This is a genomic window from Aureimonas sp. Leaf324 (assembly GCF_001423245.1).
Taxonomy (GTDB): Bacteria; Pseudomonadota; Alphaproteobacteria; order Rhizobiales; family Rhizobiaceae; genus Aureimonas.
In genome coordinates this window covers 1-85,362 of record NZ_LMOH01000008.1, presented here as the reverse complement: position 1 = coordinate 85,362, position 85,362 = coordinate 1, and the positions used below count along the sequence as shown (strand labels likewise).

Here is an 85,362-nt window from a genome sequence, read left to right as displayed (position 1 = left end):
TCGGCCCCTGCGCCTCGTGCGCGCGAAGGTTCGTGTTCGGATGCAGCGTGTGCGCCATGTCGGCCGCAGCCAGCGAGTTCGAGAGTGTGTCCATGGGGGCCACCGGGTTTCGGGTCGGGAGGGAAGGGCTAAGCGCTGCCGAGGGCGCGTCAGCCGTGTTCGTCGATCACGCGCCGCAGCACGGCGGCGACGTCGCGTGCGTTCGGCGGATCGGAATGCATGCACACGGTCTCGAAGCGGACCGGCCGCCGCGATCCGTCCGACGTCTCAAGCTGCCCCTCCGCCAAGGCACGGCGCATGCGCGTCTCGACGAGCGCGAGGTCGATCTCGCTCTGCACCCGAGGGATGAGAAGCCCGCCATCCGGCCCGTAGGCGAGGTCCGGGAAGAACTCGCCCTCGAAGGGAACGCCGAGCTCGGCCGCGGCCGTCTCGTGATGGGTTCCGGCGAGGCCGAAGAGCGGCACGCCGAAGGGCTGGACGGCGCGCGCGATGGCGCGTGCCGTCTCGAGGTCGCGCGCCGCCATGCCGTAGACGATGCCGTGCGGCTTGACGTGCGTGAGCGTGCCGCCTTCGGCGCGAAGGATGCCGGCCAGCGCCCCGATCTGGTAGAGGAAGGCGGCGGTGAGTTCGTCCGGCTGCAGCTTCATCTCGCGCCGGCCGAACCCCTCGCGGTCGGGCAGGGAGGGATGGGCGCCGACGCGCTTGCCGAGCCGGAGCGCGAGGCGCACCGTCCGCAGCATGGTCATCGGGTCCGAGGCGTGGAAGCCGCAGGCGATGTTGGCGCAGTCGATCCGGGGCATGATCCCCTCGTCGTCGCCGAAGCGCCAGTTGCCGTAGCTTTCGCCCATGTCGCAGTTCAGGGTGACCATACGAGGCTCTCAGGCGAGGATGTTGTCGCGGAAGTCGCGGGCGATGTGATCGAGCGCCGGCGCGGGCTCGCGGTCGTGCAGAAGCCTGAGGACGCGCGGCGGCGTCAGCGGCAGGCGCTGCACGGGCTTGCCCGTCGCGCGCGCGACCGCGCAGGCGATCGCCGCGCCGACGCCGAGGATCGGCACCTCGCCCGCGCCCTTGGTGCCGAGCGGACCGATCGAGGGCGCGCCCTCGAAGAGATCGACCGCGACCGGCACCGCGTCGCCCGCGAGCGGGACGCGGTAGGTCTCGAAGCCATCCTGCGCGATCCGCCCGTCCGCAGTGATCGTCACCTCCTCGTGGAGTGCATAGCCGAGCCCCTGCACGACGCCGCCCTGGACCTGCCCGAGGATGGCGCGCGGGTTGAGCGCCCGGCCGACGTCCTGCACCACGCGATAGGCCAGCACCTCGACATGGCCGGTGTCCGGGTCCACCGCGACCTCGGCCTCGTGCACCACGAAGACCGGAATATCGAGGGCGTCGATGAAGTGGCCCATCGCGCAGCCGGACATGGCGGGCGTTCCCGTCGCGGTGAAGGCGCCCGAGCCGCTGATCGGGCCGGTGGTCCAGTGCGCGTGGGCGACGACCGCCGCGATCGTCGTGCCCGAGCCCGGCCGGCCGCGGATGGCGACGCGTCCCTGTTCGAGCACGAGGTCTTCGGGGCGCGACTGGAGCATCTCGGCGGCCGTCTTCAGAAGCTTCTCGCGCACCTCGGCACAGGCCGAGACGCTGGCCGCCCCGATCGAGACCGTGGTGCGCCCGCCGCCGACGCCCACATCCAGGCCGGCGGCGTCCGTATCGGCCTCGCGCACCACGACGGAGGCCGGATCGAGGCCGAGTTCTCCCGCCACGATCTGCGGCAGGGCCTGCACCATGGTGCCGGAGCCGATCTCAACACCGGAGGTGACGAGCACCGCGCCGCCATCCGTGTTGAGGTGGACCGTGGCGGCCGAGGGGCCGGTGAAGACGAACCAGGTGCCGACGACGCTCGCCATGCCGTAGAGACGGCCGTCGGCCCGCGCCTCCGCCGTGCCGGTCCTGGCCCGCAGCGCCTCCATCCGGTCGATCATCGGGGCCAGCACGTCGCCCTCGAAGCGCTGGCCGGTGGCGCCGAGATCGCCGTCGCCGACGACGTTCCGCCGACGGAACGCCAGCGGATCGAACCCGAGCGCCTCGCAGATCTCGTCGGTGTGCCGCTCCAGCGCGAACGTGTTGTAGACGCCGTTGCAGGCCCGGAAGGCGCCGTTCGGCGGCGTGTTGGTGTAGACGGCGCGGCTTGCGAGCCGCATCGCGCCGACGCGGTAGTTGCCGCCGAGCGTGTGGGCCGTCATCGTGGTCAGGAACACCTGCTCGCCGCCATAGGCCCCGCAGTCCATCAGCACCACGGCCTCGCGCCCGGCGATCTCGCCCTCTCGCGTCACCGCCGAGCGGATCACGATCTCGGCGTTCTCGCGGCAGAGGCAGGTCGCCATCTCCTCCTGTCGCGAGTTCTCCAGCACCACGCTGCGACCGCTCATGCGGGCGAGGAGCGCGGTGATCGGCTCGATCGTCGCGTCGAACTTCAGCCCGAAACCGCCGCCGACCGGGGGAACGGTGACGCGCACCTGGCCCGGCCCGAGGCCGAGCGCCCGGCCGGTGACGCCTCGCACCGTCCAGGGCACCTGCGTCGAGGTCTGGATATGGGCACGGCCGTCCTCCCAGGTGCCGATGGCGACGCGCGGCTCGAAGGGAACATGGCTCTGCCGTCCGACGGTGAAGCGGCTCTCGATCACGCTCACGTCGTCCCGCGCGAAGGCGGCCTCGACATCGCCGCGGATGGTGCGCGCCTCCCAGGCGACGTTGCCGCCGCGCGCGGCGCCCTCCGCAAGGACGTCGTAGTCGCGCCAGCCCTCGTGCACGAGGCGCGCGCCGGGCTCGAGCGCCTCGGCCATGGTGAGAACCGGGGGCAGCGGCTCGATCTCGAGGACGATCGCCGCGACGGCGGCACGCGCCTGCGCTGCCGTTTCGGCGGCGACGGCCGCGATCGGCTCGCCATGATAGCGGATCGCGTCGACGGCGAGGAGCGGGTGATCGGCGATGCCGATGCCGTAGAGGCCGGGCGCGTCGCGACCCGTGGCAATGGCGCGCACGCCGGGCATGGCGAGCGCCGCGGAGACATCGAGCCGCAGGATGCGCCCCGCCGGCACCTCGGCGCGCAGGAGCGCGGCATGGAGCGTGTCGGGGCGCACCCGGTCGATCGTGTATTTCGTGCGCCCGCGCAGCTTGTCGCCCGCATCCCGCCGCGGCAGGTCCATGACAGCGGCGGGGTCAGACATCGGAGCCTCCAACGCTCGGCTGGCTCGGCGCGAGGCCGGCCAGCACCGCGTCGACGATGCGCTCGTAGCCGGTGCAGCGGCAGATGTTTCCGGTCATCGCCGCCTTCACCTCGTCGCGGCTCGCGGGCGGCCGATCGCGAAAGGCGGCCGACAGGCTCATCACCATGCCGGGAAAGCACATGCCGCACTGGACGACGTCGGCGGTCTCGAAGGCGGCCTGAAGCGGGTGGGCGGCGCCCGGCGCGGCCAGCCCCTCGATCGTGGTGACGCGCCGGCCGGCCAGTCCGGCCATCGGCACGAGGCAGGACATGCGTGCCTCGCCGTCGACATGCACGGTGCAGGCGCCGCAGAAGCCCTCACGGCAGACGGCCTTGGTGCCGGTCAGGAAGCGCTCGCCGCGCAGGACGTCGACGAGCGGGGTGAGCGGATCGCCGGCAAAGCCGCAGGGCTCGCCGTTCAGCTCGAAACGCACGCTCATGGTCGGCCCTCCAACGCGTCCAGCGCCCGCTTCACCAGCGCCGGCAGGACGGTGACGCGATACCAGCCCTCGGCTTCGACGCCATCGCGGCCCTGGAACGCCATGTGCGCGGCGGCAAGATGCGCGCCCTCGTCGGGCGAGGTCGGCCGAGTGCCGATCGCCGCCTCCAGCGCGGTCCAGCGGCGCGCGACGGGCTCGACCGAGCCGACCGCGATGCGCAGCGTGCCGTCGGCGCGGCGCGCGACGGAGACGATCGCCACCGGATAGTCGCCGGCCTTTCTGAGGGGCAGGCGGGCGTGCGCGCTCCTGACGGCCTTGCGCGGCAGGTGGACGCGGGTGAGGATGGCGTCGGCAAGATGCGCCGGTCGATCGGTGAGAAACGCGTCGAGGGGCAGGCGCCGCGCGCCGCCGCTCGCGGCCAGTTCGACCTCGGCGCCCTGCGCCAGCAGCGCCGGGGCGAGGTCGGCGGCGGGAAAGTCGACGGTCGCGAGATTGCCGCCGAGCGTCGCGGCATGACGGATCGCCGGATTGGCGGAACCCGACGCTGCGGCGACGACGCCCTCGAGGCCGGGCAGCCCCTTCAGCGCGCCTGCGACCGCCGCGTGGCTGAGGCCGGCGCCGAGCGAGACGGCGCTGTCGGTCACCACCACTTCGGTGAGGGCGGGGATGCGGTCGAGGAGGACGACGGAGGCCGGCAGGGCCTCGCCCCGCCGCTCCGCGCGCATCATCCAGGTTCCGCCCCCCATGACGCTCGCGCCCCGGGCCAGCGCCTCGATCGCACCGTCGAGACTGTCGGCGAAGACGACATGCCGCTGCGGCGTGTCCAACATGGCAGGCCCCCTTTCGTCCGGTTCCGTCGTGGGCGTGGCCCTCGACTGTGCGCCGGGGGCCGCTCCCTTGTGAAATACGACTTCCTTGATTGGCTTATCGAAAAAACCGAACACGCTTAGCGTCCGGACAGGCGCGCCCGGTCCAGGACTACACCGAGGATCACGATGACCCCGAGCACGATCATCTGCACGTAGCCGTCGATGCGCGTCAGGTTCATGCCGTTCGACAGGATGGTGACGAAGAGCGCGCCGAGCACCGCCGTGCCGACGCCGCCGCGCCCGCCGGCAAGGCTCGTGCCGCCGACCACGGCCGCCGCGATCGCCTGGAGCGAGAGCGAGCCGCCGAGGTTCGGCTCGCCCGATCCGGTGCGCGCCGTCATCATCAGGGCGCCGAGCGCGGCAAGGCCTGAGCACAGGAGATAGGCGAGGGCGAGGATGCGCTTCACCGGCAGACCGGCGACGGCGGCCGCGCGCGGATTGGTGCCGACGAGATAGAGCGAGCGGCCGAACACGGTGCCGGTCAGCGCGAGATGGAGAAGAAGCGCGACGAGGATCGCGATCACGATCGCCGCCGGCACGCCCAAGACGCTGCCGCGGTAGAGGACGTCGGAGAAGAGGTCCGGCACGCCTTGCACCGGCCGCCCGCCGGAGATCGTGGTCGCGACGCCGATCGCGATGTTGTAGGAGCCGAGCGTCGCGACGAAGGGGCTGACGCCGAGGAACGCGACGACGATGCCGTTGAAGGCGCCGGCCGCAAGGCCGATGCCGAGGCCCGCTACGAGGCCGAGCACGAGCACCGCGACCGGCGACAGGCCGGCCGCCGCCGCGGCCGCCAGCGCCATGGCGGAGGCGACCGAGACCATCGAGACCGTGGGGCCGAGCGACAGGTCGAAGCCGCGCGTCAGGATCACCACGGTCTGCGCCATGGCGAAGAGCGCGAGGTAGCTCGTCTGCTGCGCGACGTTGAGGAGATTGGCGGGGCCGAGCACCCGCGCATCGACCGCCGAGAAGCCGAGAAGCAGGACGACGAGGGCGATCGGCAGGGCCGCCTGCCAGAGCCGCTGCCGCAGCGTCGAGGCGTCGGACGGGGCGGCCATCGCGAGGGCCGGCGAGTTGGGTGCGTCAGACACGCGGCTTTCTCCGTCGTCCGAGTTCCTCGACCGCTACCGCCGCCACCATGATCGCGCCCAGGAACACCGGCTGCAGGCGGGCGTCGACATGAAGGAGGTTGAGCGCGTTGCCGAGCGTCGTCAGGAACAGTGCCGACAGGGCAACGATCTCGACCCGGCCGACGCCGCCGCGCAGCGACACGCCGCCGATCACGGCCGCCGCGATCGACTGCAGCATCATCCGGTCGCCGCCGAAGCTCGCCTGGCCGGAGCCGACGAGCGCCGTATAGAGGATGCCGGCGCCCGCCGCGAAGACGCCCGACAGCGCATAAGTGCCGACGACATGGCGCCCGATCGAGACGCCCGACACGACGGCGGCGTCCGCATTGCCGCCGATCGCATGGACATAGCGCCCGAACAGCGTGCGCCGCTGGACGAAGACCATGACGAGGACAAGCGCGAGCGCGATGAAGACGGCATAGGGCAGGCCGAAGGCCTGGCCGCGGCCGAAGCCCTTCACGAAGCCGTCGGGCATGCCGTAGACGGGGATGCCGCTCGTGATCATCAGCCCGACGCCGGCCGTGGCCGACATGGTGCCGAGCGTGACGACGAAGCCGGACACCTTGAGGCGCGAGACGCACAGGCCGTTGACGAGGCCGACGACGAGCCCCGAGCCGAGGCCGGCCGCCACGCCGATCGCGACGATCGCCGCATCGTTTCCGGGAACGATGCCGGCCGCCCATCCCATGACCTTGGCGGTGACGACGCTCGCCAGCGCCACCACGGCGCCGACCGACAGGTCGAAGCCACCGGCGATGATGACGATCGCCTGGCCGAGCGCCACGATCGTCAGGAAGGACGCGTTGCGCAGGATGTTGAGGACGTTGGCAGGCCCGTAGAACTGCGGCGAGACCAGCGACATGGCGACGACGAGGAGAAGGAGCGCGATCGGCAGCATGCCGATGCGAAGGGTGAGGCCGCTCGGGCGGCGGGCGGCGATCGCGCTCATGCGGCCGCTCCGGCGCGCTGCTCGCGAAAGAAGCTTGCAAGGACGTTGGTCTCGGTCTTGTCGGGGCCCTCGAGCTCGGCCGCGATCCGGCCGTGGTGCATGACGTAGAGCCGGTTCGACAGGGCCAGCACCTCCGGCAGTTCGGACGACACGACCACCACCGCGGCCCCGGCTTCCACGAGACGCTTCATGAAGTCGTAGACCTCGAGCTTGGCGCCGACGTCGATGCCGACGCTCGGCTCGTCGAACAGGAAGACCGTCAGCTCGCGCGTCAGGGCGCGGCCGAGCATCACCTTCTGCCGGTTGCCGCCGGACAGGTTGCCGACCGCCCGCTCGATGCCCGCCGGTCGCAGCTTCAGCCGCTCCATGATCGGCCCGACCAGCGCCCGCTCGGCCCGGCGCTTCAGGACGCCGGCGCGCGCGAAGCGCGGCAGGTCGAGCGCCGTCATCGAGGCGTTCTCGCGGATCGGCCGCGACAGGGCGAGGCCCTCGGCCACGCGGTTGGCGGGAAAGTAGGCGGCGCCCCGGCGCAGGCTCGCGCGCGGGGAGGGGGTCTCGTAGGGCACGCCATGCAGGCGGATGCGACCGCCCGCGATCGGCTCGAGCCCATAGATCGCGCGCACCAGCTCCGACTTGCCGCAGCCGACGAGCCCGGCGATCCCGGTGATCTCGCCGGCCCGCGCGTGGAAGTTGACGCCGGCGACCGTGCCGTCTGCGGTGGAGAGGTTCTCGACATCGAGCGCCACCGCGCCGGGCGCATGGGTGATGGCGGGGAACAGGACATCGATGCGTCGCCCGGTCATCAGCTCGACGAGTTCGCCGTCGGTCACCGTGGCGGCGTCGAGCGTCCTGATGTGGCGGCCGTCGCGCAGCACCGTGACGCGGTCGGCGAGCGCGCGGATCTCGCGCATCCGGTGCGAGACGTAGATGATGCCGACGCCCTCGCGCTTCAGCCGCGCGATCAGCTCGAAGAGCCGCCCGGTCTCGCGCTCGGTGAGCGAGGCGGTGGGCTCGTCGAGGATGAGGAGCTTCACATTGCCGAGAAGGGCTTTCGCGATCTCGGCCATCTGCTGGTGGGCGCGCGACAGGTCGTCGACGCGAGCCCCCGGATCGAGGTCGAAGCCGAGCTCGTCGATCAGTTCGCGCGCGCGCCGGCGCATGGCGCCCGACTTCAGGACGCCGGCGCTCGACGCCTCGCGGCCGAGGAAGAGATTTTCCTCGACCGTGAGGCTCGGCACCAGCGAGAATTCCTGGAACACCGGGCTGATGCCGATCTGGCGCGCCCGGTGCGGAGAGAGGCGGCCGACCGCCTCGCCGTTGAAGCGGAAGGAGCCGGCGTCGGGCGGGAAGGTGCCCGAGATGACGTTGATCAGCGTCGACTTGCCGGCGCCGTTCTCGCCGAAGAGGACATGGAGCTCGCCCGCGCGCACGTCGAGATCGACGCCGTCGAGGGCGAGGACGCCCGTAAAGCGCTTGGTGATGCCGGACAGGCGAAGCAGGGGCTCCTCGTGTCCGGCGGGCGCGGGGGCTCGCTCCATGCCGCTCTCCATGTCGCGCGGGTCCTACTTCGCCTTGACCGAATAGACCGGGGTCCAGTCGGCGGGGGCGAGCACGAGGTCCATCTTGACGTTCGGCACCGTGGTCTTGTCGATGACGGCCGCTTCCGGCTGGACGAGCTTGACCACCGGCTTCTTCTCGATGAGGCGGATCGCCTGGTCGATGCCGATCGCGCCCTCGCCGACGGGATACTGGGTGGCGAAGGCCAGGATGTCGCCGCGGTTCAGCGCGTCGAGCATCGCCTGGTTCTCGTAGGAGGAGATGATCTTCATGTCGGTGCGGCCGGCCTCGGCGACGGCGCCGATCGCGGCCTCCGCCGTCGGCGCCGTGCCCCAGATGACGTTCATGTCGGGATAGGTCTGGAGCGCGTCCTGGATCAGCTGGAGCTGGACGGCGACGCCCGAGTCGCCGAACTTCTCGTCGAGGATCTTGACGTTGGCGTTGCCGGCGACCTCCTTCTTGAAGCCCTCGTTGAAGCTCTCCGCCCAGCCCGAGCCCGCGGGGCCGGGGAAGGTGACGACATTCGCCGTCTCGCCCGAGCCGAGGCTCGCCAGAAGGCCTTTGGCGGTCACCCCGCCCATCGCCGCGAAGTCGACGAAGTTGGCGGCCGGCAGCTTCTCGATCGGCACCGGATTGACGACGCCGACCACCGGCACGCCCTTGGCCTTGGCCTCGTCGAACTTCTGCGCGAGGCCCGCGCCGGAGATCGCGCCGACGATGATGGCGTCTGCGCCGCTCGCGAGGCAGTCGTCGAACTGCGAGAGCTGGCGCGGCAGGTTCTCGTAGCCGCCCGCCTCGTAGAGCGTCATGTTGACGTTGGCGGCCTCGGCCTGTTTCACGACGCCGTAGGCGACCGCGACCCAGAAGCTGTCCTTCATGTGCGGGAAGAGGACGCAGAGATTGTAGGGCTTCTCGGCCTTGCCCACCGGCGTGTACTCGGCCGGGGTCGGCGTGCCGGAGGAGGAATCGAAAATCTTCATCGGGAACCAGCTCTCCTGCGCCGAAGCGGGGGAGAGCGCGGCGAGCGACAGGCCGGTCGCAAGCCCGAGTGCGCGGGTCATGGCTTGAAAAGGCGTCATGGCATCGATCCTTCAGGCTTCGGGAGGGAGAAGGGACGGGGCCGCCCGGCCCCGCCCGTCCGGGCATGTCTCGTCAGGCGGCGGCCCACTTGGCGACCGAGCGACGCTCGAAGCTCTCGCGGAACTGCCGGGTGGATTCGGGCAGGAGCTCGCCCGTGCCCCAGTGGAGGATCACGGCGTGGCGGCGGATCACGTCCATCATGTCGATCTCGCCGGCCCGGAACCTGCCGGCGACCGCTTCGGGGTCCTCACGGGCCCACTCGACGCGGCTCTTGGCGATCTCGGCGCGAAGGGCTCGCGTGCCGGCCTCGTCGATCTCGTACTCGCAGAGCTCGGCGTCGATCGTGCGGATCACGACGCCGTAGTCGCTGGCGGCCCGCTTCACCGACACGTAGTCGTCGACGACGTCCTCGAGGACATGGGCGGGATCGCGCTTCAACGGATCGCCGAAGCCGCCGCCGCCGCCGGTGGGTCGCCAGAAGTGGTCGCCCTCCTTGAGCGACACGTCGGAGAAGATCGTGCCGAGGCGGACGGTCTCCTCGGTGCCGACCCGCTTCAGCGTCAGCCCGTGCGGGATCGAGGGGAGGCCCCCTTCGATGCCCCAGACGATCGCCCGCTCGCGGTCGCAGATGTAGGAGATCACCGTGTCCTCGGACTGCAGCATCTTGGAGCCCTTGAGGACGCCGACGCCGCCGCGCCACTCGCCGGGACCGGCGGAATCGGTCTGGATCTGGCACTCCGTCATCAGGATCGGCGTCGTGCGCTCCTGGCCCTCGATCGGCTGCGCCATCATGCCGGTGCCGAAGCACGAGGTGGTGACGTTGGCGCCGTCCTTGCCGTTGCGCCCGCCCCAGCCGCCCGGCAGCCAGTCGTAGAACATGAAGATCGGCTTGTCGGGCGAGCGGGCGTCGCGCCCGCCGGTCAGCAGGTATTCGAGGTTGAAGGTGCAGGCGAGTGCGCGCTCGGGCATCAGCTCCGACCACATCTCGTAGATCGAGTTCATGATCTTCTCGAAGGGCATCAGGAAGCCGGTGACCGCCACCGGCCACTTGGCGTCGACGATCGAGCCTTCCGGCACGGTCAGCTCGAAGGCGCGGTAGAAGCCGGAATTGAGCGGCAGGTCGGGGAAGAAAGTCTTCATGCCCGCCGCCACCGCCGAGAAGGTCGCGCCGAAGGCCGAGTTGTAGATCGAGGCGATGGTCGGGTGGCTGCCCGAGAAGTCGTAATAGGCCTTATCGCCCTTGATCGTCATCTTGATTCGGATCGGGATCATGCCCTCGCCGCCGGCCGGGTCGCGGTCGATGTAGTCGACCGTCTCCCAGGTGCCGTCGGGGAGCGCGGCGATGCGCTGGCGCACGGCCCGCTCGACATAGTCCTGCACTTCGGCAAGGCCCGTCTTCACGGTCTCTCGCCCGTATTTCTCGACGAGGCGCAGGATTTCGCGCGCGCAGACGGCGGTGCCCTGCGCCTGCGCCTGGATGTCGCCGATGATCGAGGCGGGGTCGCGCGTGTTGGAGGCGATCATGTTGGCGACGTCCCGCCGGAAGACGCCCTTGTCGTAGAGCCGGACCGGCGTGATGCGCAGGCCCTCGCGGAACATGTCCTTGGCGGTCACGTCGAAGGAGCCCGGCACCGAGCCGCCCATGTCCGACCAGTGGCCGTTGGACTGGGCATAGGCGATGATCTCGCCGCCGGAGAAGACGGGGCGGATGAGGCGCACGTCCGAGAAATGCGTGCCGCCGGCATAGGGGTCGTTGATGGCGAAGACGTCGCCGTCGTGCATGTCGCCCTCGAAGGCGCGCATCACGTCCTTGCAGGTGAAGTGCAGGGTGCCGACGTGGACGGCGATGTCCTGGTTGCCCTGCGCCGCGCATTCACCGTCGGCATCGTGCAGCGCCGAGGAGAAGTCGTGGTTGTAGATCACGAAGGAGTAGCAGGTCCGCAGCACCTGCTCGCCCATCTGGTCGACGCTGGTGATGAAGGAGTTCTTGAGGACCTCGAAGGTCACCGGGTCGAGCGTCTGTTCGCTGGCCATCTCGTTCAGCCCTTCACGCGGATGATGATGTTCAGGAATTTGTCGACCTCGGCGAGCGAGCCGGGCGGCACGACGACGGTCGAATCCACCTGCTCGACGATCGCGGGGCCCCGGAACGAGAAGCCGCAGGGCAGGTCGTCGCGCTGGAAGACCGGCGTGTCGTGCGGCGCCTTGTCGAACCAGACGGTGCGGCGCGACACGGGATCGGGGGTCCGCCCCGTCGGCTCGTGGACGGCGAGCTCGGCCTTCGGCACGACGCCGATCGCCTTGACGTTGACGCGGAAGAACGAGACCGGCGCGTCGTCGCGCCGGAAGTTGTATTCGCGCTGGTGTTCGCGGTGGAAGTCGGCGACCAGCGTCTCGATCGAGGTGATCGGGCTCGGCACCGAGACGGCGAGCGAGCGCCACTGGCCGCGATACATCATGTCGATCGAGCGCTGGAGCACGATGTCGGCCTCCGCCACGCCCTCGTGCGTCAGCCGGTCGAGGGCCTCGCGCTCGATGCGGGCGAAGCGCGCCTCGATGTCGGCGGGCTCGGCGTCCGCGCCCTCCATCATGCAGTTTTCCGAGAAATCGTGCTGCATGTCGACGAGCAGGCAGCCGAGCGCCGAGGTGACGCCGGGGTTCGGCGGCACGATCACGGCGGGGATGGCGAGTTCGCGCGCGACGTCCACCCCGTGCAGCGCACCGGCCCCGCCGAAGGCGACGAGGGCGAAGTCGCGCGGGTCGTAGCCGCGGCTGATCGAGATCAGGCGCACGGCGTCCGACATGTTGGCGTTGGCCACGCGCAGGATCGCGTCGGAGGCGTCCTCGGCCGACAGGCCGAAGGACTTCGCGACGCCCTCTTCTACAGCGGCCCTCGCGAGTGCGGGGTCTAGCTGCACCTTGCCGCCGGCGAGACTGGTGCCGAGGCGCCCGAGCGTGACGTTGGCGTCCGTGTTGGTCGGCTGGCGGTTGCCGTTGCCGTAGCAGGCGGGGCCGGGAAAGGCGCCGGCCGACTGCGGGCCGTTGCGCAAGCTGCCCGCCTCGTCGGTCCAGGCGAGCGAGCCGCCGCCCGCGCCGATCGTCAGCACCTCGATCGAGGAGAAGCGGATGGGGTAGCCGAACTCGATGTACCAATCCTTGGTGACGCGCGACTGGCCCTCGTAGGCGAGCGAGACGTCGGTGGACGTGCCGCCCATGTCGAGTCCGATCGAGTTCGGGAAGCCGCAGAGCGAGGCGATGTGGCGGGACGCGATGGCGCCCGCCGCGATCCCTGAGCCCGCGAGGCGCGCGGCGAAGTCCTTGACGCTCGCCGGCGTCATCACGCCGCCGCCGGTGTGCAGGAGCAGGAGGTCGCGGGTGTAGCCGCCCGACGCCAGCTTCTCGCCGAGGCGGCTGGTGTAGCTGACGACGACGGGCGATAGGGCGGCGTTGGCGACGGTGGTCGAGAAGCGCTCGTGCTCGAAGATTTCGGGCAGCACCTGCGAGGAGATCGAGACCGGCACGTCGGGCATCGCCTCGAGCAGAATCTCGCGCATGCGGCGCTCGGGCTCGCCGTTGAGATAGGCGTTCATGAAGCAGACGGCGATCGCCTCGACGCCGCGCTTCTTCAGAATGCGCGCCACCTCGCGCGCGGCGGCCTCGTCCAGCGGCTCGACGACCCGTCCAGTGGAATCCACGCGCTCGGGCACGGTCAGCCGGTCGCGGCGCGGGATGTAGGGCTTCACGACGTCCTTGTAGACGTCCCAGAGATCCTCCTTGTTGGCGCGTCGGATCTCGAGGACGTCGCGAAAGCCCGCGCTGCAGACCATGGCCGTGCGCGGCAGGCGGCGGGTGATCAGCGCGTTGGTGGCGACGGTGGTGCCGTGGCTGAACAGCGCGACCTTCGACAGGTCGATGCCGGCCTTGGCGACGCCGCCGAGGATGCCCTCGATCGGGTCCTTGGTGGAGGACGTCTTCTCGATGCGGATGAGGCCGGTGTCCTCGTCCATGATGCAGATGTCGGTGAAGGTGCCGCCGACATCGACGGCGACGCGAAGATTCTGCAAGGTGGCCCATCCCATGCTTCGGCCGTTCGTGTCGGCACAGGCGTGCCCGGCGGCGCGACGGATCGGTGCGATCCGCGCCCGTTCGACAAGGACGGTCGTTGGTTTTCGAAAGGTTGCCGGGAGATTAAAGGCGCTTTCGCCGCGGCGCTCTTGTCGCCGAGCGCGTCAATCCTTGCGGCGTGGTGCGATCGGCGCCCAAGGCTTGGGCGACATGGTGCGCTGCATCATGAATGATCAGCCGTGTGCCGCGGCGCGCGTCTCGCTCGGGCTGCGGCCGAAATGGGCGCGGTAGTTCCGGCTGAACTGCGCCTGGTCGCCGAAGCCCCACTCGTAGGCGATCTCGGAAATGGCGCGGCGCCGGTTCCGCGGGTCCTTCAGGAGCGCGTCGCACATCAGAAGGCGCTGGGTGCGAATGTGGGCGCAGACCGTCGTGCCCTCCGCCTCGAAGAGCTGGTGCAGGTAGCGCAGGGAGATGCCGCACCCGTCGGCGATCCTCTGCGGTGGCAGGTCGCTCTCGCGCAGGTGCGAGCGGATGAAATGCTCGGCGCGGTGGAGATGGGCGTTGCGCACCGAGGAGGAGGACCCCGACAGGACGCGCTGGTCGGATTCCACCGCCATGGCGAGGAGGTCGACGAGATGGTTGCCCATCAGGCTCCGGGCCGTCTCGTCCATCTCGTCGAGGCGCGGCGCGGTCATGCGCAGCATGTCGACGAAGAGGGCGCCGACCGAGCGGCTCGCGTCGAACTGCAGCGTTGCCAGCCGCTCGGGCCGGGCGATGCGCGAGCGCAGGAGCGCGCTCGGCACCTTCATCACCCAGAGCGCCGCCCGCTCGCGATGGCTGAACTCGTAAGGCAGGTGGCTGCGCTCGATCAGGAACTGGCCGGGCCGGCAGGTGACGTCCTGGTTGTCCTGCGCGAAGCGGATCTCGGCGATGTCGGGCACCGTAATCAGGTAGCTTTCCTCGCGCTCCGACACGAGATGGCGCTCCTGCCGGCGGTACAGCAGCCCGTCGCAGTGGTTGCGCGAGATCGAGACCTGGCCGAGCGACCAGAAGTCGAGGTCGCCGGAGAAGTCCTGCGCGTTGCGGAACTGGATATCGAGCGGGAAGTAGGTGCGCGACACCGCGTCCTGCCAGAACTGCTTGCGCTGGCCGCCCGAGGCCTGATCGGTGGAATAGGTCAATCGCATCGCACGCATCCCCATCCGGTTCCGCCGGCCTCGCGGTCCGGAAGCCGGTAGTTCAACATCAATCGCGCGGCGTTTGAAGTCCCCACGCGGCAAATGCCCGTTCAGGTCGGCAAAGCAGGAAGCGTGCCAAATCAAGGCGATGGCGGGCGGGACCCGCGCGGAGCGCTGCATTGCGGGCGATATATCATATGACGGTCCGGCATCGCCGGCCTCGCGCGTCCGCTTCGCCGAGCCGTCCGCCGCAAGGTACTGCCTATGATCGCATCAAGCGGGGTGATTCGAGGGCAGGGTCCGCAGGACGGGTATCCCTCCTGTCGCGGGACGAGCGGGGAGGCGTCGGCCCCTCGTACGGCGCTGGACGACGAGGTGGCCCCTGTCCCGATGGCGTCCCACTCGCGCGGCGAGCCGGTCGGCTCCGGCCCGGCGTCCCCGTCGTGGACAGCGCTCGCCCCTTTCAGGCCGCCGCCGCCAGGCGATCGCCGACGGACGTCGCGCCCGGCGTGTCGTGGACCCCGTCGAGGTCGGGAGCGTGGCCGTAGCTCATGCGGCGACCGTGGTCATGTCGTGGAAGCTCGCGATGTCGTGGTGATGGACGGCGAGCGTCGTGGCGTAGACGCAATGGCAGTGAAGAACGCAGTCGACGTCGGGCCGGGCGGCGAGGATGTCGCGGTGGACGCGCCACTCCGACGACGGGCGGCGGGGCCCCTCGTAGGTGCCGCCGAACGACATCTGCACGAGGTCTTCCGGCTGCATCCGGTCGTAGGGCAGGGAGGTCGGGGTGACGAGGAAGCCCCTCTCGTTGCGCACGGACATCCTGCAGATCCCGCATCGATCGACCTTGACCGTCGCGGCCTCGCGGGCGGCCGCGCTCCAGCGCTTCGTGGCGGCCAGGGACGCGCGCGGACGCGGCACCGCAGCTCGGCGGCTCGCTGCGGCTCGTCCCGGCACCGGCGGCGTCGCTCGGCTCGACATTCGGCCGCATGGGGATCGAGGCGCGCTGTATGGGGGAAAGGGCCGCGCTCGTGCCCCATCGGACGGCGCCGGGCTCGCCAGCGTCCCCGAGATCGCCATCCCCGGCGGCTCTCCGGACGTCTCGCCATTCCATGGCGTGATCCCGCCGGGCTTGGGCCCGTCGCCGCATCAATCGACGGGTGCGGGCGTAACCGAACGTTATGACGTTCAAGTCATCGTCAGACCCCATGGAGAGGTTCGCACGACACGACGACGAGGCGGGGGAGGAGCGGCGTCTGGCGGCGCTGCGCGCGATGCGCGCGCTGGACGCCGGTGCCTCGCCGCTGATGGAGCGGCTCTGCGAGGTCGCGCGCGAGGCGCTCGGCACGCCGATGGCCTACGTTTCCCTGATCGGGGACGACGCCCAGCACATCCGGGCGACCGCCGGGTTCGAACCGCGCGACACGCCTCGCAAGGGCTCGTTCTGCGACCACACGATCCGGGGCGACGACGTCCTCGTCGTGCCGGACGCCGCCGCCGATCCCCGCTTTGCCGACAGCCCGCTCGTGACCGGCGTGGCGGGCGTCCGGTTCTATGCGGGGGCGCCGCTGATCGCAGACGGGGGCGCGCGGCTCGGCGCGTTCTGCGTGGCCGGACCGCAGCCGAAGACCCTCTCCGCCAACGACCAGCGGCTGCTGCAGCGCCTGGCCGAGGCCGCCGTTCTCGAACTGCGTCGCCAGCGCGTCGAACTCGATGCCGTCGACGCCATCGCGGCTCTGGAGACCACGGCCACGGAGGCGGCGAACCAGCGCGAGGTCTGGGAGCAGCGCACGGCGGTGCTGGAACATGCGGCCAACCAGACCGGGTCGGGAAGTTGGGAACTCGACCTCGGCACGGGCCGCATCATCTGGTCGGACGGCCTCTATCGCCTGCTCGGCGTCGAACCTGGCTGCGGGCGCCCGCCGCGCGAGATCCTGTGGGACCGGGTCCACCCGGACGACCGGCCCATCCTGCAGGCGGCGCGCGACGCTGCCAAGGCGGGGCGCTCCTTCTCGCTGGAGATGCGGGTCGTCGCCGCCGACGGGACCATCGCCCACCTGTCGAGCCGCGGCGAGCCCGTCGGCACCGTGCCCGGCACGCCCGGACGCATGGTCGGCGTGATCCGCGACATCACGCGGGAGAAGGCCGCCGAGGTCGCCCTTCGCGAAAGCGAGGATCACTACCGCCACGCCGTCGAGCTCAGCCCGCAGATTCCCTGGACCGCGGATGCGGACGGCAGCATCCTCGAGGCCGGCCCGCTCTGGATGGCGACGACCGGCCGGAGCGCGGCCGAAACGCTCGGCAAGGGGTGGGCGGAGGCGCTCCACCCCGACGATGCGGGACCGGCGCTGGCGAGGTGGGGCCAGGCGCTGGCCTCCGGCGACCCGCTCGATGTTCGCTACCGCGTGAGGGCCGTCGACGGCACGTACCGCTGGTTCCGCGCCTACGCCGCGCCGCGCCGCGCTGCCGACGGCTCCATCCTGCGCTGGTACGGCACGCTCGAGGACATCCACGAGCGCAAGCTGGCCGAGGACGAGGCCGAGGCCTCGCGTCACCGGCTCGCCGCGGTTCTGGAAAGCACCGGCGACTGCGTCCTCGTCGTGGATCACGACTGGCGCATCGTCTACCTCAACGGAAACGCCCGCGCCTACCTCGCCCGAACCCGGCCCGCCGGCGTCGGCGACGACTTCTGGGACCTCTACGCCGAGTATGTCGGCGGCGTCTTCGACTTCAATTACCGGGAGGCCTTGCGGACCGGCCGGCCGGTGCGTTTCGAAGCCTATCTCGAACACGCGGACACCTGGCTCGACGTCAACGCCTGCCCCGGCGAGGACGGGCTCTCGATCTTCTTCCGCGACGTTACGCAGGCGCGGCGCACACGCGACGAACTCCTGACGATGGCGCACCACGACCCGCTGACCGGCCTTTTCAACCGCGCGCGCTTCTCCGCGGTTCTCGAGGAGATGCTGGACGGCGAGACGGATCCGCCGCCGGCGGTCCTCCTCCTCGATCTCGACCTGTTCAAGGAGGTCAACGACACGCTCGGCCACCCGGTCGGCGACGCGCTGCTGCGGGCGGTGGCCGAGCGGCTGCGGCGGGAGGTGGGGGCGGGTCCGCTTCTGGCGCGCCTCGGCGGCGACGAATTCGCCGTGATCGTCAGCGGGCCGGAGCATGACGTCGGCGCCCTGGCGGAGCGGCTGATGGCCTGCTTCGAGGAAACCTTCCCCGTCCAGGGCAACGCGATCCAGCTGGCCGCCAGCATCGGTTCGGCGGTGGCGGGGCCCGGCTGCGGTTCGGCGGACGAACTCTTCAAGGCCGCCGACATCGCGCTCTACCGCGCCAAGGAGGACGGGCGCGGCGCGATCCGGGCGTTCGATGCCCCGATGTTCGAGCGGGTCCGGGCGCGCCAGAGCATGAAGCAGGATCTCGGCGGCGCTCTGGAGCGGGGCGAGCTTCGCCTCGTCTACCAGCCCATCCTCGACCTCTCGTCGGACGGGGTCGTCGGGTTCGAGGCCCTCCTGCGCTGGCGGCATCCGGAGCGCGGCGACGTGTCCCCGGCCGAGTTCATTCCGCTGGCGGAGGAAACGGGCCTGATCGTGCCGATCGGCGACTGGGTGCTGGAAACCGCCTGCCGCGAGGCGGCGGCTTGGCCCGCCGGCACGACGGTGGCGGTCAATGTCTCGGCGGTCCAGTTCCGCGACGAGACCCTGCCGCTGCGGGTCTTGCAGGCGCTCTGCCGCTCGGGCGCCGCGGCAGCGCGGCTGGAACTCGAGATCACCGAATCGGTGCTGATGAGCGACAGCGAGCAGAACATGCGCACGCTCCACGCCCTTCGGCAGGCGGGCATCCGGATCGCGCTCGACGACTTCGGCACCGGCTTCTCGTCGCTGTCCTATCTTCGCCGCTTCCCCTTCGACAAGCTGAAGCTCGACCGATCCTTCGTCGGCGACATCGGGCGCTCGGCGGAGGCGGAGGCGATCATCCGCGCGGCCGGCGAGATGGGGCGCGCCCTGCGAATGACCACGACCGCGGAAGGGGTCGAGACACCCGAGCAGCTCGACTGGCTGCGGCAGAACGGCTGGGCGCAGGCGCAGGGCTACCTGATCGGACGCCCGCTCGAGCGAGCCGACGTGCCGGCCCGCCTGCCTGGCGTGGGGAACCCGCCCGCCGCCTCGCCGCGGCTCGCCGCCCCCTGACGCCCGGCGAATGTCGGCGACGGGTGGCTCGGGACGCACGGGCCGAACGGGCTCAACCCTTGGCGGCGATGGCGCCGAGTTCCTCCAGGTCGAGGTCGCGCTCGAGGTCGTGCAGGGTCTCGTCGTCGATCTGGTGCGTCCGGTGGAGCCGGACGAGCTCGGCGCGGCCGGCGGCGATGGCGGCGAGGATCACGTCGAAATGGGCGTTGATGCTTTCGTCGCGCTCCGCTGCGTCCCCTGAAAAATTCGCCGAAAGCGAGGCGCGGCGGCGGTAGCTGTCGAGAAGGCGCGGGTGAAGAAGCGTGCCGTCGGCCGAGAAGGCGTTCCGCTCGACCGCCGCAAGCTGCGCCTCCACCATCGCCGCCTCCGCCGCGAAGAGATCCAGCGGGGGATGGGCGCGCTCGTCCTCCGACAGGCCGGCCCAGCGGATCACGAGGCCGAGCGTCGTGCCCTGGACGAGCACGGTGACGAGGATCGCGGCGAAGGCGACCACCAGCATCAGGTCGCGCCCGGGCATCGTCTCGGGCAGCGAGAGCGCGACCGCCAGCGTCACCACGCCGCGCATGCCCGCCCAGCTCATCACCGTGGCAGCCCGGCCGCCGAGCGGCTCGGCGCCGCGAACGCCGCGGGCGTGCAGGCGGCGCAGCACCGCGTCGGCCCCGAACACCCAGGCGAAGCGCGCCAGCGTCATGGCGGCGATCACCGCCGCGACCGCGCCGGCCATGTCGGTCCAGACGACGCCGATGCCGCCGACGCGCTCCAGGACGCCGCGCAGCGACAGGCCGATGAGGACGAACACGGCCGCTTCGAGGAGAAAGATCAGCACCTGCCAGAACGCCACGCCGCGCAGGCGCACGCTCGCGGTGAAGACGGTGTGCTGGTACCAGCCGCAGACGAGGCCGGCCGTCACCGTGGCGATGACGCCCGACACGTGGAAGAGCTCGCCCGTGAGATAGCTCACCCAGCAAACGAGGACCGAGGCCGCGATCATCAGGTAGTCGTCGCCGAGGCGGCGCAGCACGAGCACCCAGAGCGCGCCGATCGCCCCGCCGACCAGGAGGCCGCCGCCGACGAGGAGCGTGAAGCTGCCCACCGCCTCACCGAGGCTGAACGTGCCCGTCAGCGTGGCGGCGACCGCGAAGCGGAAGAGGACGAGGCCGGTCGCATCGTTAAGAAGGCTCTCGCCCTCGAGCAGCGTCGCCAGCCGGCGCGGCAGCGTCACCCGCTGCAGGACGGCGCGGGCCGAAACGGCATCCGGCGGCGAGACGATGGCGCCGAGCGCGATGCAGGCCGCCCACGGCAGTTCCGGCACCACGGCCTTGGCCGCCAGCGCGACGGCGGCCGTGGTGAACAGCACCGCGCCGATCGCGAGCGAGGCGATGCCGGCGAGATGGCGGCGGAAGGGCGCCAGCGCCGTGAACCAGGCGCCGTCCATCAGGAGCGGCGGCAGGAAGACGACGAGCACCAGTTCGGGGTCGAGCTCGACCGGCGGCAGCCCGGGCACGAAGGCGAGCGTGCCGCCGCCGATCAAAAGCGCCACGGCCGGCGGCAGCGACAGGCGCTGGGCGATGTAGTGCAGCACCAGCACCGCCACGAACATCGCGACGATGACCTCGAAGAGTTCGACAGGATGCATGTCAGTCTCGCCGCGACGGGAAGGGTCGCGCGCATCCTTGCGACAAAGCGCGGGCGACCGCCAGCGGGCGTGTGCGAGCGCGATCCGGTTCCGTCGCCGGGACATCCGAAGGCCGTCGCGTCCAACCTTCGAGGAGGATGCCGTGGCGCCGAAAATGTCGGAAGGCGCGACGCGATCGATTGGCGCGACGCGTCTTCGCTAACCTTTGCCTGCCATGCTCGCGGCTTCCTGGCCATGACGTGGACGCCGCCATGAACGTTCTAACACCCGCTGCGCCGGCGGCGCCAGTCCTCGCCCTCGAGGCGCCGGGTTTCGAGCTGATGCTCCAGGCGCTTCCCCATCCGGTGCTGGCATTGGGCGCTGAGGGGACGGTGACCTATGCCAACGCAGCGGCCGAAGCCGCGTTCGGCGGATGGGTCGTCGGGCTGAACGTGCGCGACCTCGGCTCCGGCCTGGCGCTTCCCGCCCTCGACGCGAGCCGGGGCGCCTCCATGAGTCTCACGACGAAAGGGGACGTTCCCTACGACGCGACCCTCGCGCCCGTCGGGGAGGGCCGGTTCGTGGTCGATCTGCGCCCCTCGGCCACGCAGGACCGCCCCGCCATCGCCTCGGACCTCGACGACCTGACCGGGCTGGCGAAGCGCAACATGTTCCTGTCGCACCTGACCGGCGCGCTCGCCCGCAGCGAGGAGGCGCCGATCGCGGTCCACTGCCTCGACCTCGACCGCTTCAAGATGATCAACGACACGCTCGGACACGGGATCGGCGATCTCCTCCTGAAGAAGGTCGCCGACCGTCTCGTCAGCGCCTGCCGCAAGGGCGACGTCGTGGCGCGGCTCGGCGGCGACGAGTTCGTCGTCCTGCAAGCGGGCGTGCGCGAGGCGGCGGACGCCGAGAAGCTCGCGGCCCGGATCGTCGATCTCGTGGGACGGACCTATGTCCTCAGCGGCCACACGATCAACATCGGGGCCAGCGTCGGCGTCGCGCTGCAGGGCTCGGTCACCCAGGCGCGGGACATGCTGCGCAACGGCGACCTCGCCCTCTACGAGGCCAAGCGCGCCGGTCGCGGTCGATACCGGATGTTCGAGGCCGGCATGGACGAGCTCCTGCACAAGCGGCGCGAGATGGAGATCGACCTGCGCCGGGCGCTGGCGCTGAAGCAGTTCGAGCTGAACTTCCAGCCCTTCCTCGATCTCGCCACCGACACCTGCATCGGGTTCGAGGCGCTCCTGCGCTGGAAGCACCCGACGAAGGGCTCCATCCCTCCGCTCGACTTCATCTCGCTGGCCGAGGAGAACGGCCTGATCGTCAGGATCGGCGAATGGGTGCTGCGGACGGCCTGCCACGAGGCGATGTCCTGGCCGGGCGAGATGATCGTCGCGGTGAACGTCTCGCCCCTCCAGTTCAAGGCGGACACGCTGCTCGCCACCGTCGCCTCGGCGCTCGAGAAGTCGGGCCTGCCCGCCCACCGTCTGGAGATCGAGATCACCGAGGGGGTTCTCCTCGACGACACCGACAACGTCCTGAAGACGCTCGCGGCCCTCAGCGACCTCGGCGTCAAGATCTCGATGGACGACTTCGGCACCGGCTACTCGTCGCTCAGCTATCTCCAGAAGTTTCCGTTCAACAAGATCAAGATCGACCGCTCCTTCGTCGCCAACGCGAACGCCGACAGCGAGGCGATCCTTCGCGCCGTCGCGGGGCTCGGCACCAGTCTCGGCATGGCGATCACGGCCGAGGGCGTCGAGACCGCCGAACAGCTCGCACGCATCCGGGAGGAGCGCTGCACGCACGTCCAGGGCTATCTGACGGGCCGCCCGATGCCGGCCGGCGACGTCGAAGCCTTCCTGACCCAGCATATCAAGGACCGCGAGGGACACGCCCGATGACCGCTAGCCTGCACCGCCTCGTCTACTACAGCCGCAATCACATTTCCGGCGACGCCGCGGCGTTCGCGGCCCATGTCGACGACATCCTCGCCCGGAGCCGGACGAACAACGCCCGCGACGGGATTACCGGCGCGCTCCTCTTCAACGCCGGCTGCTTCGCGCAGGTCCTCGAAGGCCCGCTCGCCACCATCGAGGCCGCCTTCGAGCGGATCCAGCAGGATGAACGGCACGGCGAAGTCGCGCTCCTCGCCCTCGATCCGATCGCCGCGCGCAGCTTCCCGAACTGGGCGATGGGCTTCGTCGGCGCGTCGGACCGCGATGCGGACCGCTTCCAGACTGTGGGCGCATCGAGCGGCTTCGACCCGTCGCGCCTCAGCGGCGACGAGATCCACACGCTCCTGCGCGACCTGACGATCGAGGAGGAAGTGGCGGCCTGACGCGCGTTCCGCCCGGCTCCCGGCCCCGGCCCCGGCCGCGCGTCGCTCAGTGGGCGCCGGCCGGCGCTCCGCCGCCCGGCTTCACGTTGCGCAGGATCAGCGCCAGCGGCACCGCGCAGAGCGAGATCAGCATCAGGACGTGGAAGACGTCGATATAGGCGAGATAGCCGACCTGCTGTTGAAGCGTCTGCCCGATCAGCGCGATGGCGCTCTGCTCGGCGTCCGGCGCCGAAAGGCCGCGAGCGCGCAGCATCGCGACCGTCGCCTCCATCGTCTGGTGATAGGCGGGGCTCGACGGGGTGATGTGCTCGACCAGCCGGCTCTGGTGGAACTGCTCGCGGAAGGCCAGCGTGTTCTGCGCGATCGACACGCCGATCGAGCCGCCCACGTTGCGCGCGACGTTGATGAGGGCCGAGGCCTGGTCGGTCTTGTTCTTCGGGATGCCGTCGTAGGACGCGGTGGTGATCGGAATGAAGATCAGGGGCAGGCCGAGGCCGACGAAGATGCGCGACCAGACGAAGTAGCCGAAGTTGGCGTCGGGCGAGAGGCGCGTGAGATCCCACATGGCGGCCGCCACGATCGCCGCGCCGAGCGCGATCAGGTATTTCGGCTGCACGATCGCGGTCACCCGCCCGACCACGAACATCATCGTCATGGTGACGATGCCGCCCGGCGAGAGAGCCATGCCCGCCCAGGTCGCCGTGTAGCCGTAGAAGCTCTGCAGGAGTTCGGGCACGAACTGGGTGGTCGCGATCAGGATCGCGCCGGTCGCCATCATCACGAGGAAGCACGAGCCGAACTGCCGGCTGGCGACCATGCGCAGATCCACCACCGGGTTCTCGTGGCGAAGCTCCCACGGGATCATGAACAGGAAGGCGAGGACGCAGACGGTCGCCGAGACGATGATGAAGTTCGAGCCGAACCAGTCCTCGGTCTGGCCGCGGTCGAGCACGAGCTCCAGGGCGCCGAGGAAGGTCGCGACGGCGAGGAAGCCGACGATGTCGAAGCGGATGCCTTTCTTCTTGATCGCCTCGCGCTCCTGACGCGCCTCGTCGGATTCGGTGACGAGGAACCAGACCAGCGCGAAGGCGAGGACGCCGACCGGCCCGTTGATGAGGAAGCACCAGTGCCAGGACACGTTGTCCGACAGCCAGCCGCCGAGCGTCGGCCCGACGACGGGCGCGACGACGACCGCGACGCCGAACAGCGCGAAGGCCTGGCCGCGCTTCTCGGGCGGGAACGAGTCCGCGAGGATCGACTGCGAGATCGGCACCATGCCGCCGCCTGCGAACCCCTGCAGGATGCGGAAGAACAGGAGGGACTCGATGTTCCAGGCGAGACCGCACAGGACCGAGGAGATCGTGAAGACCGCAAGGCAGGCGAGATAGAAGCGCTTGCGCCCGTAGCGCTTGGCGATGAACGAGGAGGCCGTCAGCGTGATGGCGTTGGAGACGAGATAGGTCGTGACCACCCACGAGGCCTCGTCCGAGGAGACGCCGAGGCCGCCCGAGATGTAGCGCAGCGCGACGTTGGCGATCGTGGTGTCCAGCACCTCCATGAAGGTCGCGATCGACACGACGACGGCGATCACCCATGGATTGCCGGCGCCCGCCGGCTTGGCGGGGGCGGCGGTCGCGGCGGACACCGGGGTCAGTCCTTGGCGCGAACGGTGACGGTCGGCACGACCGACATGCCCGGGCCGATCGAGACGTCCTGCGGCCAGCCGTCGGCCACGATCTTCACCGGCACGCGCTGCACGACCTTCACGTAGTTGCCGGTGGCGTTCTCGGCCGGCAGCAGCGAGAAGGCGGTGCCCGAGCCGGGCTGCACGGAATCGACATGGCCGCGGATCTCATGGTCCGGGTAGGCGTCGATGCGGATGTCGACGGGCTGGCCCGGCCGCATGTCGGTGATCTGCGTTTCCTTGAAGTTGGCGGTCACCCAGATGTCGTCCGGCACGAACATGGCGACGCTCTGCCCGGTCTGCACATACTGGCCGACCGCGCCCGTGAGCTTGACGACGCGGCCCGGCTGGGCGGCGGTCACGGTGACGTAGGACAGGTTGAGCTTGGCCTGGGCGGCCTGGGCGTTGGCCTCGCGCAGGTCCGCGACCGAGGTGGCGCGCTGCGCCTGGAGCGAGCCGACCTGCTTTTCCGCCGCGGTCACCGCGGCGCGCGAGCGGTTCAGCTCGGCCTCCGCCTGGCGCAGGTTCGAGGTCTGCTGCTGCGCGGTCTGCACCGTGCCGGCGCCGGAGCGGACGAGCTGCTGCGCGCGGGCGGCCTCCTCCTGCGCGAACTGGACGCTCGCCTCGTTCTGCGTGACGGCGGCCTGGGCTTCGACGACCTGCGCCTGCTGCGCGGCGATCTGCGCGTCCGCGCCGCTGATCGCGGCTTGCGCCGCCGCGATGCGCGCCTCCGCCTCGTCGACCGCGGCCTGGTAGTCGCGCGGATCGATGCGCAGGATGACGGCGCCGGCCTCGACATGCTGGTTGTCGGACACCGGCACCTCCGAGACGTAGCCCGCGACCTGCGGCGAGATGGCGAACTGGCGGGAATCGATGAAGGCGTCGTCGGTCGATTCGTACGGGTAGATCGCCGTCTGCCAGTAGATGTAGCCGCCCACCGCCGCCGCGACGATCGCGATCAGCACCAGAAGCACGATGAAGGGATGCCGGCGCAGGATCGAGGGACGCTTGGCCGTCTTGTCGGCCGTTTCATCGGCCTTGTCGTCACCGCCCGTGTCCGGCTTCGCTTCGTCGCGGGCGTCGGTGCGGCCCTGTTCGGGGGCGGGCTGGACCTTTCGCTCATCGGGCGCCCGCGCCTCGGCGTGATCCCGCTCGCCGGCCCGTCCTTCCGGGTTGATGGCGATCGAACCGTCGGCATCGCCGTTGGCCCAGGGGAGGCGGGATTCATCGAGCATGGTGCGGGATCCGAAGAACGAGCCTTTCGGCACGAGGTGTCCCGATCAAACGAAGCGCACGGAAATGTGTTCCGCCGCGACCGGATGCGCCCGGCGATCCAACCCGGCCTCCGGCGCTGGCGCAGCGGACCGCCCTCCCGATCTCGCAAGGGGCGCGCCTCCGTTTCGTTTTTTCCGCGACCACGCGGTGATCGGATGCGCGGATGATCGGTTGCCCCATCCGTATCCTGGCAGTGCGCCGACGACGGCGGCGCTGGCGCTTGCGGCCATCAAGCGGATAAACGGTCGGCGAGGGGAGGCCCGTCGCAGGGTGGGACCGGACGCCTCGGGCAGGAGGATGCCGGATAACGCGCGGCTTCTTACGGATCCTCGTCTTTTCTTTTGCCGACACGCACCCTATCCGTCCGCCATGCACATTCGACCCGCCCGCCCGGACGACGCTCCCGCCATTCTCGCCGCCATCCGCCCCGTCGTCGCGGCGGGCGAAACCTATGCGCTGGATCCTCGCATGGGCGACGACGATCTCCTTGCCTACTGGACCGCCCCCGACAAACGGACCTTCGTCGCGGAGGAGGACGGGACGCTCCTGGGCACGTACTACATCCGGACGAACCAGGGCGGCGGCGGGAGCCACGTGTGCAACTGCGGCTACGTCACCGCGGAGGCGGCGACCGGACGGGGCGTCGCCCGGCGGATGTGCGCCGACTCGATCGAACGGGCCCGCGCGCTCGGCTACGAGGCGATGCAGTTCAATTTCGTGGTCAGCACCAACGTTCGGGCCGTCAACCTGTGGGCCGCGATGGGCTTCGAGACCGTCGGGCGGCTGCCCGGCGCATTCCGCCATCCGACGCTGGGCGACGTCGACGCGCTGGTGATGTACCGGACGCTCTGAAGGGGGACGTCCGACGACGAGACCGCCCACTCTCTGCCCGCTTCCGGCTGGCGTTTCCAGGGGCGGGCCGTCCGAAGACCGCCGCCTCGTCGCCATCGCGGATCGCATGGCGCCTCGATCCGCAAGGTCGTTGCGATCCTGGCGATGGACACCCGGCATGAACCGAACATTGGGGGGGGGGAGCGCGGGACCCATCTGCCCGGCCAAAGACGGAACCGCCGTCCGTCCCGCGCGTCTAGGACGGCGCGGCCCGTCCGGGGCGGCGTTGCGTGCGGTCGGTCGGGGCCTTTCCGGCGCCGGGTCGACGTGGCCACACGAGCCGAGGATGTCGCCATGTCCGATCTGCCCCATCACAGCCGGTACGATTACTCGCCCATCCTTGGGCGGCCCGACTACTCCTGACCCGAAGGGCGCCGGCTCGCCGTCTACCTCGGCGTCAACCACGAGGTCTTCGGGTTCGGGGACGGGCTGGGCGCCAAGCTGGCGCCGTCCCAGACCGAGCCCGACGTCATGAACTTCGCCTGGCGCGACTACGGCAACCGCGTCGGCGCCTGGCGTTTCATGGAAATGTTCGACCGGCTGGAACTGTCCACCACCGCGCTCGTCAACAGCGCGGCGATCGAACGGTGTCCGGGACTGGCGGAGGCCTGCCGCGACCGGGGCGACGAGATCGCCGCGCACGGCCAGACCAACGCCGAGGCGGAAGGGCAGATGAGCGAGGACGAGGAGCGGTCGATGATCGCGCGGACCCTCGACGACTTCGAGAGGATCGGCGTCCGGCCGCAGGGCTGGCTCGGCCCCTGGATTTCGGAAAGCCACCACACGCCCGATCTCCTGGAGGAAGCGGGCTTCACCTATGTCCTCGACTGGGCGCACGACGACCAGCCGACCCGGCTCGAGACCCGCAGCGGAGCGGGGATCCTGTCGATCCCCTATTCGCAGGAGATCAACGACATCCCGTCCATCGTCTCTCGCCATCAGGAAGCGGCGACGTTCGCGGCGATGATCGAGGACGCGGTCGACCAGCTCCTCGGCGAATGCGAGCGCCGTCCCCTCGTTCTCGGCATCGCGCTGCACCCCTACATCATGGGACAGGCCCACCGCGCCCTGCACCTCGACCGCGTCCTGACGCGACTTCGGGAGCGCGACGACCCCCGCATCTGGTGGACCACCGCCGGGGCCGTGGCGAGGCACATGTCGGACGTGTCGGTCGAGGCCGGCCGCCGAGACAGGGTGCTGCGCTGGGGAGACGGGTCCGGCGATCCCGCCACATCGGCCGAACGGACCTGAACCATCTGCGATCGGCGCCGTACTCCTGTGTACGGCCCCCTGGCGGCGGGTTCCCCATGATCGCTGCCGAACTCGTCGCGCCGTCGGGCCGTCCACCGGAGAGGGCGCGCAACGGAACCTTCATTCAGCTGTCGTAGAACGGGACGTCTCCATCGACATCGTCGCCGACGATCGTCTCCGCGTGGATCCCGTGCGATGCTGCCGAAGATCACCATTTCCCGAAAGATCGTCTTCGCCTTCGCGGCGATCATGGCCGTGCTCCTGGCCGCGAACGGCATGCTCTGGTCGAGCCTGACCGACGCTTCGGTCGCGAACGGGGCGCAGACCAGCAACTTCCTGGCCTCGCTCCAGGCCGAGCGCATGCGCGCCTCGCTCTACCGGCAGCAGAACGCCATCGGCAACAACCTCCTGACGGGCGAGGAACGCTTCCTGAAGACCTACGCGGACGCGAAGGCCGGCTTCCTGAAAGCCGCGGACGGCTTCCTCGCGCTGTCGCCGTCGAGCGAGCAGAAGGCGAAGGTCTCGGCGGCGCGCGCCGTGGTCGAGACCTGGTGGGAGAAGGCCGGCAACCGCATGATCGAGCTCGGACGCGATCCCGCGACCCGGCCCGACGCGCTGGCGCTGCCCAAGCAGTTTCCGTTGACGCAGGCCTACGACCTCCTCGACGACGCGCTCAAGATCCAGGACGAGCTGATCGCCTCGAACAGCGCCGCGGCCGAGGCCGCGAACGCCATGTCGCTGCGCACGATGATCGGCTCGCTCGCGATCAGCGGCGCCATCGCGCTCCTCATGGGATGGCTGCTGGTGCGCACGATCTCGCGCCCGATCGTCGGGCTGACCGGCACGATGCGCCGTCTCGCCGAAGGGGACACGTCGGTCGAGATCCCCGCCACGGCGCGCCGCGACGAGATCGGCGACATGGCCGGCGCCGTTCAGGTCTTCAAGGACGCCGCCCTCGAAAAGCGCCGCCTCGAAGCGGACGCCGAGGCCAGCCGCGAGGTCCGCGCCGCCGGCATCGCCCGTCAGGCGGCGGTCGATCAGGCCAAGTCGGAGGACCTGCGCGTCTTCGTCCACCTTGTGGAGCAGAGCTTCGAACGCCTCTCCCAGGGCGACCTCACCGTGCGCATGGCCGCGGCCGTCGCGCCCGAGTTCGAGCCCATCCGGCGGACGTTCAACACGTCGGTGGAGGCCCTCGAGGGCGCGATCGGGACGGTGGTCGAATCCATCGGGACGATCCGCCTCGGCCTCGGGGAGATCGCGAGCGCCTCGAACGACCTCGCGCACCGCACCGAACAGCAGGCCGCGTCGCTGGAGGAGACCGTCGCGGCGCTGGCCGACGTGACCGTCGCCATCGACGGAACGGCTACCGGCGCCGGCGACGCCCAGAAGGCCGCGACCGGGACCGAACGCGATGCGGCGGCGGGGGGCGAGATCGTGGCCCGCGCGGTGGCCGCGATGGGCGCGATCAAGACCTCGTCCGACCAGATCGGCAAGATCATCGGGGTGATCGACGAGATCGCCTTCCAGACCAACCTTCTGGCGCTGAACGCCGGCGTCGAGGCCGCGCGTGCCGGCGAGGCCGGCCGGGGGTTCGCGGTTGTCGCGCAGGAGGTGCGCGGGCTTGCCCAGCGCTCGGCGGAGGCGGCCAAGGAGATCAAGTCGCTGATCTCGAGCTCCGCCTCGCAGGTCGCGATCGGCGTCGAACTCGTCTCCGCTTCGGGCTCGTCGCTCGGAAAGATCGTCTCCAAGGTCGGCGACGTCAGCGCGATCGTCTCGCGGATCGCCGACAGCGCCAGCGAGCAGGCCCAGCGTCTGAAGGAGGTCGCATCGGCCGCCGATCAGATGGATCACGTGACGCAGCAGAATGCGGCGATGGTCGAGGAAACGACGGCGGCGGCGCACGCCCTGACCGAGGAGACCGAGCGGCTCGCCGCCCTCACGCGGCGCTTCCAGATCCGCTCGGCGGCACCCGCCGCGTCCGCGGCGCGCCCGGCCAAGCCCCGGACCGGCGTCGCGCAGATGCGCAGCACGGGCCGCGGCGGCGCGGCCCTGAAGTCGGCTCCCGCAGCCTCCGAGTGGGAGGACTTCTGACCGCTCGCTTCCGCCGGCGGGCGGAGCGGCAAGGCGTCTCAAGCCACCGTGCGCCCGCCGGGGTCAGATCTGCGCGGGGATGCTGCGGCTTCGCGCCGCGGTGAGGCCCGCGAAGAGGGTTCCGCCGACGAGGCCCGTCGCCGCCATCGCCATGAGCCCCCCGGCCGTGCGGGCGGCGGCGATGAGGGTCGGCATCGGCGTGAAGACGCCCATCACCTCGAACGCCGTCCACAGGGACACGGCGCCGGCGAGCGCGAAGATCGGCACCCGAGCCTGCGGCAGGGACCGCGACACCCACCCGGCGACCAGGAACGCGGGCAGGAAGGCGGCGGCCGTGATCGCGGCCATGACGGGTCCGAAGAACGCGACGTCCTGAGCCGTCGTGAGTGCGCGAAGTCCCGTCGTGATCGGGGCGCCGAGGTCCACCAGCCGGCCGAGGTTGATCTGCGTCTGGACGATGCTGGCAAGGATCGCCGTCGCCGCCACGGCGAGGAGAAACGCGATCGCGAGGCGGGGAAGCGTTCGGGTCATCGTTCACCATTCCTTGTGTGGCGGCGCCGCCGACCGTTCCTCGCCTATGTTGGCTGACTAACTGGTGGCGAGGCGACGCGAATGAACCCGAACATTGACGTGAACGCGCACGCTTCGCGCCCGTGGGGCCCGATCGTTCTGACCTGCGCCGCGCTGCTCTTCGGCGCGGCGCCGTCCGCGCGGGCCGAGCCGCCACCGCGGGTCGACCCCGCGCTCTACCGCGTCGTCACCGAGATCGAGGGACTGGAGCGGCCCTGGTCGCTGGCGTTCCTGCCCGACGGGCGCCGCCTCGTCACGGAAGCGGTGGGGCGGTTGCGCGTCGTCGGCGCGGACGGCACGCTCGATCCCGCTCCGGTGGGCGGCCTGCCGCCGATCTACACGGACGGCCAGGGCGGCCTGATGGATGTGGCGGTGGACTCTGATTTCGCCGAGACCGGACGGATCTTCCTGACCTTCCTGCACGGCGACGCCGAGGCCAACAACGTGCGGCTCGTCAGCGCCCGCCTTGAGGACGGCGCGCTCGACGACCTTCGCGTCCTCTTCACCGCGACGCCGAAGGCCGGCGGCTCCAACCACGGAAGCCGCATCGCCTTCCTGGCCGACGGAACCCTTGCGCTGTCGCTCGGCGACGGGTTCGACCGGCGCGAGGACGCGCAGGACCCCGCCAACACGCTCGGCAAGATCGTGCGGCTCGGCCGCGACGCGTCGATCCCGGCGGACAATCCGCTAGCCGCCCAGCCCGGCGCCGCGCCCGAAATCCTCACCCTCGGGCACCGCAACGTGCAGGGGGTCGCGTTCGACCCGTCGGACGGCACGCTCCTCGTTGCCGAACACGGACCGCGCGGCGGGGACGAGCTGAACCGGCTGGTCCCCGGCCGCAACTACGGCTGGCCGCTGGTGTCCGGCGGCCTCGACTACAGCTTCGCGCGCGTCACGCCCTTCGCCTCGCTGCCGGGCTTCGAGGCGCCGCTTCTGGAATGGACGCCCTCGATCGCGCCCGCAGGGCTCGCCGTCTACCGGGGGGACCTCTTCCCGCAATGGCGCGGCGCCCTCCTGGTGCCCGCGCTCGCGGAGAAATCGGTGCGCCTCGTCCATCGGCAGGACGGCCAGATCACGGGGCAGGAACTGCTTCTCGCCGAGCTGGGGGAGCGGATGCGCGACGTCAGGGTCGCACCGGACGGCTCGATCCAGGTCCTGACCGACGGGGAGGACGGGCGCCTCCTGCGGCTCGTGCCGCCCGCCTGATGGCGCCCGAGCCGGGCGGGTGCCGGTCGGCCTCAAGCGGGCTCCGTCGCCGCGCCGATGCGCCGGTATCGCAAGGGCTGAGAGGCGACCGGTAGTCCGCTCCATGCAGCTCGATGGCAACGGCCATTCGATCGCTGGACTGAGCGGCCGCGCAGGGATCCCCGAATTCTCAATGACACGGTCGGGTCACGGGCCTTGTGGACTTTTCGAACGAACGCCCATTTGCCGGGAGAGCCGTGCGGCGTTCTCGCGATCATGTCGCGCGACAATGGGATCGGTCAGTGCGGCGAACGGACCGCACCGGCGGCGGACGGTCCAGCTGTCGAGGTCATGGGGGGACGGGAATGACGAGCCGAACCACGCCGCGCGGGGCGCCCTCCGATCCCGCCGGGGCCGTCCGGTCCTCCGGGCTCAATGCCCCGTTGTCCGGCCCCTGGAGCACGATCGGCGCCCGCCTGCCCGTGGCCTTTCGATGCTGACGCTTCACACGGTCGACGGCGGCCGGCTGAAATCCTCGGGCAGCGACTGCTCGCAGATGCCGGACGGCCTGGTGTGGATCGACCTGCACGACCCGACGCCCGAGGAGGAGCGCGCCGTCGAGCGGATGCTGGGCATCGAGGTGCCGACGAAGGACGAAATGGCCGAGATCGAGGAGTCCTCGCGTCTCTATCAGGAGGACGGGGCGCTGGTGATGACGGCCGTCCTCGTCCAGGCGGCGGGACGGACCCAACCCGCGCGCACGCAGGTGACCTTCGTCCTGACGCGGCGCTGCCTCGTCACGGTCCGCTATGCCGACGTCATGCCTTTCCGCGCTTTCGATGCCAAGGCGGCCAAGTCGACGGACGCGAACCTGTCGTCCGAAACGGTGTTCGGCTCGCTTCTGGAGAGCGTCCTCGAGCGCATCGCCGACCTCTTGGAGGCGACCGAGGCCGAGATCGGCGAGGTATCGACCGCGATCTTCTACGGCGACGAGGACGTGCGCAAGGCGGAGGAGCGCTCGACCGTCCTGCGCCATCTCCTGATCCGGCTCGGCCGCAAGAACCGGATGCTGGCGATCATCCGCGAGAGCCTCCTCAGCTTGAATCGTCTCGTCCTCTTCGCGCGGCCGGGCGCGCCCTGGATCCAGGACGCTGCGCTCCAGCGCCTCGAATCGGTCGAGCGCGACATCCGCTCGCTATCGGAATACGAGGCGCGCACGCAGGCCGAGATCGCCTACCTGCAGGACGCGACGCTCGGGCTCATCAACATCGAGCAGAACACGATCATCAAGGTCTTCTCGATCGCCGCCGTCCTGTTCCTGCCGCCGACGCTCGTCGGCACGATCTACGGCATGAACTTCGAGCATATGCCGGAACTGTCCTGGCGCGTCGGCTATCCCATGGCGCTGGGGATGATGGTCGTCTCGGCCGCCGTTCCCTATGGCTGGTTCCGGCGCAAGGGCTGGTTGTAGGTTTGCGCCGGCGACATTTCGCTCAACGACGATGGTCTCCAAGACGTTTGCCGACGCGGCGGACCCGGCCGTCATCGGCGACCTGAAGGCTCGCAGCTGGAACGACGAAACGCCGAACGCGGTGATGGCTTGGACGACGGACAATCAGGAAATCGGCAAGGACGGCGCGCTGCATTTCCTCCAGACGCGCCCGGACCTCTGGAAGCCGTGGGTCGGGCCCGAGGTCGCGCAGCGGGTCCACGCGGCGCTCCGAGCGGACCGCGATCCTTCCCTTCGGTCCGACCCCGGCCGAGGAGGGGCTCGTCGTCCGCAAGCGGGCACCGATGCCTGCGGGTCAGACGGGGGCGTCGGGTCCTGGCCGAGGTCCCGGGCGGCCGGCGTCCGGGGATGGACCTGCCGACGCGCCGGCCGCGCCATCGGGCACCTCGCGCCATTCACCGAGGAGCATTTCCAGAAAATGCCCTGCGGCCGGGGACAAGCGGCTCTGGCGTCGGCGCACCACGCCGATCGAGCGCGACACCTCGGGCTCCACGAGCGGGCGGGTGGTGAGATAGGGGTGGTCGTCCTGGGGCGTGGCCAGTTTCGGGAGGACGGAGACCCCGAGCCCCGCCTCGACGAGGCCGAGCGACGTCGACAGGTGGGTCACCTCGTAGAACCATTGCAAACGCAGGTTCGAACGCGCCAGCGCCGCATCGAGCAGCGTCCGGTTGCCGCTGGTGCGGCCGACCGTGATGAGGCGGTGCCCTTCGAGCTCCGACCAACGGATCGGGCCGCCCGTCGCGGCCAGCGGATGATCCTTGCGGCAGGCCAGGACGAACGGATCGTCCATCAGCGGCGTGAACTGAAGATCGGGATCGGATGACGCCGACAGGTTGATGCCGAATTCGACCTCGCCGCGCGCCACGCTCGCCAGTCCGTCCGAGGCGCTGAGATCGAGGATGCGGAAGCGGATCTGCGGATACTGCTCGTTGAAGCGCTTGATGACGCGCGGCAGGAAGTAGAAGGCCGCCGTCGGCAGGCAGGCGATCGTCACCACCACCGACTGGCGCTGGCCGAGTTCGCGGACCGAAAACAGCGAGGTGTCGAACTCGTCGAGCATCCGCTTGACCAGCGGCACCAGTTCGCGGCCGACCGCCGTCGGCGCGACTCGCCGCGTCGTGCGCTCCAGCAGCGAGGCGCCGATCGCCGCTTCGAGCTTCTGGATCCGCCGCGTCAGCGCCGGTTGCGAAAGGTTCAGGGCTTCGGCTGCCTTGTGGAAACCCTCAAGCTCGACGACGGCCAGAAAGGCCCGCAGATCCAGAACCTCGCAATTGATGCTCATATCGGAATAAATCTCCAATTCTTTGCATTTCACGAGGGTTCGCGTGAAGCGTATCTGCATCAATACAAGAGATTGGTGCATTGGGCGCAAGAGCCATGACGCTTCACGTCGTTCCCGAACGAAAGCTGATCCCGACCGTGTTGATGCGGGGTGGCACCTCGCGTGGTCCCTTCATCCTGGAGCGCGATCTGCCCGCCGATCCGGCCAGCCGCGACCGGGTACTGATCGAGATGATGGGCTCGCCCCATCCGCTCCAGGTGAATGGCATCGGCGGCGGCGACCCGTTGACGAGCAAGGTCGCGATCATCTCGCCCTCGACGCGCCCCGGCATCGACGTCGAGTACCTGTTCGCGCAGGTTGGCGTGACGCAGGCGGTCGTCGACACCAATCCCAACTGCGGCAACATGCTGTCGGCCGTCGGCCCCTTCGCCATTGAGGCCGGGCTCGTCCAGCCGGGCGATGCCGAGACCACGGTGCGCATCTTCAACCGCAACACGGGCAAGAGCATCCACGCCGTGGTGCAGACGCCCGGCGGCGCCGTGACCTACGACGGGTCGGCCGAGATCGACGGGGTCGCCGGTTCGGCCGCCCCGATCAAGCTGACCTTCCTCGACGCCACGGGGTCCAAGACCAGCGGCCTGTTTCCCACAGGCGAGCGCCGCGAGACGATCGACGGAATCGAAGTCAGCCTAGTCGACTACGCCATGCCGATGATGTTGGTGCGCGCCGCCGATGTCGGGCTGGCGGGCAACGAGACGCCGGACGATCTCGACGCGCGGCGCGACCTGTTCGGCCGGCTCGAGATCATGCGCCGCGAGGCCGGGCGCCGCATGGGCCTTGGCGACGTGTCCAACGCCGTCGTGCCCAAGATCGGCATCCTGTCGGAGCCGCGCCGCGCGGACGGCACGATCACCTCGCGCTATCTCGTGCCCCACCGCACCCACAAGGCGCATGCCGTCACCGGCGCGCTGTGCGTGGCCGTCGCGGCCCGAACGCCGGGAACCATCGCCTTCGATCTCGCCGCCCCCGGCGACGGCTCGGGCGCCGTCCTCGTCGAGCACCCGAGCGGCAAGATCGGCATCGACCTCGAGACCGCCGAGGATGGCACCGTGCGCCGCGCCAGCCTCATCCGCACCGCCCGCCGCATCTTCGAGGGCAACGTCATCCTATCCGGCTCGGCGGCGGAGACCGCCGACGCCGTCTGACTTCCAACAGAACAAGCATCCATGGGAGGATACCACATGCTGAACCGTCGCCTCTTCTGCGCCCTGGCGCTGGCAACCGCCTCGATCCTGTCCGCGCCCGCCGCCTTCGCGCAAGCCGACGACTATCCGAGCCGCCCGGTCAAGCTGATCGTGCCCTATGCCGCGGGCGGCGGCACGGACGCGATCGCCCGGCTCGTCGCCAACGGCGTCGGCGAGAAGCTCGGCCAGTCGATGGTGGTGGAGAACAACGGCTCGGCCGGCGGCAACGTCGCCTCGCAGCAGGCCGCCAATGCCGATCCCGACGGCTACACCGTCCTGATGGCCAACCAGGGGCCGATGGTGGTGAACCCGCACCTCTTCAAGACCATGAAGCTCGACCCGCTCACCGCTTTCGACCCCGTGACGCTGATCGCCAAGTCGCCGCTGGTGCTCGTGGTGTCGAAGAACTCGCCCTACAAGTCCTTCGCCGACCTCGTCGCCTACGGAAAGGCGAACCCGGGCGAGCTGACCTACGGCTCGGCCGGCAACGGCTCGGCAAGCCACCTCGCCACCGAGCTCTTCCTGTCGCAGGCCGGTCTCGAGGCGGTCCACGTGCCCTACAAGGGGGCGGGACCGGCGCTCAACGACATGCTGGGCGGTCGCGGCGACTTCATGGTCACCACCCTTCCTTCCGTGCTCGGCCTGATGAACAGCGGCGACATGGTGCCGCTGGCCGTGACCACGACCGAGCGCGTCGCCTCGCTGAAGGACGTTCCGACGATCGCCGAGAGCGGCTATCCCGACTACGTGTCGGCCGCCTGGTACGGGTTCGCCGTCCCCAAGGGCACGCCGGCCCCGATCGTCGAGAAGCTGCGCACGGCCACCGTCGAGGCGCTCGCCGCCCCGGCCGTCAAGGAGCGCTTGGAGGCGGAGGGCGCCGTCATCGTCGGCGACACCCCGCAGGAATTCGGCGACATGATGAAGGCCGAATCCCAGCGCTGGGCCTCCTTCCTCACCGAGGCTGGAATCAGCATCGACTGACCCGTCCGTGCGCCTGCCCCGGCCTCGGCCGGGCAGGCGCTTCGACCAGTCGCGGCGGGACCGCCGCCGAGCGCCTCCGCCTCAAAACGACCGCGGCGCCGTCCAGCCGGGAGGCATGAACGGCGGGGCGCTTCGACACGATCAGGGAGAGATACGCCCATGAACACCGCAAAGGGTTCGGTGGCGCCGCACGCGCACTCACGTGCGGGCGCCGATCCGAGGAACATCGCCGCCGGCCTCGTGCTCATCGCCCTTGCCGCGCTGGCCGTCTGGTTGACCTCGGACATCTCGCGCGGAACGCTGCGCTCGGTCGGGCCGGCGATGCTGCCCCAGGCGGTCGCTGTGCTGATCGCCATCTGCGGCGTGGCGCTTGTCGTGGCGGGCGCGACGCGCCGTTCGGACGCCGAGCCGATCGTCTGGACATTGCGAGGGCCGCTCTTCGTCATGGCCGGCATCGCGCTCTTCGCTCTCACCATCAAGCCGATGCACTTCTCCGGCTTCGACACGGTGGAACTCGGGCTCGTGTTCGCGGGGCCGCTGGCGATCGTCGTGGGCGGCTTCGCCTCGCCGCATGCGCGACTGCGCGACCTCGCGATCCTGGCGCTCAGCCTCACGCCGTTCTGCATGCTGCTCTTCGGCGACATGCTCAACCTGCCGATTCCGATCATGCCGCGCCCGCTCGCCGACGCGCTGTTCTCCGGCTGGTCCTACAAGACCGCTCTGCGCGTGACCTCGGCGGTCTTCTTCGCCGCCGCCGCCCTCATTTTCCTGGCAACCCGCGGCAAGGCGCCTCCGGCGATGGATGTCGCCGGCCACGACGGGACGATCTGAGCCATGATGGACCTCATCTCCAACCTCGGCCTCGGCTTCGCCGTCGCCCTGACCCTCAAGAACATCGGCCTCTGCCTCGTCGGCTGCATCGTCGGCACGCTGGTCGGCATCCTGCCGGGTGTCGGCCCGATCGCCACGATCTCGATGCTGCTGCCGATCACCTTCGGCCTCGATCCGGTCGGCGCCCTCATCATGCTTGCCGGCATCTACTACGGCGCGCAGTACGGCGGCTCGACGACGGCCATCCTCGTCAACATTCCCGGCGAGGCGACGGCCGTCGTCACGACGCTCGACGGCCACCAGATGGCCCGGCAGGGGCGCGCGGGACAGGCACTCGGCATCGCCGCGATCGGCTCCTTCATCGCCGGCACGGTCGCCACGCTCACCATCGCCGCCCTCGCCAAGCCGCTGACCGGGCTCGCTCTCGTGTTCGGGCCGGCGGAATACTTCTCGCTGATGGTGATGGGCCTCGTCTTCGCGGTCGTCTTGGCGCACGGCTCGATCCTGAAGGCGATCGCCATGATCCTCGTCGGCATCCTGCTCTCGACCGTCGGCATCGACATCGAGACGGGCGAGTCGCGCATGACGCTCGGCCTCGACTTCCTCTACGACGGCATCGACTTCGCGGTGCTGGCCATGGGCGTCTTCGGCATCGCCGAGATCCTGCGCAACCTCGACAATATCGAGACGCGCGACGTGGTGCGCCAGACGATCGGCCGGCTTCTGCCCGGCCGCAAGGAGTTCAGGCAGTCCGCCGCGCCGATCGCGCGCGGCACGATCATCGGTTCGATCCTCGGTATCCTGCCGGGCAACGGCGCCGTTCTCGCGCCCTTTGCCTCCTACTCGCTGGAGAAGAAGGTCGCCAAGGATCCGAGCCGCTTCGGCAAGGGCGCGATCGAGGGCGTCGCAGGCCCGGAAAGCGCCAACAACGCGGGCGCGCAGACCTCGTTCATCCCGCTCCTGACGCTCGGCATCCCGCCCAACGCGGTGATGGCCCTGATGGTCGGCGCCATGACGATCCACGGGATCGTGCCGGGCCCGCTGGTGATGACCAATACGCCCGACCTCTTCTGGGGCATGATCGCCTCCATGTGGATCGGCAACCTGCTGCTCCTCGTCATCAACCTCCCGATGATCGGAATGTGGGTGCGGCTCCTCAAGGTGCCCTACCAGCTGATGTTCCCGGCGATCCTGATGTTCTGCTGCATCGGCATCTTCTCGATCAATTCCGAGCCCGTGCAGGTGCTGATGATCGCCGTCTTCGGCTTCGTCGGCTACCTCATCTCGAAGCTCGGCTTCGAGCCGGCGCCGCTCCTTCTCGGCTTCGTGCTGGGGCGGTTGATGGAGGAGAACTTCCGGCGCGCGCTTCTCATGTCGCGCGGCGACCTGTTGACCTTCGTGGAAAGCCCGATCTCGGCCGGACTTCTTCTCGTCGCCCTCGTGCTTCTCGTGGTCTCGCTCCTGCCATCCCTGCGCCGGAGCCGCGACGAGGTGTTCCAGGAGTAGCCTTGCCCGTCGACGACCGTCTCCAGACCGTCCGTGCATCATTGCCGGACGGTCTTCAGGGTCCTGAGTCGTCCGGCGTACGGGCGACGAAGTCGTCGAGCCGCTCGGCCTTGGCCGCCGTCATGGCGAAATAGCCTTCCGTCACCGCCGGAAACACGCCCCGCCGCGCAAGCGAGCGCGCAGGAGGCAGGCCGGCGCTTCGTCCTGCCGGAGGGGGCGCCCGTTCAGACCGGCGAGCGGTCTCGTCACCACGTGTGTCGATGCGGATGCGATCTTCCCGTCGCCGGTCGCCGGCGACGCGCCGAAGCTTGCCGCCTTACGGCCGGTCGAGAGCCCGCCATCCGAGCCAGATCGCCCCGGCGGCGACGGCAAGCCAGATCATCACGACGAACAGCAGCCCGCCCCGGCTCACGGGCCGCGCGGCCTTCCGCTCCGCCTCGTTGCGGAACTCGGCCATCAGGTCGGCGGGCACCAGTCGCACCGCCAGAAGGATGCCGAGCGGCACGATCATGAGGTCGTCGAGCATGCCGAGGACGGGAATGACATCCGGGATCAGGTCGATCGGCGACAGGGCATAGGCGGCCACGGCCCCCGCCGCGATCTTGGCGGAGATCGGCGTGCGCGGGTCGCGGGCGGCGATCCAGAGCGCGTGGACGTCGCGCTTGATCGTCCGGGCCCAGAGTTTTGCGGTGGAGAGCCAGCGGGTCATGCGCGCAGTCTGGGATGCTTCGGTGAATCGGTGATGACCGCTTAGAACGCGCTTCATGCACGGTCCCTGCATCATCTGCAGGACCCTCATCACGACGAAGCGGGCGCCGGAGGCTTGCACCACGCCTCGATGATCGAAGCCGTCACGTCGATCGTCCGCGCGAGATCGGCGAGGTCGACCCACTCGCCGACCCCCTTCGCCATCGTGAGATTGCCGCATCGCGGGCCGTAGCCGACCGTTGGAATGGAGCGCTGGACGAGCGGGTTCCGGATGTCGCTGGACGTATGCAGCGGATTGACCTTCGGGTTCGCCCCGGCCTCCTCCAACGTCGTGCGGACCAGTTGGTAGAGGGGGCCCATGATGTCGGTTTCGGCCGCCGAGACCCCGGAACGCCATTCGACCCGGGGCCGCGTGGCGGCGGGCCATTCCAGGTTGCGCCAAGCCCCCGACACGGCATCCTCCACCCATGCCTTCGCCTCCGCCAGGGTCTCGCTGGGCACCAGCGACATGACGGCATGGATCCGGCATGAGGCGGGGATGCGCGCCGACGCGCCCGTTTCCCCGGCCTCGATCCGCGTCACGAGGAGGTTGGTGGAACGGCCGACCGCCCCCTGCAGAAGCGGGTGCCGGACGCTCTCGCCCCGCATGCGATCGAGGGCCGCCAGCGCATCCAGGACGGCCCGCATCGCGTCGAGCGGGTGATGGGCCAGATGGGCAAACGCCGCGTGCGAGGGCTCGTCGGTCTGCGGGAGAAGCCCGTCGATCTCCACCGCGAACTCGATCTGCCCCGGCGCGAAGGCCTTGATCTCGTCGAGGCCGGCGCCCGATTCCGCCGGATGCAGATAGATCGCCGCATCCGCCGAGAGGCCGGCCGCGAGCGCCGCCGCGATCCCGCGGCGATGCCGCTTCGAGGGCGACGAGACGAGGGTGACCGGCGCGGGCGGCGTCCAGCCGCGAGCGCGCAGCCGCGCCAGCGACGTCACCATGATCAGGATCCCGGCGATGTCGTCGGCGACGCCCCATCCGATCAGCCGGCCGTTCTCGACCAGCGGCGTGTGCGGATCATGCGGCCAGCCGTGATCCGCCGGGAAGGGTTCCACGTCGGGATGGGCGAAGAGGAGGAGACTTCTGGCACCGTCCGCGGCCGTCGATGGGGCGATCCGGCCGATCAGGCATGTCTGTTCGCCGGCTGCGGTTTCGACCCCGGAGGCGAACTCCTCGATCAGCGGAACGGCCTGCGGATCGTAGACGAGAGGCTCGACCACGCAGCCCACGGCTTCCATCCGCTGCGCGACGAGGCGCGTGAAGGCCGTCTCGTCCTTGGCAGCGGCCACGAGGCGGATCAGGAGTTCGAGTTCCTCCGGGGAAAGCTCGCCATGACGGGACGGCGCGGTGGCAGAGGTCGTCATCGAATGCGGCTCCCTACGAGGCGATGGATGGGGCCGGCGGCGATCCGTTCGAATGTCGGGACCGACACCACCCCTTCTTCGTTCAACCCAGACGGAAACGGATCGGCTTTGCGCCGGTCCACAAGGTGCCGCGGCCGAGTTCGGCGAGCGTGTCCAGCTTGTCGGTGATCGTCAGGAAATGGTTGCCCGCGAGCGGCCCCGCCTTGGACGCGAAGGCGACCGGGCCGTAGGCGAGCAGGATCTCGGTTTCCGATACGCCGCCGGGATACAGGATCATCTGGCCGGGATGGGGGTGGCTGGTCGCGTTCTCGTAGGGCAGGCCGAAGTCCTTGTCGCCGAGCGGGATCCAGCAGGCTTCGCCCGACCAGCGCACGTGGATGACGCGTTCGCCATAGGGAAGGAGGTCGCGGAAGGCCGCCACGGTCCGGGGGGCCGCCTCGGTCTCGAAGCGCGCGGGAAAGGAATGGCCGTCGATCTCGACGAGAAGCTCGCTCATGGATGTGTCCTGGTGAAGGGAGGGCCGCGGCGCGAACGGGTCGCTCAGTGCCGCAGGATCTTGCCGAGGAAGGTCTGCGTCCTCGGATTGGTGACGTCGGAAAAGAAGGCCTCGGTCGGCCGGTCCTCGACGATCTCGCCCTGGTCGATGAAGACGACCCGCGTCGCGACGTTTCGGGCAAAGCCCATCTCGTGGGTCACGCACATCATGGTCATGCCCTCGCGGGCGAGACCGACCATGACGTCGAGCACTTCGGCGATCATCTCGGGATCGAGCGCGGAGGTCGGCTCGTCGAAGAGCATGGCCGTCGGGTCCATCGCCAGCGCGCGGGCGATCGCCACGCGCTGCTGCTGGCCGCCCGACAAGTGGCCGGGATACTTGGCCGCATGGTCGGCGAGCCCCACCCGGTCGAGCAGCGCCATCCCCTTCGCCTTGGCTGCGTCGGGCTTGCGCTGGAGGACCATCTCCTGCGCGATCGTCAGGTTCTCAATGATCGACAGGTGCGGGAAGAGCTCGAAGTTCTGGAACACCATGCCGATCCGCGTGCGAAGGTTCGGCAGGTCGGTCTTCGGGTCGCCGACCTCGATGCCCTGGACGCGGATCGAGCCCTCGTCGAAGCCCTCGAGCCCGTTGACGCACTTGATCAGCGTCGACTTGCCCGACCCCGACGGCCCGCAGACGACGACCACTTCCCCCTTGGCGACGTGGGTGCTGCAGTTCTTGAGGACCTGGAACTTCCCGTAGAACTTGTTGACGCCTTGGATCTCGATCATGGGCGGCCTTTCGCAAAGCGCGTGACGCAGAAGGGGCCGATGTCGTGCGTCGCGGGCCTTCCGGCCACGAGATCGGCGGTGATGCGGCCGACGAGCGGCCCGAGCGTGTAGCCGTTGGAGGTCACGGCATTGAAGAAGCCGGGAGCCTCGGGGTGCTCGCCGAGGATCGGCGCGCCGTCGATGTTGATGTTCATCGCCGCCCAGCTTCGGATGACATGCGCCTTGCGAAGCGCCGGCACGACGTGCTGCGCCACCCAGAGGTTGCCCTCCAGGCTGTCGAAGAGCGGGCGGGGATGCTGGTGCACCGGATCGAGCCCCGCGGTCCACCCGCCGCCGATGATGATGTTGCCGTTGGCCGCCTGCTTCAGCGTCAGGTGGCGGCCGGCATGGGCGACGAGGCAGGACACGAGCGGGGCGACGGCTTCGGTCACGACCATCTGCAGCGGGGCGCCGAAGACCGGCACGTCCAGCCCGAGCATGGCGCCGATGCGCGAGGCGAAGGCGCCCGCTGCGTTGACCACCCGGCGTGCCCGGATCGGGCCGCGCGAAGTGTCGACGGCATAGGCGTCGCCCTCCCGCCGGATCGTCCGGATCTCGGCGTTCGTGTAGAGGCGCGCGCCGGCCGCAAGGGCCGCGGACAGGACGCCTTCGGTGGCCACGAGCGGGTTGATCTTGCCCTCCTGCGGGCAGAACGCGGCGCCGACGAAACGCTCCGACAGGGCGGGCTCGCGGCGGCGGAGCTCCGCCGCGTCGATCAGCTCGCAGCGGATCCCGTGCGAGCGCTCGACCGCGGTCTTGGCTTCCAGGAAGCGCAGATGCTCCTCGGTCTCGGCGACCATCAGGCCGCCGGTGATCTTGATCTCGAAGTCCGACGTGAGCTCTCGTTCCAGCTGGCGCCACAGCTCGATCGCGTCCCGCTGCAGCGGGAGGGTGCGCGCGGCCGGCCCGCCGCCGGCTTCCGCACGCGCGCCGTAGTCGAAGGACAGGAGCTGGGCATGGAGGCTCCCGGCATTGCCGCCCGAGGCGCCGGAATTGGGAACGCCGCGCTCGACCACGGCGACGTCCTCGCCCGCGCGGGCGAGGAACAGCGCGGTGGACAGTCCGGCGATTCCGGCGCCGATCACCAGCGTTCCGACCGCGAGCGGCGGCAGCGGCTCGGCGTCGGGCGCCGGCCGGTCGGGCAGGAGCGCGCGGCGATGGCCGCCCCATTCCGGCTTCTCCAGCGCGAGGGCGGCCAGCGGGATCGGCCGGAGCGGCATCTGCGCGGCGAGCTTCGGCACGACCGCGCGGGCCTCAGGGTCGCGCGCGGCGGCGCGCGCAAGGACCGGGCCGCAATAGCGGCCCTGGCAGCGGCCCATGCCGGCGCGGGTCACGCGCTTGAGGCTGGCGGTGTCGCCATGGGGGCCCTCGGCCAGCGCCTTCGAGACGGCCGCAAAGCTCACCGCCTCGCATCGGCAGGCCAAGGTGTCCGCGGAGGGCGGCAGGGCCTCTGGCGCGTCGAACAGGGTCCAGAGCGCGGCCTGGAAGGTCTCGTGCCGGGCGAGGCGCCGGCGGTCGGCCCGCTCCTCGTCCGCCCCGGTCGCCGTGTCGGCACCGAGCTCGCGCGATGCGGCGCGGCCCGCGAGGCGACCCTGCGCCAGCGCCACATGGGCGCCGGCGAAGCGACCGGCCTCGCCGATCACGAAGACGTCGGGCTGGGACGTCCGGCCGGTCTCGTCGCGCTCGACCTCCAGCCGGCCGCCGTGATCGCGGTGGGCGCAGCCGAGAAGCCGCGACAGTTCGTTGGCGGAGGCAAAGCCGTTGCCGACGACCACGGCATCGACCGCAACGCGCCGCTCGCCCTCGGGCGTCGCGTAGACGGCGGCCTCGACCCGCCCGTCGCCCTCGACCCGCACGAGTTGCGAGGACCAGGAGAGGGGAATGTTCGACGCGCGCAGCCGGGCCATCTGCCGCATCCCGGCGAGCGCGAGCGCGGGGTGGCTGACGACGAGGCGGCCCGCCTCGCGCGGCCGCGTGTGCGGAGGCGGGGCCCGGTCGAGAACCGCAGCGACCGTCGATCCCGCGCCGGCAAGCTCGAGGGCCACCTGAAGGTTGAGGGGGCCGTTGCCCGCTACGAGGACGCGCTGCCCGGCGGACACGCCGTAGGAGCGGATTAGCGTCTGCGCCCCGCCAGTGGTCATCACGCCCGGCAGGGTCCAGCCGGGAAGCGCGAGCGGCGTCTCGAAGGCGCCGGTGGCGACCACGAGCACGCGCGGGCGCCAGCGGGCGGCTTCGCCCCGGCAAAGGGTTCCCAGAACGAGGCGACCGTCCTTGTCCCGCTCGGCGCCCCAGACCAGCGTCTCGCCGCGGATGGCGACGCCGAGGCCGCGCACCCGCTCGATCAGCGTCGCGCCTTCCTGCATCTGTCCGTCGCGTGCCGCCATGCCCTGGCGCTGCTTGTAGAACTGGCCGCCGGGGCCGGGGCGCTCGTCGAGCACCGTCACGCTCGCCCCGTGCCCGGTCGCCGTTTCCGCGGCGGCGAGCCCGGCCGGCCCGGCGCCCACGACGAGAACGTCGACGCTGCGTTCGGCGATCCCGGTCGGCAGTTCGGCAAGATCGGCAAGGTGAGGATCGAGAAGGTCGACCCGCGCGGGATGGGTTCGCACGTCCAACCCGTCTTCCGATCGGGTGAGACAGGCGCGCTGCCCCGCGCGTCCGTTCACCACCACAAGGCACTCGTGGCAGACGCCCATGCCACAGTAGTGGCCGCGCGGGTGTCCGTCCTTGCCGGTGGACTGCGCCTTCAGGCCCGCCGCGATCAGCGTCGCCGCCAGGCTCTCGCCCGGCACCGCCGGCAGCGCGCGGCCATCGAACCGGATGGTCGCCGTCGCGCCGGCGCGGGAACTGGGGGCGGGCGCCATCGGCATGTCAGGCGGCGAGCGCCCGGGCGAGGCCGAAGTGGTCGACCAGCGCCTTCATGCGGGCGTCGTCGGCCGCCGGCAGCGGCAGGCGGGGCGGGCGGGGACCGCCGACCGCAAAGCCCATGTGGCCGAGGAGCGCCTTGGTGCCGCCGACATACAGATGACCGCCGACCGCCTCGATCAGCGGCAGCCATTCGAGATAGAGCGTGTGCGCCTCGGGAACGCGGTTCTCGTCCTTCACCAGTTCGAAGATGCGCGCCATCTGCCGCGGGGCGACGTTGGACGCCACGGCGACCCAGCCCTCCGCCCCTTCCACGAAGGACTCGAACCCGAGGATGCCGCCGAAGACCGTCATATTGGAGCCGGCCTTGCGGATGATGTCGCGCACGCGCGTCACCTCCAGCGTCGATTCCTTGATGTAGTCGCAGCCTTCGATCTCGGCGATCCGCGCCACGAGATCGGGCTTGAGGTCCACGTTGGCCGTCGCCGGGTTGTTGTAGACCATGATCGGCAGCTTGGTCGCCGCGGCGATCGTGCGGTAGTGGTGGACGAGCTCGTCGTCGGTCGGCGTCGAGTAGAAGGGCGGAATGATCATCACCCCGTCGGCCCCGAGGTCCTCGGCCTGTCGCGTCAGGCGGACCGCCTCGCGCGTGTCCTCGGCGCCCGTGCCGATCAGGACGGGGACCCGGCCCGCCGCCGTCTCGATCACGGTCCTCGCGACCTCGACGCGCTCCTCCTCGGACAGGGACAGGAACTCGCCGGTGGAGCCGAGCGGGATCAGGCCGTGGATGCCTTCCCGGATCTGCCAGTCGGTGAAGGCTCTGAGCGTTTCGACGTCAAGCCGTCCGGCCGTGTCGAACGGCGTGATCATGACGGTGTAGACACCGCGAAAGGTCTTCTGCATGGCGATGGATCCGTTGAAGGCGGGTGTCAGCGCTGCTCGCTCGCGGCAAGCGGCTGGTCGGAGCGCCCGAAGCGCCGTTCGATCCGGCGCTGGACGAGGTCCCAGAGGGTGGTCAGGAGGAGGTAGTAGATCGCGGCGACGGTGAAGAGCTCGAGCACCTCGAAGCGCTCCTGGATGAGGACCTGCGTGCGGCGCAGAAGTTCCTCCATCGAGATCACCGAGGTGACCGAGGTCGTCTTGAGGAGGCCGTTCACCGAGTTGCCGAGCGGCGGCACGATGATCTTCAGCGCCTGCGGCAGGACGATCGAGCGCATGATCTGCGGCTCGCGCATGCCGAGGGCGCGCGCGGCGCGGACCTGGCCCTTCGGCACCGCCTCGATGCCGGCGCGGATGATCTCGGCCAGATAGGCCGCCTCGTTGAGCGACAGGCCGATCAGCGCAGCCTGCCAGACGTTGAAGCGGATGCCGAGCTCGGGCAGGGCGGTGTAGATGACGATGAGCTGGACGAGCAGCGGCGTTCCACGGAACAGCCAGACATAGGCGCCCGCCAAGCCCGAGAGGATGCGCGACGACGAGCGCCGCATCAGGGCGAGGCCGAAGCCGAGCACGAGGCCGGCGAGAATGGCGACGACCGTCAGCCAGAGCGTCGTGAAGACGCCCTGGAGGATGAACGGGTTCACGAGATAGCCGAAGAAGCCCGACCAGTTCCAGTTCAGCATGCGTGCGGTCCTTCGCCGGATCGTCGCCGAGGCGGGGTGGGAAGCTTGGCGATCAGCCCGCCGGGCCCTTCACGACGAGCTCGCCCGACACCGGCTCGACGCCGTATTCGGCGAAGAGCTTGTCGAAGGAGCCGTCGGCCTTCATGTCCGCGAGCACCTTGGCCACCGCGTCCGCCAGCGGGCGGCTCTTCATCGCGAGGGCCACCGGCGTCGGGCCGATGCCGTGCAGCGCGCGGTGGAACTGGCCGCGCTTGGCGTATTCCTCGGCCACGCCGTCGATCGAGACCATCGCGTCGACCTGGCCGGCGCGCAGCGCCTGGTAGGCGAGGGCGAAATTGTCGAAGGTCCGCACCGTGGCGCCCTCCAAGCCCTTCTCGCGCAGCTGCGCGTCGATCGCCTTGGCCTGCTTCTCCTCGAAGCCGCCGATCTCGACGCCGATCGAGCGGCCGGCGAGATCGTCCAGCGACTTGACCTCGATGCCGGAATTGTTGGCCGTCGAGATGCTGATCGCCTGGTTCTCGTAGGGGATCATCTGCATCATCGCGGCCCGCTCGGGCGTGTAGAAGATGCCGGTATTGATGAGGTCCCAGCGGCCCGACTGAAGCCCGGGCACCATCGCCGAGAACTCGATCCGGATGTATTCGGGCTCGAGGCACAGCCGCTTGGCGATCTCCTTGCCGAGCTCGACGCGCATGCCCTTCAGCTCGCCCGACGCATCAACGAACTGCAGCGGCGGCAGCGTCGGGTTGGTCGACATCACCAACTTGCCCGGCTGGATGAGTTCGGCGTCGGCGACGGCGGGCTTGCAGTCCTGAGCCTCTGCCGTCGTGGCGAGGAGGAGGGCGCCGAGCGCGAGCGTCAGGGAAAACCGGGTGGGCATGGTGAAACCTCTTGGCAAGATCGGGAGGAAAAGCGCATGCTAGTGGTATACCAATATTATGCGACGGAAGCCGGAGGTGCGCAAGTTGGATTTTCGCAGATCGTCAGAAGCGTTCGAGAACGCGTCGGCGGATGCCGGACAGGTGGCGCCGCATCGCGTCCGCGGCCTGCTCGGGCGCGCGAAGCGCCAGCGCGGTCAGGATCTCCCGGTGCTCGCCGTTGTCGACATGCAGCGTCGCCCGCCATTTCGTCTGGCGTTCGTAGAGCGTCGTGTAGCGGCGCATGTCCTGGAGGTAACGCATCATGAACGGGTTGCCGCAATGGCTCGCGATCAAGGCGTGAAGATCGTCGTCGAACCGCAGGAGGTCCGGTTCCTGAAGGTCGTCCGTCGTCTCCAGCCGCGCCATGTCGGTTTCGAGGCGGGCGACGTCGGCGGCCGCGACGGCCGTGGCGGCGAGCGCGGCGGCGGCGGGCTCCACCAGCGCGCGCATCTCCAGCGTCTGCAGGTAGTCCTGGAGGCTGAGCGCGCGAACCGCAAGGACGCCGGTGTTGCTGCGCACCAAGAGGCCCTCGCCGGCCAGCCGGCCGAGAGCGTCGCGCAGGGGCGAGCGCGAGACGCCGATCTCCTCGGCGATGCGCCGCTCCTGGATGGGCGTCCCCGCGGCGAGGCGCGCGTCGAGGATTTCCGACAGGATGTGCCGATAGGCCTTCTCGGAAAGATTGGTGGGTTCGGCCGGGGGCTTGGCCATCTGGATCTCGACTGTTTGCTTCCGCACGGCGGAGGAGTGGCATACCAGTCGTGTGGAGGCGAGGGGCGAATGCGGGCGGGAGCGAGGCAGCCATGAGTTCAAACGAAGAGGCCGCGCCGACCCCGGCTGCCGATCGCAGCCCGAACCTTGCCAACCTCGCCTACCGCTCGGCGGCCGACATGATCCGCAGCCGCCGCCTGCGCGGCGGTGACGTCATCGTGGAGGCCAAGCTCGCCGCGACGCTCGGCGTGTCGCGAACCCCCATGCGCGAGGCGCTCCAGAGGCTGGAGGGCGAAGGGCTCGTCCACAAGGGCGAGGGGCGCAACTACGTCGTGCGCCGCGTCGACCTCGGCGAGTATCTCCAGAGCCTCCGGCTGCGGCTCCTGATCGAGCCGGAGGCGGCGGTGCTGGCGCTCGACAACATCCCCCGTCGCACGCTCCTCGCCGTGCGCTTGGAGATCATGGAACTGCTCGACGCCAAGACCTATCACACCGATCAGCACTGGTTCTCGGACGACCATCTGCACGGGATGATCATCGACCATTGCGGCAACGCGGTCATGGCGCGCGTGCTTCGCGATCTGCGGGCCGCGACGCGGCTCTTCGAGATCGACCAGCTCAAGGAACGGCTGATCCCGGACTCCTCGGAGCATCTCGAGATCATCGAGGCGATCCAGGCCTCGGACGCCGAGGCCACGCGGGACAGCGTCGCCCGGCATATCCGCAGCCTCATCGCGTTCGCGGTGACGGCCTTCCAACTGAAGTAGGGGCAAGGCCGGTTCCGTGGCACGGCTTACCGTGCGCCGCCGGGCCGCGTGGTCATATCCCAGTCGGGCAGGGCAGAAAGGACGAGGGCTCGCAGGTCGCTGGGCTCGGCCCCGCCATCCATCGCGATTTCGCCCCTCGCCGCAGCCCGCGCGAGCGTCGCGACGTGCTCGCCCGCGAGTTCCGTGTTCTCCGGCGATTGCGTCGCGAGCTGGTGCGGGTCGTGGAAGACGACGATATCTTCCGAGCCCGCCGCGCGGTTCAGGGCACGGAGGCGCCCTTCCAGCCCCTCCACGGAAGTCCCACGTGCCCTTGACGATCTGCAGCGCCGGCCCGCGGGCGACGCCGACGGCGACCTAGCCACGGGGATCGTAGGTGGTCGAGAACTCCTCGCGCACCTTGCGCCCGCCTGCGATCTTCGCGGGAACGCCGCTCGGCCGGACCGTCTCGACATCGCTGCCGCGCCGGTCGCCCCCGTGCAGCCAGACGATCCACGGATAGGCGTCGCGGGACGTCTCGCACCCAAGCGGGGTGGACAGGAGAGAGTGCAGATCGGCCGCAATCGTGGCCGCGGACCGGGCTGCCGTCTGTTCCAAGGGAACCGGCGGCGCGTCGCGCCCTGGAGATGCGGAGAGGGCGAGCGACGCGAGGATGGCGCACATGCGGGTCTGTCCTTCCAGACGGCGAGGGCGTGTGCCGGGCAGGGCGTTCTCGGCCTGGGAGAACGATCGCCATGTTGCTTCGGTCCAGCGCCTCGGAATCGGAGGAGCGGATGGTCTCGGAAAGCTCGGCGCGGATCTGCATGCGTGGGAGACGTGAGGCCGGCGTTCCCTCGGACGCTCAAGGGCGGCCTGTCGGCACCTGATCCCATCGAGGGCTGCGGCGAGGCGGAGGGCGCCAGGGACGCTGGCGGCGATCTTCCCGGAACGGATGGCGACGGCGCGTCACTCGTTCAGCCGGGCCCGCATCCGCCAGAGGCCGAACTCGGCCGGCAAGGATCGCCACTTCGCCCCGTTCTGGTGACGCCAGAGGATCGTCTCGACGGTTCGCCGAGGGCGCGGGCTCGGCCCCTTGGCATACGGGCGCCACACTTCGATCAGCGGTTTCGGATCAGGCCTTGGCTCATCGCTCGGCAACTGCGCTTCTCCTCGTTGGAAAAGCCGGCGACAAGGAGGTGGCGCCAGGCGCCGACAGGCCTCAAGGGCGTGGGAACCGTCCGGCGCTCAAGTCGCGAGCCAGCGAAACGAAGGCCTGGAAGGCCGCGGACGAATTGCGGCGGTTATAGTAATAGAGGCACAACGGCACGAGCGGCGGCGTCCAGTCATCGAGAATGCGAACGAGCCGACCGGCCGCGATGTCGTCGCGGACGTCGGCCTCCATGAAATAGCCGATCCCGACACCGTTCTTGACCGCGATCCGTGCCAGGGATGCTTCGTCGAGAGTGATCGGTCCCTCGACGTCGAGCTGTATCTCCTTGCCGCCCTTCTCGAAGCGCCATCGGAGCAGGGCGCCATCGGGCAGTCGCCCGCGAACGCAGGGGTAGGACAGCAGATCCTCCGGTCTTTCCGGGACAGCCCGGTTCTCGAAGTAGGCGGGAGATGCGGCAACGGCCATCCGCCGCATCTGGCCGAGCGGTATGGCGATCGCGTCGCTGGGTACGAGATCCGCACTGCGCACCGCCAGATCGAAGCCGGCCGCCACGACGTCGACGAGCCGACCCTCGGTGACGATGTCGATGTGAACCTGCGGATAGCGCTGGAGATAGGTCAGGACCAGCGGTGCCATGATCTCTCGTGCCGCGGTTGCGAAGGCATTGATGCGCAAGGTGCCAGACGGCGTCTCCTGCTGGGAGCGCGCCGTATTCATCGCTTTCTGGATACCCTCCAGCGCTGGCCCGATCTGTGCGACGAAGATGCGCCCTGCATAGGTCAGCGAGACGCTGCGCGTGGTGCGATTGAACAATCGCACGTCGAGCTCCCGCTCGAGCTTGCCGATGGCGTTGCTGAGGGCCGTGGTCGACATGCCGAGATCGAGGGCTGCGGCTCGGAAGGATCCACATCGCACGATCGCCAGAACCGCTTCGAGTTCGATGAGCGAATGACGTGTCATTGTCCCGTTTTCCGCAATGCTCCATGCCGATCTGTCTCGATTATCGAGCGGAGTGTCCATGGCTAAGTTGGTTTCACCACCACCAAGGAGACGAGCATGTCACTGAACCTCCCAGACACGATCGCAGACTATATCAAGGCCAACGCGCGTCTCGATCTCCATGGCATGCTGAAACGCTTCGCCCGTGATGCCGTCTTCATCGACAACGGCAAGCGATACGAGGGGCTCGCCGAGATCCGCAGGCTGCTCGAGGAAGAGGCGATGGCGGTCAAGGCCATCTTCACGCCTGACACCGTTCGGGAAGAGGGCGCCTCTGTCGCCCTGGAAGGTCCAGCCGATGGCGACTTCTCGGGCAGCCCGCTCCGCTTCACCTATCGCTTCACGATGGCGAACGACGCCATCGAGACGCTCGAGACCACGGTGGCGGCATGAGGGCGGATCCCAACGAGTTCGCCGGCAAGCGCGTGCTTGTCAGCGGTGGCACCAAGGGACTGGGCCGCGCCACGGTCGAGCGCTTCCTCGCCGGCGGAGCGCGTGTCGTGACAGCCGCCCGCACGATCACGAGCCCGATGGAGGGCGCCGAATACGTCCAGGCGGACCTGACCACCACCGAGGGCAGCCACGCACTGACCAAGGTGGCACTCGAGCGGCTGGGCGGCATCGACATTCTCGCCCATGTCATCGGCGGCTCGGCGTCGCCGGCGGGTGGCTTCGCTGCGCTGACGGACGATCACTGGCTCGCCGAACTGAACCTGAACCTCCTGGCGACTGTTCGGCTCGATCGGCTCCTGATCCCGCAGATGCTCGAGCGGGGTAAGGGCACCGTTGTGCATGTCACCTCCATCCAATCTGTCCTACCGCTGCCGGAATCCACGACCGGCTATGCCGCCGCGAAGGCCGCCCTGAGAACCTACAGCAAGTCGCTCTCCAAGGAGCTTGGTCCCAAGGGCGTGCGGGTCAACTCCGTCTCACCCGGCTGGATCATGACGGAGGCTACCGGGGACTTTCTCGACATGCTTCGCACTGCCAGCGGCGGCACGATCGAGGACGCACGTCGGTCGGTGCTCGATGCCCTGGGCGGGATCTCGATCGGGCGCGAGGCCGAGCCCGAAGAAGTGGCCGACCTGATCGCCTACCTCGCCTCCGACCGGGCTGCCGCCATCCATGGCGCCGAGTTCGTGATCGACGGCGGGACGATCAGAACAGTATGAGCCTGGACCCCCCGGCGTTCACGAAGGTGGACGCCGGGGCCGGTCTCCCACTGCTGATGGGCGAAGCCGTGGCAGGTAGCGCGAACGATGTCGTGTCCGCCTCATGACGAGGAAAACACCGCAGCCTGCTCGATGCTGACTGTCCGCTTTCGGTCGTCCATATTCTCGGCGTAGATCGGCACGACCGGATGGCACCCTGCCGGTCCGCTTCCAAATGGCAAATGCGTCGAGGAGGACATAGCCGGGAGACCGGCGACGACCCGTCGTAGACGATTGACCTCCTTGCCGTCAGGACTTTCCGCATGTCGCCGCGCACGACCACCCTCTTGGCACTCCTGATGAGGGCACCGCAGCCGTATTGATACCCTGCCGGCCCAGAGCCGGCGAAGGCCGGGAAGGTTGCCGCTCGTCCGCAGCCTGTGACTACGTTGTCGGCAACCAGGATGTCTGGGCTGAGAACATTGCCATCGTCGTGCAGCGAGACGGCGAGGCCATTGCATGCCACGTCCGAAATCTCGTTGCCGATCACAACGCCCCTAGCAGTGTCGTAGAAGATGACACCGTTCCCCCAAGAGTTCGGGCCCGCGGTGTTGCCGATGAAAGAAATGTGGGACATGCGTCTGTACGGCAGGCCAAGCGTCGGTCTTATCGGTCTTATCGGTCTTATCGGTCTTATCGGTCTTATCGGTCTTATCGGTCTTGCAGGCGAAGGCGTTGTCGTTCCCGCCTTCCACGTGGTTCATGTACGCCATGCACCACGTACTGCCGAGGGCGAAATGCACGCTATCAGCACGTGGATTAGTGATCGCGCAGTGCCCAATCCACACATAGTCGCACCGGTTGAACCAAGGGCTGGTCAGGAGATTGGTTGAGAGGAGGCGTGCCATGCGCAGGTGCGAGCAGAGGTAAGCCTCTGTGGTAAAGCCGATATTCCCACGTGCCGCGTTGGTCTGCCCCCTGAAAAGTGGCCCTCCCTGAAGTAGGCTTTTGAGCCTTTGGAGGACACGAGAATGGGACAGAAGAAGCATAAGCCGGAAGAGATCGTCGCCAAGCTTCGGCAGGTCGACGTGTTGCTGTCGCAGGGCCGCCCGGTGGCGGAAGCGATCCGGACGATCAGCGTGACGCCGTTTACGTACTACCGGTGGCGCAAGGAGTTCGGGGGCCTGAAGTCGGATCAAGTAAAGCGGCTCAAGGATCTGGAGAAGGAGAACGAGCGGCTGCGGAAGGCCGTGTCGGACCTGACGCTTGAGAAGCTGATCCTGAAAAAAGCTGCATCGGGAAACTGGTGAGCCCCGCCCGGCGGCGGCGCTGCATCGACCATACCGCACGGAAGTTCGGGGTGTCGGAGCGGCTGGCGTGCCGGGTTCTGGGGCAGCACCGATCGACGCAGCGCAAGGCACCCAAAGGGCGAGCCGACGACGCAGCGCTGACAGCCGACATCATCGAACTGGCGACGCAGTATGGACGCTACGGATACCGTCGGATCACAGCCCTGCTGCGGGATGCCGGATGGGTGGTCAACGTGAAGCGGGTGGAGCGCATCTGGCGGCAGGAAGGCCTGAAGGTGCCGGTTAGGCAGCCCAAGCGCGGGCGGCTCTGGTTGAACGACGGGTCCTGCGTTCGGCTTCGGCCCGCGTATCCCAACCACGTATGGTCCTACGACTTCGTGGAGGGTAGAACCCATGACGGCCGTAAGTTCCGGATGCTAAACGTGATCGACTAGTTCACCCGGGAGTGCCTCGCCATCCGGATTGATCGGAAGCTGAGGTCCACGGAGGTCATCGATGTGCTGTCGGATCTCTTCATCCTACGCGGTGTGCCGGGTCACGTTCGGTCGGACAACGGGCCTGAGTTCATCGCCAAGGCGGTGCGCGACTGGATCACCGCGGTCGGTGCGCGGACCGCCTTCATCGAACCGGGCAGCCCTTGGGAGAACGGGTACTGCGAGAGCTTCAACTCCAAGTTCCGCGACGAACTCCTGAACGGCGAGATCTTCTACAGCCTCGCCGAAGCCCGGATCGTCATCGAGAGCTGGCGCTGCCACTACAACACCAAGCGACCGCACTCCTCGCTCGGCTACCAGCCACCCGCTCCAGCCGCCGTGCCATGGCCGGCTGCGCTACCCCAAGCCGCTTCGCCGGCCACTTCAGACGTGGCCCCAAAGCCCACCGTGCATTAGATTTGAACCGGGCCACCTGATGGGGGCAGGCCACTGAAGACAATGGGGTACCGTCTGGCCGCCACCATGCGCGGGAGTGCGATGAACGAACCATAATCGGATACCGTGGCCATGCTCGAACATGCCCCCGATGCGGATCCGGCCGGTCCTTACCTGCAGCAGGACTTCGACCCCGATTTCCATGTGCGCGACGCTCGCGGTTGCGGCGATCCGGTGCTGACCGATATTCTTTGTGATCAGTTTCAACCCACGGCGCAAGCTTCTGCCGCGCACGGCACAGTTCGGTGAAGGGGCGGGGCCTCGCAGCCCGGAAAGAGCACGGATGGGCCATGGAGGCGCTGGCCGAGCTCGATCCGGACGCCGCCGAGTTCTACCATGCGCCGTCACATGGGAGCCGCAAAGAGTGGCCTTAATCGCCGCGACATCCGAAAGCGCCCCGTAACGGTTGGTCCGATATGACGCGAAACGATAGGATTGGACGAACGTCGCGGGTCGGAAGAGGGGCCGATGAGAAAGCCAGGGTCGGTCAAGGCGCTAGAGGACCTCGGTCGGGTCCGTCTGTCGTCGAGCTTCTTCATGCGCGACTTCCTGCATTCCGAGATCGCCGACTTTCATGGCATCGCGAACATTCCGGACGATCCCGACCTTGCAGTCACGGTCGGCCGACGCTCATGCGAAGAGCTTCTCGAGCCTCTGCAGTCGACGTTCGGGCGCCTTGCGATTCGCTCGGCCTACCGCTCGCCCGCCGTCAACGAGTTCGGCAATCGCAACGGCCTGTCCTGCGCCGTCAACGAAGCCAACTACGCCGGACACATCTGGGATCGGCGCGACAAGGCCGGTTGTATGGGAGCAACCGCCTGCATCGTCGTCCCCTGGTTCGCCGATCGCTACGAGAGGAGCCAGGACTGGCGCGCACTTGCCTGGTGGATCCACGATCACCTGCCGTACTCCAGCCTCTTCTTCTTCCCCAAGCTCGCGGCCTTCAACCTGACGTGGCACGAGCGGCCGGAGCGTCGGATCGACAGTTACATCGCGCCGAAGGGATGCCTGACAAAGCCAGGCATGGCCAACCACGATGGCCGCCATGCTGAATGGTACGAGGCGCTTCCGGCGCTGAGGCTCGCTCCGTGATCGACGACAGATCAGCGAGCCCAACGGCTCGCGATCCGGTCTCCCTCAAGTCGTCGGTTCAAGCGTAGTTGAACGAGTTTCGCTGGTTCGAATGCTCGGTGGGCACAGTAGGTCGCGCCGATGCGCAGTGTGATCGCTATCGAAGCAAGGGTTGAGGAAAGTTCGTGCAGACGCATTGCAAGAAACGGTTGCGTCCGTGACGCCTCCGTGTAAGCATTCCGTCATGGACCAAGCCGTCGCTCCTTTCGGGACATCCGCCAACCGCTGCCATGTCGTGGCGCGCGGTCGCGCGTCCAAGCGGCGGCGCAGTGCACGGTGGCATTCGCGCTCGTCGCGCTCGTTCGTCGTCCTGCTCTCGGCGATCCAGGGATCAATCTCCTGATCTGACTGCCGAACCGGTTTTTGGGCCGGTCTACTCTCTTCGCATTTTCACGGGTCATCTGTAGCGCCGATCTCTGATCGGGCGCAATCGATGCGTCCGTTCCGCCACGTGCCGTCGGGATGGCGCCCGGCCCGCGAACGCTCTTCTATACTTATCGCAATGGAGATCGATGCATGGATATCGACAGGCGTCAGGTGATGTACTGGGTCGGTGGCGGTCTCGTGGCGTTGGGCGGCGGTCGAGCCGCACGGGCGCAGGACACGCGGGAGATGGTGATCGTCACCTATCCCGGAGCTCTGTCCGGGCCCCATCGCTGGCTGGCGGACCGGATCGAAGAGCGTCACCCCGGGCTTTCGATCCGGCTGGTGCCCTCCGACAGCCAGGACATCGTGGCGCAGATCAAGGCCGCGCAAGGCTATTCGCCCTACGATGCGGGACCCAACGACGAGCCGCCTCATCTGATCGGCATTTCTGAGGGCTATATCACCGAGCGGGATGATGCGGCGCTGCCGAACCTGGCCAACGTCTACCCCGAACTTCTTGCCAAAAGTGGCGGCTATGGTGTTCCCGCTACCTATTCGCTCGTCGGCATCGCCTACAACACGGAAATCGTGAAGACGCCACCGACGTCCTGGGCGGACCTTTGGCGGCCGGAGTTCCGCGGGCAGATCGGCATCGCGCGCACCTCCTCGAACCTCGGTCTCGCCACGCTCGCGATCGCCGCCAAGACGCATGGAGGCTCGGAAGGCGATCTCGATATCGGCTGGTCGAAGCTGCAGGAACTGCAGCCCAAGGCGGCACGCTCGCCCACCTCGCTCACGCAGATGCTGGAGCGCGAGGAGATCGCCCTCTGTCCCTTGTGGAACAACAACACAGCTGCCGCCGCCGAGAAGGGGCTGCCGGTCGCCTTCGTGAAGCCCGATCCGGGCGCCGTCGCGATCATCTCCTTCGTCTCGGGCTATGCCAACACACGCTATCCCGACCTCGTCTTGGAATGGATGAACGGCATCCTGAGCCCGGACTATCAGGCCCGCGCCGCGGCAGCCCCGTTCTACTTCGGGCCGACCGTGCGCGGGGTCGAGGTGCCGGACGAGGCGGCGCCCTTCACGCCGTCACGGCCCGAAGAGGTCGTCGCCCTGCAGACGATCGACTGGCCCGTCATCGTTCCCCGCCGGGGTGAACTGGTCGAGCGCTTCGATCGCACCTTTGCCTTCTGATCCCCCATCTTCCGCTGAGCCGAGGAGCCCTCGCCATGACCCTTTCCACCAACCGCCGCCGCTTCCTGCAGTCGGGCGCCGCGATCGGCGCGAGTCTTGCGATGCCGGGCATCCTGCGCGCCCAGGAGGCGCGAGAGCTCGTGATCGTTTCCTTCGCGGGGCAGCTTCAGGAGCCGCATCAATGGCTCGCCCAGCGCATGCAGGAGCGGCATCCCAGCTTGACCATTCGCCTCGTGCCGTCGGAAAGCCAGGACGTCGTGGCCCAGCTCAAGGCGGCACAGGGCTATTCGCCCTATGACGCGATGCCGAACGGCGAGCCGCCCCATCTCATCGCCATTCGCGAGCAGTACATTCAGCGCCTCGACCCGGCGGCCGTGCCGAACGCCGCGAACGTCGTGCCCGCCTTCCTGGAGAAGAGCCAGGGCTACGGGGTGCCCGTGAGCTATTCCCTCATCGGAATCGCCTACAACTCCGACCTCGTGAAGACGCCGCCCAAGACCTGGCAGGATCTCTGGAGCCCGGAGCACAGCGGCCAGATCGGCATTCCCCGCGCGTCGTCCAACCTGGGGCTCGGTTTCCTCGTCGCGGCGGCGAAGGCCCATGGCGGATCGGAAAGCGACCTCGCACCCGGCTGGACGAAGCTTCAGGAGCTGAAGCCGCAGGTCGGGCGCTCGCCCACCCAGCTCCTCCAGATGCTGGAGCGCGAGGAGATCGTGATGGCCCCGATCTGGAACAATGATGCGGCGGGCGCGGCCGAGAAGGGGCTGCCGATCGCCTTCGTGAAACCGGAGAACGGTCCGATCGCGGTGATTTCCTTCATGTCGGCGATTGCCAAGACCCGGTACCCCGAACTCGTCCACGAGTGGATGAACGATCTCCTGTCGCCGGAATACCAGGCGATGGCCGCCGGTGCGCCCTACTTCTTCGGCCCGACGGTGCAGGGGGTCGCCGTACCGGAAGCCGCACGCGCCTACAATCCGGCAAGCCCCGAGGAGGTCGCGGCGTTGCAGACGGTGGACTGGTCGGTGATCGCGCCTCAGCGCGGGGCGATCGTCGAGCAGTTCGACCGCTTCTTCGCGTCCTGACTTCGATGGGAATGATGGTGCAACACTCCCCGATGCTCGAGGACGTCGGTCGTCAGCCCGCCGTCCTCCGCGGGCTTGCCCGGCGGGGGGGCGAGTTTCGCGCTGCGGGCGCGAGCCTCGGGCGCACTGATGGCCGCGTCGTCGTCACGAGCTGCGGCGACGGGCACTTCGCCGGCGAGGCGGCGTCGAGTTTTGCCGCGCGCCTCGGGCTCGACTGGCATGTCGTGGGTCCGCTCGACCTTCTCGTGCGGGCCGATGAACTGCGCAGCGGTGATCGCATCCTTGCGATCTCCATGTCGGGCAATGTCGACCGGACCGTGGAGGCCGCGCGCCTTGCGCAGGCGCGGGGGCTTCCGATCCTCGCCATCGTTAACGGGGAGGGCGGCAAGCTCGGCGCCATCGCCCGGACCAGGATCTCGCTCGACCTTCCCGATATCGCGCCCTTCCTGTGCGGCACGGCGAGCTACACCGCGACGCTTGTGGCCCTGATGCTGGTGGCAGAAGGGCTGGCGGGTGAGGCGCGCCTCGATCTGACTGGGATTGCATCGGCCCAGAGCGAAGCGTTGACGGTCGTCGGGGCGCTTGCCGAAACCGTCGTGCGGCAGCCTGTATCGGGCGTGCGCGTCCTGGCGGCAGGTGCCGAGCGCGGAACGGCGGCCTACGGGGCCGCCAAGCTGGTCGAGCTGACGCGCGTTCCCGCCTGGAGCGGCGAGCTTGAGGAGTTCGCCCACAGCCAGTACTGGGCCATGCCCGAGACCGACCTCGTGGTGATCCTCTCGACGCACCCGGTGCTGGCCGAATACGCGCGGGAATCCGCAAGGGCCCTGTCCGTCCTTCGGGTTCCGACCCTCGCGATCGATACCGCCGAAACGCCCGTCGAGACCGCACGCTGGCGCATGACCCTGCCACCCGTCGATGCCGTGCTGGCGCCGCTCGTCTCCGCGCTGCCGCTGCAGCGCCTCGCCTACGAGATGGCGAAAGCCACCGGGTTCGATCCCGACACGCGCGCCCATCTCAAGGGGGACGAGACGCGGTTCCGTGTCAGCCGCATGCTGACCCGCCGCTCCCTTCTTGGGACGGGCCTCTGACGATGACGACGGGCCTCCGCATCCTGATTGCCGGATACCTCTCGCTCGACGAGGTGACCCAGGCGTCCGGCGAGACGTCTCGCCAGGCCGGTGGGGCCGCGCTCTACGCCGCGCTCGGCGCGCGGCAACTCGGCGCCGATGTCGATCTCTGCGTGTCGATCGGCGACGATTTCCCGGCAGGCTGGATCGACGCACTGCAAGGTGCCGGGATCGAGCTGCCGCATGTTGCAAGGCAGTCGGCCCCCTCGCGCTGGACGCGCATCATCCATGCGGCGGACGGGACCCGTCGGTCCGAGCACTTCGCCGATCCCCGCTGGTGGGAAGCCGGCCGAGACCACGCCCCTCGACCACCCGGCGAGCTGTCCCGCTACGATGCTGTCGTCGCCTGCCCGATGCCGTCGCAGGCGCTCGGCGAGTTCGTTGAAGCCGCCGCCCGGGCGGAGCGTCCGGTGATCGCCGACCTCAGCGAGGCGTTCGTCTCGCAGGATCGACAGTCGATCCTTGCGCTCGTTCCGAACCTCACCGTGCTCGCCCCGAGCCGCGAGGAAACGCGTCTTCTCCTGCCGGGCGTCGATGACGACGCGGCGGCCCGTCACCTGGCGGCCCTCGGACCGGCCGTCGTTCAGAAGCGCGGTGCCGAAGGCGCCTTCTGCGTCGAAGCGGGCCGTGCCGCAGCCTGGAGCGTGCTGGCGCCCAGGGCCTGCGTTCTCGACCCGACGGGCGCGGGCGACGCAACGGTGGGCGCACTCGCCGCAGCCTGGGTGGGAACGCGCGATCTCGTCGCGGCCGTCCCTGTGGCTCTGACGGTCGGGACCCGCACGGTTTCCGGCCATGGGGCTTCGGCCCTCTGCAGTGCCCTCGCGCCAGAACCTATCCATCGCATCAGCCAGGGAGCTTCGTCCCGATGAGTCAGCTTGTCATCGAGAACGTGTCGAAGGAGTTCGGTGCGCTCAAGGTCCTCCAGTCCTGCCACTTGGCCGTCGAGAAGGGGCAGGTCGTCACCCTCCTCGGGCCGTCGGGTTGCGGAAAGACGACGCTTCTGCGCTCGATCGCCGGGTTCCTGCAGCCGGACGCCGGGCGCATCCTCGTCAACGGTCAGGATATCTCGCGCCTGCCGCCCAACCGGCGCGACGTCGGATACGTCTTCCAGAATTACGCACTGTTTCCGCACCTCACCATCCGCGACAACATTGCCTACGGTCTCACGATCCGACGCCGACCCCGAGAAGAAATCCGCCGGCGCGTCGACGAGGCGCTGTCGCTGATCGCACTTGGCGCGTTCGCCGATCGCTTTCCCAAGCAGCTGTCCGGCGGGCAGCAGCAGCGTGTGGCGATCGCGCGTTCCCTCGTGCTGGAGCCCGAGGTGCTGCTCCTCGACGAGCCTTTCAATGCGCTCGACGCCCAGCTGCGCCTGTCCATGCAGATCGAGCTGCGCAAGCTGATCGACCGCGTCGGGATCACCTCGATCTTCGTGACCCACGATCAGCAGGAGGCGATGACGTTGTCCGATCGCATCGCCATCATGCGGGGCGGGCGCATCGAGCAGCTCGGCGCCCCGCTCGACATCTACGACCGACCGCGCACGGACTTCGTGGCCGACTTCATCGGCCGCGCCAATCTTCTGCCGACCGAGGTCGCGGGTGGGCGCACGCGCTCGCCCCAGCCGATCGCGACCGAGCTTCCCGATGGTCCCGCCACCCTCGTCGCGCGGCCCGAGAATATCGAGATCGTTGGCGGCGATGTCGCGGGCTGGTCCGGCACGATCGGCTTCTCGACGGCGCTCGGCCCGGTGATCGAGTACGAGATCGACTGCGGTCTCCGCGAGCCGATCCGCGCGGCCATTCCGCGACAGGCGGGCCGGGCGCCGCTCGAACCGGGCACCCGCGTCACGGCGCGGATCCGCGACGAGGCCTCCGCTGTGCTCCTGCCCGGTCGCGGAGCGCAAGGGGGGACCGCTCATGGTTGACGCCACCCTGACGCCGCCGCGCCGGCGCGGCTTATCGCTGGCGTCGTTCCTCGACGGTGGGGGCTTCTGGCCAGCGGTACCTGCGGTGCTCTATCTCGCCGTCTTCATGGTCGCGCCGATCGTCACGCTGCTCGCCTTCGGGTTCGTGACCATCGATCGCGGCGCCATCGGCGAGGAGGGCTTCACCCTCGCGCATATGGCAGGAGTCCTGTCCGACCCCCTGGTCTGGCGCCTGATGTGGCGCTCCTTCTGGATCGCCGTCGTGTCGACCACGCTGACGCTCGTCTTCGCCTATCCCGTGGCCTACGCCTACGGGCATCTCAAGGGGATCGCGCGCACGCTCCTCCTCGTGGCGATCATCTCGCCGCTTCTGACCAGCGCGCTGGTGCGAACCTATGCCTGGATCGTCGTTCTGGGCGGCCGGCGTGGTCTCCTCAACCAGACTCTTCTCTCGCTCGGAATCGTCGACCAGCCACTGCAACTTCTGAACACCTCGACCGCCGTGGTGATCGGCATGACGCAGATCCATCTGCCGTTCATGATCCTGCCGCTTCTGGCGGTCCTGTCCGAGCGCGACCGACGGTTCGAAGAGGCGTCGCTGAACCTTGGGGCGAGCGAGGTCTCGACCTTCTTCCGCGTCGTGGTGCCGATGTCGATGCCGGCGATCGTCGCAGGCTTCGCGCTCGTCTTTGCGGTGTCCTACACGAACTTCATCATCCCGCAGCTCCTTGGGGGCGGCAACTATTCGACGCTTGCCGTGCAGGTCTACGAGCAGACGATCGTGGTGCTCGACTGGTCGCGCGGCGCGGCGCTTGCCACGCTCCTCCTGTCGACCTGCTTCGTGTTAGTGTTCGCGATCGTCGCAATGGGCAATCGCCTCACCCGCTGGAACGAGGTCCGTCGATGAGCGCGCTCCGCCAGATCTCCACCGCCGGCGACCGCATGGCGCGAGCCGGTTTCATCGCGCTGACCGCATTCTCGGTGCTTCTCCTGGTGGCGCCCAGCCTCATCGTGATCGCGATCTCGTTCGAGCCACGCGCCTATATCGCCTTCCCGCCCTCGGGCTTCTCATGGCGCTGGTATGCCGCCGTGTTTCAGAACCAGCAGCTCATCGATTCCGTCTGGGTCTCGCTGCGCATCTCGGTGATCGTGATGCTGATCTGCCTCGCGCTCGGCGTGCCCGCGGCCTTTGCCAGCGTGCGCGGCCGCTTCCTCGGCAAGGCCGGGCTCAACGCCTTCCTCCTGTCGCCGCAGATGATGCCGGGCATGGTGATCGGCATCGCCTCGCTGTTCTTCGGCGCCTACATCGCCTTCCGCGCTTCGGACCTGATGCTCGTCCTGTCGCTGTCGGTGTTCTGCCTGCCCTTCGTGGTGCGCATCGTGATGGCGCGGCTGTCCGGCCTCGACCCGCTGCTCGACGAGGCGAGCGCCAACTTGGGTGCGGGCAAGCTCACGACGTTCCGTCGCGTGACGCTGCCACAGATCGCGCCGGCCGCTTTTGCGGCTGCAGCCTTCACCTTCATCGAGGCGTTCGACAACGTCACGGTCTCCCTGTTCACGTCGGACGTGCGCGCCCGGCCGCTGCCGGTGGAGCTCTACTACCTCGTCCAGTTCGACTCCTCGCCGATCATCGCCGCGATCTCGGCCCTCGAGATCGGCCTGTCCTTCCTCGTCATGCTGGTGATCGCCAAGGCCGTCGGCCTCGATCGCCTCGGCCGCTGACATCCCACTGAACCGAAGAAAACCAGCATGACCGACTTCACAGAACGCCTGAAGAGCCTCGTCGCCGAGCCCTCCCGCGACACCCCAAACGATCCGGCGCGCCTGGCGCGCGTCGAGCGAACACGCGCGGAGTTCGCAGGCCAGGGTGCGGCCATCCGCGAGACCCTGGCCGCGGCGAAAGGGCCACTCTCGGCACTCGTCGACGTCTTTGCCGGACGCGCCTTCAACCGGATCGTGATCGCCGGCTGTGGCGACTCGTGGTTCGCGGGCGCGGCGATGCGGTACGCGCTAGAGACCCTGACCGGATTGCCGGTCGAGGGGGCGCAGGCTCTCGATTTCGCCGCTTACGGTGCCCGGGTTGGGGGGGAGGGGACGTTGTGCGTCGGCATCTCGTCGGGCGGCAACACGCCGGCAGTGATGGCGGCGCTCCGGGCGGCGCACGAGCGCGGAGCGTTCTGCATCGGGATCTCGAACACCGAAGGCAGCCCGATCCTCACGCAGTTCGACGCGGCGCTGATGGTGCATGCGACGCGCAAGGGCTGGCCAACGCAATCCACCAACGCCACGATGGCGCTGCTCGTCGCGCTGGGCGCAGCGGTGACCGGCAACGGAGAGGGGGCGGAAGCGCTGAGCGCGGAACTCGCCGCTTTGCCCGACATCATAGAGCGCATCTCGCCGGAACTGGAAGCGCCGGTCGCCGCGATCGCCGAGCGCTGGGCAACCCGGGACCTCGTGCTCTTCGCGGGGCTCGGCCCCAACTTCGCCGCCGCCTCGATCGGCGCGGCGAAGTTGCGCGAACTCTCTCCCATCCATGCCTTCGCGATGCCGCTGGAGGAGTACCACCATTATCGCTCGCAGAAGGCGGGCGACCCGATCGTCGTCGTGGCGAGCGATGCGGTGAGCCTCGAGCGGGCGCTCGACACGGCGCTCGTCGCCGAGCATGCGGGCGGCCCGCTTCTCGCCATCCTGTCGGAGCCCGCGCCCGAGATCGAAGCCCGTGCGGCCGAGACCATCCGGTTGCCGAGAACCTCGGCGGCGCTGGCGCCGATGCTCTCGATCCTCCCGCTGCAGCTCTTCGCCTACCATTTCGCGCTCGCCCGGGCCGCGCGCGGCCTCGGCGCACCCGCGCGCGCGGCGGCCTGATCGCCGATGGTGCGACTCTTCACGGCTGGCGGCATCATCCTCGACACGGTCGTGGCCGCCGACGGCACGCTCGGTCTCCTGACGATGGGCGGAAACGCCGTCTACTCCGCCGCCGGTGCGCGGCTTTGGATGGAGGGCGTCGGGATTGTCGGCCGCGTGCCGGCGAACTACCCGGCGGCGCATCTCGAGCGCCTCTCAAGGGCGGGAATTGATCTGGCCGGCGTCCGCCACGAGGCCGAGACGGTGGAGGAGGGCGAGTGGTTCTTCTATCGCCCCGACGGAAGCCGCCGCGATCATCTCCACGCACCGCTCGCCGATCCGCTCCCGGCCCCGGCGGGCACACGGCTGACGCCGGACGCGGTCGCCGGACTGGAGCGGGCTCTGGCGTCGCGCACGGGCGGGGGCGCGACCTTCGCCGCGTTCCGCCGCCGCCATCCGGTGCGCCTTGCCGACGTGCCCGAAGGATGGCGCGGCGCGCGGGGCGTCCATCTCGCCGCCAATCGCGTGGCCGAGCAACGCGCCATGGCGGACGGCCTCGTCGTCGGCGGCCGCATCGTCACGCTCGATCCCGGCTCCAACGCGGTGGACCTTCGCGCCGATGCGGCCGGCCTGATGAACCGCCTCGGCTGTTTCTTGCCGAGCGAGAAGGAACTTGCGGAACTGGTTCCGGGCGCACCGCCGCCAGGCGCGCTCCGGGCCCTGCGCGCCCTCGGTCCGGCGCTCCTCATCGCCAAGCTCGGCGCCAGGGGATCGCTGGTGCAGGAGGGGGAGGCCGAGCCCGTCGCCGTCCCGGTCGCACCGGTCGCCGCGATCGATCCGACCGGGGCGGGCGACGCCTTCTGCGGCGGCGTCCTCGCCGGGCTGGCGCTGACCGGCAATCCGATCCTGGCCGCGTGCCTTGGGACGGTATCGGCCTCCTTCGCCGTCGAGGCCTTCGGGCCGTTCCACCTCGCCGAAACGTCCCGCCGCGCCGCGCACACCCGCCTCCTCGCCCTGGTCGAGACCCTCGACCCCCAGCTTTCCGGGCGCCTGCGGGCGCCGCTTGCCCAACTGGATCCCGCATGAGCTTCTTTCCCGCCGACGCCGCCGCCGATCCCTTCATCGTCGCCGCGCTCCACCTTCCCGACCTTTCGGTGCGGCGCGACATGTCCATGGGCTTCCTGGAAGACTACGTCCTCGCCAACACGGAAGTCTTCCTTGAAACCGGCATCCGCCGGATCATGCTGCAGGACCAGACGCGCCAGAAAGGACCCGCGACTGCCGAGACGATCGCCATCACCGCTACGCTCGGGCGCGTCATGAAGCGCGAGAACCCGGCAATCTCGCTTGGCATCATCGTCCAGGCACACGACGCCATCGCCCCGCTCGCTATCGCCCACGCCAGCGGCGCCGACTTCGTGCGCCTCAAAATCTTCGTCGGCGCGGCGATGACGCTTGAGGGTACGCGCGGGCCGCTTGCGGTGGAGGCGCGCACCTATCGCCACCAGATGCGGCGCGACGACATCGCGATCCTCGCCGACGTGTTCGACCGGACCTGCATGCCGCTGATCGACGTCAGCCCCGAAGAGGCGGCCAAAGGGGCGGTAAAGTTCGGTGCGGACGGGCTCGTGATCACCGGCGCGACCTTTTCCGAAAGTCTCTCGCGCATCCGCGCCGCCAAGGCCGCCGGCGTCACGCGACCGATCCTTCTCGGCGGCAGCGTGACGAGCGAGAACATCGCCGAGACGCTGGCCGTCGCGGACGGCGCCATCGTCTCGACGGACCTCATGCGACAGGGCGCGGGACCCACCGATCTCCTTCACTGGGACACCGAGAAGGCCCGGCGCCTCGTCGACGCGGTGCACGGCGCATGAGTGCCGCGGATCGCGACTTCGCCGGCTACCGTGGTCGCCCGCCCGCGATCCGCTGGCCCGGCGACGCGCGGCTTGCCGTATCACTTGTCGTCAATGTGGAGGAGGGGGCCGAACTCTCGCTCGGCATGGGCGACGAGCGCAACGAGACGATCTACGAGGCGGTGGAGGGGGTCGAGGGCGCGCGCGACCTTTGCATGGAGAGCCACTTCGAGTACGGCACCCGCGCCGGATGGCCGCGCATCCGCAAGGCTCTTGCCGAGCGCGGGCTTGCCGCCACGTTGAACGCCAACGGCCGCGCGCTCGCTCTGTCTCCTTGGATCGCCGAGGAAGCGGTCGCCGATGGGCACGAGGTCGCGGCCCACGGCTGGCGCTGGGAGCGTCACGTCCACATGGCCGAGGACGAGGAGCGCCGCGTCATCGCTCGGGCTGTCGCGGCGATCGAGGACGCGGCTGGAACGCCGCCGGTCGGCTGGCACACCCGCTCGGCCACCAGCGAGCGCACGCGCGCGCTTCTCGTCGAGCACGGCGGCTTCCTCTACGATTCCAACGCCTACAACGACGACCTTCCCTACATGGCGGGCGTCGGTGACAGGGCGCATGTCGTTCTTCCTTATGCCTTCGACACCAACGACATGCGCTTCTTCAACCGCGGCGGCTTCACCTTCGCCGAGGATTTCACGCGTTACTGTTGCGCAGCCTTCGACCGGCTTTACGCCGAAGGAGCAGAGGCGCCGCGCATGCTCTCGATCGGGCTTCACCTGCGCATCATCGGACGCCCCGCCCGGATCGGCGGGCTCGAGGCCTTTCTGGACCACGCGATGGCACAGGAGGGCGTCTGGTTCGCGCGGCGCGAGGAGATCGCCCGTCACTGGCGCGCCGGGCTCGGACTCAAGCCCTGGACGGCGAAACCGACCCCGGAAGGCTTTGCGCCATGAGCCGCGATCTCCTCGGCTATGGCGGACGCTGGCCGGACATCCGCTGGCCGAACGGCGCTCGGCTGGCGGTGTCGCTGGTGGTGAATTTCGAGGAAGGCGCGGAAATGCAGGTCGGCGACGGCGATCCGCGCTCGGAGGCGATCGGCGAGGTGTTGTCCGTCGTTGAGCCGGGGCGCCCCGATCCGGGTCAGGAGCAGATTTTCGCCTATGGCCTGCGCGCCGGCATCTGGCGGATTGTCGATGCGCTGGAGCGCGCGCGGATGCCCGCCACGATTTTCTTCTGCGGCCGGGCGGCCGAGCGGTCGCCCGAACTCGCGCGCATGCTGGCGAAGCGCGGGCACGAGGCTGCCTGCCACGGCTGGCGCTGGCGCCCGCACGCCGACTACGCGGACCGGGAGGCCGAGGCCGACGATCTCGACCGATGCACGTCCGCGATCGAACGCGCGACCGGCGAGCGGCCGGTCGGCTTCTTCTGCCGGGGCGCCGAAAGTCCTTGGACGCGTGAGCTCCTGGCCGAGCGCGGCTATCTCTACACCTCGAACGGCTTCGACGACGACCTACCCTACCGCGATCCGGCGAGTGGGCTCCTCGTCGTGCCCTATGCGCTCGATACCAACGACATGAAGTTCTTTCATCCGAACGGCTTCGTGCGCGCCAGCGAGATGGTGGACTATGTCCGCGACGCGCTCGACGTCCTAGAGGCCGAAGCGGAACTTGGGCAGACCCGTCTCCTGAATCTCGGGTTCCACCTGCGCATCGTCGGCCGACCCGCGCGCTTCAAGGCGTTTCAGGCGATCCTCGACGAACTCGGGCGGCGCGAGGACCGCCTCTGGATCGCGCGACGCGGCGACATCGCCCGCGCCTTTCTGGACGCCTGCCAATGACGCGCATCGCCCTCGTCAACCCGAACACCAGCGTGGCCACCACCGAGACGATGCTCTGCATCGCCCGGCGCACACAGCCCGATCTTGCGGTCGAAGGTTTGACCGCGCCCTTCGGCCCGTCCCTCATCACCGATGAAGCCGGCCTCGTGCAGGCCACCGCCGCCGTGTCAGCGCTCGCTGAGCGGCTCGAGGGCTTCGACGGTGTGATCGTCGCCGCTTTCGGGGATCCCGGGCTCGAAGCCCTTCGCGCTCGCCTCGCCGTACGCGTCACCGGGATCGCGGAAGCCGGAATGGCGGAAGCGGTGTTGGGCGCACGGCGGTTCGCTGTCGCGACCACGACGCCTGAACTCGTCGGCGCGATCGCGCGAACCGCTCGGCGCTATGGCTTCGGCGAGGCGTTCCTCGGCACCTTTCTGACACCCGGCGACCCCATCGATCTGATGGGCGACCCCGCGCGTCTCGTCGAGGCACTTGCGGAAGCCTGCCGCGAGGGCGTCCAGGCGGGAGCCGAAGCCGTCGTGATCGGTGGTGGCCCGCTCGCCGAGGCGGCGCGGGCCCTGAACGGTCAAATCGGAGTCGAGATCATCGAGCCGGTGCCCGCCGCGGTCCGTCTCGTCCTCGCTCGCCTGATCCCGGAGGTTTCCCGATGACGACGCTGATCGAAGCCGACCACATTCTTCTGGGGTTCGCAAAGGATGGCGCGCCGGAACTCGTCGAGGGCGGGGCTCTCCTGATCGAGAACGGTGTGGTGCGCGAGATCGGGGAGATCGGCACGCTTCGCCGGTCGCATCCCGGGGCCGCTCGTATCGGCGGGCGCGGCCGGGTGGTCATTCCGGGTCTGGTGAACGCCCATCACCATGTCGGACTGACGCCGCTGCAACTCGGATCGCCCGACCATGCGCTGGAACTCTGGTTCGCCAGCCGCCTCGCGTTGCGCGACGTTCCTCCGAGGCTCGACACGCTCTACTCGGCCTTCGAGATGGTGGCATCCGGCGTCACCACCGTGCAGCATCTCCATTCGCGCGCGCCGGGTGGGCCGGAGGCGGTGCTCGCCACAGCCGGACAGGTCATCGACGCCTATCGCGAGATCGGCATGCGCGCCTCCTATTCCTTTGCGCTGCGCGATCAGAACCGCTTGGTCTACGAGGCCGACGAGGCCTTCCTCGAACGGCTTCCATCCGACCTTCGCCCCGCAATGGCGGCCTATTTCCAGCGCTTTGCGATGCCTCTCAAAGAGCAGGTCGAGGTGTTCCACGCCCTGCGCCGCCGCTATGCGAGGCAGGAGCGCATCGAGATCCAGATCGCGCCGTCGAACCTACACTGGCTCTCGGACGCGGCGCTTGCGAGCGCCGCTGAGATGGCGTCGGAGACGGGCGCCCCGCTTCACATCCACCTGCTCGAAACACCGTATCAGCGGGCCTACGCACGTAAGCGGACCGGCGGTTCGGCGCTCGACCATATCCATCGGTTCGGACTGACCGGTCCCGGCGTCACACTTGGGCACGGCGTATGGATGACCGAGGCCGATATCGAGCTCTGCGCGCATACCGGCACACGGATCTGCCACAACTGCTCGTCCAACTTTCGGCTGAAAAGCGGGATCGCGCCCCTCAATCGCTTCACCGCCAAAGGCATCCCGGTGGCGCTCGGCATCGATGAAGCGGGCATCAACGACGACCGCGACATGCTTCAGGAGATGCGCCTCGCGCTTCACGTCCATCGCGAGCCGGGCATCGATAGTCCGTATCCAAAACCCGCAGAAATCCTTCGTATGGCGACGGAGCACGGCGCCGGAACGACCCCCTTCGCCGAACGCATCGGACATCTGCGTGAAGGTGCGGCGGCCGATCTCGTGCTTCTCGACTGGGACCGCCTGACCTATCCCTACCAAAGCCCCGACCTCGCGCTCACCGATATCCTCGTCCATCGGGCGCGCCGTGACTGCGTCATGGCCGTCATGGTTGCGGGTGAAGTCATCTACGAGGACGGCAAATTCAACCGCCTTGATCGGCCACAGACCCTTAACGAGATCGCGGAACGAATGGGACAACCTCTGACGGCGCAGGAAGTCGAGCGCCGAACGCTATCAGCGCAGGTGCTTCCTCATGTCTGCAAGTTCTACGCGGGCTATCTCGACGAACCGTTCGGCCCACCTCACACCTCGCCAAACGCCTCAGCTTGATCGGTCGGCGACCCGACGCTGACATCAACAGCCCGCAACGCGATCCTCAGGATGCTCGCGAGCATGAAACTACGATCCACTGTTGCCACCAGCCAACCGTATGGCCGGCCGACTTCGTGGGTTCGCAGTTCTGTACCGGACTGATTGAATTTTGGCGCGCCGGTCAGAACAAAACTGCGAACACCTATGTCATTGAAGTCACGAAATGATTCTTGATCGATCGTTGATGGGCGCCAGCTGATATGGCGCGTCGCGTTCGGCCCGCCCTTGATGCAGCTTTAGTCTTTCTCTTGGAAGAGCCCGGCTACTTACCAGTTTCAACGACGGGACCACAGCCTGCTCGCTTCGCTGAAGACCCGCTCGCCCCGCGATTCGGTCAGCCGACCTTTGGGTAGTGCAGCGGGAGGCCGCCGCACGGCACGGACAATTTCTCCACGCGGCCGACCCCGACTTCCGTGACGAGCAGCGTCTGTCCGTCTCGCGCGAAGGCGCAGTTCGTAGGTGCGTCGCCCTGCAACATCAGCCGGTCGGCGACCGAGCCGTCGGAGGCGAGGACGGTGACGTTGGATTGGCCGTAGACGGTGCAGTAGAGGCGACCGTCGAGACCGAACTTCATGCCGTCCGGTCCCTTGAAGCCCGATCGCTTGTCTGGCTGGAGGACGTTGCCGAAGAATTCGCGGCTCGGTGCGCTCGAGCCGAAGACGTCGTAGCGATAGACGTCGCCGGGAAACGAGGCGTTGGCGTAGAGACGGTTCTGCGCGTCGAAGGCGATGCCGTTGGTGAAGCGGATGCCGCGGTCGATGGTGCGCAGCACCTTTCCCGCCTTCGGGTCGATCTCGTAGACGCGCCCGTCCCAGTCGAAGTCCATGAAGCCTTCGGCGAAGTCCTGGCCGTCGAGGAAGTCGTCGAGTGCGAGACCGGAATCGGTCATGTAGAGATGGCCGTCCGGGCCGAAGGCGAGGTCGTTGGGAAAGCAGAAGCGCTCCGATCCGTCGCCCTCGATGCGCATGAGCTCGCGCCCGTCGGGTGCGATACGTATGAGCGCGCGCAAGCCCGCTTCCGCGATCCAGATCATGCCGTCGCCGTCGATCGCGAGACCATTGGGGCGGCCGCCGGTGCGCAGGACGACGCGGCGCCGGCCATCGGGCGTGAGATGCGTGACGCGCAAGGTGCCGGCCGACATCTCGGTCACGTAGAGCGAGCCGTCTGGGAGGGCGACGGGCCCCTCCGGCGCGCCGATGTCGGTTGCGAAGAAGGGGGACTGGCTCACGTCTGGACTCCTCGAAGATGGGGGCCGGCAAGGCGGGGAGGGAGAGCCGGCTGGCCCTCCCTCGCGGGCTGCTTCAGTCATTGGGCGGGAAGACGCGCGCGATGACCTTCTGAGCCTCGGGCGATTCAACCTTGTCGGCGGTCACGAGCGGCATGACGAGCGCGAGGTTCTGCGTGACCGGGGCTCCGGTCAGCGCGTTGTAGACCTGCTGCGTGCCGTCGATGCCCTGTCCCACAGCCTCTTGGAAGAAGATGCCCTGGATCGCCCCCTGCTTCAGAAGGCCGATCGTGGTGGGTGAACCGTCGGCGACAGTGACGCCGACCTTGCCGGTCAGGCCGCGCGTGGCCAGCACCTTGGCGGCCCCCGTGCCCGCCTCGTCGTACATGCCGTAGATCGCCTTGATGTCGGGATGGGCTGTCAGCATGTCGTTGGCCTGGGTGACCGCTTCGTTGACGGTGAGGCCACGCGTCTCCAGCATCTGGGCGAGAGTGCAACCCTCGGCGGCGAAGGCCTCTTCGGCACCCTTCAGGTACTTCTGGGCGTTCTCGCGGTCCTGCGGCAGTGAGAGCATGCCGACCTCTTTCCCGCCGCGCTCCTTGGCGAGGTCGCAGGTGAACTTGCCCTGCGCCTTGCCGGTCTCGTAGTTGTTGGCCGTGACCGCCGAGGTGAAGTTGGTCAGGCCCGGCTGCGGGCCGATGCCGGCGAAGGCGACCGGGATATTCTCCTGCTGGAGGTAGTTGAGAAGCGGCGGCGTCGAGGTCGAGCTGACCGGGCCGATGACGATGGCGTCGACGCCCTTGGTCACGGCGACGCGCGCGTTGTCCATCTGCTTGGCCGGCGAGTTCTCCGACGTGTACTCGACATAGTCCATGCCGAGCGCCTCGGCCTGCTTCTTCACGCCGTAGCCGACCCACTGCCAGTAGGAGATGTCGAGCGAGGGCGCGATGTAGGCGACCGTCTTCTTCTCGGCGGCGCCCGCGGGGCCGGCGAGGACGGTGGCACTGAGCGCGGCGATGCAGAGAGCCTTCAGGATGTTCATGGTGATTCCTCCCGTTGTTTTTTTGGTGGTGTCAGGCGCGGCCGCTGTTGCCGAAGCGGTCGATGAGGACGGCGAGCAGGATGGCGATGCCCGTAACCGAGCCCTGCCAGAAGCTGTTGACGCCGATGAGATTCACGCCGTTCTGGATGCAGGTGATCATGAGCGCGCCGAGAACGGCGCCGATCGCGGTGCCCGTGCCGCCGAAGAGGCTGGCCCCGCCGATCACGACGGCCGCGATCGCCTGCAGCATCAGGCTGGAGCCGGCCGTCGCCTCAGCGTTGAGGATGTAGCTGACGGTCATTACGCCGGCGAAGGACGACAGGAGGCCCGAGGCGACGTAGGCGGAGAATTTCACCCGCTGCACCGGAATGCCGATCAGCCGCGCCGCGCCCGCCGAGGTGCCCACCGCATAGAGCCAGCGACCCACTACCACCTTGCGCAGCAGGAACTCGATCGCCACCATGGCGACGAGGCAGAACAGGAGGTGGTTGGGCAGGCCAGGCACCAGTTCGCCGGAATTCAGCAGCCAGAAGTTCGGGTCGGCGATGGGCATCGAGCGCCCGTTGGTGACGATGAAGGCGAGGCTGCCCGCCACCGCGAAGGTGATGAGCGTGACCACGAAGGGGGCAAGGCGCACCACGGTGACGAGGAAGCCGTTGATCGCCCCGAAGGCTAGGCCGACGCACAGGCCGGCAAGGCTCGCCGAGACGCTGCCGTATCCGTTGGCCATGGCGAGCGCCGTGACCATGCCGGTCAGCGAGAAGACCGAGCCGACCGAGAGGTCGATGCCGCCCGTCACCACCACCAGGAACACGCCGAGCGCCATGATGACGAGCGGGGCAGCAGCCTGCGCGATGTTGCGCATGTTGCCCATGCTGAGCGCCGAGGGCACGAAGAAACCGACCGCCAAGAGCAGGGCCACGATCGCGGCCGCGATGGCGATTTCGGTGCGGTAGGACTGGAGGAGGCTCGGTGCGCGGCTGCGCACGGCGGGGGAAGGGGACGATGTCATGAAAGCCTCGCTCATGCGGCCATTCCGGTGAGCTCGGCGAGCCCGTCCTCGTCGAAGCGTTCGCCCGCGAGATAGCCTTTCGGGGTGCCGTCGGTGTCGAAGGCGAAGATCGCGTCGCACAGTTCGAGAAGCTCGCCGTTTTCCGTCGACCACCAGACGACGATGGCGCCCGCGTCCGCCATCCGGCGGATCAGGGCGTAGATGTCCCGCTTGGTGCCGATATCGACGCCGCGCGTCGGCTCTTCCAACACCACCATGCGCAGCGGCAGGTCGAGCCAGCGGGCGACGAGGAGCTTCTGCTGGTTGCCGCCCGAGAGGGTGCCCGGCAGATCCCAGATCGAGCCGGCCTTCAGCTGGAGCGCCGAGACGAGCCCGGCGCATTCCTCGCGCTCGGCTGCCCGCGCCAGCCCCCGGCTGCCACGCACCCGTCGCGCGGCCACCACGTTGTCGAGAATGGGAAGCTGGGCGAGGATGCCCTTGCCCGCCCGATCGCCCGGCACGAAACCGACGCCCGCCCGAATCGCCTCGCGCGGGGAGCGGAAGGGCGCGGCGATCCCCTCGCCGCTCAGCCGCCAGGGCGAGGCGCTCCGAGCGCCGACCAGCATCGCGATCAGCGCGCTCGGCCCCGAGGGCGCGCCGGCGAGGCCGAGGATGGTGCCCGGTCGGATGTCGAGAGACGTGTCGTCCGGCCCGTCGAGCCGGAGCGTCTTCGCGGGATCGCCCGCGCCTTGCGTCCGCTCGCGACTGTCCGCCGCGCGGTGGGCGGGCTGGCCCATGTGCGATACGATGTCGGCGTCGCTGAGAGCCATCATCGGCGCGGCATCCACCACGGTTCGCCCGTCGCGCAGGATCGAACAGGTGTCGCACAGGGCCCGAATCTCCTTCATCCGGTGCGAGACGAAGACGATGCCGATCGCCTTCTCGCGCGCCAGACGCCTGAGGAGGACGAAGAGCTTCTCGGTCTCTCCCGCCGTGAGGTTGGCCGTGGGCTCGTCGAGAAGCAGGATCTCGGCGCCGATCGAGAGCGCGCGGGCGATCTCCACGACCTGGCCCTCGTGCAGGGACAAGCGGCGGGCCGGGAGGTCGAGGACGCGCTCGGCCATGGCGGGGTCGATCAGGCGCAGTGCCTCGGCGGCGACGGCGCGGCCTCGGCCGCGCCGGGCGAGCCCGAAGGCGGACGGCGCGTGCACGATGCCGATGTTTTCGGCGACGGTGAGTTCGGGCAGAAGGGCGAGTTCCTGGTGCACCACGGCGATGACGGGCGGCTTGCCCTCGTCGCGCGCTGAACGCAGCGCGATGCGCCCGGCGTCAGCCGAGGCGAGCCCGGTGACGATGCGGATGAGCGTCGACTTGCCGGCCCCGTTTCCGCCGAGGAGGGCGTGAATCTCGCCCCGCTGCAGCCGGAAATTCACGCCTCGCAGCACACGCGTGGCGCCGTAGCTCTTCTCGATGCCGGCCGCTTCCAGGAGCGGCGACGCGTTGGACCGCTCAGCCGTCATGGCGTCTGCGTCCGGTCGTGGCGGCCGCGTGCGACCGTCCGCCCACCTTGCGGGTCGTCTCCCATGTCATCGGGTTGCCTCCCCCCGTCTACCGCGGATGATGGCGGGATCAGGACGCTGTTTTCAATTTGTATTTCATCTGCTTTAGTGAAGCTGAGCTTCACTGACCTGATGTGCCGTGATCCCATGAACCTCAACTCCATGTCGTATTTCGAGGCGGTGGTTCGCCTGGGCGGTGTCGCCAAGGCGGCCGACGAGATGCAGGTTTCGGTGTCGGCCGTCAGCCAGCAGTTGCGCCAGCTCGAGCACCAGCTCGGCGTCCGTCTCTTCGATCGCGAGAAACGCCGCCTGTCCCTGACCATCGACGGCGAGCGCCTGTTTCAGACGACGACGCAGGCGTTCGAATCCATCCGAGACGTGCGCAGGGCGATCATGCGTCAGCGCGAGAGCTTCCATCTTTCGGTGCGCGTCAGCCCGTCCTTCGGCGACGGCTGGCTGGCCCCGCGCCTGGCCGACTTCGTGCGCCGCCATCCGCAATGGGAAATCCGGGTGGACGCGACGCCGAACTTTTCGGATTTCGCGACGGAGGTCATCGATCTCGACCTGCGCTACGGCGAGGGCGACTGGGCCGGCCTGCATTCGAGCTGCGTCGTCGACGACCTCATCCTCCCCATGTGCTCGCCGGCCTATCTCGCCGAACTGCGCGAATTCTCCGACGACCCGCTCGAGCAGTTGCGGCACGCCCGGTTGATCGACAGCGCCAAGGCTTATTTCCGCTGGAATACCTGGCTGCCGCGCAACGGCGTGGCAGGCGTCGCGCCGAACTGCCCTTACCGGTTCGACCGCTCGTCCATGTCGCTGCGACTGGCGGCCGAGAGCGCGGGCATCGCCCTGGAGAGCACGACGCTCGCTATGGACGCTCTCGCCGCCGGGCGGCTGGTGCCGCTGTCGCCGGCCTTCGAGGCGATCGAGTTTCCGGCCTACTGGATGGTCTGCCCGCCGCGTCATGCCAACCGGCGCTCGGTGCGCCTGTTCACCGAGTGGGTGGCCGAGGCCGGCCGGGAGCACACCGCGCGGGCGCGGGGCCTCCTGGCCGATCTCGGCATCCGGTTCACCCTGGAGAGCCGCCCGCAACTTCTGCCGGGCGAGTGAGCGTCAGAGCCAACCCTTGATGCGCTCGGCGATCTTCGGCACCGAGATGCCATACATGTCGTGGAGCGTCGGCAGGGCGCCAGCCTCCAGGAACTCGTCCGGCAGGCCGATCATGCGGAAGGTCGGCGTGACGCCGGCGCTCAGGAGCGTGCCCGCCACCGCCTCTCCGAGCCCGCCGACGATTGTGTGGTTCTCGGCGGTGACCACCAGTCGCCCGCCCCGGCCCGCCTCGCGCAGGATCGTCTGCGTGTCGAGCGGCTTGATCGTCGGCGAATGGAGAACGGCGACGTCGATTCCGTCCTTGGCCAACTGCTCGGCGGCGTCGAGCGCTCGCATGGTCATGAAGCCCGACGAGATCACGAGGACATCCTTGCCCTCGCGGATCACCTGCGCCTTGCCGATCTCGAACTGGTAGTCGGGCTTCCAGCGGTTCAGCACCGCCGGCACCTTGCCGCGCAGGAGGCGCGAATAGACGGGGCCGGGATGGGCCGCCATGGCGGCGACCGACTGGCGGATGTCCACCGCGTCACAGGGATCGAGGATCGTGAGGTTCGGCAGGCCGCGGAAGATCGCCAGATCCTCCGTCGCCTGGTGGCTCGGGCCGTAGCCTGTGGTCAGGCCGGGCAGGGCACAGACGATCTTGACGGGAAGGTTCTCCTCCGCGATCGCCATGGCGATGAAGTCGTAGGCCCTTCGCGAGGCGAAGACGGCGTAGGTCGTGGCGAAGGGCAGGAAGCCCTCGCGCGCCAGGCCCGCCGCCGCCGAGACCATGACCTGCTCGGCCATGCCCATCTGGTAGAAGCGCTCGGGCATCGCCTGAGCGAGGATGTGCAGGTCGGTGTACTTGGCCAGATCCGCAGACAGGCCGACGACGCGCTCGTCCGTCCTGGCGAGTTCCACCAGAGCGTGGCCGAAGGGGGCGTTCTCGGTCTCGTAGCCTTCGGCCGCGAGCGAGGCGATCATGGCGGAGGTGGCGACGCGCTCGCCGACGGGGATCACGCGGCGCGGCTGGTACTTGCGGGCCATGGATGCATGGGTCATGCGGGCTTCCCTTCCTCCAGAACGGCCAGGGCCTTGGCCCATTCGTCCTTCTCGACGCGGACGAAATGCGTGATCTCGCGCGTCTCCAGGAAGGGCACGCCCTTGCACATCAAGGTGTCGAAGACGATGGCGCGGGGCTGGTCGCCTGCATGGTTGCGCGCCGCGTCGAGCGCGGCGACGACGGCCGACATGTCGTTGCCGTCCACGCGCTGCGCATGCCAGCCGAAGGCGGTCCACTTGTCGAGGAGCGGCTCGGCGGAGAGCATCTGGGTCGACTTGCCGTCCGCCTGCTGGTCGTTGAAATCGACGAGGCAGATGAGATTGCCGAGCTTGTGGTGGGCGCCTGCCATGGCGGCCTCCCAGGTCGAGCCTTCGCCGAGCTCGCCGTCGGACATCAGGTTGTAGACGAAGCGGTCGCTCTTCTTGCGCTTCAGCCCCATGGCCATCCCGACGGCGATGCCGAGCCCGTGGCCGAGCGAGCCGCCGGTGATCTCCATGCCGGGCGTGTAGGTGGCCATGCCAGACATCGGCATGCGGCTGTCGTCCATGCCGTAGGTCTCGAGCTCCTCTTCGGGCAGGATCCCGGCTTCCATCAGCACCGCATAGAGCGCGATGGCGTAGTGGCCGATCGACAGGAGGAAGCGGTCGCGCTCCTCCCACTCAGGCTCCGCCGGATCGTAGCGCAGCGCGTGAAAGTAGGAGGCGGCCAGAACATCGGCGATGCCGAGGGCTTGGCCGATGTAGCCTTGTCCCTGCACCTCGCCCATCAGGAGCGCCTTGCGCCGGATGTTCCAGGCGCGCCGCGCCAGTGAGACGTTGGAAAGGGCGGCGGGGGGGCGGTTTTCGTCCTGCATGGTCTCTCCCGGTCGGCGGATGGCGGACGCGCCGACCATAGGCTCGGCACGATCGCGGCGTCATTGGCGGAAACGGGCTCCGCAGTTTAGCTCAGCTTCAACGTCGTCATTTCAGAGCCGATCGCACGGTTGCGAGGGACCGGCGCAGGGCGTCCTCGATTTCGGCCAGGGGCACGGGCTCCGGCCGGCGTACCGGTTGGGCATCCGGGCGGCGGTGAAGGCGCAGCGGAAGCTCCAGGCTGATCGGCATCGACGGGCGATCGCGGGCGGCTTCCAGGATGCGCGCGCAGCCGATCGTGCCCTCGCCGATCGGGGTGAAATGCCACCCGCTCTCGCGGCGCACGAGATCCTTGACGTGGATATGGACGCAGGCCGGCATGGCGACGATCGCATCGCCCGCGAAGTCGCCAAGCGCCGGCCGATGCGAGGCCGTGTTGGCGGCGTCGTAGTTGAGGCCGAGACGATCGGAGCCGAAGCGCCGTACCAGCGCCAGACCGTCGGCGGCCGTATCGAGAAGGTTGTCGCTGCCGTCGCCCGGATTTTCGAGCGCGATCGTCAGGCCGATCTCCTCGGCACGGCGCAGAAGCACGTCCATGTTGGCGAAGAAGGCGGCCTGTCGAGCCCGCGCGGCGGCGTTGGTGGCGATGATGCGCGCACCGATCGCGCCGGCAAAGCGCATGCGCCCGGTGAAAACCTCCACCGCGTCCGGCAGGCCGAGGTCGATATGGGAGGACATGGCCGTGCAGGCGAGGCCGCTCGCCTCGCTCAGCCGGCGGTACGCCGTCGCCTGCGCCGGCGCGAAGGCGCTCTCGTCGAACGGTTCGGTATAGCCGACGATGAAGGCGGGCTCGACATGGGTCGCGCCGACCCGCGCGAGGCTCTCGAACGCCTCGGCCGGATCGTAGCCGTCGTAGGGCGCGGCCGAAACGGAAATGATCCGCTCGCGCGCGGCCGTGGCGCTTTGCCTCTCTCCCCCAGTCTCCATCCCCAAACCCCGCATGCCCTGCGGCGTCCGACGCCGCGAGCCGGGGGCGGGCACCCTCCCGGCGCCCGAAGCCCCCGCTCTCCTTGGCGTGCAGGATGGGACGGTGAAGGCTACTTCAACAAACGCGAAGTTCTAACCGTCCGTTGAATGAAATTCACTTGCTCATTCGGCGAGCGGCGCGGGCGTTCCGAGTTCGGCGCGCAGCCACTCGGCGAAGGCGCTCACGAGCCGGCGTTGCGAACCGGACTTCGGGTAGCAGAGGTGGTGGCCGATGTAGCGGAGGTCGCGAGTGCGACCCACGAGCGGGGCGACGAGCTTTCCCGACAGGATCTCGCGCTGGGCGAGACGCGTCGATTCCAGCGCGACACCGAGGCCGTCGGCCGCCGCGGCGATGGCGAGGAACGAGCGGTCGAAGCTCATGGCCTGGGTCGCCGGGGCCGTCAGCCCGTTGGCGGCGAACCAATCCGGCCAGCGCACGCGTTTGTTGTCGCTGCGGATCAGGATGCGCGTCAGAAGATCGGAGGGCACGCGGATGCCCATCGCCATCTCGGGCGCGCAGAGCGGCGTCACCAGTTCCTCGCCGAGCGGTTCGATCACGAGATGGTCGCCCGACGGTTTGCCGTAGACGATATCCGCGTCGAACTCGCCATCGACGAAGCGCACATATTCGGTGGAGGCGGCGATGCGCACTTCGAGGCCCGGATGGGCGGCGAGAAAGGTCGGCAGGCGCGGCGACAGAATCTGGGCGGCGAAACTCGGCGCGCTGTGCAGCCGCAGGAGGCGGGAGCGCCGCGCCGACACGCTTTCGACGCCGCGCCGCAGCTCCTCGAAGGCGGCCGAGACGTGCCGCATCAGGATTTCGCCGTCGCCGGTCAGGCGGATGGCGCGCGCCGAGCGGTCGAAGAGCGGCGTGCCGAGGTCGCGTTCCAGCTTCACGATCGCGTGGCTGACGGCGCTCGGCGACAAGTTCAACTCACTCGCCGCCGCGCGAAACGTGCCGTGGCGCGCGGCGGCTTCGAAGATGCGGATGGCCGAGAGAGACAAGCCGTTCAACATGCCAATGTTGAACCAGATTCATTCAGGCATGTAAACTTCGCGTTTGCGGCAGCGATGCCGGCCCCCTTTACTCCGATCAGGACGCTTCGGACGGCCGTTGGCTGCGGGGCGGGGAGACGAAGCGCACGGCTTGCAGCGGAGAGGCGATGGGGCCCTCCCGCCGGCGCTTCCCGGTGAGGAAGCAGACGCATGTTGTTGAAGGACAAGACCGCCGTGATCTCGGGCGCGGCCAGCCAACGCGGCATCGGCCGCGCGACCGCCCAGCTCTTCGCCGAGCACGGCGCGCGGGTGGCGATCCTCGATCTCGACGCAGGCGCCAGCGCGGAAGCCGCCAAGTCCCTGCCGGGCGAGGGCCATGTCGGCATCGCCTGCGACGTGACGGACAAGGCGTCCTGCGATGCGGCGGCCAAAGCCGCGATCGAGGCCTTCGGCCAAATCGACGTACTCGTCAACAACGCCGGCATCACCCAGCCGATCAAGACGCTCGACATCTCGCTTGAGAACTGGGGCAAAGTCATCGACGTCAACCTGACGGGCGTTCTCCTCCTCAGCCAGGCCTTCGTGCCGCACATGAAGGAGAAGGGCGGCGGCTCCATCGCGTGCATGTCGTCGGTCTCGGCGCAACGGGGCGGGGGCATTTTCGGCGGCCCGCACTATTCGGCCGCCAAGGCGGGCGTGCTCGGCCTCGCCAAGGCGATGGCGCGCGAGTTCGGCCCGGCCGGCATCCGCGTCAACTCGGTCACGCCCGGCCTGATCCAGACCGACATCACCGGCGGCAAGCTGACCGACGAGATGCGCACCGACATCCTGAAGGGCATTCCGCTCAACCGCCTCGGCGACGCGGCGGACGTGGCCAAGATCTACCTGTTCCTCGCCTCCGACCTCTCGTCCTACGTCACGGGCGCGACGATCGACGTCAACGGCGGCATGCTCATTCACTGACACGACGCGGCCTCTTGGGGCCGTCGATCATCCCCATCGCGGGGCGCGGACGGAAGAGGAGCCGTCCGCCCCATGTCGCGACACGCTTGAAACGGGAGGACTACCATGACCATCCACCTGACGCGCCGCACGCTTCTGGCGGGCCTCGGCACGGCTCTCGCCGCCCCCGCCGTTCTCGCCTATCCGATCCGCGCCCGCGCCGCGACGGTCCTAACGCTCGGCCACGGCGCGGCGCCCGGCAACCCGCGTACGCTCGCTGCTGCCCGCTTCGCCGAGCTTGTCAAGGAGAAGACCGAAGGGCGAATCACCATCAACGTCGCAGGCTCCGAGACGCTCGGCTCGGACGCCGCCATGCTCACCAGCCTGCGCACCGGCGCTCTCGACATGACCGCCAACAGCCAGGGGCCGGTCTCGGCGATCGTGCCCGAGATCGCCGTTCTCGGCCTGCCGTTCCTGTTCGAGACCGCCGGCAAGGCGATCGCGATGCTCAACGGCCCCGTCGGCGAGACGCTCGCGCAGAAGTTCAAGGCGGTCGGCATCGTCCCGCTTGGCTACTGGAACAACGGCATCCGGCACCTCTCGAACTCCAAGCGCGAGGTGACGAAGCCTGCCGACGTCGCGGGCCTGAAGGTCCGCACGCCCGCCGATCCGATGACGATCGACATCTTCCAGGCGCTCGGCGCCTCGACCGAGCAGATCGCCTTCGGCGAACTCTACGTCGCGCTCCAGCAGGGCGTGGTCGACGGGCAGGAGAACCCGCTCGTCAACATCGCCAGCTCCAAGCTCTACGAGGTCAACAAGTTCATGGCGCTGACCGCCCACAAGTGGGAATCGACGCCGTTCCTGATGTCGCAGATCGCCCTGGCCCGCATCGGCGGCGACCTCGACGCGGTGCAGGCCGCCGCCACTGAAGCCGGCCGGATGCAGATCGAGCTGTCGGAGAAGGCGACGGGCGAGGCCCTCTCCAAGTTCAAGGCCGACACGGCGCTCGTCGTCACCGAGGTCGATCGTGCCGCCTTCGTCGAGGCGACGAAACCGGTGGCCGACACGTGGAAGAAGAAGGACTTCGGCGCCTTCGTCTCCCAGGTCGAGGAAGCGGCGCGCGGATGACCTCCCTCCCGGATCCGGGCGCCCATCCGAGCGGGCCTCGGCGCCCGCTCGGAGCCCCATTAGCCCTCGCCGACGGCATCGACAGGGTCGTCGGCCTCTTCTGCCGCGCGGTGGTGATCGGGTCGGGCGTCGTCCTGACGGCGGTGATGACCGCCAATGTGGCGGCTCGCTACGCGCTCTCGTCCGGCGGTTTCCGCTGGGCGCAGGAACTGCCGACGCTGCTCTTTCCCTTCTTCATCGTCGCCGGCATCACGCTGGCCGCGCAAGGCGGGCTCCACATGGCCGTGGAGTGGCTCTACGACCGCCTCAAAGCGCGAGGCAAGGCGATGCTCTTCGTCTTCAGCCATGTCTGCGTCATCGCGAGCTTCCTGACGCTCGCCTGGCAGGCCAGCGTCGTCGCGGCCATCGCGGGCGTCGAGCACAGCCCGATCCTCGGCCTGCCCAACAGCATCGGCTACTACGTCGTCTCGATCGGCGCCCTGCTCGTCGCCCTCGTCACGGCCACCGCCACCTTCCGCGTCGCGCGCCTCGGTTGGGACGCCCGTCCGCAGACTAGCGCCGAGGAACTGCCGCTATGACCCTCATCATGCTCGGCGTCTTCCTCGTCACCATGCTGCTCGCGATCCCCGTGGGCTACGGGCTCATCATCGCGGCGGGCGTGGCCATCCTCTCGCACGGGTACCTGCCGCTCTCGATCGTCGCGCAGCAGATCTACGACCAGACGCAGTCTTTCCCCATGCTGGCGCTGCCCTTCTTCATGCTGGCAGGCACCCTGATGCTCGGCGGCAAACTCGGCAACCAGCTCCTCGAACTCGCCAGCCACGTCATGCGGCGTTGGCGGGGCGGGGCGCTCTCGACGACCGTCGTGTCCTCGGTCGTCTTCGGCGGCGTGTCGGGCTCGGCCGTCGCCAACGCCTCGGCGCTCGGCTCGGTGCTCATTCCGTGGCAGAAGCGGCAGGGCTACCCGGCGCCGCTCTGCGCCGCCAACAACGCGACCTCGGCGGTGATCGACGTCTTGATCCCGCCCTCGATCCCGATGATTCTCTATGCGCTGGTCAGCGGCGTATCGGTCGCCGACCTTTTCGTCGCCGGCATCCTGCCGGGGGTCCTGATGGCGGTCAGCTTCATCGGCGTGTGCTGGTACGTCTCCTGGCGTCGTGGCTATGCGGTCGAGAAGAGCGGCATTCGAAAGCGCGAGCTGGCCCGCCTCGCGGTCAAGAGCTTCCCGGCGATCCTTCTGCCGATCCTCATCATCCTCGGCCTGCGTTTCGGCTTCGCGACGCCGACGGAAGTCGCGGTGCTCTCGGTGGTCTACTCGCTGGTCCTCAGCCTCCTGTTCTACCGAGACCTGACGCTGAAGCGCTTCTGCGACAACATGGTGGAAGCCGGCGTGGCGACCGGCGTCGTGATGCTGGTCATCATGGGCTCGGCGGCCGTGGGCTGGATCCTGACCTTCGACCAGGTGCCGCAGAATTTCGCGGCCTGGGTTTCGGCCAACGTCTCCAACCCGATCCTCATCATCATGATGATGAACGTCCTGATGCTGATCGTCGGCATGCCGCTCGACCTGCCGCCTTCGATTCTGCTTCTGGGACCGATCTTCGTGCCGCTCGCCGCCACGATCGGGCTCGATCCGGTGCAGTTGGGCCTCATCATGGTCATCAATCTCGGCATCGGCCTCTACACGCCGCCTATCGGAACGACGCTGTTCATCTCGTCCTCCATCGCTAAGGCGCCGCTCGGCGCGACGACGCGGGAACTCTGGCCCTTCTTCGCTATGGCCATGCTGCTGCTCTTTGCGGTCAGCTATATCCCGGCGCTGACCTTCTACTGACCCGCGGCGGCTCGGCGCCGCTTGTCCTTTCGCAACGGTTCGGCCGGTCCCTTGGGACCGCCGGCCTCCTGTTGCCCGGAGATACCCATGCAGCGTTTCATCAACGATCCCGACAACGTGGTGGACGACACCGTCCGCGGCTTCGTGAAGGCCCACCGCGACCTCGTGCGCCTGTCGGAGACGAACCGGCGCGTGGTCGTGTCCACGAGCGCGCCGNGTGGTGGACGACACCGTCCGCGGCTTCGTGAAGGCCCACCGCGACCTCGTGCGCCTGTCGGAGACGAACCGGCGCGTGGTCGTGTCCACGAGCGCGCCGAAGAGCGGGCGCGTCGGCGTCGTCACCGGCGGCGGTTCGGGCCACGAGCCGGCCTTCATCGGCTATACCGGCAAGGGGCTGGTCGACGCGGTGGCGGTGGGCGAGTTGTTCTCCTCGCCGACCGCGAAAAGCTTCCATGACGCGATCAAGGAAGCCAGCGGCGGCGCGGGCGTCGTCTGCCTCTACGGCAACTATGCCGGCGACAACATGAACGTGAAGATGGCGCAGAAGCTGGCGTCGAAGGACGGCATCGAGGTCGCTGTCGTGGTGGCCAACGACGACGTCTGCTCGGCCCCGCCGGAGGAGCGCGAGAAGCGCCGCGGCGTCGCGGGCGAGATCTTCATGTGGAAGATCGGCGGCGCCAAGGCGAACGANCGACGACGTCTGCTCGGCCCCGCCGGAGGAGCGCGAGAAGCGCCGCGGCGTCGCGGGCGAGATCTTCATGTGGAAGATCGGCGGCGCCAAGGCGAACGAAGGCGCGAGTCTCGAGGAGGTGCGCGCCACCGCCCAGAAGGCGATAGACAACTGCCGTTCGATCGGCGTCGGCCTCGGCCCCTGCACCCTGCCGGCCGTCGGCCATCCGAACTTCCAGATCGAGGCCGGCACGATGGAGGTCGGCATCGGCCATCACGGCGAGCCCGGCATCCGCGTGGAACCGTTGAAGACGGCTGCCGAGGTCGCGCGCGACATGGCCAAGATCGTCTTGGACGACCATGCGCTCGCCGCGGGCACCGAGGTCGCGGTCCTCGTCTCGGGCCTCGGCGCGACGCCGCTCAACGAGCTCTACATCCTCAACGACACGATCGAGGCCGAGATCACCGGTCGCGGCCTCACGGTCTACCGCACCTATGTCGGCAACTACTTCACCTCGCT

At 68.9% G+C, this 85,362-nt stretch carries 75 protein-coding genes and 4 pseudogenes; 41 read left to right on the top strand and 38 right to left on the bottom strand.

Translation table 11 applies throughout. From position 1 onward, the window contains the following. Positions 1 to 149: 149 nt before the first annotated feature. The 12 genes and pseudogenes from pxpA to ASF65_RS22260 form a co-directional block, all read right to left on the bottom strand. A complete protein-coding gene (gene pxpA, locus ASF65_RS07060; protein WP_055887163.1) occupies positions 150 to 869 on the bottom strand; it encodes a 5-oxoprolinase subunit PxpA in 720 nt (239 codons plus the stop codon). Between the two features lie 9 nt (positions 870 to 878). Beyond that, the gene (locus ASF65_RS07055; RefSeq protein WP_055887160.1) at positions 879 to 3,224 is read right to left on the bottom strand and encodes a xanthine dehydrogenase family protein molybdopterin-binding subunit; all 2,346 of its coding nucleotides are present in this window, start codon (positions 3,222 to 3,224) and stop codon (positions 879 to 881) included. Beyond that, positions 3,217 to 3,702, bottom strand: a complete 486-nt coding sequence (locus ASF65_RS07050) for a (2Fe-2S)-binding protein (protein WP_055887159.1) — start codon at positions 3,700 to 3,702, stop codon at positions 3,217 to 3,219. The genes ASF65_RS07055 and ASF65_RS07050 overlap by 8 nt, the downstream gene beginning before the upstream one ends. Continuing rightward, the gene (locus tag ASF65_RS07045) at positions 3,699 to 4,532 is read right to left on the bottom strand and encodes an FAD binding domain-containing protein (protein ID WP_055887156.1); all 834 of its coding nucleotides are present in this window, start codon (positions 4,530 to 4,532) and stop codon (positions 3,699 to 3,701) included. The genes ASF65_RS07050 and ASF65_RS07045 overlap by 4 nt, the downstream gene beginning before the upstream one ends. A gap of 116 nt (positions 4,533 to 4,648) precedes the next feature. After that, positions 4,649 to 5,662, bottom strand: coding sequence for an ABC transporter permease (locus ASF65_RS07040; RefSeq protein WP_244486584.1), 1,014 nt, complete (start codon positions 5,660 to 5,662; stop codon positions 4,649 to 4,651). Beyond that, positions 5,655 to 6,650: an ABC transporter permease gene (locus tag ASF65_RS07035; RefSeq protein WP_055887154.1), complete on the bottom strand. Its 996-nt coding sequence runs from the start codon at positions 6,648 to 6,650 to the stop codon at positions 5,655 to 5,657. Before ASF65_RS07035 ends, ASF65_RS07040 begins: the two co-directional genes overlap by 8 nt. After that, complete coding sequence (locus ASF65_RS07030; RefSeq protein WP_055887151.1) at positions 6,647 to 8,188, bottom strand: sugar ABC transporter ATP-binding protein; 1,542 nt, start codon at positions 8,186 to 8,188, stop codon at positions 6,647 to 6,649. Before ASF65_RS07030 ends, ASF65_RS07035 begins: the two co-directional genes overlap by 4 nt. 24 nt (positions 8,189 to 8,212) lie before the next feature. Then, a complete protein-coding gene (torT, locus tag ASF65_RS07025; protein ID WP_055887149.1) occupies positions 8,213 to 9,286 on the bottom strand; it encodes a TMAO reductase system periplasmic protein TorT in 1,074 nt (357 codons plus the stop codon). A gap of 73 nt (positions 9,287 to 9,359) precedes the next feature. Then, on the bottom strand, positions 9,360 to 11,321 hold the full coding sequence (locus ASF65_RS07020) for a hydantoinase B/oxoprolinase family protein (protein WP_055887147.1): 1,962 nt from the start codon (positions 11,319 to 11,321) through the stop codon (positions 9,360 to 9,362). A gap of 5 nt (positions 11,322 to 11,326) precedes the next feature. Beyond that, entirely contained in the window at positions 11,327 to 13,351 is a 2,025-nt protein-coding gene (locus tag ASF65_RS07015) for a hydantoinase/oxoprolinase family protein (RefSeq protein ID WP_055887191.1), read from the bottom strand. 234 nt (positions 13,352 to 13,585) lie between these two features. Continuing rightward, on the bottom strand, positions 13,586 to 14,539 hold the full coding sequence (locus ASF65_RS07010) for a helix-turn-helix domain-containing protein (RefSeq protein WP_055887189.1): 954 nt from the start codon (positions 14,537 to 14,539) through the stop codon (positions 13,586 to 13,588). Positions 14,540 to 15,085: 546 nt separating this feature from the next. After that, a pseudogene (locus tag ASF65_RS22260) lies at positions 15,086 to 15,511 on the bottom strand (class II aldolase/adducin family protein); the annotation flags it as partial. 227 nt (positions 15,512 to 15,738) lie between these two features. Here ASF65_RS22260 and ASF65_RS07000 point away from each other — a divergent pair. After that, positions 15,739 to 18,726 carry an EAL domain-containing protein gene (locus ASF65_RS07000; protein WP_055887141.1) on the top strand — a complete coding sequence of 996 codons (2,988 nt, stop codon included), beginning with the start codon at positions 15,739 to 15,741 and terminating at the stop codon, positions 18,724 to 18,726. A 52-nt stretch (positions 18,727 to 18,778) separates the two neighbouring features. On the opposite strand, the gene ASF65_RS06995 is transcribed toward ASF65_RS07000, so the two are convergent. Further along, positions 18,779 to 20,362 (bottom strand): Na+/H+ antiporter, encoded by a 1,584-nt coding sequence (locus ASF65_RS06995; RefSeq protein WP_055887138.1) that lies wholly within the window; start codon positions 20,360 to 20,362, stop codon positions 18,779 to 18,781. Between the two features lie 251 nt (positions 20,363 to 20,613). Between ASF65_RS06995 and ASF65_RS06990 the strand changes: the two genes are divergently transcribed. Further along, on the top strand, positions 20,614 to 22,251 hold the full coding sequence (locus ASF65_RS06990) for a bifunctional diguanylate cyclase/phosphodiesterase (protein ID WP_055887135.1): 1,638 nt from the start codon (positions 20,614 to 20,616) through the stop codon (positions 22,249 to 22,251). Then, positions 22,248 to 22,688, top strand: a complete 441-nt coding sequence (locus ASF65_RS06985) for a BLUF domain-containing protein (protein ID WP_055887132.1) — start codon at positions 22,248 to 22,250, stop codon at positions 22,686 to 22,688. The genes ASF65_RS06990 and ASF65_RS06985 overlap by 4 nt, the downstream gene beginning before the upstream one ends. Before the next feature lie 46 nt (positions 22,689 to 22,734). Here ASF65_RS06985 and ASF65_RS06980 read toward each other — a convergent pair whose 3' ends face one another. Together ASF65_RS06980 and ASF65_RS06975 are read right to left on the bottom strand one after the other, a co-directional pair. Beyond that, entirely contained in the window at positions 22,735 to 24,333 is a 1,599-nt protein-coding gene (locus ASF65_RS06980; protein ID WP_055887130.1) for a DHA2 family efflux MFS transporter permease subunit, read from the bottom strand. 5 nt (positions 24,334 to 24,338) lie between these two features. Next, the gene (locus ASF65_RS06975; RefSeq protein ID WP_082505232.1) at positions 24,339 to 25,607 is read right to left on the bottom strand and encodes an HlyD family secretion protein; all 1,269 of its coding nucleotides are present in this window, start codon (positions 25,605 to 25,607) and stop codon (positions 24,339 to 24,341) included. A 409-nt stretch (positions 25,608 to 26,016) separates the two neighbouring features. Here ASF65_RS06975 and ASF65_RS06970 point away from each other — a divergent pair, with 409 nt between their 5' ends. From ASF65_RS06970 to ASF65_RS06960, 3 genes are all read left to right on the top strand, one after another. Then, positions 26,017 to 26,499, top strand: a complete 483-nt coding sequence (locus tag ASF65_RS06970) for a GNAT family N-acetyltransferase (RefSeq protein ID WP_055887127.1) — start codon at positions 26,017 to 26,019, stop codon at positions 26,497 to 26,499. A gap of 510 nt (positions 26,500 to 27,009) precedes the next feature. After that, the gene (locus ASF65_RS06965) at positions 27,010 to 27,789 is read left to right on the top strand and encodes a polysaccharide deacetylase family protein (protein WP_348271170.1); all 780 of its coding nucleotides are present in this window, start codon (positions 27,010 to 27,012) and stop codon (positions 27,787 to 27,789) included. A gap of 195 nt (positions 27,790 to 27,984) precedes the next feature. After that, positions 27,985 to 29,880, top strand: coding sequence for a methyl-accepting chemotaxis protein (locus ASF65_RS06960; protein WP_055887124.1), 1,896 nt, complete (start codon positions 27,985 to 27,987; stop codon positions 29,878 to 29,880). A gap of 63 nt (positions 29,881 to 29,943) precedes the next feature. Here ASF65_RS06960 and ASF65_RS06955 read toward each other — a convergent pair whose 3' ends face one another. After that, positions 29,944 to 30,411: a hypothetical protein gene (locus ASF65_RS06955; protein ID WP_055887121.1), complete on the bottom strand. Its 468-nt coding sequence runs from the start codon at positions 30,409 to 30,411 to the stop codon at positions 29,944 to 29,946. A gap of 81 nt (positions 30,412 to 30,492) precedes the next feature. Here ASF65_RS06955 and ASF65_RS06950 point away from each other — a divergent pair, with 81 nt between their 5' ends. Then, positions 30,493 to 31,656 carry a PQQ-dependent sugar dehydrogenase gene (locus ASF65_RS06950; RefSeq protein ID WP_082505231.1) on the top strand — a complete coding sequence of 388 codons (1,164 nt, stop codon included), beginning with the start codon at positions 30,493 to 30,495 and terminating at the stop codon, positions 31,654 to 31,656. Between the two features lie 472 nt (positions 31,657 to 32,128). Then, entirely contained in the window at positions 32,129 to 33,106 is a 978-nt protein-coding gene (locus ASF65_RS06945; RefSeq protein ID WP_055887118.1) for a magnesium transporter CorA family protein, read from the top strand. Between the two features lie 22 nt (positions 33,107 to 33,128). On the opposite strand, the gene ASF65_RS21645 is transcribed toward ASF65_RS06945, so the two are convergent. Both ASF65_RS21645 and ASF65_RS06940 read right to left on the bottom strand, forming a co-directional pair. Beyond that, complete coding sequence (locus tag ASF65_RS21645; RefSeq protein WP_162239462.1) at positions 33,129 to 33,347, bottom strand: hypothetical protein; 219 nt, start codon at positions 33,345 to 33,347, stop codon at positions 33,129 to 33,131. Positions 33,348 to 33,440: 93 nt separating this feature from the next. After that, positions 33,441 to 34,427 carry a LysR family transcriptional regulator gene (locus ASF65_RS06940; RefSeq protein ID WP_055887116.1) on the bottom strand — a complete coding sequence of 329 codons (987 nt, stop codon included), beginning with the start codon at positions 34,425 to 34,427 and terminating at the stop codon, positions 33,441 to 33,443. Positions 34,428 to 34,522: 95 nt separating this feature from the next. Here ASF65_RS06940 and ASF65_RS06935 point away from each other — a divergent pair, with 95 nt between their 5' ends. The 4 genes from ASF65_RS06935 to ASF65_RS06920 all read left to right on the top strand — a co-directional run bounded on the left by ASF65_RS06935 (position 34,523) and on the right by ASF65_RS06920 (position 38,989). Beyond that, the gene (locus ASF65_RS06935) at positions 34,523 to 35,632 is read left to right on the top strand and encodes a 4-oxalomesaconate tautomerase (RefSeq protein ID WP_055887113.1); all 1,110 of its coding nucleotides are present in this window, start codon (positions 34,523 to 34,525) and stop codon (positions 35,630 to 35,632) included. A gap of 36 nt (positions 35,633 to 35,668) precedes the next feature. After that, positions 35,669 to 36,652, top strand: coding sequence for a tripartite tricarboxylate transporter substrate binding protein (locus ASF65_RS06930; protein WP_244486583.1), 984 nt, complete (start codon positions 35,669 to 35,671; stop codon positions 36,650 to 36,652). Positions 36,653 to 36,811: 159 nt separating this feature from the next. Continuing rightward, positions 36,812 to 37,483: a tripartite tricarboxylate transporter TctB family protein gene (locus ASF65_RS06925; RefSeq protein ID WP_055887110.1), complete on the top strand. Its 672-nt coding sequence runs from the start codon at positions 36,812 to 36,814 to the stop codon at positions 37,481 to 37,483. Between the two features lie 3 nt (positions 37,484 to 37,486). After that, the gene (locus ASF65_RS06920; RefSeq protein WP_055887107.1) at positions 37,487 to 38,989 is read left to right on the top strand and encodes a tripartite tricarboxylate transporter permease; all 1,503 of its coding nucleotides are present in this window, start codon (positions 37,487 to 37,489) and stop codon (positions 38,987 to 38,989) included. A 316-nt stretch (positions 38,990 to 39,305) separates the two neighbouring features. Here ASF65_RS06920 and ASF65_RS06915 read toward each other — a convergent pair whose 3' ends face one another. The 9 genes from ASF65_RS06915 to ASF65_RS06875 all read right to left on the bottom strand — a co-directional run bounded on the left by ASF65_RS06915 (position 39,306) and on the right by ASF65_RS06875 (position 48,527). After that, complete coding sequence (locus ASF65_RS06915; protein ID WP_055887178.1) at positions 39,306 to 39,698, bottom strand: DUF1232 domain-containing protein; 393 nt, start codon at positions 39,696 to 39,698, stop codon at positions 39,306 to 39,308. A gap of 89 nt (positions 39,699 to 39,787) precedes the next feature. Next, positions 39,788 to 41,107, bottom strand: a complete 1,320-nt coding sequence (locus ASF65_RS06910) for a M20/M25/M40 family metallo-hydrolase (RefSeq protein ID WP_055887104.1) — start codon at positions 41,105 to 41,107, stop codon at positions 39,788 to 39,790. Positions 41,108 to 41,189: 82 nt separating this feature from the next. Further along, positions 41,190 to 41,603, bottom strand: a complete 414-nt coding sequence (locus tag ASF65_RS06905; protein WP_055887101.1) for a DUF3830 family protein — start codon at positions 41,601 to 41,603, stop codon at positions 41,190 to 41,192. Positions 41,604 to 41,647: 44 nt separating this feature from the next. Next, positions 41,648 to 42,376, bottom strand: coding sequence for an amino acid ABC transporter ATP-binding protein (locus tag ASF65_RS06900; protein ID WP_055887098.1), 729 nt, complete (start codon positions 42,374 to 42,376; stop codon positions 41,648 to 41,650). Then, the gene (locus ASF65_RS06895; RefSeq protein WP_055887175.1) at positions 42,373 to 45,276 is read right to left on the bottom strand and encodes an FAD-dependent oxidoreductase; all 2,904 of its coding nucleotides are present in this window, start codon (positions 45,274 to 45,276) and stop codon (positions 42,373 to 42,375) included. The genes ASF65_RS06900 and ASF65_RS06895 overlap by 4 nt, the downstream gene beginning before the upstream one ends. A gap of 7 nt (positions 45,277 to 45,283) precedes the next feature. Continuing rightward, positions 45,284 to 46,180, bottom strand: coding sequence for a 4-hydroxy-tetrahydrodipicolinate synthase (gene dapA, locus ASF65_RS06890; RefSeq protein ID WP_055887095.1), 897 nt, complete (start codon positions 46,178 to 46,180; stop codon positions 45,284 to 45,286). A 26-nt stretch (positions 46,181 to 46,206) separates the two neighbouring features. Then, on the bottom strand, positions 46,207 to 46,899 hold the full coding sequence (locus tag ASF65_RS06885; protein ID WP_055887092.1) for an amino acid ABC transporter permease: 693 nt from the start codon (positions 46,897 to 46,899) through the stop codon (positions 46,207 to 46,209). A 52-nt stretch (positions 46,900 to 46,951) separates the two neighbouring features. Next, the gene (locus ASF65_RS06880; RefSeq protein ID WP_055887089.1) at positions 46,952 to 47,779 is read right to left on the bottom strand and encodes an ABC transporter substrate-binding protein; all 828 of its coding nucleotides are present in this window, start codon (positions 47,777 to 47,779) and stop codon (positions 46,952 to 46,954) included. A gap of 103 nt (positions 47,780 to 47,882) precedes the next feature. Beyond that, positions 47,883 to 48,527: a GntR family transcriptional regulator gene (locus ASF65_RS06875; protein ID WP_055887086.1), complete on the bottom strand. Its 645-nt coding sequence runs from the start codon at positions 48,525 to 48,527 to the stop codon at positions 47,883 to 47,885. A gap of 92 nt (positions 48,528 to 48,619) precedes the next feature. Here ASF65_RS06875 and ASF65_RS06870 point away from each other — a divergent pair, with 92 nt between their 5' ends. Beyond that, positions 48,620 to 49,294 (top strand): GntR family transcriptional regulator, encoded by a 675-nt coding sequence (locus ASF65_RS06870; RefSeq protein ID WP_055887083.1) that lies wholly within the window; start codon positions 48,620 to 48,622, stop codon positions 49,292 to 49,294. A gap of 26 nt (positions 49,295 to 49,320) precedes the next feature. Here ASF65_RS06870 and ASF65_RS06865 read toward each other — a convergent pair whose 3' ends face one another. The 3 genes from ASF65_RS06865 to ASF65_RS06855 form a co-directional block, all read right to left on the bottom strand. Continuing rightward, positions 49,321 to 49,587 (bottom strand): hypothetical protein, encoded by a 267-nt coding sequence (locus tag ASF65_RS06865; protein ID WP_055887080.1) that lies wholly within the window; start codon positions 49,585 to 49,587, stop codon positions 49,321 to 49,323. 61 nt (positions 49,588 to 49,648) lie between these two features. Further along, positions 49,649 to 49,954, bottom strand: coding sequence for a hypothetical protein (locus ASF65_RS06860; protein ID WP_055887077.1), 306 nt, complete (start codon positions 49,952 to 49,954; stop codon positions 49,649 to 49,651). A 535-nt stretch (positions 49,955 to 50,489) separates the two neighbouring features. Then, entirely contained in the window at positions 50,490 to 51,401 is a 912-nt protein-coding gene (locus ASF65_RS06855; protein ID WP_055887074.1) for a LysR family transcriptional regulator, read from the bottom strand. 96 nt (positions 51,402 to 51,497) lie between these two features. Here ASF65_RS06855 and ASF65_RS06850 point away from each other — a divergent pair, with 96 nt between their 5' ends. The 20 genes and pseudogenes from ASF65_RS06850 (at position 51,498) to ASF65_RS06760 (ending at position 70,379) form a co-directional block, all read left to right on the top strand. Next, positions 51,498 to 51,833 carry a nuclear transport factor 2 family protein gene (locus tag ASF65_RS06850; RefSeq protein ID WP_055887071.1) on the top strand — a complete coding sequence of 112 codons (336 nt, stop codon included), beginning with the start codon at positions 51,498 to 51,500 and terminating at the stop codon, positions 51,831 to 51,833. Next, a complete protein-coding gene (locus ASF65_RS06845) occupies positions 51,830 to 52,612 on the top strand; it encodes an SDR family oxidoreductase (protein WP_055887068.1) in 783 nt (260 codons plus the stop codon). The genes ASF65_RS06850 and ASF65_RS06845 overlap by 4 nt, the downstream gene beginning before the upstream one ends. Before the next feature lie 614 nt (positions 52,613 to 53,226). Next, a complete protein-coding gene (locus tag ASF65_RS21290; protein ID WP_156369200.1) occupies positions 53,227 to 53,484 on the top strand; it encodes a hypothetical protein in 258 nt (85 codons plus the stop codon). A 138-nt stretch (positions 53,485 to 53,622) separates the two neighbouring features. After that, positions 53,623 to 54,791: pseudogene (locus ASF65_RS06835) on the top strand (IS3 family transposase). A 111-nt stretch (positions 54,792 to 54,902) separates the two neighbouring features. Then, positions 54,903 to 55,079 carry a hypothetical protein gene (locus ASF65_RS21285; protein WP_156369199.1) on the top strand — a complete coding sequence of 59 codons (177 nt, stop codon included), beginning with the start codon at positions 54,903 to 54,905 and terminating at the stop codon, positions 55,077 to 55,079. 219 nt (positions 55,080 to 55,298) lie between these two features. Next, a complete protein-coding gene (locus tag ASF65_RS06830; RefSeq protein WP_055887062.1) occupies positions 55,299 to 55,922 on the top strand; it encodes a hypothetical protein in 624 nt (207 codons plus the stop codon). A 555-nt stretch (positions 55,923 to 56,477) separates the two neighbouring features. Beyond that, the gene (locus ASF65_RS06825; protein WP_055887059.1) at positions 56,478 to 57,521 is read left to right on the top strand and encodes an extracellular solute-binding protein; all 1,044 of its coding nucleotides are present in this window, start codon (positions 56,478 to 56,480) and stop codon (positions 57,519 to 57,521) included. Between the two features lie 35 nt (positions 57,522 to 57,556). Further along, a complete protein-coding gene (locus ASF65_RS06820; protein WP_055887057.1) occupies positions 57,557 to 58,606 on the top strand; it encodes an extracellular solute-binding protein in 1,050 nt (349 codons plus the stop codon). A gap of 14 nt (positions 58,607 to 58,620) precedes the next feature. After that, complete coding sequence (locus ASF65_RS06815) at positions 58,621 to 59,694, top strand: SIS domain-containing protein (RefSeq protein WP_210166637.1); 1,074 nt, start codon at positions 58,621 to 58,623, stop codon at positions 59,692 to 59,694. A 2-nt stretch (positions 59,695 to 59,696) separates the two neighbouring features. After that, complete coding sequence (locus ASF65_RS06810) at positions 59,697 to 60,602, top strand: carbohydrate kinase family protein (protein ID WP_055887053.1); 906 nt, start codon at positions 59,697 to 59,699, stop codon at positions 60,600 to 60,602. Next, positions 60,599 to 61,660, top strand: a complete 1,062-nt coding sequence (locus ASF65_RS06805; protein WP_055887050.1) for an ABC transporter ATP-binding protein — start codon at positions 60,599 to 60,601, stop codon at positions 61,658 to 61,660. The genes ASF65_RS06810 and ASF65_RS06805 overlap by 4 nt, the downstream gene beginning before the upstream one ends. Beyond that, complete coding sequence (locus ASF65_RS06800) at positions 61,653 to 62,567, top strand: ABC transporter permease (protein ID WP_055887048.1); 915 nt, start codon at positions 61,653 to 61,655, stop codon at positions 62,565 to 62,567. Before ASF65_RS06805 ends, ASF65_RS06800 begins: the two co-directional genes overlap by 8 nt. Continuing rightward, positions 62,564 to 63,382 carry an ABC transporter permease gene (locus tag ASF65_RS06795; RefSeq protein WP_055887045.1) on the top strand — a complete coding sequence of 273 codons (819 nt, stop codon included), beginning with the start codon at positions 62,564 to 62,566 and terminating at the stop codon, positions 63,380 to 63,382. Before ASF65_RS06800 ends, ASF65_RS06795 begins: the two co-directional genes overlap by 4 nt. A 27-nt stretch (positions 63,383 to 63,409) precedes the next feature. Further along, a complete protein-coding gene (locus ASF65_RS06790; protein ID WP_055887041.1) occupies positions 63,410 to 64,525 on the top strand; it encodes an SIS domain-containing protein in 1,116 nt (371 codons plus the stop codon). A 6-nt stretch (positions 64,526 to 64,531) separates the two neighbouring features. Continuing rightward, on the top strand, positions 64,532 to 65,590 hold the full coding sequence (locus ASF65_RS06785; protein ID WP_055887039.1) for a carbohydrate kinase family protein: 1,059 nt from the start codon (positions 64,532 to 64,534) through the stop codon (positions 65,588 to 65,590). Beyond that, a complete protein-coding gene (locus tag ASF65_RS06780) occupies positions 65,587 to 66,378 on the top strand; it encodes a BtpA/SgcQ family protein (RefSeq protein ID WP_055887035.1) in 792 nt (263 codons plus the stop codon). Before ASF65_RS06785 ends, ASF65_RS06780 begins: the two co-directional genes overlap by 4 nt. Then, positions 66,375 to 67,313, top strand: coding sequence for a polysaccharide deacetylase family protein (locus ASF65_RS06775; RefSeq protein WP_055887032.1), 939 nt, complete (start codon positions 66,375 to 66,377; stop codon positions 67,311 to 67,313). The genes ASF65_RS06780 and ASF65_RS06775 overlap by 4 nt, the downstream gene beginning before the upstream one ends. Next, the gene (locus ASF65_RS06770; protein WP_055887029.1) at positions 67,310 to 68,197 is read left to right on the top strand and encodes a polysaccharide deacetylase family protein; all 888 of its coding nucleotides are present in this window, start codon (positions 67,310 to 67,312) and stop codon (positions 68,195 to 68,197) included. The genes ASF65_RS06775 and ASF65_RS06770 overlap by 4 nt, the downstream gene beginning before the upstream one ends. Beyond that, positions 68,194 to 68,847, top strand: coding sequence for an aspartate/glutamate racemase family protein (locus ASF65_RS06765; protein WP_055887026.1), 654 nt, complete (start codon positions 68,194 to 68,196; stop codon positions 68,845 to 68,847). The genes ASF65_RS06770 and ASF65_RS06765 overlap by 4 nt, the downstream gene beginning before the upstream one ends. After that, positions 68,844 to 70,379 (top strand): amidohydrolase family protein, encoded by a 1,536-nt coding sequence (locus ASF65_RS06760; RefSeq protein WP_055887024.1) that lies wholly within the window; start codon positions 68,844 to 68,846, stop codon positions 70,377 to 70,379. Before ASF65_RS06765 ends, ASF65_RS06760 begins: the two co-directional genes overlap by 4 nt. A 376-nt stretch (positions 70,380 to 70,755) precedes the next feature. On the opposite strand, the gene ASF65_RS06755 is transcribed toward ASF65_RS06760, so the two are convergent. The 4 genes from ASF65_RS06755 to ASF65_RS06740 all read right to left on the bottom strand — a co-directional run bounded on the left by ASF65_RS06755 (position 70,756) and on the right by ASF65_RS06740 (position 75,199). Then, a complete protein-coding gene (locus tag ASF65_RS06755; RefSeq protein WP_055887021.1) occupies positions 70,756 to 71,649 on the bottom strand; it encodes an SMP-30/gluconolactonase/LRE family protein in 894 nt (297 codons plus the stop codon). 73 nt (positions 71,650 to 71,722) lie between these two features. Then, positions 71,723 to 72,688, bottom strand: coding sequence for a substrate-binding domain-containing protein (locus ASF65_RS06750; RefSeq protein WP_055887018.1), 966 nt, complete (start codon positions 72,686 to 72,688; stop codon positions 71,723 to 71,725). A gap of 31 nt (positions 72,689 to 72,719) precedes the next feature. Continuing rightward, positions 72,720 to 73,715 carry an ABC transporter permease gene (locus ASF65_RS06745; protein ID WP_055887015.1) on the bottom strand — a complete coding sequence of 332 codons (996 nt, stop codon included), beginning with the start codon at positions 73,713 to 73,715 and terminating at the stop codon, positions 72,720 to 72,722. Beyond that, the gene (locus tag ASF65_RS06740) at positions 73,712 to 75,199 is read right to left on the bottom strand and encodes a sugar ABC transporter ATP-binding protein (RefSeq protein ID WP_055887012.1); all 1,488 of its coding nucleotides are present in this window, start codon (positions 75,197 to 75,199) and stop codon (positions 73,712 to 73,714) included. Before ASF65_RS06740 ends, ASF65_RS06745 begins: the two co-directional genes overlap by 4 nt. Before the next feature lie 186 nt (positions 75,200 to 75,385). Between ASF65_RS06740 and ASF65_RS06735 the strand changes: the two genes are divergently transcribed. Continuing rightward, positions 75,386 to 76,351 carry a LysR substrate-binding domain-containing protein gene (locus ASF65_RS06735; protein WP_244486582.1) on the top strand — a complete coding sequence of 322 codons (966 nt, stop codon included), beginning with the start codon at positions 75,386 to 75,388 and terminating at the stop codon, positions 76,349 to 76,351. 3 nt (positions 76,352 to 76,354) lie between these two features. Here the strand turns inward: ASF65_RS06735 and ASF65_RS06730 are convergent, their stop codons facing one another. The 4 genes from ASF65_RS06730 to ASF65_RS06715 form a co-directional block, all read right to left on the bottom strand. After that, a complete protein-coding gene (locus ASF65_RS06730) occupies positions 76,355 to 77,377 on the bottom strand; it encodes a transketolase family protein (RefSeq protein WP_200940007.1) in 1,023 nt (340 codons plus the stop codon). Positions 77,378 to 77,388: 11 nt separating this feature from the next. Next, positions 77,389 to 78,246 carry a transketolase gene (locus ASF65_RS06725; protein ID WP_055887170.1) on the bottom strand — a complete coding sequence of 286 codons (858 nt, stop codon included), beginning with the start codon at positions 78,244 to 78,246 and terminating at the stop codon, positions 77,389 to 77,391. A 106-nt stretch (positions 78,247 to 78,352) separates the two neighbouring features. Further along, positions 78,353 to 79,231, bottom strand: coding sequence for a sugar phosphate isomerase/epimerase family protein (locus ASF65_RS06720; RefSeq protein ID WP_055887006.1), 879 nt, complete (start codon positions 79,229 to 79,231; stop codon positions 78,353 to 78,355). Positions 79,232 to 79,393: 162 nt separating this feature from the next. Continuing rightward, positions 79,394 to 80,287 carry a LysR substrate-binding domain-containing protein gene (locus tag ASF65_RS06715; RefSeq protein WP_055887004.1) on the bottom strand — a complete coding sequence of 298 codons (894 nt, stop codon included), beginning with the start codon at positions 80,285 to 80,287 and terminating at the stop codon, positions 79,394 to 79,396. Between the two features lie 189 nt (positions 80,288 to 80,476). Here ASF65_RS06715 and ASF65_RS06710 point away from each other — a divergent pair, with 189 nt between their 5' ends. The 7 genes and pseudogenes from ASF65_RS06710 to ASF65_RS21990 form a co-directional block, all read left to right on the top strand. After that, positions 80,477 to 81,229 (top strand): SDR family NAD(P)-dependent oxidoreductase, encoded by a 753-nt coding sequence (locus ASF65_RS06710; RefSeq protein ID WP_055887001.1) that lies wholly within the window; start codon positions 80,477 to 80,479, stop codon positions 81,227 to 81,229. A gap of 105 nt (positions 81,230 to 81,334) precedes the next feature. After that, positions 81,335 to 82,339: a TRAP transporter substrate-binding protein gene (locus ASF65_RS06705; protein ID WP_055886999.1), complete on the top strand. Its 1,005-nt coding sequence runs from the start codon at positions 81,335 to 81,337 to the stop codon at positions 82,337 to 82,339. Further along, complete coding sequence (locus ASF65_RS06700) at positions 82,336 to 82,917, top strand: TRAP transporter small permease subunit (RefSeq protein ID WP_082505225.1); 582 nt, start codon at positions 82,336 to 82,338, stop codon at positions 82,915 to 82,917. The genes ASF65_RS06705 and ASF65_RS06700 overlap by 4 nt, the downstream gene beginning before the upstream one ends. Next, positions 82,914 to 84,173: a TRAP transporter large permease subunit gene (locus ASF65_RS06695; RefSeq protein WP_055886995.1), complete on the top strand. Its 1,260-nt coding sequence runs from the start codon at positions 82,914 to 82,916 to the stop codon at positions 84,171 to 84,173. The genes ASF65_RS06700 and ASF65_RS06695 overlap by 4 nt, the downstream gene beginning before the upstream one ends. Before the next feature lie 87 nt (positions 84,174 to 84,260). Further along, a pseudogene (locus ASF65_RS22000) lies at positions 84,261 to 84,389 on the top strand (dihydroxyacetone kinase); the annotation flags it as partial. 67 nt (positions 84,390 to 84,456) lie between these two features. Beyond that, positions 84,457 to 84,863: pseudogene (locus ASF65_RS21995) on the top strand (dihydroxyacetone kinase subunit DhaK); the annotation flags it as partial. 1 nt (position 84,864) lies between these two features. Then, positions 84,865 to 85,362 (top strand): dihydroxyacetone kinase subunit DhaK (locus ASF65_RS21990; protein ID WP_162239463.1); only part of this gene is annotated, 498 nt, incomplete at both ends.

Bases quoted from the DNA above. Each gene is read 5' to 3' on its own strand.
- pxpA (WP_055887163.1), bottom strand. From the start codon at position 869: ATGGTCACCCTGAACTGCGACATGGGCGAAAGCTACGGCAACTGGCGC.
- ASF65_RS07055 (WP_055887160.1), bottom strand. From the start codon at position 3,224: ATGTCTGACCCCGCCGCTGTCATGGACCTGCCGCGGCGGGATGCGGGC.
- ASF65_RS07050 (WP_055887159.1), bottom strand. From the start codon at position 3,702: ATGAGCGTGCGTTTCGAGCTGAACGGCGAGCCCTGCGGCTTTGCCGGC.
- ASF65_RS07045 (WP_055887156.1), bottom strand. From the start codon at position 4,532: ATGTTGGACACGCCGCAGCGGCATGTCGTCTTCGCCGACAGTCTCGAC.
- ASF65_RS07035 (WP_055887154.1), bottom strand. From the start codon at position 6,650: ATGAGCGCGATCGCCGCCCGCCGCCCGAGCGGCCTCACCCTTCGCATC.
- ASF65_RS07030 (WP_055887151.1), bottom strand. From the start codon at position 8,188: ATGGAGCGAGCCCCCGCGCCCGCCGGACACGAGGAGCCCCTGCTTCGC.
- torT (WP_055887149.1), bottom strand. From the start codon at position 9,286: ATGACGCCTTTTCAAGCCATGACCCGCGCACTCGGGCTTGCGACCGGC.
- ASF65_RS07020 (WP_055887147.1), bottom strand. From the start codon at position 11,321: ATGGCCAGCGAACAGACGCTCGACCCGGTGACCTTCGAGGTCCTCAAG.
- ASF65_RS07010 (WP_055887189.1), bottom strand. From the start codon at position 14,539: ATGCGATTGACCTATTCCACCGATCAGGCCTCGGGCGGCCAGCGCAAG.
- ASF65_RS07000 (WP_055887141.1), top strand. From the start codon at position 15,739: ATGGAGAGGTTCGCACGACACGACGACGAGGCGGGGGAGGAGCGGCGT.
- ASF65_RS06995 (WP_055887138.1), bottom strand. From the start codon at position 20,362: ATGCATCCTGTCGAACTCTTCGAGGTCATCGTCGCGATGTTCGTGGCG.
- ASF65_RS06990 (WP_055887135.1), top strand. From the start codon at position 20,614: ATGAACGTTCTAACACCCGCTGCGCCGGCGGCGCCAGTCCTCGCCCTC.
- ASF65_RS06985 (WP_055887132.1), top strand. From the start codon at position 22,248: ATGACCGCTAGCCTGCACCGCCTCGTCTACTACAGCCGCAATCACATT.
- ASF65_RS06975 (WP_082505232.1), bottom strand. From the start codon at position 25,607: ATGCTCGATGAATCCCGCCTCCCCTGGGCCAACGGCGATGCCGACGGT.
- ASF65_RS06970 (WP_055887127.1), top strand. From the start codon at position 26,017: ATGCACATTCGACCCGCCCGCCCGGACGACGCTCCCGCCATTCTCGCC.
- ASF65_RS06965 (WP_348271170.1), top strand. From the start codon at position 27,010: ATGAACTTCGCCTGGCGCGACTACGGCAACCGCGTCGGCGCCTGGCGT.
- ASF65_RS06960 (WP_055887124.1), top strand. From the start codon at position 27,985: ATGCTGCCGAAGATCACCATTTCCCGAAAGATCGTCTTCGCCTTCGCG.
- ASF65_RS06955 (WP_055887121.1), bottom strand. From the start codon at position 30,411: ATGACCCGAACGCTTCCCCGCCTCGCGATCGCGTTTCTCCTCGCCGTG.
- ASF65_RS06950 (WP_082505231.1), top strand. From the start codon at position 30,493: ATGAACCCGAACATTGACGTGAACGCGCACGCTTCGCGCCCGTGGGGC.
- ASF65_RS06945 (WP_055887118.1), top strand. From the start codon at position 32,129: ATGCTGACGCTTCACACGGTCGACGGCGGCCGGCTGAAATCCTCGGGC.
- ASF65_RS06940 (WP_055887116.1), bottom strand. From the start codon at position 34,427: ATGAGCATCAATTGCGAGGTTCTGGATCTGCGGGCCTTTCTGGCCGTC.
- ASF65_RS06935 (WP_055887113.1), top strand. From the start codon at position 34,523: ATGACGCTTCACGTCGTTCCCGAACGAAAGCTGATCCCGACCGTGTTG.
- ASF65_RS06930 (WP_244486583.1), top strand. From the start codon at position 35,669: ATGCTGAACCGTCGCCTCTTCTGCGCCCTGGCGCTGGCAACCGCCTCG.
- ASF65_RS06925 (WP_055887110.1), top strand. From the start codon at position 36,812: ATGAACACCGCAAAGGGTTCGGTGGCGCCGCACGCGCACTCACGTGCG.
- ASF65_RS06920 (WP_055887107.1), top strand. From the start codon at position 37,487: ATGATGGACCTCATCTCCAACCTCGGCCTCGGCTTCGCCGTCGCCCTG.
- ASF65_RS06915 (WP_055887178.1), bottom strand. From the start codon at position 39,698: ATGACCCGCTGGCTCTCCACCGCAAAACTCTGGGCCCGGACGATCAAG.
- ASF65_RS06910 (WP_055887104.1), bottom strand. From the start codon at position 41,107: ATGACGACCTCTGCCACCGCGCCGTCCCGTCATGGCGAGCTTTCCCCG.
- ASF65_RS06905 (WP_055887101.1), bottom strand. From the start codon at position 41,603: ATGAGCGAGCTTCTCGTCGAGATCGACGGCCATTCCTTTCCCGCGCGC.
- ASF65_RS06900 (WP_055887098.1), bottom strand. From the start codon at position 42,376: ATGATCGAGATCCAAGGCGTCAACAAGTTCTACGGGAAGTTCCAGGTC.
- ASF65_RS06895 (WP_055887175.1), bottom strand. From the start codon at position 45,276: ATGGCGCCCGCCCCCAGTTCCCGCGCCGGCGCGACGGCGACCATCCGG.
- dapA (WP_055887095.1), bottom strand. From the start codon at position 46,180: ATGCAGAAGACCTTTCGCGGTGTCTACACCGTCATGATCACGCCGTTC.
- ASF65_RS06885 (WP_055887092.1), bottom strand. From the start codon at position 46,899: ATGCTGAACTGGAACTGGTCGGGCTTCTTCGGCTATCTCGTGAACCCG.
- ASF65_RS06880 (WP_055887089.1), bottom strand. From the start codon at position 47,779: ATGCCCACCCGGTTTTCCCTGACGCTCGCGCTCGGCGCCCTCCTCCTC.
- ASF65_RS06875 (WP_055887086.1), bottom strand. From the start codon at position 48,527: ATGGCCAAGCCCCCGGCCGAACCCACCAATCTTTCCGAGAAGGCCTAT.
- ASF65_RS06870 (WP_055887083.1), top strand. From the start codon at position 48,620: ATGAGTTCAAACGAAGAGGCCGCGCCGACCCCGGCTGCCGATCGCAGC.
- ASF65_RS06860 (WP_055887077.1), bottom strand. From the start codon at position 49,954: ATGTGCGCCATCCTCGCGTCGCTCGCCCTCTCCGCATCTCCAGGGCGC.
- ASF65_RS06855 (WP_055887074.1), bottom strand. From the start codon at position 51,401: ATGACACGTCATTCGCTCATCGAACTCGAAGCGGTTCTGGCGATCGTG.
- ASF65_RS06850 (WP_055887071.1), top strand. From the start codon at position 51,498: ATGTCACTGAACCTCCCAGACACGATCGCAGACTATATCAAGGCCAAC.
- ASF65_RS06845 (WP_055887068.1), top strand. From the start codon at position 51,830: ATGAGGGCGGATCCCAACGAGTTCGCCGGCAAGCGCGTGCTTGTCAGC.
- ASF65_RS21290 (WP_156369200.1), top strand. From the start codon at position 53,227: ATGCGTCTGTACGGCAGGCCAAGCGTCGGTCTTATCGGTCTTATCGGT.
- ASF65_RS21285 (WP_156369199.1), top strand. From the start codon at position 54,903: ATGCTCGAACATGCCCCCGATGCGGATCCGGCCGGTCCTTACCTGCAG.
- ASF65_RS06830 (WP_055887062.1), top strand. From the start codon at position 55,299: ATGAGAAAGCCAGGGTCGGTCAAGGCGCTAGAGGACCTCGGTCGGGTC.
- ASF65_RS06825 (WP_055887059.1), top strand. From the start codon at position 56,478: ATGGATATCGACAGGCGTCAGGTGATGTACTGGGTCGGTGGCGGTCTC.
- ASF65_RS06820 (WP_055887057.1), top strand. From the start codon at position 57,557: ATGACCCTTTCCACCAACCGCCGCCGCTTCCTGCAGTCGGGCGCCGCG.
- ASF65_RS06815 (WP_210166637.1), top strand. From the start codon at position 58,621: ATGGTGCAACACTCCCCGATGCTCGAGGACGTCGGTCGTCAGCCCGCC.
- ASF65_RS06810 (WP_055887053.1), top strand. From the start codon at position 59,697: ATGACGACGGGCCTCCGCATCCTGATTGCCGGATACCTCTCGCTCGAC.
- ASF65_RS06805 (WP_055887050.1), top strand. From the start codon at position 60,599: ATGAGTCAGCTTGTCATCGAGAACGTGTCGAAGGAGTTCGGTGCGCTC.
- ASF65_RS06800 (WP_055887048.1), top strand. From the start codon at position 61,653: ATGGTTGACGCCACCCTGACGCCGCCGCGCCGGCGCGGCTTATCGCTG.
- ASF65_RS06795 (WP_055887045.1), top strand. From the start codon at position 62,564: ATGAGCGCGCTCCGCCAGATCTCCACCGCCGGCGACCGCATGGCGCGA.
- ASF65_RS06790 (WP_055887041.1), top strand. From the start codon at position 63,410: ATGACCGACTTCACAGAACGCCTGAAGAGCCTCGTCGCCGAGCCCTCC.
- ASF65_RS06785 (WP_055887039.1), top strand. From the start codon at position 64,532: ATGGTGCGACTCTTCACGGCTGGCGGCATCATCCTCGACACGGTCGTG.
- ASF65_RS06780 (WP_055887035.1), top strand. From the start codon at position 65,587: ATGAGCTTCTTTCCCGCCGACGCCGCCGCCGATCCCTTCATCGTCGCC.
- ASF65_RS06775 (WP_055887032.1), top strand. From the start codon at position 66,375: ATGAGTGCCGCGGATCGCGACTTCGCCGGCTACCGTGGTCGCCCGCCC.
- ASF65_RS06770 (WP_055887029.1), top strand. From the start codon at position 67,310: ATGAGCCGCGATCTCCTCGGCTATGGCGGACGCTGGCCGGACATCCGC.
- ASF65_RS06765 (WP_055887026.1), top strand. From the start codon at position 68,194: ATGACGCGCATCGCCCTCGTCAACCCGAACACCAGCGTGGCCACCACC.
- ASF65_RS06760 (WP_055887024.1), top strand. From the start codon at position 68,844: ATGACGACGCTGATCGAAGCCGACCACATTCTTCTGGGGTTCGCAAAG.
- ASF65_RS06750 (WP_055887018.1), bottom strand. From the start codon at position 72,688: ATGAACATCCTGAAGGCTCTCTGCATCGCCGCGCTCAGTGCCACCGTC.
- ASF65_RS06745 (WP_055887015.1), bottom strand. From the start codon at position 73,715: ATGAGCGAGGCTTTCATGACATCGTCCCCTTCCCCCGCCGTGCGCAGC.
- ASF65_RS06740 (WP_055887012.1), bottom strand. From the start codon at position 75,199: ATGACGGCTGAGCGGTCCAACGCGTCGCCGCTCCTGGAAGCGGCCGGC.
- ASF65_RS06735 (WP_244486582.1), top strand. From the start codon at position 75,386: ATGAACCTCAACTCCATGTCGTATTTCGAGGCGGTGGTTCGCCTGGGC.
- ASF65_RS06730 (WP_200940007.1), bottom strand. From the start codon at position 77,377: ATGGCCCGCAAGTACCAGCCGCGCCGCGTGATCCCCGTCGGCGAGCGC.
- ASF65_RS06725 (WP_055887170.1), bottom strand. From the start codon at position 78,246: ATGCAGGACGAAAACCGCCCCCCCGCCGCCCTTTCCAACGTCTCACTG.
- ASF65_RS06720 (WP_055887006.1), bottom strand. From the start codon at position 79,231: ATGGAGACTGGGGGAGAGAGGCAAAGCGCCACGGCCGCGCGCGAGCGG.
- ASF65_RS06715 (WP_055887004.1), bottom strand. From the start codon at position 80,287: ATGTTGAACGGCTTGTCTCTCTCGGCCATCCGCATCTTCGAAGCCGCC.
- ASF65_RS06710 (WP_055887001.1), top strand. From the start codon at position 80,477: ATGTTGTTGAAGGACAAGACCGCCGTGATCTCGGGCGCGGCCAGCCAA.
- ASF65_RS06705 (WP_055886999.1), top strand. From the start codon at position 81,335: ATGACCATCCACCTGACGCGCCGCACGCTTCTGGCGGGCCTCGGCACG.
- ASF65_RS06700 (WP_082505225.1), top strand. From the start codon at position 82,336: ATGACCTCCCTCCCGGATCCGGGCGCCCATCCGAGCGGGCCTCGGCGC.
- ASF65_RS06695 (WP_055886995.1), top strand. From the start codon at position 82,914: ATGACCCTCATCATGCTCGGCGTCTTCCTCGTCACCATGCTGCTCGCG.